Below are 102,908 nucleotides of genomic sequence, written 5' to 3'. Positions count from 1 at the left end.
AAATTAAAAAATTTGGCTATTTTAGCTGGAATTAGTCAAGCGGTTAAAAGAAGGCACTTCGCATAGCCGCAAACGTTGTATGCTATGTTACCACAACAGAACTTAATAGATGAATTGGATAATTAGAAATACTAAAAAAATTAAATTTCATACTAATTTAATTGAAACTTTAAAACCTATTTTGGAGAATATAGAAAACTATAACTGGTTTTTATGTGATTTAGATTTTATGGCGGACAAATCTTTGCCGATAAATTTTGACGAGGATTATTTTAAATTAAACAATGAAGAGTTTCTAAAAATTGTTAATTCTGAAACTCAAATAATTTGGGGTGTAATATCAGCTGTTCCGAAAAATATTGAAATTGAAATTGATGAAAATAACTTGCCATTCGTTGAGGGAAATGAGTTGATATGGAAAAACGATAATTTTCAAGTTAAAAATTCAGAAATAGAAATAATTGCTTTTGATAGTTCATACACAATCGTAAAGTTTAAAAATCATATTTTATCTGAAAAGTTTAAAGCATACTTTGACGACGCAATTGAATTGGAGAAATTCAAATAAACACAGCATACAACAGGCGTTTGGCAAGATTGCGAATTTTGTAGTAAATACACGTTTATTTCTCGCAAGAAATTTTATCTTTAGCAGAAAATGATCAGTTCCGAAGTTCGCAACCTCGCCAAGCGCCGGAACGTTACCGGCAAGCTTAAAAAAACCCGCAGAAACATCATGGAATCTAGAATTATTTATGAATCTGACAAAACATATTTGAATACAATTCAGTGGCAAAAACCTGGAAATAATTCAGAAAGCGAATGGCAATATTTAAATCCAGAAAGTTTAACAGAAAGAGATTCCGAAAGAATCTTTAACATAAGTTTTGGTGGTGAAACTGTTTACATTGTTACTATTAGAAATGAATCTTCAGAAATTAGCAAAGCGAATTTTTTCTCAGAAATTAAAGCTTTGTATGGCAAAATGGAATTTAGAGTGTGGAATAATGAATTTGAAAGCGTTGTGGAATTTAAACTGGAAGTTTACCGAATTGGAAAAGCCAGCCGATAACAGCCGTCTCAAGCCATTGCGAATTCTCTCCTAAATTGACGCTTAAGTTTCGCAAGTTTATTTATCTTAGCCGAAACTAATCGCTTCCGAAGTTCGCAACGGCATGAGGCGGCGGGACGTTATATGCCACTTATCTGCGGCAGAAAAGTTAAATTCGTAGAACACCGCTTCTCCTCTACTTTTCGACTTTAAAACGCAACGGAATAATTTTGAAAAGCAGATACTGAAAAGCAGAAACTTAAAAGCAGAAACTTAAAAGCAGAAACCGAAAAGCAGGAACCGAAAATTTGAAACCGAAACGTGAAAAGTGAAAAATGAAAAATGAATCTTGAAAGCAGAAACCGAAAAGTGGAATCAGAAAAGTGGAATCTGAAAAGTAAAAACATGAAAATTGGTCAAGAAAAAGTTTAAGCGGCATATAACAGCCGTCTCAAGCCATTGCGAATTTTATCCTACAATTGACGCTTTCGTTTCGCAAGTTTATTTATCTTAGCCGAAACTAAACGGTCCCGAAGTTCGCAACAGCGTGAGGCGGCGGGACGTTAGTGGTCAGCAGCAGAAATTACGCAGGTCATATCAATTACACTTCACATTTGTCTTCCGCAAGATGTTTGATATTATTACTGGTTAAAGCTCTTCGAATTAAAAAAATCCATAATTGTTACTAAAAAAATTGAAACAAAACTTCGAAGCAAAACTTGGAAGCAAAACTTGGAAGCAAAACTTTGAAACGTAACTATGAAACGTAATTATGAAACGTAACTTTGAATCAGAACTTGGAATTAAAACTTCGAAGAGAAATTTTAAAGCAGACTTAGGATCAGAACTTGAATACAAACTTCGAAACGAAACTTTGAAGCAAAACTTTGAAGCGAAACTTTAAATCAGAACTAGAAACAGAAACTTGAAAAATAAAATGGTGATGCGGAATTTCTAAAACTGCCGAACCACTAACAGCCGTTTGGCGCCATTGCGGTTTCGGTGATTTTTTGGAAGCTTAAGTCTTAAATTAAAAATTTGTTTATATTTGTGAGAGTTTGGTGCTGAAAATCCGCAACAGCGCCAAGCGGCAAAACGTTAGCAACAATATATGGAAGACGTAGAAAATACAACAGATAGATACAAATTAAGTGAGTTTTATAAAGGAAAAGAATTTGAACCTACATATGTATTTGTCCAACAATTTGACGATAAAAAATTAAATTCAGAAAATATACATATTCATAGTTTATCTTTTTTATACGATACTTTAAAAACAAAAGGAAAATTAGAAATTCAAAAAAAATGGATTGATATTTTTCCTAAACTTGATGAAGTCAAAAGAATAAAAATCACTTTTGGAATTAATCAAGAATTATTTGATGCATTGAGTGAAATTCCAAATTTAGAGGAATTAATAATTGATTCATCAAAAATTACTGATTTGTCCCAATTGACCAAAATTAAAAAATTGAAGAGATTTGAAATCGATAGTTTTACTCAACTTAAAGATATTTCAATTTTAGAAAACATAAAATTACTTCAACTTAGAATTGAAAACTGTTTCAAAATAGAAAACTATGACATAATTGGCAATATAGAAAGTTTAATTGGGCTTGCATTATATGGCTATATTGTTGGACCAAAAAATCTGAAAATTGAAAGCTTGAAAATTTTTAAAAACCTTAAAAAATTAAAACACTTAGATTTGAGTTTTACTTCACTAATCGATAAAAGTTCTTTTAATTATCTTTTAGAAATTGACAACTTGGAAAGATTTGATTATACAGGAAATATAAAGTTTGAGATAGTTGAAAAAATAAAGAAGAATCATCCGAAATTAAAAGCTGGATTTTTTGTTGATTGGGATTATAAAAATAACCAAATATATGAAGGAAAATTTTGGTAAAGATTTATACTGTTGCTAACAGGCGTTTGGCAAGATTGCGAATTTTCTTCTAAATTGGCGCTTTCGCATCGCAAGTTTTTTTATCTTAGCCGAAAATAATTGGTCCCGAAGTTTGCAACGGCATGAGGCGGCGGGACGTTATGCGTGAGTTTTGGAATTTACGCAGACATTAAGAATTAGAAATAAAATTATCTTACCAGCAGAGTTTTTGAAAGCAGAAACTTGAACGCGAAACTTGAAAGCAGAAACTTGAAAGTGAAACTTGAGAGGGAAACTTGAGAGGGAAACTTGAGAGCGAAACCTGAAAGCAGAAACTTGAAAGTGAAACTTGAAAGCGAAACTTGAAAGCGAAACTTGGAAACTGAAATTTGAAAAGCATTAACCGGAAAAAAGATAGAAATAAGTTTTTCCAAAAAAATAAACCCACGCATAACAGCCGTCTCAAGCCATTGCGAATTTTCTACTAAATTGACGCTTATCGTTTCGCAAGTTTATTTATCTTAGCCGAAACTGATCGGGTCCGAAGTTCGCAACGGCATGAGGCGGCGGGACGTTAGTGGCTATATAAACCGAAATCGTTAGAAAATGGGAATATTTAATATTTTTAAAAGTAAAGACAAAATAAAACCTGAAAATTTGGCTAAAGAAAAAGTCAAAATAAATAATTCCATGGTGAATTTTGAATGTTATTATTTATTTGGTTTAACTGATAATCCAAATAGAGAATCTAAAGACACTAAATCATTTACAAATCTTTATGGAAATGTAATTGGAGAAAAAGGCGGAATAATAATTGGTAATTCATTTCACCCATATCAAATTGTTAATCCAAAAGGAACAACGGTTTGGCATGCTAGTTATGTAAAACTATATTTAAACGAAAACAAAGATGAAGTTTTTAATGCAATTATTGATGAAAACGCACAATTTCTAGTTGATTTAGGAACAACTTTTAAAGAAATAAATGTTTGGCCAGACACACGCTTAACATATGAAGAAAACCCAATTTTTAGTAAATACGTGCCATTTATTATTCCTTTTCTAGTTTATAAAAGTGAGGAGCAAACAAAATGGGATTTAGAACTGAATATTGAAATTGCATTAAATGGTCACGCAACGAATTACGTAAACTCGATAAATGAATTAACTAGATTTATTATGCCAGAACCTTCTTTTATAATAGGTTTTGATGAATTTGATGAAGAAAATCCTTCAAAATTAATAGAAAATTTTATTAATTGTAAATCAATGTTTGAATAAAAATACAGCCACTAACAGGCGTTTGGCAAGATTGCGAATTTTGTAGTAAATACACGTTTATTTCTCGCAAGAAATTTTATCTTTGATAGAAAATAATCGGTTCCGAAGTTCGCAACCTCGCCAAGCGCGGGAACGTTGGGCGTCACTTTAACGCAGAAAATGGAAAATCAACAAATTAATATGAAAGAAATAATTGACGGAAAAATAAATGATACTGAATACAATAATTCATCGTGTAAAATTCTGTGGATTTTGAAAGAAGCTAACATTTCAGCAGAAGACAAAGAAAAAGAAATTGATGTCTGTGAGGGTTTTCGAAATGATTGGCATAAAAAAAATGCGTTATCTGTACCTACATTTCGAAAGATGATATATGCAACTTATGGTATTTTAAATCCAACTGTTGAATGGGAAAATATACCTTATGCAAATCAAGAAGCTTATGAAGTAGTTCAGCAAATTGCATATATAAATATAAACAAATTACCAGCTGATTCATCCTCTGATGATTGGAAAATTAAAAAAGCATATAATGTTGGAAAAGATAAACTTCTAAAGCAAATCGAAGATTTAAACCCTAATATAATAATATTTGGGAATACACTTAAATTTTTTGAATTCGAAGATTTGTCAAAAATAGGTTGGGATATTTTAAACACAGAAAAAAAATACGCTGATGATAGTACTTATAATACAGCTTATTATACAATTTCTTCTAATAAATTATGTATTAATGCCTATCACCCATCATATCCTAAAATAGCTGACAAAACATATTGGAACGAAATAAGACAAACTTATATCAATTGGAAATCAAACAAATAACAAATATAAAAAATGAAAATATTAAAAATTACTATTGTTGGTTTGCTAATAACATTATGCTCTTGTTCCAAAATGGACACTAATAGCGGAAGTGGTAAAGTCAAAATATTTAAAGAAATAAATAATTGGATTGTAGACAAGACAACTTCTGAACCTACTTTGGATGAAAAAATTGAATTACAATTGGATTCAATCACTTCCCAAGTTAAAACACAATCATTATATCCAGATGAATTAGAAATGGAGATTATTACAACAACAAACATTGACCTAAATAAAATTGTTGATAAATATGTTACAGGTACTGAAACAGTCAAAAGTAAAAATTCTATAAGTGGATTGGCAATTGAATTCACTCATTTAAATGAAGAAACAAAAGCTAAATTATTAACTAAATTTAAAACAGACAATATTAGTTTTAGAGTGCTTGCATTAAGATTTAAAAATAGAATAACTGATAATCAAATTCAATTTGAATACCTTAATGTATTATTTGATCAAAATGGAGATTATAAACTTCTTGCAGACAGAACTGATCTCAGCGATATTTCATCTAAAGCTGAGCCAATAGCTGCTTTTTATATTGATGAATTTATTAAAACCATTTTAGTAGAAATGAATAGCGAAACTGTTGTTGATGAACCAAAAAAAGACAACAACATCACTTATTTAACCAATGAAGAGTTTGCTAATATTATGCCTTCAGGTAGGAAAGATTTTATGGAGCATAATTTAGAATGGATTGAAAAAACTCACAAAGAAGACACAGAAAAAATTAAAAAAGATGTGGATTTAAGTGCTTCGGATAAAGTAGAATATCTAAAAGAAATTGAAGACGATTATGCTAAAAGAATTGAAGGCGTAAAAAGAGACGGAGAATGTAGATTCAAGTAAAAAATGAAAAAAGCGAACGCCCAACAGCTGTTTTGATATAGTGGGGTTTTAGTGGAATTATCGTCTCGCATATACTTTTCTGCAAAGCAGAAAGTTGAAAGGTTACGAATTCCCCACCATCTCAAAGCAGCGACACGTTAGCCGTCAGTTTGACTGAACGTAATGAAAAACAATATCCATGAAAATACAAAATCTGATATATATTCTAATTCTAACTTTTACAATTAGCTGTTCAAATAATAAAGAAGCAGATATAAATGCATCAGTTGATAGTTTAATTAAAAAATTTCCTCTTTTAAAAAACACAAAAAAAACTTTCGGAAATGATTATAAACTTGTTAAAAGTGTCAAAAATGGAAAGTTTGATTTTGAAATTCAACTTCTTTCTGAACCTGATAGTATTCAAGGAAATCAAAAAATAATTGTTTTTATTAATTCAAAAAAAGAATGTTATTCAATTCCTTTTTTTTCTAATAAGTATAAAGATTATTGGAATTTTCCCTTTGACAAACAAATTCAAGATGTGCCAAAAGTTAATTCTACTTTTACTAAAGAGTTAAATAATGCTCTGAATAAGCTAACTGATAATGGAAATTCAAAAAAAGAAAATATTAACTACGAAATAATTAACGAACTCCTTTCATCCGTTTTGAACTGTAGAAATATAGAAGAGCGAGATAGTTTGCTTGTTTACAAAAGAATAAGTATGAATTTAGACATTCCTGTTGAGAAATCAGATTCAGCTTTTGTTAGACTACGAAAAAATTATGAATTAATGAAAAAGGAATGGCATCCGAAAAAATATCAAAATAATTACAACTGCTATCTCGACGAAAAAAATGCGAGAATCTATCAATTCAAATATGACCAAAACAGAAAGGAAATAAAAATTATAACATATAGACAAGATTATGGTTTTAGATATATGTATTTATAAAAAACCGAACGGCTAACAGGCGTTTGGCAAGATTGCGAATTTTGTGGTGAATTCACGTTTATTTCTCGCAAGAAATTTTATCTTTGATAGAAAATAATCGGTTCCGAAGTTCGCAACCTCGCCAAGCGCCGGAACGTTATATGCCACTTATCTGCGACAGAAAAGATAAATTCGTAGAGAATTGCTTCTACTCTACTTTTCGACTTAAAAACGCAACGGAATAATTTTGAAAAGCAGAAACCGAAAAGTGAAAACCGAAAACCGAAAAGTGAAAACCGAAAAGTGAAAACCGAAAAGTGAAAACTGAAAAGTAGAAACTGAAAAGCAGAAACTGAAAAGTGAAAACCGAAAAGTGGAATCTGAAAAGCAGAAACTGAAAAGCAGAAACTGAAAAGTGAAAACCGAAAAGTGAAAACCGAAAAGTGAAAACCGAAAAGTGGAATCTAAAAAGTGGAATCTAAAAAGTGGAATCTAAAAAGTTGAATCTGAAAATTGATCAAGAAAAAAATTTAAGCAGCATATAACAGCCGTCTCAAGCCATTGCGAATTTTGTGGTAAATTCACGTTTGCGTTTCGCAAGAAATATTATCTTAGTGGAAAATAAACAGTTACGAAGTTCGCAACGGCATGAGGCGGCGGGACGTTGGCGGTAATATTAGCCGAACGGAAACGAGAAAATATAATCTGAAAAAATATGCTTAACGAAATTGAATTTTCTACCGAGTTTGCAAAACGTCTTACTGAAAAAGTTGAAGGCATGAAAATATTTTCTATTAATGGTCTTGAAATCCAAACAGAATTTGAAAACTCAAACGAATACAAACATTTTCTGAATAATTGTTATTCTGAATATTTAAGAGAACCAGAAAATATTGAAGAAGTTTTTGAAAAATATTTAAATTCATCTGATAGTTTATACAAACCATACGGAACGATAAATATATCTGACATTTTACCAGTAATTAAAGATGAACGCTTCATTCAAAGTGTATTAGAAATAAACCCAAATTTTAAAAAAAATCACACCTACCAAAAGTATAATAGTGAACTTTATATTTTCTATGTCGAAGATACAGAAACACACATAAATTATTTAACTCAAGAAGATTTTGAAAAACTAAACATTGAAAAAAGTGAATTCAAAAAAATTGCCATAGAGAATTTGTCAAACTCAATCGAAATTGAAAGACACGGCGAAAATGGTTACTATATGTTATTAGCGGACGGAAATTATGAATCAAGTATGATTTTGCTTGACATTTGGAATGAAGAAAACTTTAAAGTTAAAGGTGAAATTGTAGTAGGAATTCCATCGCGCGATTTGTTAATTATTACAGGTAAAAATGACGCAGAAAATATTAAGAAACTTAAACAGACAATAAGCGAAATAAATGAAAATGGAGATCATTTAGTTTCTGAAAAGTTATTTGAATACAGAAACGGCAAATTTGAATCTATATAAAATACTACCGCCAACACACTTTTGGCGCAATTGCGAATTTTGTGGTAAGTTCACGTTCACGTTTCGCAAGAATTTTTATCTTTAACAGAAAATAATCAGTTCCGAAGTTCGCAACTGACTAGAAGCGGCGGAACGTTATGTCGCATATTAACCGAAAGAAAATAAAACATTGAAAACAAACTACTTATTAAGCGAAAATGATTTCAAAAAGTCAAGTATTGAATTGCTAAAAAAAAGATATATTTGGGGAATAATCTCGTTTTTTATTCTTTCTCTTTTAAGTAGCTATGGATCTGTTTATAAAGACTTTGACTTTGTTCGCTTTTTATTGATTTCTCTATATTATTTCTTCTTCTTTTTAATAGTTTTTTTAATTATTCCTGACTTAATAAAGGAATATAGAATTAAAAAAATCATAAAAAATCAACCAAATATGTTTGAATCTAAATATATTGAAATCAAAGAAAATGGAATTGAACTATCAAATATTGAAAATAGTAAAATAAAACATTATGAATGGAATACTATAAACAAGATAATGGAAACTAGTAATTACAATTTCATAGTTTTTAAAAACAAAACATCAATCATTTTAAAAAAAGAAGATGCTGAAAAAAATAAATTTATTGAAAAAATAAAAACCAAACTTACAAAGAAATACGCTTCATAACAGCCGTTTGACAAGATTGGGGTTTTAGGCTGAATTTAATAATGGTTTTGTATTTGGAAGATCTGGCAAATCCGAATAATGGGCTTAATTTAGTCCCAAACTGCTTGTAGCGCGGGAACGTTATATGCCATATTATGAAAACAGCAGTGAATTTAAAATCTGAGAACCAAAAATGGAAGAATTAATATCGACAATTGACGAAATAGTTAAATTTGGTTTATTTCCCAAACTTCGAGAAGAAAACAAAAATGAATTGCTGGAAAAAATCTTGTCAAAATTTATTCATTTTATTTTGAGTCGAATTATAAATATGATGGAAATGATTATCAAGAATTTGACATTAAAAAATTTCCGAATATTAGACGAAACATAGAAAGCAACTTTGAAAATTTTGGATTTTATAAAATTCTACTTGACTTAAATGATTTTGAAAACAAAACGGAGAATACTATTGGCGATGCAGTTGATGACTTATTTGACATTATAAAAGATTTGTTAGAAGTAAAATGGCGCATTGAAAATAATAGCTTAGCCGATGGACTTTGGTTTTTCAAATTTGTTTTCAGAAGTCATACTCAACAACATATTTTGGATTTGTTAAACTATATTAAACAAAAAGAAGAATAAATACGGCTTATAACAATCATTTAGCAAAACTGTGAATTTTCTAGCAAATACACTTTTACATTTCGCAAGAAATTTATAATGTAACTGAAAATCATCCGTTCCGAAGTTGGCCACTGACGAGAAGGCGTGAAACGTCAGCGGTGCCCTCACTAAAATCATAGAAAAGACAATATGCACAAAGTTTTTGAATATATAATGGAGATTATTGCATGGCTTCAAATTGTTGCTTCACCGCTTTTAATTGGTTTAGGAATCGCTGCATTTATATATTTTCCGAATCCGACAGAAACAAGAATGATTATTGCACTTCTTATCGCTGTATTGGGTTTAGTTACAGGAATAGTTTGGGCAAACAGAATATGGAAATCTAAAGGTACGATGTGGTTTGTTTCTCAAATTAGCGCGACACCAGACTTGGATAATTTATCCAGAAAAGAAACCGAAAAGATTAATGCCAACAAATGACAGCTAGTTTAACAGTTTTGCACATTTGTCTTAATTGAAATATTGGTTTGTTTTTGCAAAATTTGGCAAAGCCCAAAAATAGCGCCAATTCAGAACGAAACTACAAGCAGTATCGCAGTCATATCCATTAGGCGAGCGTACATTGGATAAACCAATAGTAGGCACGAAAATAAAATATAGTTTTTCTAAGTTTTAATTCTTAGATTTAGGTGGTCGTAAAACATTTTTATATGAAACTATTTATTCTAGCCCTTTTCACTTTCTTTAGTTTTAATGTTGTTGCAAAAGATGATATTAAAATAAGTTTTAAAAATGACTATAATGATGTTTATCATCTTTCTCTGATAATATTTACCCCAGATGGTAAAGGTCAAACAAGAGTGAGTAACATTGACCCCAATACTTCAAAAGATTATTATTTTCCAATTGGTACAGAAATTTATGTTGCTGACAATAAGCAGGAGGAATTTGCAATGAAAGGAAATGACATAAGAAAAACAGATGCAAAACCTTATCTAGTAATATCTAAATCTGACAACAATAAAATTATTTTGTTAACTAGTGTAAAATTAAAGTAAATTCACGTTTGTCATAACAATGCCCTGCACATAACAGCGGTTTCGGGCTATTTCTCATTATTGATGAATTAAACTTCTTTCTTCAAGAAAATATTTTATCTTGACCAAGAGAGAGAGTATTTTTCAGGAATTCAAACAGTTGTATAGTATCGGAATGTTAAACACAACATATTATGAAAAACTTTACGCTGACAATACTAATTGTAATGTATTCCAATTTTCTTTTCTCACAATCGAAAGATAAAAAACTAAATCTTACCAAAGATAGTGATACATTATATTGGAATAAATACAAAAATGATCTAATCAAAAAACATAACTTGGAAGATATTACAAATAAAAGTGATGAAATAAATTTTAAATTTTGGAGTTTCGGAAAGTGCATTGAAGTTATTAAAAACGATGCATTATCAATAGGAAATATAACCTACTTTGTAGATGAAGTTGACGATTTTTCAAAAAAACACTTTAAAAAGACGTTCAATCTAACAAATGAAACTGCAAAAGAGATAACTAATCTTATTGAAAAGACCAAAATAAATACAATACCGAGTGACAAATTTATAGAAGGATGGCAACAAGGTTTTGACGGAATAGAGTATATTTTTGAGTACAAAACTAAAACTGAATATTCCTTTAAAAATTATTGGACACCAACCGCACAGGAAAATATAGAAGAGGCGAAAAGAATTCAAAAATTTGTAGATGAACTTTATCAAATATGTGACTCTGAAAATCTATCCAAACAGTTTTCTAACGAAATACCTTTCAGAAGTTATTCATACAATGGAGGCTCAATCGTTGTGAGCAGAATTATGACAAAAGAAGAATATAGGAAGTTTAAAAAAGAAAAACGTAAAAGAAGAAGACAAAATTGATAAAAATAAAATCGCCTTACACCATTTCTTGCTATTGCGAATTTTGTGTTAATTTTACTCTTTATAATAAATTTATAATTCGAAAGAAATATTAAAAAATTTAAATCAATAAATATTTATTAAGACAACTAATTAAAAAACATCTCGAAACGGCAGTTCTAAGAACATAAAATTTTTGAGCTTACTTTCAAGTTTTTTATTACATTTATCTTTGATTATCAGTGATTCAAGTGAAGTTTGTAGATGTCAATGATTCAAACCTAAAAATACAGGATTATAAATACAATATTTAACTTTTAAAAATAAAGTAAGTATGGAAAATAACTCTAGACCAAATAAAGAACTTCGCCGAAAGTGGATGGATTCAATTGGTTTTTATTTAGGATGGTTTGCTATAATTGGGCAGTTCATTTTGATGTTACAAAATAGGCAAACTGCTATCTTGGAGACCATAGTTCGGTTTTTCAGTTTTTTCACAATTCTTACCAATATATTAGTCGCACTCTACTTTACAACAAGACTGCCAATTTTTGAAACAACAGCACTAACAAAATTTTATAAAAAAGGATCATTAACTGCATTAACGGTTTTTATTTTAGTAGTTGGTTTGGTATATCAAATTGTTTTGCGAAGCACATGGCACCCCACGGGTCTTCAAAAAATCATCGATGAACTATTACATTCAGTTATTCCAATTTTTGTTTTAGGCTACTGGTTTTTGTTTGCTAACAATTCCGATATGAAATTTAAAAATTCCAAAATTTGGCTTTGGTTCCCCCTACTCTATTTTGTTTTTGTGGTTGCAAGAGGCCATTTTTCAAAATTTTATCCTTATCCTTTTGTAGATGTCCCGGCGTTGGGTTATTACCAAGTTTTTATCAATTTTCTTATTGTGAGTGCTTTCTTTTTATTTATTTTGGGAACTTTACTTTTGATTGGTAGGTCTATTAAAAAATAGTAATACTTTTAGGTGAGAGAAGCACTTTATTCTATTAATTCATACAAAATGTGAAATTATTGTTTGATTGATTTTTAATATTCATATTATTGGCAAGTAAACCAAAAACCTATTTTTTAATTAAAAAAACTAAAACACCAATTTTATAAATCATTTTCCAAAAAGTGTTTTCGCAGATGTTGATTTAAAAAAAAGGCAAATTTGGTGGAACATACTACTTAATATTATATTTTTTTTTATTTTTAAAACACTGATTTTTATCAAAATAACAATATCTGTATTTTCACAAATTAAATCCTTCTCAAATCATCTAGTTTAATTGTTATGCGAAGTTATTTGCGTAAAATTAATTATTTTTATACCTAAATCTCAACTATAATCCGATAACAGATTCGGGATAGAAACTACCAAAAATGGATAAAAATTGTATAAAGTTAAGCGTTCTACTTCTAGGATTAATGTTTTTTCTAGTGTCATCTTGCAAAGAGCATGATCAAATAAAGGCAACAACTGTAGGTGAGCACGCTAAACTGATAAAAAAAAGAAGTCCTGGCAATGTGCAAACCAGCCTAGAAGATAAAAATGGAATGCTTTGGTTTGGGACTACAAACAATGGATTGTATCGTTATGATGGGACGAAATTTCATCAAATACTAAAAAACAATAAAGACAAAATAAATGCTATTTCCTGTCTATTTGAAGATCAAGATGGAGCAATTTGGATAGGTACCGAAAATGGACTTTTTGTGTACAAAGGAAAATCTTTCCAAAAAATCACGATTCCTCTTCCAGTCAATCAAGCTAAAAACAAGAATAAATATTACGGTAAATCAAAAGCTATCTTTAATATTATTCAAACTAAAGACAGAAAAATTTGGTTTGCTACTATAAATGGAGTTTTTACTTATGATGGAAAATCATTTACTCCTTTTGTGATTAACAAAAATGGAGGAGGTTACCTGAACACGAACAATAATATCGAATACATGTTAGAAGATAAATCCGGAAACATTTGGTTTGGAGGTCGAGGCAATGAAGGCGTATACCGTTATGATGGGAAATCGACCATACACTTAAAATTACAAGAATTGACACTACAATTTGGTACTCGTAAAGTGAATCACAATTGGGCTTGGCCACAATTACAAGATAAAAATAGAGATATTTGGTTCAGTAACTGGGCTGGAGTATATCGATACGACGGAGTAAAATTTACCAGTTTGACCAAGAAAGATGGCTTACCTGGTTACAACGGATTAGTCTCTAAAATTATTGAAGATAAAAATGGGATACTTTGGTTTGGAGGAGATGCTGGACTTTCCCGCTTTGATGGAAAAAAATTTACTAATTACAAAAAGGAATTAGCAAATCCTTGGATTTGGAGTATTTTAGAGGATAAACATGGAGCTCTTTGGGTAGGAACCCGAGACACTGGACTATACCTTTTTGATGGAACTACATTTTTCAATTACACACAAGAACGTAACTAGTTTGCTTTTTTTGAAATCAAAAACGAAAAACCCCAAACCATAACTTCAAAAACAGATTTTTCAAAAGGTATTAAAACTTAAATTTAGAAATCATAAATTTACGATTTTTCTTGTATTTTAATGCTTTCTATTTACATAAATAGCTATATTGCAGCCAGTAATCTCGTCTTATTTAAAGACTTAGATGCAGCAGTTACTTGAATTGTAAAAAATCACAAATACCAATTTACTAATTTATGGCAAAAGCAAACAAAACGACAGAAACAGAAGTCAATGTTACTGATTTTATCAATTTGTATGTTGATGATGACCAAAAAAAAATAGACAGTTTTCAACTAGTCGAACTAATGTCAAAATGGTCAGGAACAAAACCAAAAATGTGGGGGCCAACGATAATTGGCTTTGGCAACTATCATTACACATACGCTAGCGGCCATGAGGGAGAGTCTATGTTAATTGGATTTTCACCAAGAAAAGCAGCCTTTTCTTTATACGTGACTACAGAAACCCATGACAACCAAGAATTGTTAGACCAATTAGGGAAGTTCAAAATGGGTAAAGCTTGCATCTATGTCAAAAAATTAGCTGATATCAACATAGAAATTCTCGAACAAATTTGCTGCACAACAATAGAAAAAATAAAGCAATAACATTAAATCAAATATTTAATAAACAGCAAATAAAAGCTCATGCAGAATTTATTTAAATGCTCATGTGATTCCCAGAAAAATGCAAAAACTATGAAAAAATTTTATCTTTTAGTCCTACTTTTAATTTTTACAATTAATTCACAATCCCAATGTTGGAAATCAATAGCAGCTGGCGGGAATCATACTTTGGCACTAAAAAACGATGGTACCCTCTGGGCATGGGGTCTCAACGAAAGCTATCAATTAGGAGATGGAACAATAATTGCCAAAACTACACCAACACAAATTGGTATAGAGAATAACTGGGCCTACGTTTCAGCCGGATTTTATCAATCTTTTGCTATAAAAACTGATGGTACACTTTGGAGTTGGGGTCCAAATTTTTTGGGGTTAATTGGACAAGGTGAACTCCTGCGCTCAACAACTCCTAAACAAATAGGGACTGATAACAATTGGAAAACTGTTGCAGCTGGCTTACACCATAATTTTGCTATTAAAACAAATGGAACGCTCTGGGCTTGGGGACAAAACGACAACGGCACTCTTGGTGACGGAACATTAACAACACGTCTTTCACCTGTTCAAATAGGAACCGATACTGACTGGCAGCAAGTAAGTCCCGGATCAAATTTTTCTATTGCATTAAAAACTAATGGCTCTTTATGGGGTTGGGGCTCGGAAGAAGATGGTAAATTGGGAAATGATCCGATTTTAAATTACAAAACATTTAAATCACCAATATCTTTAAGTTCAGATACTAACTGGAAATCTGTAGCCACGGGAATAAATCACGCAATTGCTTTAAAAAGAGATGGTAGCATCTGGACTTGGGGAGATAATGTAGCAGGTCAAATTGGAAATGGTTCTCTAACTGATCAACTAAAAATTACACAACTTGGCACCGATACAAATTGGGTCAATATAGCTGCAGGAGCTTACTTTAATCTTGCTAATAAAAGTGATGGTACAGTTTGGGCTTGGGGCAGTAATACATCTGGTCAATTAGCTGATGGTTCTCAAAACATAGCACGTATCCCTATTAAAACAACCATCACAGGTACTATTTTACAAATCGCAGCAGGTGGATACCACGCTTTATACCTCAACGGAAATAATAAAGTATTGTCTTGGGGTTATGCCGAATTTGGTCAATTGGGCAATAGCACAGTACTTTTTGAGCTTGTCACACGTGAAGTTATCTGCAGTACTCTAAGCCTTAATGAATACGCTGATCAACAAGTTATCAAGATTTATCCAAATCCTACCAAAGATTTCTTAGAACTATATTTTTTAGAGAATGATCAAATTGAGAAGATATCCATTTTGGACATTTCAGGAAAGTTGATCCTTGAAAAAAGTTCAAACGTTAAAACAATTGATGTTCAAAAACTTCAAAAAGGTATCTATTTACTACAAGTAAAAACAGCAAAAAAAACAATGACTTATAAATTCGTAAAAGAATAGTAAATCAGACTATTTATCACCAGGTTATTAAGTAGTCATTTAACTTTAAATTAGGCCTATGAAGAGGATCATTATCAGTAATTATAATCCTTTTACGGACAGACTCAAAAATAGTAATTCTGAAAGTAATGACTAATGGTACGATGAATGATAATGAAATTTCTTTGAAACATACATTTTTATCCCATTATCAACCGAAGTTTCTTATAAAATAATATATCTTCGCAAAATCACTAAAGTTCTTAAGTAAACATCATGCTGGGAATTTTGTGTGATAACGATACACAAAATAGTATTAAAAAAAAATTAAAAAAGAACTTTAAAAAAATGAAAAAACAACTCTTAATTCTACTAATCAGCTTTCTAAGTCTTAATTCTTTTGCACAAGTCGTTTTCGAGAAAGGCTATATTATTAACAACAAAGATCAAAAAGTTGAATGTTTGATACTAAATATTGATTGGAAAAACAATCCTACAGAATTTGATTATAAATTAAATGAAAATAGTGAACCTATTAAGGGCACTCTTGGTCAAGTAAAAGAATTTGGGATAGTCAATGCATTTAAATACATCAGAAGAGACGTTAAAATTGATAGATCTGGAACTACTGTCGATAATTTGAGTAATGATAAAGATCCAAAATTTAATGATGAACAACTCTTTTTAAAAGCTTTGGTAGAGGGAAAAGCAAATTTATACGAATATTCAGATCGTAGCATCAAAAGGTATTTTTACAACAAAGGCGACAATACCATCGAGCAACTGGTTTACAAAACATATTTGGTAACAGATAGTGATGTTGCAAAAAACAATAAATTTAGACAGCAATTATGGATGGATTTGCAATGTCAAAACATTACATTGAGCGACGTGGAGAAAGTGGAATATAAAAAGAAAGACTTAATAAAATTTTTCACAAAGTACGCCGAGTGTTTTAATGATGGTGTGGTAAATTTTGCTCCTAAAGAAAAGAAAGACCTTTTCAATCTCACGCTAAGACCTCGAATCAACAATTCGTCATTAACAATTGACAATTCAAGTTCTAAACAACGAAACACTGATTTTGGTAGCAAAACCGGTTTTGGATTTGGACTTGAAGCAGAATACATTTTACCATTTAATAAAAACAAGTGGTCTATTGCCATTGAACCAACTTTTCAAAATTTTAAAGCTCAAAAAACCAGTAATGTTACTGATGTTAGCGGAGGTGTTCAAAACGTAAGTGTTGATTATAGTTCAATTGAAATTCCACTTACGTTCAGACATTATTTCTTTTTAAATAAAAATTCTAAATTGTTCTTAAATGCATCTTACATAATTGATTTATCATCAAAATCTACAGTTGAATTTACCCGCAACGATGGCTCTACGTTTAATACACTTGATCTTAAGTCCAGAAATAATCCCGCATTAGGTTTGGGTTTCAAACAAAATGATAAGTTTAGCGTCGAATTAAGATACCAAACTACAAGAGAGATTTTAGGAAACTATGTCTTCTGGAACTCAAACTATAAAACAGTTTCATTTATTTTTGGATATTCTTTCTTTTAGATCACTTAAACATACTTGACACTAAAATAAGGCATCTGCAAAATAAATTTTCATGAATTTATTTTGCAGATGCTTTTTTTATTACTAGCACTTTACAATCATAGCACAATAGCACCTATTTTACATTGATCACCATAGATTATTGCGATAATTTGCAGACCAAAACATCTTACGCACCTACCATTCAGGAGAATTATACTTTAAATAGCTTACAACTTGTGTTCTTTGAAAAAATACCTATCTTTACATCTAGTTACAAACCTTATAGTTCGCTTCGTGTCGGACTACCTGCACAGCAGTAGCACACCCTTTGCGAATTAAAAGGACGAACAATTGATAAACATTTGGTCACCTTAAATACCACTTAAAAGATGATTAGACTTTACCCTATGGAGGAGTTTCGAGAAATCGAAATAGACTATCCTTTGCGCAAGCGTTACGCCGTATCTAACAGAGGGCGTTTAATGAGTTTCACCGAGTCATTCTCAGATGGACAAATCCTAAATGGAGGCATGTCGAGCGGCTACAACACATTGCGATACAAAACTAATAAGAAAGGCAAAATTGTTGAAAAAGGTATCTTATTATACCGTGTCATTGCTGAACTCTTTATTCCTAAACCCTCGGAAGAACATATCCATGTTATTCATTTAGACTTTTCTCGAGATAACGACCGTGTTAACAATTTGCGATGGGCAACGCCTGAGGAAATGATGGCGCATCGCAACAAAAATCCGAAAGTACAGGGAATCGTTGATAAAGTACGTGAAACAAAACAAAAATCTGATGGAAGAAAGCTTACCATTACACAAGTTATTCGTTTGAAAAAAATATTAAACGATCCAAGTCGTAAAACTAGAGCCAAAATACTTGCCAAACAATTTGGAATTAGCGAAATGCAAGTCAGTCGCATAAAAAGCGGTGAAAATTGGGGACACATCAAAGTATAAAATAAGAACAATTTTACTTGTTTGTTTTTTGAAAAATAAATAAGCGCAAAGTAACGAAGCGTTGTAAAATTTGTACTAAAAACCTCTTTTCACGAAATTAATTTGAAAATCAATATATTAGTTGATTTTGAATAAAAATGACAACTCACCAATAAATTTTACAAATCAGAATTAGTAAATACATCAACACTTTAAACAGGTCGTAAGCCTTCCCATTTTTAAAGAAAGGGAAGGCTTCTGTTTTTTAATTAATGAAAACAAAAGATCAACTTCAATCCTAATCCTGCCTTCGCTGTAAAATCTTAAGTATTAAAAATTAACTTCATTTGTTAAGCAAAAACAATAATTAGTATATTTACCTGTAATTAAACTACTTACACTTTTAAAATATCCTGAATTATGAATTAAAACAAAATTAAGATGAGAAAAATTATTTTTTTAATACTCCTATTTGGTGTATCAAATAAGATCCTAGCACAACCAGATTGGTTCCATATCTACACAGATTCAACCGCGATAGTATTAGACGGAAATTCAATTACTACACAATTCATTAAGGATGTGAAGAAGATTAACCCAAAAATCAATTTTGATGTAAAAGCAGTGTTGAATACAACGCCGTACTTAATATATTATGACGGCTCTGGTCCTGAAAAAACGGCTAATATGCCACTTTGGAGTCAGGTAATCTCACCGATAAAACAATTTTTTTATGAAATGGCAGGTGATGAAGTTCAGGGAAAGCTTGCTTTTGGTTATTTTTTTAATGGCTTTTACCTTCCTCATGAATTAGCGCACGCGTTACAAGATGTAAAAGAAGGAAATCAAAACGGATCCTATAAAAATGAATTGTTTGCAAATACTTTAGCCATTTTATGGTGGAGAAAACAAGGAAGAGAAAAAGAACTAAAACTTTGTTACGAAAGTGCTAAAAAAATGTGGCAAAAGCTGCCTAACCCTATTCCTACTAACTCTACTATTGAAGATTTTTTTAATCAAAATTACGAACAAGCTTCGCAAGATCCTTCGGTGTATGGATACATGCAATTTAAACAATTTATACAGGTGTATGAAGATAAGACCCTTTCTAGTTTTGACGAATTCGTTAGAAATTATTTATCTCAAAAGTAAATTAAAACGTTTATTAACAAATTTAGTAATGTTTTTATTTGTTTGGGTATAAAGCACAAAAAAAGCCTTGAATTTCTTCAAGGCTTTTGCTTTCTGGGTGGAAGACGGGGCTCGAACCCGCGACCCTCGGTACCACAAACCGATGCTCTAACCAACTGAGCTACAACCACCATTTGCTTAGCGGTGGCAAAGATACAACTAAAGTTGAGTTGTGCAAAGGTTTTTTGAAAAAAAATTCAATAAATTTAACGCAAATCCCCTAAACTATTGACAGCCAAATACCTTTCTACTGTAAAACCTTCAGCATATTCTACGCCTGTTAACCTGCCTAAATCTCTGGAGCGGTAACTGAGGCTTTCTAAGAAATTTTTACTTGAAATTGGAGATTCTGGTTCATTTGATTCCGGGTCATAAAATTGTGTTCGGTAAGCTAAAATAGAAGCGATTTTCTTTTCATTAAAACCAGTAATATCAACTACAAAGTCGGGCTCAATATTTTTCCATTGCAAATAATGGTAGACTACTTTAGGTCGCCAAGTCAACTGTTTTTCACCATCGAGCTCTGTTTCTATTTTAATCAAGCCCGACAAAAAGCAAGCATCTGAAACTAATTTGCTCCCTTTTGCATGATCAATATGTCGGTCATCAATTGCATTGCAAAGCACAATTTCTGGCTGGTACTTTCGAATCATTTTAATAATCTCGCGTTGGTGTTTTTCGTCATTTACAAAAAAACCATCGCGCATTTTCAAATTCTCTCTCACGCTCACTCCTAAAATTGTAGCTGCAGCACTTGCTTCTTGATCTCTAGTTTCGGCTGTACCACGCGTGCCTAGTTCGCCACGAGTCAAATCAACAATACCAACCTTTTTACCCAAAGAAATTTCTTTTAATATAGTTCCTGCGCAACCTAATTCCACATCATCAGGGTGTGCTCCAAATGCTAAAATATCTAATTTCATTCTTTTTATTTTTATTTATTACTTCGGTACCAATTGACCTACTTTCATTAACTAAAAACCTTTTTCATAGTCGATGATTTATTGACACTCTCCTCCCATTCTTTCGCAGGAATACTATCTTTAGTGACTCCACAACCCATATACAATTGCACTTTAACATCCGATGTATTTTGTTGAACATCTTGCTGAATATCAATTTGCATGCATCGTAAATTGACAAACAAATCAGAGTCTTTTCTTTCTTCACCAAAAGTAACATTTAACTCTCCCAAAAAACCAGTATAAAATTGTCTATCATAGTTTTCATTCTCTAAAATAAATTGCTTAGCTGCCGTGGTTGGTAAACCACAAACTGCTGGTGTAGGATGCAGCAAATTGACTAAATCTCGAATTTTAGTTGTAGCGCCTAACTGTCCTGAAACAACTGTTTTAATATGCCATATTGCACCTGCTTGAATGCTAAATGGAGGAGTAACATTTAATTTCTCCGTAACAGGTTTCAATTTAGATAGTAAAAAATCGGTCACAAATTGCTGCTCTTCTTGCTCTTTCAATCCCCAATTAACTACCTCAATACTAGTTGCTTTTTGAGTTCCAGCTAATGAAATAGTTTCAAATGTGGTCCCGCGAATTTGCAACAATTGTTCAGGAGTTGCTCCCATCCAAAGTCCTACCTGCGGATGGTAAAAACAATAAACACAAGTAGCAGGATACAAATTAACCAATTTTTCAAAAACTTCAAATAAGTCAAAGTCATTAATAGTAATAGTTTCTACTCGTGATAACACTACCTTCTCTAGCGCACCTTGTTGAATCTTAACAACCGCTTTTTGAACCAAATTTTGAAAAAATTCTTGATCTTGCTTAGACGCGTTTGAAAAATGAGATCCATCAGAAAGTATTGTTTTTGGCACGAATGGTATTGTAAGTACTTCAGCAGCTTCTTCCGGTATCAAATGCTTTTTAGAACCATCAAAAGATGCAAATACAAAACCATTTTCCGTAAAGTCAGCAACTTGATACAAATGATCGTCTTTTTGAAAAAAGCCAATTACCTCATCACTTTGAGGCTTATGATATAAAACAAAAGGTAAATTAGCCTGCCTTTGTTCTAGAGCTCTACGCAGTAGGTTTTCCATTATTTTTCTTCACTTTTTCTTTTCGGGAGAATCATATTTGTAAGCTTACACAAAGAAATTAATTGATCGCGTTCGTCTGTAATTTTTATTTCCCATAAGTGAATACTTCTTCCCTTATGCACACATCTTGCCGTTGCCGTCACCATTCCGTCGCGCTTAGCTTTTAAATGGTTGGCAGCAATTTCAATTCCTCGAACTTCGCTTACTTCTGAGTTAACAAATAGCATCGAGGCTGCACTACCAACACTTTCAGCCAAGGCAACTGACGCACCACCGTGAAGTAATCCCATCGGTTGATGCACATGAGGTGTAACAGGCATGGTGGCAACCAAGAAATCTTCACCAGCATCCGTGTAAACGATGTTAAGTGTTTCCATCAAAGTGTTTTTTGAAACATGATTGCACCAATGCAGTATTTTTTCTTTATCAAAAGTCATTTTAGTATATTTTTTTAAAGTGTAAAATTAACGAAAAGAAGAGAGACAATACGGATATTGTGATTGTAATTCTGATTTCGAAAATAGTTTTTCCTTATTTTTACCAAAAAAAGAAGCCATGCGCCTTAGAGTACTTTTGATTTTCATCGGAATTGTTGCCAGTTTGTCCGCTTGTAGAACTGATTTTGAAACTGTTGCTAGTACTGGCGAACTTGAATTTTCAAGAGATACAGTGTATTTGGACACCGTTTTTTCTAATATTGGATCAAGTACTTACCAATTAAAAGTGTACAACAGAAGTAAAAAAGACATTACGATTCCAATGGTACAATTGGGCAAAGGTTTGAATTCAAAATACCGCATGACTGTTGATGGAATGCAAGGCAACAATGGTAAAATTTTTACAGATGTTACGCTTTTAGCAAAAGACAGTATGTTTATTTTTATCGAAACAACTGCCTCTATTAAAGATGCAAATCCGTCCGATTTTTTATACACCGATTTCATTCAATTTGATAGTGGCGAAAATCTACAAAAAGTAGAACTCGTTACCTTGATTCAAGATGCTGTTTTTTTATATCCACAACGTTTTGCTGATGGTACAACCGAAACATTACCAATTGGTTCAGATAAAATTGAGGGATTTTATCTAGATGAAAACGATCCTATCAATGGTAATGAACTCATTTTTACAAATAAAAAACCTTACGTTATTTATGGTTATGCAGCGGTACCACCCAGTAAAACAGTCCTTTTTCAAGCGGGTAGTCGCGTACATTTTCATGCGAACTCCGGTATAATAGTAGCAAATAAAGCCTCAATTTTGGTTGATGGAAAAACCTCTTTGACACCACAATTAGAGAACGAAGTAATTTTTGAAGGCGATCGATTAGAACCCGAATTTGATAATATTCCTGGGCAATGGGGAACAATCTGGCTTACTGATGGCAGTACAAATAATAGTATTAATCATTTGACTATTAAAAATGCTACAATCGGCTTACTCATTCAAAACAATGATAACACGACCGTTCAACTCAAAAATAGTCAAATTTACAATAATAGTAATTTTGGGATTTTGGCACAAACTGCCAAAATTAATGCCGAAAATCTTGTTGTAAACACAGCAGGAACTGCAAGTGTAGCGTGTACCTACGGAGGAGACTATACCTTTACCCATTGCACGATTAATAATAATTGGAATAGCTCTGAACAATTAGCGTTACTCATAAGTAATAATTTACAAGGAGCCGTGCCAGAAGTTAAAAACCTAACTAAAGCAATTTTCAACAACTGTATCATTTTCGGTCCTTACAACACAGAGATGAGTTTGAACAAGAAAGAAGGTGCCGCATTCGAATACCAATTTAATAGTTGTTTGATAAAGTTTGACATTAACTCTACTCAAGTACAAAATAATCCATTATATCAATTCAATTCTGATCCAACACATTACACATCAATTCTATTAAATAAAGATCCTTTATTTTTTAATGTTGGACAAAACAAGCTAAACATTGATGAAAAATCAGCTGCTTTTGGTAAAGGAAACTCTTTATTTGTGGTGCCTCAGGACATTTTAGGATTTAGCCGTAGTTTGCCACCAGACTTAGGTGCCTATCAAAACAAACCTTTTCCAAAAACGTAAAACCGTAAAAAACTGAAATTTAAAGATTTCATAACGTTTGAAAATCAACGGAAAAAACTATTTTTGTCCACGAAAATTTTCCAAAACAAACAAAAATGAAACAACTTTACAAATTTCTATTTTTATTTATTTGCACTTCAGTTTTAGCACAAGCCCCCGCAGGATACTATTCTACTGCAACGGGAACAGGCTATACTTTAAAAACGCAATTGTACAACATTATTAAAGGACATACAACGCTATCTTACGGGGATTTGTATGTAACCTACGAAACATCTGACGTTGACAACTTTTTTGAAAAAGATGGTTCGGTATTAGACATGTATTCTGAAAATCCAGCCGGAGTCGATCCTTATAATTATGCTATTACAGCAACAAAAAGGTGCGGAAACTACTCTGTTGAAGGAGATTGCTATAACAGAGAACATATTATTCCACAGTCAATTTTTAATGAACAATCTCCAATGGTATCTGATGCTCATTTTATCACTCCAACAGATGGTAAGGTAAACGGAATTCGTTCTAATTTCCCACATGCCAATGTAACAGTTGTTAGTGAAATCACCCGCAACGGAAGTAAGCTTGGAACTGGTTCAATAGCCGGATATACTGGACAAGTTTTTGAACCAATTGATGAATTTAAAGGTGATATTGCAAGGATGTATTTCTATTTTGCAACACGATATGAAAATACAGTTGCAGGCTATAACTACCCTATGTTTAACAATTCTACAGGAAAGGTTTTTACTGATAGCTTTTTAGCACAATTAATTACTTGGCACAACCAAGATCCTGTAAGTGAGAGAGAAATTGCCAGAAACAATGCTATTTATGCAAGACAAAACAATCGCAACCCTTACATTGACAATCCTAGCTATGTTGCTGCCGTTTGGACAACCGAGCCAGCAGATACGCAAGCACCAACAGCTGTAAATAATTTAACCGTAAGTACAACAAGTTCAAATGCAATAACACTAACTTGGACAGCCGCCACAGATAATGTTGCTGTAACCACTTATGATGTTTACATGAATGGTTCATTAAAAACTACGACAAAAGAGCTAACAACTGTTGTAACAGGCTTAGTAGCTTCTACAACATACACTTTTTATATCATTACTCGTGATGATGCAAGAAACTCATCTGTTGCCAGTACAAATGTAGAAGGAACAACAACTGCAGCATCCACAGGCGGAGCTGGTGCAAAAGAACTTTTCTTTTCAGAGTATGTAGAAGGAAGCAGCTTCAATAAAGCTATAGAAATTGCAAATTTCACAGGAGCAGCAATAGACTTAACTGGTTATTCAATCAGAAAACAAACAAATGGTGCCGGACCATGGACTACTGGACTCAACTTAACTGGTACATTAAATACTGGTGCTGTATTTGTATTAGTAGATCCGCAAATGGCAACAACCTGCTATCCAGTCACTAGTGCAAATTTATCATCTGCACAAGAATCGTTTAATGGGGATGATCCAATGGGATTGTTCAAAAATGGGGTATTGATTGATATTATTGGTACTTTTAATGGGGGTACAGCTAAGTTTGGTGAAAATGTTACTTTAAGGAGAAAAGCAAGCATTACTGCTCCAAATACAACTTTTGACAAAACAGCAGAATGGGATTCATTTGCTAGTAACACTTGTGATGGACTTGGAGCACATGCTATTTCAAATCTTTCAAGTCCTGATTTTGAAAAAAACGGCTTTACAATGTATCCAAATCCTTCAAATGGAAATGTGAAAATCAATTTTGAAAACTCAAACGAAAAACATACAGTTCAAGTTTTCTCACTAATCGGACAAAAAGTTTTTGAAAAAGATTTTGATAATACCAACACAGCATCAATTGGTAATTTAAGTAATGGTGTTTATCTAGTAAAAGTATCATCCGAAACAGCTACAGTAACCAAAAAATTGATTGTAAATTAAATTTTACGATGAAAAACGTATCAAGCGGCACAATGTGCCGCTTTTTTTTGCGCTTTACTTTAATGCAAAATAAGATTTGTTTAATTTTTTTAGCTAAATTCTTATTTTATTAAGAAAAAAATTCAATAATCAATGATTAAATTCACATTAACTTAACATTAGGAACTCTTTAAGTTTTAAATTTGCTGCGGATTACAAACATCATTGTAAGTAAAAACGAAAAGCAAATTTTAACAAAAACCACAACAACACTATGAAAAAACTTTACATTGCAGTAATGCTACTTGTAATTTTTGTAAGTCAAGCACAAGCGCCTAGCGGTTATTACAGCACGGCAACGGGTTCCGGCTACACGCTCAAAACACAGCTTTACAACATTATTAAGGGTCATACCGATCAGGGTTACTCTGGATTATGGACAACCTATGCTACATCTGACAGAGATCATCAAAATGAGAATGACAACACGATCTTCGATTTATATTCTGAAAATCAAAACGGAACAGATCCGTACAATTATACGTTAACTACAAATCAATGTGGAACGTATGCTGTAGAAGGTGATTGCTACAATAGAGAGCACGTAATTCCACAATCTACATTTAATTCAGCAGCGCCTATGGTTTCTGATGCACATTTTATTCCTCCAACCGATGGAAAAGTAAATGGCTTACGTTCAAGTTTTCCGCACGGTAACGTTGCAACAGCATCAACAACTACACTTAACGGAAGTAAACTTGGTACAAGTGCTGTATCTGGATATACAGGAACAGTATTTGAACCAGCAGCAGCTTTTAAAGGTGATATAGCTCGCATGTATTTTTATTTTGCTACTCGTTATGAAAACACGGTAGCTGGTTATCCATACGCTATGTTCAACGGAACGAGTAATCAAGTATTTACAACTGCTTTTTTAAACCTGCTTCTTTCTTGGCACGCTAATGATCCGGTGAGCGCCAGAGAAATTGAAAGAAATAATGCAATATATGCACGCCAAGGCAATAGAAATCCGTTTATAGACAATCCGTCTTATGTTAACGCCATATGGGGCGGAACTATTGGCGGTGGTACTACAGATACTACTGCTCCTAGCACGCCTACATCGCTAACTTCGACAGCTAAAACTACAACCTCTGTAACACTTGCGTGGAATGCTTCAACTGATAACGTAGGCGTAACTGGTTATAATGTATATGTTAATGGTGTTTTAAGAACTACAGTAACAACACTAAACATGGTGGTTAGTAGCTTAACAGCAGCTACTAGTTACACTTTTACTGTAAGAGCTAGAGACGCAGTAGGAAACTTATCTGCAACCAGTAATGCTTTGACCGTTGTTACCAGTTCAAATAGTACTTCAACTGAATTAATGTTCTCCGAATACATTGAAGGTACATCAAATAACAAAGCTTTAGAAATTGCAAATAAAACAAGTGCAGCTATTAACCTTTCGGCATATAGCATCAAAAGACAAACTAACGGTGCTGGAGCATGGAGTGCTGGTTTAACTTTATCAGGAACAATTAGTAGCGGTGGAAAATATACTATCGTTAATAGTCTAATGGCTTCTAGTTGTTATCCTACTGGTTCAGCAAACTTGTCTACATCCGCAACCGAAATGACTTTCAACGGAAATGATGCCGTAGGCTTATTTAAAAACGGAGTTCTTATTGATATCATTGGAACTTTTAATGGTGGATCTGCTAATTTTTCAATTGACGAAACCATTCGTAGAAAAGCGACAGTAACGGCACCTTCAACTACTTTCAACAAAGCTACTCAATGGGATGTATTTGCTTTAGACAGTTGCTCAAACCTTGGAAGTCGAACAACCAGTACCAAAAAAACAGCAAATTCAAACATAGCAGAACCACTTGTTATATATCCAAATCCATCGCGCGGAACTTTTTACATTAATAATGCTGAAAAACCTTATAATGTAGAGATTTATTCTATCCTAGGTCAAAAAATATACAGCGCTCAGAACAGAACTCAATCTGAAATTGCAATACCAAATATTTCAAAGGGCACTTACTTGATCAGAATTGAAATCGGAACCGAAAACTTCGCACAAAAAATTGTTATAGATTAGATTAAAAAGCGGCAAAATTGCCGCTTTTTTTATGCAAGTCTTTCATCATTGTTCACTTGATAGTATTGTCTTTTAATCGTAATCTGATTTAATTTTGAATTGCTTTTAAATCAATACAAAGATGGTAAATAGTAAAAAATAAAGATTATTTTTTTCAATTGAAATCAGAAAATTAAATCAATTATTTATTCAAACTAAATGCAATTTGAGCATTCGTGATAATTTAAAAATCATTTGACCTATTGAAGATTTTGTAAATAAGAAAAATAATACTATTTTGCTTCCAAATTGTATTTGTTATCGGAACTTTAATCTTTAATCAAAACATTATGAATTTAACCCTTTCAGAAAGCTCTATTATCTTAATAATTATTGTCATTTTTTTATTGTATCTTGTTTTGACTATTAAGATTTTAAGAAGCTCTGTGAATTTACAAGAAAAAACACTACTGCTTATTTTCCTTTGGTGCGTTCCTATTATTGGACTACTTTCTTTTTTTCTTTTAAAAAAACAAAAAGTAACCAACTGATAATTTTAATAAAATTTGCCCAAAAAGATTAGTACTATTTTAGCTATGACATCACAGAATATTGTTTTATGATTTGAATTAAAATTTACTACTTCAAGTCTTTAATTAGTACTACTTAATTGCAATCGAATTTCAACAAAAAAAGCGGCAAAATTGCCGCTTTTTTTATGCAGGTAATTTAATCTTAATTACCTAAATTTGCATCGCAATACAACAAACTACACAACAATGATTCATTTCTTTGAAAACCAAAGTAAAACCGTTTTTGCAGTACAAACGCAAAACGAAATCTCGGCTCAAGACATTTCAAAACTCAATTGGCTTTTTGCCGATGCACATATCCTAGAAAAATCCGTACTTACGGATTTTTTTGTTGGACCACGTGCCGCTATGGTTACGCCATGGAGTACCAATGCCGTTGAAATTACCCAAAATATGGGAATTACAGGAATTGTTAGAATTGAAGAATTTGAGAAAATAGATTCAGATTTTACTGATTTCGATCCGATGTTACTTCAAAAATATGCTGAATTACATCAAGATATATTTACAGTAAATATTGAACCGGAAGCTATTTTAGAAATTGAAGATATCGATGCCTATAACCAACAAGAGGGTCTAGCTTTAAGTTTAGAAGAAGTAGAATATCTAGATAATTTAGCTACTAAACTAGGAAGAAAACTAACAGATTCTGAAATTTTTGCTTTCTCACAAGCCAATTCAGAACACTGTCGCCATAAAATATTCAATGGAACTTTTGTGGTGGATGGAGAAGAAAAACCAACTTCTTTATTCAAATTAATCAAAAAAACATCTCAAGAAAACCCTAACGATATCGTTTCAGCTTACAAAGATAATGTGGCTTTTGTAAAAGGTCCAAAAGTGACTCAATTCGCACCAAAAAGTGCAGACAAACCTGATTTTTACGAAGAAAAAGAATTTGAATCGGTTCTTTCTTTAAAAGCAGAAACACATAATTTCCCGACAACAGTTGAGCCTTTTAACGGAGCGGCAACAGGTTCTGGAGGAGAAATTCGTGACCGATTGGCTGGTGGACAAGGTTCATTACCATTAGCTGGAACGGCAGTTTATATGACTTCTTATTCGAGATTAACTAACAATCGCAAGCACGAAGAAGCAATGGCAGAACGTCCTTGGTTGTATCAAACACCAATGGATATCCTGATAAAAGCCTCAAATGGAGCATCGGATTTCGGAAATAAATTCGGTCAACCGTTAATTACAGGTTCGGTTTTAACTTTCGAACATGAAGAAAACACTTCGACAGGCTCAGTGCAAGCTCGTAAATTAGGATACGATAAAGTAATCATGCAAGCGGGTGGAATTGGTTACGGAAAATTAGATCAAGCCATAAAAAAGAAACCACAAGAAGGCGATAAAATTGTCATTCTTGGTGGAGAAAATTATAGAATTGGAATGGGTGGCGCTGCGGTTTCCTCAGCAGATACAGGAGCTTTTGGTTCAGGAATTGAATTAAACGCCATTCAACGTTCTAATCCAGAAATGCAAAAACGTGCCGCTAATGCCATTCGTGGTTTGGTAGAAAGCGATCACAATCCGATTGTCTCTATTCATGATCATGGTGCGGGTGGACATTTAAATTGTTTGTCTGAATTAGTAGAAGAAACCGGTGGATTAATCGATTTAGATAAATTACCGGTTGGCGATCCAACACTTTCTGCTAAAGAAATCATCGGAAACGAATCGCAAGAAAGAATGGGCTTAGTCATTGGTGAAAAAGACATTGATATTTTACAAAGAATAGCAGATAGAGAACGTTCACCTATGTATCAAGTAGGTGATGTTACCAACGATCATAGATTTACATTCGAATCGAAAACTACAGGTTTAAAACCTATGGATTACGCTTTGGAAGACTTCTTCGGTAGTTCCCCAAAAACTATCATGACAGACCAAACAATTGCTAGAAATTATAGTAATTCTGAATATAACTCAAACGAAATTCCAACCTATTTAGAACAAGTTTTACAACTTGAAGCTGTGGCTTGTAAAGATTGGTTAACAAATAAAGTTGACCGTTGTGTAGGTGGAAAAGTGGCCAAACAACAATGCACTGGACCTTTACAATTACCTTTAAATAATGTCGGCGTAATGGCTTTAGATTTTAAAGGAAAAGAAGGAATTGCCACTTCAATTGGCCACGCTCCTATTTCATCCTTAATTGATCCGGTTGCTGGAACAAGAAATGCTATTGCAGAATCGCTTTCTAACTTAGTTTGGGCACCATTAAAAGATGGTTTAGATTCAGTTTCATTATCCGCAAACTGGATGTGGGCTTGTAAAAATGAAGGTGAAGATGCGCGTTTATATGAAGCTGTTCAAAGTTGTTCAGATTTCGCTATCGAATTAGGCATCAACATTCCAACTGGAAAAGATTCGCTTTCGATGAAGCAAAAATATCCGAATGATGAGGTAATTGCACCAGGAACAGTGATCATTTCAGCAGCTGGAAATTGTTCCAATATTACAAAAGCTGTAGAACCTGTTTTGAAACGAAATGGTGGAAATATTTACTACTTAAACTTATCGCAAGATTCGTTTAAATTAGGAGGTTCTTCATTCAATCAAACTCAAAATAAAGTGGGTAATGAAACACCAACTATCAAAAATGCTGCCTTCTTTAAAACAGCATTCAATACGTTACAAGATTTAATTAAAGATAGAAAAATCAAAGCCGGACACGATATTGGAAGCGGTGGATTAATCACAACTTTATTAGAAATGTGTTTTGCAGATGTGAATTTAGGTGCGAATTTCGACTTAACTGCTATCAATGAAATCGATTCTACTAAATTACTGTTTTCAGAAAATATTGCGGTTGTTTTCCAAGCTGATGCGGAAGTTGAAGCGATTTTTGAAGCTAACGGAATTGAAATTTTCAATATTGGAACGGTTACGAATGCGGATACCATTTCTATTGTAAATCATGAAGATACATTTGAATTTTCTTCAAAAAAATACAGAGAAATTTGGTTTGAAACATCTTTCTTATTAGATCAGAAACAAACTAAAAATGGTAAATCTTTGGAGCGTTTTGAAAATTTCGCAAATCAACCTTTATCGTTTACTTTTCCATCTCATTTTGATGGAAAATTACCAGTAGTTTCCCATACGAACAGACCAAAAGCAGCAATTATTCGTGAAAAAGGAAGTAATTCAGAGCGTGAAATGGCGAACGCTATGTATTTGGCTGGTTTTGATGTAAAAGACGTTCACATGACCGATTTAATTTCGGGAAGAGAAACGTTAGAAGACATTCAATTTATTGGAGCCGTTGGTGGATTCTCTAATTCAGATGTTTTAGGTTCGGCAAAAGGTTGGGCAGGTGCCTTTTTATACAACGAAAAAGCGAATACTGCTTTGAAAAACTTCTTCAAAAGAGAAGACACACTTTCTGTCGGAATTTGTAATGGTTGTCAGTTAATGATGGAATTAGAATTGATTACTCCGGAACATGAAGTGCATGGAAAAATGAAACATAACGATTCACACAAACATGAAAGCGGATTTACATCTGTAAAAATTCAGAAAAATAATTCGGTTATGCTTTCTAGTTTAGAAGGTGCAACTTTAGGGGTTTGGATTTCACATGGTGAAGGAAAATTCAACTTACCAATGGCGGAAGAAAACTATAGTATTGTAGCTAAATATGGGTACGAAGGTTATCCTGCCAATCCAAATGGATCAGACTACAACACTGCCATGATGTGCGACACAACAGGAAGACATTTAGTAATGATGCCACACATAGAACGTTCTACTTTCCCTTGGAACTGGGCTAATTATCCAGACAGAGATCAAAAAGACGAAGTTTCCCCTTGGTTAGAAGCCTTCGTAAATGCCCGAAAATGGGTAGGAAATAAAAAATAATATTAAAAATCAGCTTTTAAAAAAGCTGATTTTTTTTTTGAAAACAAAAGTCGACATTGTATTTCGGAACAAAATTTATAAACTTAAAAATCTTCAGACCAACTGAACTTTTTGGATACAATATTATCGCGTTCTTTTCTCATATAATTTAAAAATGAAGTGGCAACAGGTGAATGTTTTTTCCCTTTAGGCCAAATTAAACTCCAAGTTGTAGTAACTGGCAGCCCTGCATAAGGTATTATCTGTAGTTCATGGTTCAGCAATTCATTTTTGATACCTATCAATGGCATAATAGAGCAACCTATACCAGCAATAACAGCTTGTTTCACAGCTTCGTTTGAGGTAAGCTCCATTTTTTTGGGAATAAAAATACCGTTACTCTGAATAAATTCCTCCATAACTTGTCGCGTACCAGAACCTTTTTCACGAAAAATAAGAGGCATATCGTTAAATATAGAAGAGGAATCTGCGCCGCGTTTTAATTTTAAATTAGAATTAGCCACCAAATACAATCTATTTTGCATTAAATCTAACTGATCCACATTCAAACCACTTGGCAATACAGAAACTAATGCAAAATCTACCTCATTATTTTCTAAACTACTCAGGACTCTGCTTTTATTTGTAACATCCATTTGCAAATCAATTCCAACATTTTTTTTAACAAAATCAGCTAAAAAATAAGGCATTACATATTTACCAGTTGACACAATAGTTACTTTTAACCTACCACTTAATTGACCCTTATAAGCTCTTGTTTTATAGTTAATAGTCTCGACTTGTTGAATAATCGTTTGAGCAACTTGTGCAATTTCTTGACCAAAATCAGTAACATATAATTTTCTGCCTACAATTTCAGTCAAAGGCACATCAAATTGATCCTGAAAATTTCGGAGCTGAATTGATACCGCCGGTTGTGTTAAATGCAATTCTTCTGCTGCTTTGGTGATACTTTGTGTTTTGACCACTTTTAAAAATATCTGTAATTGATGCAATGTGTAATTCATAAAATATTCTTATGATTATTATTAAAAATATAAATACAAATTAATAAAAAATAATTCTTATTTTTAACAAAGTAATGAATTAAACATTCATATTATTAAAAAAATACAAACAATAATATTGATTTTTATGTAAAATACTACACATATCGGAATTACTACCTTTTTTAAGGTCAAATTAGTGCTCTCTTGCGCATCATTTTCTACTATTTTGAATTAGTAACCAAATTTTAGAACAATACCACCACGGAGGCACTATTACATCGCTTAGTTGAAACCAAATTTGACTAAGCGAAGTAATTCCATTTTTAAAATCATATTTAGCGCACCTCTTCATTCTCAAATTAGATCTTTCAAAAAAAACAATTTGATAAAACTACTCAGTATAACTATACTTTGTTTATGGTTTATTTGGCGGTAAAATCAATATATAATTACATATTTTAAAATTTTATAACTATTTTTATTTTAATTTGCATAAAAATCCAATATCCCAATAATGATAAATATCACACGCCTCTTTGATTTTCCGTATTATCAGCAGGAAAAATACAATTCTATCCCAGATGCCTTAGTAAGCAAGCAAGATGGTACCTGGATTAAAACTTCAACACAAGAATACATTGCCAAAGCAAACGCCATTTCCCGAGGACTTTTGCGTCTTGGGGTACAGAAAAACGATAAAATTGCACTGATTTCATCCAACAATCGCACAGAATGGAATATTATGGATATTGGTGTCCTACAAACAGGAGCGCAAACCGTACCCATTTATCCTACTATTTCTGAGGATGATTACGAGTATATTTTAAACCATTCTGGTGTTATATATTGTTTTGTTTCAGATCTAGAGGTGTTACGAAAAGTAAATTTAATTAAACACAAAGTTCCTTTGTTAAAAGAAGTTTACTCCTTTAATACTATTGAAGGTAGTGCACATTGGACGGCAGTACTTGATTTAGGTTCCGATACTGGTAATCAAAACGAAGTAGAGGAAAGAAAAAACAATGTGACTACCGAGGAATTAGCTACAATAATATATACCTCAGGAACTACAGGAAAACCAAAAGGTGTAATGTTATCGCATCAAAATATTGTTTCAAATGTTTTAGATAGCGCACCTCGTATCCCTTTCGAAGCAGGTAAAAGTAGGGCTTTGAGTTTTTTACCAATCTGTCACATTTTCGAACGAATGATTTTGTATCTCTATCAATATTATGGAGTGTCTATTTATTTTGGAGAATCTATCGAAAAAATTAGTGATAATATTAAAGAGGTACAACCTACTGTAATAACTGCTGTACCTAGATTACTCGAAAAAGTATATGATAAAATTTATGCTAAAGGAACTGAGTTAACTGGAATCAAGAAAAAACTATTTTTCTGGGCTATTGATTTAGGTTTAGAATACCAACCTTACGGTAAAAACGGCATTTGGTACGAATTACAACTTGGAATTGCAAGAAAACTAATTTTCAGTAAATGGAAAGAAGGCCTTGGCGGAAAACTCGATTTGATGGTTTCTGGTAGTGCTGCATTACAACCACGCCTAGCCAGAATATTTGCGGCAGCACAAATTCCTGTTATGGAAGGTTATGGTTTAACCGAAACGTCTCCTGTAATCTCAGTAAACGATATTCGAAACAAAGGTTTTCGTGTAGGTACCGTAGGAAAACCAATTGTGAACCTTTCTGTTAAAATAGCTGAGGATGGTGAAATACTATGTAAAGGTAAAAATGTAATGATGGGCTATTACAAAGACGAAACATTGACCAACGAGGTAATTATTGATGGTTATTTTCATACTGGTGATATAGGTGAATTTGACTCCGATGGGTTTTTAAAAATTACCGATAGAAAAAAAGAAATGTTTAAAACTTCAGGAGGAAAATACATTGCACCACAATCTATCGAAAATACCATGAAGCAATCTCGCTTTATAGAGCAAATTATGGTAATTGGTGATGGCCAAAAAATGCCTGGTGCTTTCATTCAACCAAGTTTTGACTTTTTACGCGAATGGGCAAATATACACAAAATCGATATTGGTAAAACCAACAAAGAGATTAGTACAAATGCACAAGTAATTGAGCGCATTCAAGAAGAAGTAGACTCTTTGAATGAGAAATTTGGAAATTGGGAAAAAATCAAACGCTTTGAATTGACCTCAGATGTGTGGTCTATTGAAGGTGGAGAGCTTACGCCAACTCTAAAATTAAAACGTAAAATTTTGCTACAAAAATATGCTGACTTGTTTGATAAAATTTACAGCTAATTACCAATTAAAGAAAAGAGAAAGATGTATAATTTACAAATGATAAATTGCTTTCCTCAATAAAGTTTAATATCTAATCGAGATATAGTTTCGCACTTAAAAATAAATTAAATCCATGAGCAAGCCGCCTCAGAAAAATCTTTGGCGGCTTACTCTTTTAATTAAAGTATCTGAATTTGATTGTTATTCCGCGCGGCATCTTCACCCCAATTTGCAATAGCGGTAAGTAAAGGAATTAATGTTCTACCAAAATCTGTCAATTCATACTCTACTTTTAGAGGTGGTTTGGCAGTATGAACAGTTCGAATTACTAAACCATCGGCTTCTAATTCCTTTAATTGAAGACTGATTGTTCGCTCCGTAACCATTGAAAGTTCTTTTCGGAGTTCATTATACCTTTTTTTTTCAATTAAGTGAATAAGAATTACAGCCTTCCATTTGCCACCTATATATTTCATTGTCAAGCTTGTGCTACAAGGAAATTCTTTATTATCTATACAATACATCTACTACTATACATTTTATCCGTTATTGCAAAGTTAAACAACTATACCTAATTTTGTAACTATAAAGAATATAGTATAAAATGAAGAAAACCAGTTTAATTCCGTTTCTTGTAGGTGCAATAGCAATATTCACATCCACAACAAATTATGTATACGCACAACAAAAAAAAAATGTTGAAGATCAATTAGAAGTCGTTTTAGAAATGAATATGCGACCAGGTAACGTTGCAGTAAATAATAAAGGCTTGATTTTCTCAACGATTCACCCCTTTGGGAATCACTCAATGCAGTTAATTGTTGTAAAAGATAAAACAACGTATGAAGCATTCCCAAACCAAAGTTGGCAACGCAAAGATGGACAAGCTCCTACTGAAAAAACCTTTGATACACCCTTAGGAATTACAACTGATGTTAATGGCAATATTTGGGTAATTGACATGGGAGTAAATTTTGGTAAAACCAGATTATTTGCTTTTGATCCAGTTACAAAAGAAAACATTTTGACATTTACTTTTCCTACTACAATTGCACCTCCCAATTCATTTGTTCAAGATTTGGTAGTCGATATTAAAAATGGCTTTGTATACCTTGCAGATATTGCAAATCCTGGTTTAATAGTTTTAAACTTAAATACCAAAGAAGCAAAACGTTTGCAACAACATCCCTCTTTTTTAAGTGAGGACGTAAACACCGTCATTGACTCTGAATTCATTTATTTTGGTGGCAAACCATCTCGAGTAGCAGTTGACCCAATTTCAATATCTGAGGATAAAGAAACAATATTTTACGGAGCTATGAATGGAAAAACTTGGTACAGCATTTCTGCTAAAGCAATTAGAGCTAATAAAAGTGACAAAGAAATTTTGGCTACGGTAAAAAAAATAGGCAAAAAACCTATTTCCGATGGAGCAACAACCAGCAGAAATGGCGATCATTATTTTACAAATTTAAACGATAAGGGTATTGATAAATGGAATACTAAAACCAAAAAACTACAAATGTTGATTCGCGACAATAGGTTACTATGGCCAGACAACGTTAGTATCCAAGGACAATATCTTTACATTGCTGTTAATCAATTACACAAAACAGTAGCTTTTACTGGCACAACCGATTTAGGAAAAGCGCCATATTACATATACAAGTTCAAAATAGAATAAGTCAGTTTTAAAAAAAGGACACTAAAATGAATCTTCTTCATTAGTAAAAAAAATAAAACATAATAAAAATGGAATTTACATCTTTAGCAAAAAATAGATATACAACTAAAAAGTATAACGCAGCACAAAAAATATCTGATAGTAAAATAGAACAATTACAAGAAATTCTGCGATTGAGTCCTTCCTCTATCAATAGTCAGCCTTGGAAATTTGTTTTTATATCCAACGAAGAAATCAAAAGTCAACTGGCGAAAGTCTCCTTCTTTAATGAGCAAAAAATTAAAGAGGCAAGTCACTTGATAGTTTTTTGTGCCATCGATACTATTTCAAAATTTGAAAATCAAATCAACACTAACCTTCCAGAAGGAGCAATTGGCTATTACAATCAGTTCATAAAACCATTACCTGAGGACGCTATAAAATCATGGTTTCACAATCAAGTATATCTCTCTCTAGGCTTTTTCTTGAGTGCATGTGCTAGTATGTCTATTGATTCTACGCCCATGGAAGGAATAAATAGTAAGGAATACAACGCTATTTTAAAATTAAAGGACTACTCTGCTGTATTTGCAGTTGCTATAGGACTCAGAGATGAAAATGACTCCAACCAACCAGACCGCAAACCTAAAAGTAGATTAGAAATTGTAGATGTTATCGAGGCTATTTAGTTCGTTCGAAATAAAAAATTCAGCTCAAGTGATATGATACTTTGCAAAAGCTGTTTAATCCAATGAACTAGCAATATAAACCACAAGTAAATCCTTTTCTTGTAAAAGAATTGCTCGCTTACTATGTGCTTGCAAATCGAAACTACTAGTTAATTGTGATGGAAATCAAAAAAAACTTTGACTTAATTTGTGGTAAGTCATCATGAACACTGCTAAAAGGCACTTATGTTTTTTCATAGGTGCTTTTTATTTTTACATTATTTTTAAAAATTTAAACGTCTACTAAGTAATTAATTCCGGCATGAGGGATAGCAGTGATATCCTTTTATATCGTGACTTATTTCAAGTCACGATATAAAAGATAAAACGAATAGCCCGACCCAAAGGGACATGCCCTAAGACGAAAAATAGTTACTTGACTGATTTACAACTACAATTTTGTAAGTGCAAAATTATTTTTGAAAAAAAAATCAAATATATTATGCGTGCATAGTATTATTTTTATTATATTTGAAATCGATATAGTTACACATGAAAGAAAAAACGATAGATTATATTTTACGTGCCACTTGGCAAGCCGTTGCAAGAATGTACAACGAAGAGGCTTCGAAGTACGATGCTAGTATGGCAACAGGTTTTGCTTTGTTGAGTATAGATAAGGAAGGTGGCACACCCTCTACTTCTTTGGGACCAAAAATGGGAATGGAAGCCACTAGCTTAACCAGAACATTAAAATCTATGGAAGAGAAAGGACTAATCATTAGGAAAAAAAATCCAGAGGATGGCCGTGGTGTATTAATTTATTTGACTCCTTTTGGAAAAGAAAAAAGAGATTTATCAAAAAATACTGTTCTGAAATTTAATGAAGCTGTAAAAGCGCATGTTTCAGACGAAAAATTACAGCATTTTATAGAAGTAGCTGAGATTATCAATGAACTGATTGTCGACAAAAATATTTTCACAACAATTGAACATTCAGAAGCTAAGGGTGAATTGGTAAACCAAACACAATCATAAACAACATTAATAGGGTTTGTAGGAAATTCAGAAAAAACTGCAATAGACTACAGCTCAGAAACAAATTAAAATAAGTATGAAACGCACCATTAAAAAAGTTGCAGTAATTGGGTCTGGAATCATGGGTTCTGGAATTGCTTGCCATTTTGCTAACATCGGAGTTGAAGTTTTACTCTTGGATATCGTGCCGAGAGAATTAACGGAGGCCGAAGCAAAAAAAGGCTTGACATTAGAGAGTAAAATTGTTAGAAATCGTTTGGTAAATGATAGTCTAGCCAATTCGTTAAAATCGAAACCATCCCCTATTTACAGTCAAAAATTTGCAAGCCGCATTACAACTGGAAATACGACTGATGACATGGCAAAAATTGCTGGTGTTGATTGGATTATTGAAGTAGTTGTGGAGCGATTGGATGTTAAAAAACTTGTTTTTGAGCAAATTGAAAAATTCAGAAAACCAGGTACATTGGTTACTTCAAACACATCTGGTATTCCGATTCATTTTATGAGTGAAGGTCGTAGTGAAGATTTCCAGAAACATTTTTGTGGAACTCACTTTTTCAACCCTGCGCGTTACTTAAAATTATTCGAAATTATTCCAGGGCCTCACACTTCAACTGAAGTTCTTGACTTCTTAACTATTTATGGAGAGAAATTTTTAGGAAAAACGTCGGTTCTTGCTAAAGATACACCAGCATTTATTGGAAATAGAATTGGTATTTACGGCATCCAAAGTTTATTCCACCTAGTTCAGGAAATGGGATTAACCATTGAAGAAGTTGATAAATTGACTGGACCAGTTATTGGTCGACCAAAATCAGCAACTTTTAGAACTGTTGATGTTGTTGGCTTGGATACTCTGGTACACGTTGCCAACGGTATTTATGAAAACTGCCCAACCGATGAGCAACATGATTTGTTTAAACTGCCGACATTTGTAAGCAAAATGATGGAAAACAAATGGCTAGGTAGTAAAACTGGTCAAGGTTTTTACAAAAAAGAAGGAAAAGAAATCCTTACACTTGATTTAGATACTTTAACCTACAGAGCTGCTAAAAAAGCATCATTTGGAACTTTAGAGTTAACTAAAACTATTGATAAACCAATCAACCGTTTTAAAGTTTTAGTAAAAGGAAAAGACAAAGCTGGGGAATTTTATAGAAAGAGTTTTGCAGGTTTATTTGCTTACGTTTCAAACCGTATTCCTGAAATAGCAGACGAATTGTACAAGATAGACGATGCAATGAAAGCAGGTTTTGGATGGGAAAATGGTCCATTCGAAATTTGGGATGCAATTGGTGTTGCAGATGGAATTGAAATCATGAAAGCGGAAGGTGTAACTCCTGCTGCTTGGGTTGAAGAAATGTTAGCTTCTGGAAGCAACAGTTTTTATACTGTAAAAGAAGGTGCTACTTACTTTTACAACATTCCTACCAAAAATCAGATCAAAGTTCCTGGACAAGATGCATTTATCATTTTGAACAACATTCGCGAAAGCAAAAAAGTTTGGAGCAACAGCGGAGCCATTATTCAAGATTTAGGAGACGGAATTTTAAACCTAGAATTCCAATCAAAAATGAATACTATTGGTGGCGATGTTTTACAAGCTATCAATAAAGGGATTGATTTAGCTGAAAAAGAATATCAAGGTTTGGTTATTGGAAATCAAGCTGCCAATTTCTCAGTTGGAGCAAATATTGGTATGATTTTCATGATGGCTGTAGAGCAAGAGTATGATGAGTTGAATATGGCAATCAAAATGTTCCAAGACACCATGATGCGCGTGCGTTACTCTGGAATTCCAGTTGTAGTTGCTCCTCACGGAATGACGTTTGGTGGTGGTTGCGAAATGAGTTTGCATGCTGACAAAGTTGTTGCTGCGGCAGAGACTTACATGGGACTTGTAGAGTTTGGTGTAGGTGTTATTCCTGGTGGTGGTGGATCAAAAGAATTGACATTACGTGCTGCTGATTTATTTCATAAAAACGACGTGGAGTTGAATGTATTACAAGAGTACTTCTTGACGATTGCTATGGCAAAAGTATCTACTTCTGGTTATGAGGCTTTTGATACAGGATTGTTACAACATGGTAAAGACATCATTGTAGTAAACAAAGATCGTCAGATCGCTGAAGCTAAAAAACACGCATTGTTAATGGCCGAAGCAGGTTACACACAACCTATTCAACGTAAAGACATTAAAGTATTAGGTAAGCAGGCATTAGGAATGTTCTTAGTAGGAACAGATCAGATGCAAGCAGGTAAGTACATCTCTGAACACGATAAAAAAATCGCTAACAAATTAGCTTACGTAATGGCCGGAGGAGATTTATCTGAGCCAACTTTAGTAAGCGAGCAATACTTGTTAGACATTGAGAGAGAAGCCTTTTTATCACTTTGTACAGAGAGAAAAACTTTAGAGCGCATCCAATTTATGCTAACTAAAGGGAAACCGCTACGTAATTAATTTTAACTTAAAAAATTATGACTGATAAATAAAAAATGTAATGCATTGAGAGTTTATCAGTCAAAATTCAAAATAATACTTATGAAAACAGCCTATATCGTAAAAGCATACAGAACTGCAGTTGGTAAAGCACCAAAGGGAGTTTTTAGATTTAAAAGACCTGATGAATTGGCAGCAGAAACCATCGAATTCATGATGAACGAGTTGCCTGATTTTGATAAAACACGCATCGATGACGTAATGGTAGGTAATGCCATGCCGGAAGCTGAACAAGGTTTAAACGTAGCTCGATTAATTTCCTTAATGGGATTAAAAGTAGAGGATGTTCCTGGAGTTACTGTAAATAGATATTGTGCCTCTGGTCTTGAAACAATTGGAATGGCGACTGCTAAAATCCAATCAGGAATGGCACACTGCATTATTGCAGGTGGAGCAGAAAGCATGAGTTTTATTCCAATGGGAGGTTACAAGCCAACTCCTGATTATGCTGTAGCAAAAGCAGGAAACGAAGACTACTACTGGGGAATGGGATTAACTGCCGAAGCTGTAGCACAACAGTTTAAAGTATCTCGTGAAGACCAGGATGAGTTTGCTTACAACTCTCACATGAAAGCATTGCAAGCACAAGCAGACGGAAAATTTGACAAACAAATTGTACCAATTACTGTAGAGCAAACGTATTTAAATGAAAATGGAAAAAAAGAAACCAAATCATACGTTGTAAATAAAGACGAAGGTCCAAGAGCTGGTACATCAAAAGAAGCTTTGGCTGGATTGCGTCCTGTTTTTGAAGCAAATGGTAGTGTTACTGCAGGAAATTCATCACAAATGAGTGATGGAGCTGCTTTTGTTTTGATCATGAGCGAAGAAATGGTGAAAGAATTGAACATTACACCAATTGCACGATTAGTAAATTTTGCATCAGCTGGCGTAGAGCCAAGAATTATGGGTATTGGACCAGTAAAAGCAATTCCAAAAGTTTTAAAACAAGCAGGTTTAACAATTAATGATATTGATTTAATTGAGCTTAATGAAGCTTTTGCATCTCAAGCATTAGCTGTAACTCGTGAACTTGATTTGAACCCAGAAATTATTAACGTGAATGGTGGAGCAATTGCATTAGGTCATCCTCTAGGATGTACAGGTGCTAAACTTTCTGTTCAATTATTTGACGAAATGCAACGCCGCGGTAGCAAATACGGAATTGTTTCTATGTGCGTAGGAACTGGTCAAGGTTCTGCGGGTGTTTTCGAACTTTTGTAAGCTTAGATTTAAAATAAAACATATAAAAAATAAAAAATGGCAGATACAATAGAAAAAGACGTAACCCGTGGTGGTCAGTTTTTAGTAAAAGAAACAAAATGTGAAGATATTTTCACACCAGAAGATTTCACAGAAGAACAATTAATGATGCGCGACTCTGTAAAGGAGTTTGTAGACAAAGAGTTGTGGGCACACAAAGATCGTTTTGAGAAAAAAGATTATGCGTACACACAAGAAACGATGAAAAAAGCTGGGGATTTAGGATTGCTAGGAGTAGCTGTTCCTGAAGCTTACGGCGGATTAGGAATGGGATTCGTATCCACAATGCTTGTATGTGATTATATTTCAGGAGCAACAGGATCTTTCTCAACTGCATTTGGAGCTCATACCGGAATTGGAACTATGCCAATTACACTTTATGGGTCTGAAGAACAAAAGCAAAAGTATGTACCAAAATTAGCTTCTGGCGAATGGTTTGGTGCTTACTGTTTGACAGAACCAGGCGCTGGATCGGATGCCAATTCTGGAAAAACGAAAGCAGTTTTATCTGAAGACGGTACCCACTACTCTATCACTGGTCAAAAAATGTGGATTTCGAATGCAGGTTTCTGTAGCGTTTTTATCGTGTTCGCAAGAATTGGTGATGACAAAAACATTACTGGTTTTATTGTAGAAAACACTCCAGATAACGGAATTTCAATGGGCGAAGAAGAGCATAAATTAGGAATTCGTGCTTCCTCTACTCGTCAAGTATTCTTCAACGAAACAAAAGTTCCTGTAGAGAACATGTTATCTGAAAGAGGTAACGGTTTCAAGATTGCAATGAATGCACTTAACGTAGGTCGTATCAAATTGGCAGCTGCTTGTTTGGATGCTCAACGTAGAGTAATTACTGGAGCAGTTAAATATGCTAATGAAAGAATCCAATTTAACACTGCAATTTCTCAATTTGGTGCAATTCGTGCGAAATTAGCAGATATGGCAACTAGCTGTTATGCTGGAGAAAGCGCATCGTACCGTGCTGCAAAAGATATTGAAGATCGTATCATTGCGCGTGAGGCTGCAGGAGTTTCGCACCAAGAAGCTGAATTAAAAGGTGTTGAAGAATATGCTATCGAATGTTCTATCTTAAAAGTAGCGGTTTCTGAAGATGTTCAAAATTGTTCAGACGAAGGAATTCAAATTTTTGGAGGAATGGGCTTCTCTGAAGATACACCAATGGAAAGCGCTTGGAGAGATGCACGTATTGCACGTATTTACGAAGGAACCAATGAAATCAACAGAATGCTATCAGTAGGAATGTTGATTAAAAAAGCGATGAAAGGACACGTTGATTTATTAGGTCCAGCTACTAAAGTTGGCGAAGAATTAATGGGTATTCCATCTTTTGATACTCCTGATTACTCTGAATTACTTGCTGAAGAAAAAGAGATGATCGTGAAGTTGAAAAAAGCATTCATGATGGTTGCCGGAAGCGCTGTTCAAAAATTTGGAACTGAATTAGATTCGCACCAACAAATCTTGATGTCTGCATCTGATATGTTGATCGAGATTTACATGGCAGAAAGTACTTTGCTTAGAACTGAAAAATTAGCCAAAAAAGAAGGCGAGGACAAAGTAAAAGAGCAAATTGCAATGGCACAATTGTACTTGTACCAAGCAGTAGATATTGTTACTCAAAAAGGAAAAGAAGCGATTATATCTTTTGCTGAAGGCGATGAACAACGCATGATGCTTATGGGATTACGTCGTTTTACAAAATATACCAATATGCCAAACGTAGTGGCATTGAAAGAAACAATTACGGCAAAATTAGTAGCCGAAAACGAATATTGTTTCTAATAAATTTAGTTTTTAGTTTTTTTTTAACCGCCTTGGATCCTCAAAGAACAAGGCGGTTTTTTTATGTCTTAGTTTTTGAATTAAAGCAACTTACATTCTCTTAGGAACTTCCAAAACTTCAACTTTAATGGCAACCGCATAGGCATTAGGAATTATTTTATTCCCATGAGAATTAGCATAAACTTTAGTAAACTCGGCACCGAAATATAAAATGATAGCAGAGTAATATACCCAAACTAAAATAATAACTACCGATCCAGCAGCACCATAAACAGTGGCTACGGTAGAACTGCCCAAATAAAAACCAATCGCAAACTTACCAATCATAAAAAAAAGTGAGGTAAAACTGGAACCTATCAAAGCATCTTTCCAAACAATTTCGCCATCTGGTAACGTTTTAAAAATCACAGCAAATAAAATTGTAGTGGTACAAAAGAGAAGTAAAATATTAAAAATATAAAAAATGTACACCGTTGTATCTGGAAAATAAACCAACAATCTAGCATTTATGATATCCATAACGGTATTTACCATTAAACTTACCATCAATAAAAAACCCACAGAAGCAATCATAGAAAAAGACATGAGCCTGTTTTTCACAAATTTCACAATGCCTTTATTGGGTTTTGCTCTAAGACCCCAAATTGAATTAATGGAACTTTGAATCTCAGCAAAAACCCCAGATGCTCCTACCAAAAGCATTATTCCTCCAAATGTAGCTGCAAATGCATTACTGTCAGATAATTCGATATTTCTAATCGTTTCTTGAATTTGCAAAGCTGCTTGATTACCAACCATACCATTAATCTGTCCAAAAAACCTACCGTTAACAGCCTCTTCACCAAAGAAAAAACTAAAAACTGACAAAATAATAATCAGTAAAGGCGGCAGCGAAAAAATAGTATAATAGGATAAGGAAGCACTTAATTTTATAGCGTTATCAGTATTAAACTCATCAAATGTTTGTACCAGCATGGTCCAGCCATTTTTTGCAATTTCTTTTTTATTCATAGTTTTACTTTTACTCGATAAACCAACAAGATAATTTTAACTCAGGAAGCAAATTTACGAACTAAAACAATTGCTTTTATTTCAGTTTTTTATATAATTACACTTAAAACCATAATTTACAACGCAATATTATAGTAGTTGAATCATAAAAATTTAAGTGATTCTTAACTTGAAATACTATTTAAAGAACTAATTTTAAGGATTAAAATACAACCCTAATTAGTATAAAAAATAAACCGTCATGGAAAACAACAATAGCCGAAGAAGCTTTTTAAAACAAACAGCTCTATTATCTACAGGAACAATTCTAGGATCTAGTTTGTTAAGTCAAACTTTTGCGAATGAAAAAAATGTCATCTTCCCTCAAAATGAAACTGTAATCGATGTTATGGGAGCGTATTCTTTACCAAAACTGGCCTATACCTATGATGCCTTGGAGCCTCATTTTGATAAAGCAACAATGGAAATTCACCATAGCAAGCACCACCAGGCTTATGTAAACAACTTAAATAAAGGGCTAGAGACCATTGATAAAAATTTGATTGGAATGAGTAACTCATTAGAATCTATTTTTGAAAACATCAATAAATTTCCGGAAGGAATACGCAATAACGCAGGTGGCCATTACAATCACTCATTATTTTGGAATTCATTGAGTCCAAAAGGGGGCGGAGTACCTCAAGGTACGCTTGCTACAGCTATAAATTCTAGTTTTGGCTCATTTGAAGAGTTTAAAAAACAATTTACAGATGCAGCAACCAAGCGATTTGGTTCAGGTTGGGCTTGGTTAGTTGTTAAAGATGGTAAACTTGTTATTGGTTCTACAGCCAATCAGGATAATCCTTTGATGCGTTTGAAAGGAAATGGACTGAAAGGGAAACCTGTTTTGGCTCTTGACGTTTGGGAACACGCGTATTACCTAAAAAATCAAAACCGTAGAGCAGATTACATTGCTTCATTTTGGAATTTAGTTAATTGGGAAGAAGCTGAAAAGTTATTCAAATCTTAAATTAGATTTAAAAAGCATTACCATAGCTCCTAGACGATTGTTTAGGAGCTTTTGTGTTATTTGATTTATTTGTCGAAATTATTAAAAAAATACTTGGAACTACATTCCTTTTCAACTAATTGCAATTTGTTTGTTAAACTAAAAAAGTAGGTTCAAAAACTAATCTAAAATAGTATAGCTTTGCAGTCTCAAAATTAAACAATGATTAACCCATCAACATCAGGTTGGATCGATAAATTTTTCTCCGATCAGCATTTTAGCACTGCAATTGTTTCGGTTGATAATGCTAGCTTTTATAAAAAAGTGCGAGCAACTGGATTTATTTACGGCCATATTATTGATTTTGATATTCCAAATCCAATTGAAACCAAAGGTTGGTTTAAAGAGGAAATCTCAAAAGTAGCTTTACTCAATGCGCTATATAGCGTTTTTTGCCTCAGTACAACTGCAATGGATACCAGCATTTTTGCACAACGAGCAGTTGCTTTTTACAACGAAATGAATCCAGAAGGGTTTAGCTTATTAAAAAAAATACTTCCAAAAAACTCTACGTCACTAACTTTAGAAAAAATTATTGACCAACGAGTACAAACCAATGACAGTATTATAAGCAAGAATTTTTCTCACTTGGTTACTAATGCCCTACTTTTTATTGATGTTTTGGCTTTTAGACAATATTTAGTTCATGGTGAAATTCCTGAGAAATACCTAAAAAAAATTGAAGAAACCATTGTAAATTTGGTTACTCTAGCTTTAAAAATAAAATCTACAAAATCACAATATGATGATTTGTTGATCAAATTATTTGAGGCTTCCATCAGATACAGTAAATTTTCGAAAGTAACAGCTCAAAGTATTGATGCATTGCAACTCGAGTACTTTACACACGAGTTGGAAAAAAAATACTTCATTGATTTGGTAGGAATGGCTTTGTGGAGTGATCAAGAAATCGAAAATGACGAAGCCTATTTTTTACATTCCTTAGGTACTACACTTGAGGTGTCAGAAGAATTTGTAGAAGAAAGTGTCAAAAATGCACATGATTTTATTGCACGATACAAAAAAGAAATTCCTTATTTTAAATACTCTAATCCTGTAAAACATTTTTATGATCAAACAACGCAAAGTGTTGTAACACTCATAAGCCGCAATAAGAATAGATTATTAAAAGAATTGCTGCAAAGCAAAGAATTAATGGTGTTATTAGCCCATTCTACACACCGCGATTTAGACGAAAAAGAAAAGAGAAAGGTAAAAAAACAACTATTAGAAATATGTAAAACAATTCCTTCACTGACAATATTTTTGCTTCCTGGCGGTAGTTTGTTGTTGCCTATCTTAGTTAAATTTATACCTAAATTATTGCCTTCGGCGTTTAATGAAAATTTAGATTCTGAGTAAAAAAAACGCTGAAAGTGACTTTTTTTTTTAAAATTTAAGTTGGTACACATCATCTAGATCTTTTTCAGAACTGATGTTTACCTCTAAATCAGTTACAAAACCCGAATTTAAACCATAAACCCAACCATGTAGGGTTAAATCTTGACCATTACTCCATGCTCCTTGAACGATTGATGTTTTGGCTAAATCAAAAACTTGTTCTTTCACGTTCAATTCTACGAAAGTATTAAAACGAGTAGTTTCATCTTCAATGGAGTCTAAATGCGCATGATGTAAACGATACACATCTTTAATATGACGGATCCAGTTGTCAATAATTCCAATAGATTGATTTCCCATTGCAGCTTTTATACCTCCGCAACCATAGTGTCCGCAAACAATAACGTGTTTCACTTTGAGAACATTTACGGCATAATCTAAAACAGACAACATATTCATATCAGAATGAACCACCATATTGGCAATATTTCTGTGTACAAAAACTTCACCGGGTTTTGCACCTACAATTTCGTTTGCAGGAACGCGACTATCAGAGCAGCCTATCCACAACAATTGCGGATTTTGTCCCTTTGCCAAATCTTTAAAAAAATCTTTATCAATGGCCAATTGACTCTCTACCCATACTTTGTTATTTTCAAGTAATTTTTGATAGTATTCGTTCATGATATTTTTTGATCTTCAAAATAAAAAAACCATTAATCTAATTAATTAATGGTTTTTACTATTAAAGTTAAATTATTTAGTTATTGATAAAAGAAGCGTCTTCATAAAAAGTAACTTCACCTGTTTCTAAATTATGCATTGCCCCAACAATACCAATTTCGCCATTTTCAATCATTTGCTTTAAGATTGGGCTACGCTCTATAATGCTGTTTACATTTCTTTTTACATTGATTTGAGATACGTTTTCAACGAAAGTTGCATTTTTTGAACTTCTTTCTGTTATTGTTTCACTTTCTTGATAAACTGATGGTTGAATTTTAGACAATAATTCGGTCAAATTCCCCATTTCTACGTGATCACAAGCTCCTTTTATTGCGCCACATTTGGTATGCCCCAAGACGACAATAAGCTTAGAACCGGCAACTTTACAAGCAAATTCCATACTTCCTAAAATATCAGTATTCACAACATTACCCGCTATTCTAACTGAGAAAACATCGCCTAAACCTTGATCAAAAATTAGCTCGGCCGATGTTCTACTGTCAATACAACTCAAAATGGTTGCAAATGGCCATTGACCGTCAACGGTTGCATTAGCTTGTTCTAACAAATCTCTATGAGCTTTTAAATTACTCATAAATCTTTGATTTCCTTCTTTTAAATAATCTAAAGCTTTTTGTGGCGTCATTTGAGCTTGTGATTCTCTATTATGTGCTTTCATATTGTTTGATTTTCTTAATTATTTTTTTTTGATTCTACAAAAACGTGTTTTTCATCTTCACCACTATTTTCAAGATCATAGGCTTCTTTAAATCCAACTAATTTTACTTTAATATTTTCTTCTTTTGATCTAATTTTCTTGAATTCTTTTATTAAATCTAAAACATCATGCGCTATATAAACCGTATCAGATGCATTGATAACCACTTTTGAATTTGAAGGAATAGATGCAATTGTTTCTTTAATAGCTGCTTTATTCAAAAACGAAACCTCTTGGGCCAAATCAATATGAATAACATCTCCATCTTGGTATTGTTCTTTTCTAAAATTATAAGCGCGTTTCATGTTTCCTTTTAAAACAAAAATAACACTAATTATCATCCCTAAAGCAACTCCTTTTAGCAAATCTGTGAATACTACAGCTCCAAATGTTGCTATAAATGGTATGAATTGATATTTCCCTTTTTCCCAAAAATGCTTCACCGTTGCTGGATTTGCTAGTTTATAACCAACCATTAATAACACGGCTGCCAGTGTTGCCAGGGGAATTTTATTCAATACAGTTGGAATTGCCAAAACACTTACCAGTAATAGACAACCATGAATGATTGTAGACATTTTTGATTTTGCTCCTGCAGTATTATTAGCAGTAGTTCTAACAACTACTGATGTCATTGGCAAACCACCCAAAAGAGCACTTAAAATATTACCAATACCTTGTGCTTTCAACTCCACATTCGTATTGGTATATCGTTTTAAAGCATCCATTCTATCAGAAGCTTCAATACACAATAAAGTTTCAATAGATGCCACAACGGCAATTGTTATAGCAATAATCCAAACTTTAGAATTTGAAATAGCACTAAAATCTGGTGTAACAATAATGTTTTTAAATTCTTCTAACGAGGTTGGAACAGGAAGACTTACCAAATGTTCTTTTAAAATAGCTAAATTACTGCCAGACTGAATAAAAAATTCATTTAATAAAATACTCACTATTACCGCAACTAAAGCTGGCGGAACTAGCTTTATACTTTTTAAAAAGGCAATTTTATTCCAAAGTATCAAAATTGATAATGATATCAAGGCTATAATTATAGAGCCTAACTGAACATGATTTACAACTTGAAATATTTCAGAAAATGAATTTTCGCCATCTAGCTGAAAAAAGGCTTCATCTCCTTCAAAATCTGGATCATATCCAAACGCATGAGGAATTTGTTTGAGAATGATAATCACACCAATACCAGCTAGCATTCCTTCAATAACATTGTTTGGAAAATAATTTGAAATTGTTCCCGCTTTTACAAATCCTAGAATTAACTGAATAATTCCAGCAATTAACACCGCTAGAAGAAAGGAATTAAACGAACCCAAATCAGTAATTGCTGTTAAAACAATTGCTGTTAAACCCGCTGCGGGACCAGAAACGGATACATGAGATTGACTTAAATAGCCAACAACTATCCCACCTATAACTCCTGAAATAATACCCGAAAATAAAGGTGCCCCACTTGCCAAAGCAATACCGAGACACAGTGGCAAAGCCACAAGAAAAACTACTAAACCTGACGAAAAATCAGATTTTAAGTTCGCAAAAAGATTGATTTTTTTGGTCATACCAATAAATTATTTAAACATTAAACTAGTTTTCAAAAAATTTGAAAACGAACAAATATGAATTAAACAAATTCTGGCGGTGGAGAAAATATTTTTTCTAAAACAGTGTCGTGACGAGATAAATTTTCTGAAATAATTTTAGAACTTAATTGAGATTCAGTAACTAAAATAGGATAATCAAAATTCTGCTTCAAATCTACTTTTATTTCCTGAAAATTTTTAATAATTTCTTCTTCAGAAAAACTGTAAAACATATGAATATCAGCATCATTTTCTATCAAACTCACTACAGTTGGCGTTAATAAAAAAGCAATAAAAAAGAAAAGCAAAATAGGAGCTACTGACTTCATGGCGCAAAAATATCTTTTAGTTAAGAAAAATGACACATCATTTTATATTTTTTAACTAAAATACTAAAAATAATTAAGTTTTTAGAAGTTAAAAAACATATAAATTAAATCGATAGTTTTTATCTTTGTATAAAATTTTATTATTCAATGACAATTACGCAATTAAAATACGTTTTGGCTGTAGCCGAATATAAGAATTTCACTCTCGCGGCTGAAAAGTGCTTTGTTACACAACCTACTTTGAGTATGCAAATTCAAAAAATTGAAGAAGAACTCAGTATTCAAATTTTTGATAGAACTAAAAAACCAATTCAGTTAACTGATATTGGTCAAAAAATTGTTAATCAAGCTAAAAATATAGTTGTTGAAGCAGATCGTATTCAAGATATTGTAGAGCAACAAAAAGGATTTATAGGTGGTGAGTTCAGGCTTGGTATAATTCCAACCATCATGCCTACTCTCCTTCCGATGTTTTTAAACAACTTTATCAAAAAGTATCCTAAAGTAAAATTGATCATTGAGGAATTAAACACTTCAGAGATTATTACTAAATTGAATAACGGCCATCTTGACGCTGGAATAGCAGCAACTCCACTTCTTGAAGAAAAAATCAAGGAAATAGTTCTTTATTATGAGCCATTTGTGGCTTACATCCCGGAAAGCCATCATCATTTTCTAAAAAATGAAATTGAAGTAGCTGATTTAAATTTAGATGAAATTTTACTCTTGCAAGACGGACATTGCTTTAGGGATGGCATACTCAACTTATGCAAAACTGGTGACCGCAATGAAATTAGTCATTTTCAAATTGAAAGTGGCAGTTTTGAAACTCTAATAAAGTTAGCTGATGAAGGTTTGGGCACCACGCTACTGCCTTACTTGCACACTTTAGATTTAAAAGAAAAAGACAAATTAAAACTTCGTCATTTTAAAGAACCAAAACCGGCACGCGAGGTAAGTCTTATCTTTCCGAAAAACGAATTAAAAATTCAAATTATAGATGCATTGCGTAGCACGATTGCAGGGGTTATCAAAGGCGCAATTGTATTTCAGAATATAGAAATCATCAGTTCAATGCCAAAAAAATAACATAAAAAAAGTCGGAATTTGATTCCGACTTTTTTTATACTTTAATATTTTTTTGTAATGTTTACGAATTGACCAAAATCAAACATTGTTTTAATTCTGGTTTCTCAACCGTAAAATTCAAAAGCCATTCACGCAATTGTTCCAACTCATAAGGAAGAAGCGTTTTAATTGCTTTTTCTAACTCTTTACAAAATAAGGTGGGATCAAAACTTACTCTTTCCAAAATTGATTTTGTATAATCATACATGATTTTCGACATAGTAAATGAAGATTTAATTGATATTTTGATTGTTTTTTTTGTAAAAATACTACAATTTAATTAGCTGATATTAATTTTAACGTTGTATTAGCTTTTTTAGTATGCTAATTCATTGTAAACAACTGGTACACTAATTACTTTTTAAATGCTCTAAACATTTCTCTTTTGCCAGGTGGCCCTGCTAATTTTTCGACTGTAAAACCAACCTCAATCATACTTCGTTTTACAACTCCACGCGCTGCATAAGTTACTAAGACACCACCTACTCTTAAGGCTTTGTACATTTTTTCAAAAACGGCAGTACTCCACAGTTCCGGTTGAACGCGGTAACCAAAAGCATCAAAATAAATTAAATCATAACAATCTTCATCATCAATATTTTCAAAGAACTGCTCTCTCTTAGTTAAAGTAAAATGACTTGTCAAAACTGTTTTTTCCTCCCAATTACTCTCGTGCATTTTTTGAAAAATCTCTAATTGATCATTGGCGTTTAACTCGGCTACATAATTCATTTGTAAAACTTCTTCAGCAGCAACTGGATAAGCCTCTACGCCAACATAATCTATTATTTGATTTCTTTTTTCAGATTCTAAAACCGTAATAAAAGCATTTAAACCTGTTCCAAAACCAATTTCTAAAAGCGCTACTTTTTGATCAGGAAATAAAGCCAACCCATTTTTAATAAATACATGCTGTGCCTCTTGAATGGCGCCGTGCTTGGAGTGGTAACATTCGTCCCAATCCGTTAAATGAATGGTTGTTGATCCATCAAGTGTTTGAATTATTTCTCTTTTCAATGTTTAAATTTTTTATTGCAGGTTATTTACCTCACTCGAACTTTCAAAATTAGATAAAACTACTTCGAAAGCCTTATTTTTTATTTGATTTTTGTACAAATCTCCAATAAAACAAACAACTTACGGTTGATTTATTACAAAATAAACAAATCTCACCAAAATCGCATAATTAATATTTTATTGATAACAATTTTACTGATTTTTATTTAATTTTGCAAACATTCTATAAAGCCGTATTACCCTAAAATGGAAAGGTAGGAGGTTTACTAAAAAACAAAAACAGTATACAACTATGAGTGCTACTCAAACAACGCAAATTGAAATTATAAAAGCTACGACAACTAAAATTAATGAAGTAGATTTTAACAACCTAAGCTTTGGTTCAGTATTTACGGATCACTTATTTGAATGTGATTTTAAAAACGGTGAATGGCAACAACCCGTTATAAAACCTTATGCACCATTTTTAATAGATCCATCAACTAGAGTGTTTCATTATGGACAAGCTATATTTGAAGGAATGAAAGCCTATAAAAATGAAGCAGACGAAATTTGGCTTTTTAGACCTGATGAAAATTATAATCGATTTAATAAATCAGCGGTACGAATGGCAATGCCTGAAGTACCAGAGGACATTTTCATGAATGGTCTACAACAATTACTGCACCTTGATGAAGCTTGGATAAAAAAAGGCAAAGGAAACGCTATGTATATTAGACCGTTTATGATTGCAAATGGGACTGGTGTTATTGCAAATCCATCAGATGATTATAAATTCATGATCATTTTGTCGCCAGTAACGTCTTATTACGCAGGTGACGTTAAAGTACTTATCGCGGAACACTACAGTCGCGCAGCCAATGGCGGAATTGGAGCGGCAAAAGCGGCTGGAAATTACGGTGCACAATTTTACCCAACAACTCTTGCCAACCAGCAAGGATTCCAACAAGTAATTTGGACCGACGATGCTACACATACAAAGTTAGAAGAAGCTGGAACTATGAACGTGTTTTTCAGAATCAACAATACACTTCTTACAGCTCCTGTCAGCGAGCGTATTTTGGATGGTGTAACTAGAAAAACCTTAATTGAGTTAGCAAAAAGCGAAGGTATTAACGTAGAGGTACGCTCTGTACTAGTTGATGAACTTGTTGCAGCGGCAAAAGACGGAAGCTTACAAGAGATTTTTGGAGCAGGTACAGCAGCGGTTGTGAGCCCTATATCTGGATTTTCTTATAAAGACGAATATTTTGAGTTACCAAAATCTGAAACAACTGTAGCTTCTCAGTTAAAAGAGAAATTAACAAACATTCAAAACAAATTAGAAGAAGATACTTTTGGGTGGACCGTTAAAATTTAATTATACTTCCAAATTAGGACATTAAAAAAAGCGATTTTCTCCGTGAAAATCGCTTTTTTTATAAAACCCATCTAAGATATTCTCTATTTATTACCAAAAATCAATGAAAAATCAGGCTTAAAATAGTTTGGGCCCTTTAAAACTTTACCATCTTCACGATAAATTGGCTGTCCATTTTCATCAAGTTTACTCATGTTACTTCGCTGGATTTCATCAAAAACAGCTTCTATTTTATCCTGTAAACCATGCTCAATAATGGTTCCACATAAAATGTAAAGCATATCACCTAAAGCATCAGCAATCTCAACTAAGTCACCATTTTTTGCCGCCTGAAGATACTCTTCGTTTTCTTCCTTCATAAGCTCAAACCGAAGTTCTTGTTTTTTGTTTGCCAGAACCGCAACAGGCGTATCACTGTAACCAAGTCTATAAGCAGTATGAAATTCTTTTACTGCATCAATTTGTTTTTTCATCCTTAAAATTTGTTAATTGCAAGAGCAAATTAGTAACTATTTCTAAACTATTACCTAAATTTACCAAAAATAAAATTAACTATGTTCAGTAAAGGTCAACTCGTATTTGCGGTCTTATTTTTTATATCATTTATTATTGCAGCGGTCTACTCCTATCGCAAAGACATCAATATTCACAAGCAGTTTTATAAAGGAAACTATAAAATACTCATTGGTTTTCTTGCATTTATTGCCATTTTGTTTATAATTAAAGTATTTTTTAAAAGATAATTAAACATATACAAAAAATGTCTACTATATTGTGGGCATTTTTGTGGAGTATTGCATACTACAGAACGTGCAGTTAAGTATTTTGTTTAAAGAAAACACAAAACATTGACAATAATTGTTTACCAATTCATAAAAATCTCAACCAAAAAGCAATTAAAATATTATTTGAACTTAAGCCAATTAAACCCGTATTACTATGAGAATTTTAAAATACTTGTTTCTTTTATTGCTACTCAGTTTTGTTGCAGCAACAGTTTTTGTAGCTACACAAAAGGGAAATTTTGTTGTCGAAAGAAGTCAGGTAATTCCAACTCCAAGAAATACTGTTTTTAATTATATCAACGATTTAAAAAACTGGGAAGATTTTACCTCTTGGACTATTGATCAACCCGAAACAACATTTTCATACTCACCTACAAGTGCCGGACCTGGTGCGTCGTACAGTTGGAGCAACAGCAGTAAAGCCGGAAGCATACGCAATGTAACTACAAAGGAAAATGATAGTATTGCACAAAAAATGGACTATGATGGTACTGAAACTGATGTAACGATAAAATTTAAAGACACTTTAGGAGGAACTAAAGTTACGTGGAAATCTCAAGGAAAAATGAGCTTCTCGATGAAAATTTATGCCACTTTTAATGGCGGTGCCGAAAAACTGATAGGAAGTTTATACGAAAAAAGCTTGGCAAACTTAAACAAAACCTTGAACTACGAGTTAAAAACGTTTGCCGCAACCTCAAACGGAATAGTGAAAAAAGCAGGAACTTTTTATCTAAAGCATACTATATCTACAAAAACTGCTCAGATTTATAAAAACGCTCGTATCATTATTTACAAACTAAATACGTTTTGTAAGCAAAACAATATTGAATTAAACGGAAAGCCATTTTTAATATTTCATGCCTACGACAGCTCAAGAGATGTGGCAAAAATTTCTTTTTGCGTTCCCATCAAATATCAGATCGCTACAAGCATGGGAAGTGATATTTTAGTTGATAAATTAGAAACTTTTGATGCAGTAAAAACTACTTTACTGGGTGATTATGTACACTTAAATAAGGCTTATTTAAAATCTAAAAATTACATCAACACTAACAAAATCGCTGTAGGAAACCAATTTTTAAAGCTTGAAGTATTGAATAAAAGTCGATTTGAAATTAAAAACCCATCCAAATGGGAAACTGAAATTTACATTCCAATGATGCCTAAAGTTGTTGAAATTCCGACTACCAATCCAATTGAACAGGAAACTTCAGCAACAACAACTCCAAAATCAGTTCAACCAAAAGCTGTAAAAGAACAAGACTTATCTGAATTCTAGATAACTTTTAATTAGGAAGCACTTTAAAATTAAAGAAACCATTTTGCAAGAAGAACAGGAATTTATAAACCAATTGCTTAACCCTAAAACGCAAAATATTGCGTTTCAGCGTCTGCTTTCGGAGTATCAAAGACCTTTATACAATCACATCAGATTGATAGTTTTAAATCATGATGATGCTGATGATGTATTGCAAAATTGTTTCATAAAAATATTTCAGCATCTAAAAAACTTTAAAGGCGAAAGCAAACTTTTTTCATGGATGTATCGTATAGCTACAAACGAGGCATTAACTTTTTTGAAACAAAAGGCAAAAGCAAATCACATAACATCTGAGGCATTACAAAACAAAACTATTGAAAATCTCGAAGCAGATGTTTTTTTTGATGGTAACGAGATGCAATTAAAGCTACAAAAAGCAATCGCGCAGTTGCCCGAAAAACAACAATTAGTTTTTAAAATGAAATATTTTGAAGAACTGAAATACGAAGAAATATCTGAAATACTCGGAACATCGGTTGGAGGTTTAAAAGCTTCCTACCATTTAGCTGTAAAAAAAATAGAGGCTTTTGTGGCCAACAATTAAACCTTTTATAAATTAAACGGTCTAAACTCATTATGAAGACATTTAAACTAGATAACGAACCGAAAATTGATGCTGGATTTAAAGTACCAGATGCTTATTTTGATACTTTTTCAAGTAAATTATTGGCTCAATTACCACCCGAAGAAACTAAAGTAATTTCATTATTCTCAAAAAGAAAAAAAGTTTTAATGATGATTGCAGCAGTTTTAGTGATGGCGTTAATGATTCCTGTTTTTTATACTTCGGATCCAATGGCTGCAAAAATAGATCCTGTTGCTTTAGAAAACTATATTACGTACCAATCTTCTGTAAACCAATATGATTTACTGAATAATTTAGACGCTGAGGATTTAGAAAAAATCAACACATCGATAGTTTTAGAGGACGAAAGTATTGAAGAACACTTTTCTACAAATGCCAATCTAGAAAATTTAATCTTGGAGTAAAGCACACCACCTCCAAATTTGTTACAATTAAAATTAATTACAATGAAATTAAAACAATTATTCCCACTACTCTTTTTAATGATTTCGCTCCAGTTTTACGGGCAAGGCGAAAGCATGAAAGAAAAAAGAGAGCAAATAAAAGCTTTAAAAGTTGCATTTTTTACTACTGAACTTAATTTTTCAAGTAGTGAAGCAGCCCGCTTTTGGCCAGTTTACAATGCTTACGACGATAAACAATTTGAACTAAGACATCAAAAGATGAAAAGTTATGTTCGAAGAATGAATGACGGATCTTTGGATAAAATTACTGAGAAAGAAGCTAACATTTTTTTGGCACAAATTGATGATACAGAAGAAGAACTTTTTTTAGTTCGTAAAAAATTCATGCAAAATGTTCGAACCATTTTACCTGCTATAAAAATTGTAAAATTAAAAAAGGCCGAGGAAGATTTTAACCGAAAGCTATTACAGCAATACCGCAACAACGGATCTCGAAAGTAAAATTTTCATTATTAATTCAAAAAACACACCCTAATTTTAAAACTAGGGTGTGTTTTTTTTTACTGGAACTGAATTCGAATCATTTTTTGTTGACCAGCGGCAATAGCGGTCGTTCTACTTATGAATCGAATAGTATTTAAAGTTGGATCTGAAAAAAGTAATTTCCAACTTTGGCCTGAGTCACTGGAATAATACAAACCAGAAAAACCTACTGAAACCAATTCTTTACCAGCACCTCCCGGCACAAATTGTACACAAGAAGCATAGCCAAACCCTTGATTCTCGGCAACCAAATTCCAAGTTTTCCCTCCGTCTAGTGTTATTGCTTTATTACCAAAATTTTGATTTCTATTTTCATAGTCTCCACCCGAGATAAACCCGATTTTACTGTTGTAAAAATCAGCAGTAAAAATTCCAGTCATAGCACGTCCTTGTACAATTGGTGTTTTGTAAACAGTCCAACTTCGTCCGCGATCACCAGAATAAAACACTCTCGATTGTGTTCCACCTGAAACAATCTAAGTATCATTCCCTTTAACAATTATATTTGTATTGCTTGCAGCAAAAGCTGCCTCGCCTTGTTTGATAGTGGGTAAAACAGAGGCTGGAATTTTAGACCAAGTAGCACCTCCGTCTCTGGTTATAATAATATTTAAACAATCAGCTACAGGATCCCCCATTGCAATACCCTCGTTGGCATCCCAAAAACGCATGCTGTCGAAAAAAACTTTTTCATTACTTTCTTGATAAACTAGTTTAGGTACAAGTGATTTTTTTGGAATTTTATATAAAAATGCAGGATTACCCACATTTACAATAAACACAGACTTTTTATTTTGAGCGATACTTCTAAATTCTAGTGGAGCTTTACCGTTAGCAATTAATTGCTCTTTACGCTCATTTTTATTGAGATCAAATGAGCCAAAACGACCTTTATCTGCAGCGTACCAGACTACATCACCATCAATTTCAATAGCACGAATACTAATTTTATCTTTAAAAAGAGTATCAATTTTTACCGAACTAAAAGTATTTTTCAATACAGTATTTTTACTTATATTACAAGCTAAACAACTTGTCAAAAGCAACAAAATCAATAGTTTATTTATCATCATAGATTTTTATTTTAAGGCTAAAATACAATTTTAAAAGAGAGCAGCAAACCTAATAAAATATATTGGCACAGTAATTGGTTCTTCAAAAAAAGAAAAACCTAAAATGATACAAAATGAAAACGAAAGTACTTTTACTTGCCCTACTGATTCCTGTTTTCAGTATTCAATTGCAAGCGCAAAATCGATCTTCTGTGCAAGCAACAAGTTCGGAAATCAGTGATAATCTAGATCTACGAGCGGTAGCTTCTATTTTTGGAGAAGCGCGCGACTTACAAGATTTTGAACGACGCCTTAACGATCCTGATGCACAAATTTCAAATCTTGACTTGAACGATGACCAAGAAGTTGATTACCTGCGCGTAATCGAAACTGTAGAAAACAGAACACATCTTATTATTGTACAAGCAGTTTTAGATCGCGATGTATACCAAGACGTTGCCACAATTGATGTTGAAAAAGATCAATACAATAAGGTACATGTACAAGTGGTTGGAGATACTTATTTGTATGGAGCCAATTACATTTATGAGCCGGTATATTACAGTACACCCGTTTTATATGCCTCTTTTTGGAGACCATCTTATAGACCTTACTGTTCAACTTGGAACTGGGGTTATTACCCAAGTTACTACAGAGCATGGAATCCATTTCCAGTTTTTAGATATAGAAATAACATCAATATCAGCTTAAATTTCAACAATAACTACAACTATGTCAATTATAGACGCAGCAACCAAGCAATAGTTTTATATAATTCGAGACGATCTAATGGTTATGAAAGACAACACCCACATTATTCTTTTTCGCACCGAAACGCAACGGTTACCAACCGCTATGAATTAGATAGACAAAGGTCTTCACGAGGTAATGTATCCTATGCAAACCGACGAACAAGTACAGAGAATCGATACAATACGAATGCAAGTCGCAACACACAAGGAATAGACCGAATTGCTACACCTAGAGGATCTTCAAACGATAGGTCAACAGCAAATGGCTCGTACTCTAATCGATCAAACAGAACTACAGATGAGGTTGGTCGTACCTCAAGAGTTGATGTACCAAATAGAGGTACCCGAAACTCCTACGAAACAAGGAACATGACAAGTAATCGTAGTTTCCCATCGAGAGGACAAGAAAATGGAAGTTCATCAGTTGATAGCCGCGCAGGCATCCCTAGATCAGGAAGAATCGAAAATCGCAGTTCCAGTCCTAATCGCGATGAACGTAATTCAATAGGAGAAAGAGGTCAAAATAGAACATTTTCACAAAACAGAGTAGAAAACAGTTCTTCTAGCAGAAGCACAAATGCAACTCCTGCACCGCGCGAAAATGGCAGAGCTAACGTACCGCAACGAACAGAAAACCAAAGAAGTAATTCAGGGAGAGGCGAGAACAGAAGATCTTAGTAAAACTACCAAATTGTTAAAAACACGGCCTTCCAGCCGTGTTTTTTTTCTTAAAGAGTTCTTAATTTATTTAAAAAGTGTAAATTTGAGCACTTTTATAAATATTTTTCATGAGCACTTCACACAAAGACCTCCATAGTAAATGGACATTAGGTGGATTATTAATTTCATTAGGAATCATTTACGGAGATATTGGCACATCCCCTTTGTATGTAATGAAAGCCATATTAGGCACACATCTCATCAACGCAGATATTGTTTTAGGAGGTATCTCTTGCGTATTTTGGACGTTAACTTTACAAACTACGATCAAATATGTAATTATCACTTTAAGTGCAGACAATCATGGAGAAGGCGGAATATTTGCTCTTTATGCTTTGGTCAAAAAAACTAAAATCAAATGGTTAATTGTTCCCGCAATTATCGGAGGTAGCGCCTTACTCGCTGACGGAATCATTACACCACCAATCTCGGTGTCTTCAGCAGTTGAAGGAATCAGAACGTATTATCCGGAAATAAACACGATTCCAATCGTGATCAGTATTTTGTTTGTACTATTTGCAATTCAGCAATTCGGAACAAAACTTGTTGGGAAGTTTTTTGCACCAATGATGTTCGTATGGTTTGCAATGCTTGCTACCTTAGGAGTATCTCAAATAATGCTAAACACTAGTGTTTTAAACGCAATAAACCCATACTATGCTTACCATTTACTGAGCATTCATCCTGAAGGATTTTTTGTTCTTGGATTCGTATTTTTATGTACAACTGGTGCCGAAGCATTATATTCTGATATGGGACATTGTGGACGAAAAAACATCCGTATCAGTTGGATTTTCGTAAAAATTGCTTTAGTCCTAAACTATTTCGGACAAGGAGCATATCTAATGCAACATGAAGGTGCAACTCTTCAAAGTATTGGTGGAAAAAATGGAAATCCGTTTTACCTCATTATGCCAGATTGGTTTCAACCCATAGGAATTGTAGTAGCTACACTTGCTGCTGTAATTGCATCTCAAGCATTAATAAGTGGCTCATTTACATTGATAAATGAAGCTATGAGGCTAAATTTCTGGCCTAAAGTAAAAATCAAATATCCAACAGAATTAAAAGGACAATTATATATACCATCGATTAATTGGTTGCTATTTATTGGTTGCGTTGGCATCGTTTTGCATTTTGAAGAATCTAGCAACATGGAACATGCCTATGGTTTGGCAATTATTTTGTGTATGATCATGACTACAATTTTGCTAAATTATTACTTGATAATGAAACGTGTGCCCTTGTACTTTATCGTACCGCTAATTACTGTTTACTTGATGATTGAATTTAGTTTCTTAGCAGCAAACATCACAAAATTTGCCGAAGGTGGTTACGTAACATTATTCATTGCAATTGCACTCATTTCTGTAATGACTATTTGGTATGTGGCTAAAAAAATCAATAAGAGCTACACAAAAATCGTTAAGATTGAAGATTACAAAAAAGTACTTGTTGAGCTAAGCGCTGACCTTTCTATTCCAAAATACGCTACCCATTTGGTTTATATGACTAACGCCGGAAGAGTTGATGAAATTGAAGAAAAAGTAATGTACTCTATCTTACAAAAAAGACCTAAGAGAGCCGATATCTATTGGTTTGTTCATGTGAACATTTTAACGGAACCTTACAAAACAGAATATAAAGTTACCGAAATTGTAAAAGATGATTTGTACCGCGTCGACTTTAATTTAGGTTTTAGAGAACCTACGAAAATTAATTTGATGTTTAGAGAAGTGATTCGCGACATGGTTAAAAAAGGTGAAGTAGATATTACAAGTCGTTATGAATCATTGAATAAAAACAACATTATAGGGGATTTCAAATTTGTATTATCTGAAAAATTCCTGTCTAATGACAGCGATTTAAGATGGCACGAAAAAATAGTAATGAACTCTTACTTCTTTATAAAAAAACTTAGTCTATCAGAAGAAAGAGCCTTTGGATTAGATAGTAGTTCTGTTAAAATAGAAAAATTTCCAATGGTGTTACATGCACCTGAAAACATAGGATTAACGCGAGTGAAATAATTTTTTCTCACTTATCTATTAAAAAACATTGTATTTATACGGTGTTTTTTTTTGGATAAAAATTAAAATACAATAATCGGTATTTAAAAACAATACATTAAAGTCAATAAATAGTACCTTTGCACCTCAATTATTTAAAATGAGATTACACAGAAATTTAGTTTACACTACAATAGACGCCTTAAATGCTATTTTTAACGAAGGCGAATATGCTGATAAAGTAGTAGCCCGATCCCTTAAAAAAGACAAAAGATGGGGCAGTTCAGACAGAAAGTTTGTCGCCGAAACAATATACGAAATCGTTCGTTGGAAACGATTATACTCTGAAATCGCAGAGGTTAAAGAGCCTTTTGACAGAGACAACTTATGGAGAATGTTCTCTGTATGGGCAGTTTTAAGAGGTTATCCTATTCCTGATTGGCGTCAATTAGAAGGAACACCAGAAAGAAAAATTAAAGGTCGTTTTGATGAATTATCAAAAGTTCGTGCAATTAAAGAATCTATTCCAGATTGGATGGACGAATTGGGCGTAAAAGAACTTGGTGAAAAAGTTTGGGCTACTGAAATTGCAGCACAAAACCAACCTGCTCGTGTTATTTTACGTGTAAACACACTAAAAACTACTCGTGAAGCATTACGTGCTATTTTGATGGACTTGAACATTGAAACTGAAACCTTAAAGGCACAACCTGATGCTTTAGTTTTAAAAGAGAGAGCAAATGTGTTTTTAACAGATGCTTTCAAGCAAGGTTTATTTGAGGTTCAAGATGCCAATTCGCAACTTGTTGCCGCCTTTTTAGATGTGAAGCCAGGAATGCGTGTTGTTGATACTTGTGCTGGTGCCGGCGGAAAAACATTACACATTGCCTCCTTGATGGAAAACAAAGGGCAATTAATTGCAATGGACTTGTACGAAAGTAAATTAAAGCAATTGAAAATTAGAGCGAAAAGAGACGGAGCGTTCAATATTGAATACCGCATTATCGATTCGACAAAAGTGATTAAAAAACTTCACGAGAGAGCAGATCGCGTATTAATTGATGCACCTTGCAGTGGTTTAGGCGTTTTAAAAAGAAACCCGGATGCAAAATGGAAACTTAAACCCGAATTTATTGATAACATTCGCAAAGTACAATCGGAAGTTTTGGAAAGCTATTCAAAAATTGTAAAACCAGGTGGGAAACTTGTTTATGCCACTTGCTCTATATTACCATCAGAAAATCAAGAGCAAGTAAAACGTTTTTTAACTACCGAAATTGGAAAGCAATTTACCTTTGTAAAAGAACATAAAATTTTAGCTTCTGATTCAGGATTTGACGGATTCTACATGGCATTGATGGAGAGAAAAGCGTAATTAATTTTTATTCAATATAAAAAAAGCTCCGATTAAAATCGGAGCTTTTTTATTGCTGTAAACTGAACTTGAAAAAATATTTTATTTTTTTTAAGCTTCTAATACTTCTTCTACCTCTCCATCAGCTTCCCATTTACCTACCACAGAAGTTGCAAGTGCATTCCCTAAAACATTAGTAGCACTTCGAAACATATCACAAAAATGGTCAATTGGCAAAATCAAAGCTATTCCTTCAATTGGAATATCAAACATACCGCAAGTTGCAGCTACCACAACCAAACTAGCTCTTGGAACTCCTGCAATACCTTTACTGGTAAGCATTAGCACTAACAACATGGTCATTTGTGTACCTAAATCTAAATCTATTCCGTAGGCTTGCGCAATAAAAATACTTGCAAAAGTCATATACATCATACTTCCATCAAGGTTGAATGAGTAGCCTAATGGCAACATAAATGATACAATTCTATCCTTAACCCCAAAACGTTCTAATTCTTCAGTCAATTTAGGAAAAACAGCTTCGCTACTTGTTGTACCAAAAGCGATAATTAAAGGGCTCACAATTCGTTTAAGCAAAACGGACATTCTGCTTTTTAGAAAGATAAAACCAACAGCAATTAAAACAACCCATAAAGAAGAAATTCCGACAAGAAACGATCCAAAAAACTTAAAATAAGTAATTGCTAATTCCTGAAAATCACGTACTGCAAACACACCTGCGATAGCACCAAATACACCAATTGGAGCAAATTTCATCACATAATTAACCATTTTTAAAACTATGTGCGAGGTTTTATCAAGCGCGTTAATTACTGGCTTTACGTAATCACCCAGAGAAGCTGCAGCTAAACCAAAAAAAATAGAAAAGATTACAATTTGTAAAATCTCATTGGTTGCCATTGCTTCGAAAATACTTTTAGGAACAATATGCTCAATAAAATTTTCAAATGAAATGTTTTGTGTTTTTGCTGTAACCTCTGCAACAGAGCCTAATTCAACATTTGATAAATTTAAACCAACACCAGGCTCAAGAATGTTTACAAAAAACATTCCTAGCAATAAAGATATGAATGAGGCCGTAAAAAACCATCCCATAGCTTTACCACCAATGCGACCAACCGCTTTGATATCGCCTAATTTAGCAATTCCAACAACTAGCGTTGTGAAAACTAATGGCGAGATAATCATTTGCACCAAGCGAATAAAAACAGTAGCTAAAATTTTAATTTTTGTACTAAAAGCTTGAGCAGATTCTGCATCAATATTATTATGAATAACAATTCCTAAAATGGCTCCAAGTATCATGGCTACCAAAATTTGTCCTGTTAATCCTGAAAAAAAAGATGCTTTTTTTGTGGTTGTATTATCCATTAAAAAGTTTTAAAATTTATAAAAATAACAATGTTTTAAGCTCGACTATTTAAATATTAATAAATGTAACAATGCTTAAATTAACTGTAAAAATAGGTTTAATATATTTTATTTATCAAATAAAAATCAGCAATAACTATTGCCGCCATTGCTTCAACAATTGGAACTGCACGAGGTACCACACAAGGGTCATGACGACCTTTACCGGTCATCTCTGTGATTTCTCCTTTGTTATCTAAAGATTCTTGTTTTTGCATGATCGTTGCTACAGGTTTGAAAGCTACATTGAAGTAAATATCCATTCCGTTACTAATCCCGCCTTGAATTCCTCCTGAACGATTGGTTTTGGTAGTACCATCAGCGTGATACAAGTCGTTGTGCTCACTGCCTTTCATTTTAGCACCTTCAAAACCACTCCCATATTCAAAACCTTTTACGGCATTGATTGATAACATTGCTTTACCTAATTCAGCATGTAGTTTATCAAAAACTGGCTCTCCTAAACCTACTGGAACGTTTTTAACAACACAAGTTACTACACCTCCTACAGTATCACCTTGCTTGCGTATGTCTTTTATGTAAGCTTCCATATCGGCAGCAGTCGCAGCATCTGGACAGCGAACTGGATTATTTTCAATCGAATTAAAATCTAATTCTTGATATGGAATATCTAAAGTTATTGGTCCAACTGCAGAAACATAAGCGTGGATTTTAATTTCGGGAAGCATTTGTTTTGCAATAGCTCCTGCAACTACTCTACTAGCCGTTTCACGAGCTGAACTTCTGCCGCCACCGCGATAATCACGAAAACCATATTTTTGATCATAAACATAATCCGCATGACTCGGGCGGTAATTATCCTTTATATGTGAATAATCATCTGATTTTTGATTGGTATTGGGAATAATAAAACCAATTGGCGTACCTGTAGTTTTACCTTCAAAAAGACCAGATAAAAACTGTACATCATCTGGTTCTTTTCGCTGAGTGACAATTGCTGATTGTCCTGGTTTTCTGCGCGCCATTTCAGCTTGAATTGCTTCAAGATCAATGGTGATTCCTGGGGGGCATCCATCGATAATACCTCCTAACGCTTCACCATGAGATTCTCCAAAAGTTGTTAATTTAAATAAGGTTCCGTAGCTATTCCCTGCCATTGTAGTTAGTTTTTAACAAAAGTACCATTTTACTTTAAAGTTCAAAAGTTTAGTGTTTAAAGTTTTAGACCAAAGAGGACATTTATTGTTGTAAAAATTAATGAAAAGGGACTTTACAAAATCAAAAAGAGTAATAAGAAGTCCCGAATTCTATTACAACCTGTATCCTACAAAAACTGAAAATTAATAAAAAATAGTTGTAAAGTGAAGATTTGAGATTTTAAAACGACTACATTAGATTATATAAGAAATATCAAAAATGATATAAAGCATCCGCCAACTTATGATCTATCTTTGTAAAAACAAAAAAGAAACAATTTATGAAAAAGATTATTTTATCAGCGATTATGCTAATGGGGTTAGCATTTACTGCTCAAGCACAAGACATATCTAAAAATGCTTTAGGTCTACGTTTGGGTGATAATGATGGTTTTGGTGGAGAAATCTCATACCAAAGAGGCTTAGGAGACAATAATAGATTAGAATTAGATTTGGGGTTTAGAAACAATGATAATTTTGATGCTTTTAAAGTTGCTGGACTTTACCAATGGGTATGGAATATTGACGGTGGATTCAATTGGTACGCTGGTGTTGGTGGTGGACTTGGATCTTGGAGTAACAACAGAATTGATGATAGCGGTACTTTCTTATTTGCAGCAGGTGACTTAGGAATTGAGTACAATTTTGAAGAAGCTCCAATTCAATTAGCACTTGACATCCGTCCAGAATTATATTTTAACTCTGATGGATATAGAACGGATAATTTTGGTCCTGATTTAGCTTTGAGCATTCGCTACAGATTTTAATCAATAATTGACAAAAAAAAAGGCCATTCTCACTTTAGAATGGCCTTTTTGTTATTTAAAAAGAATTGGTTTTTTTGAATTAATTTTCAAAACACAAAACGGATTTGAAATTGATTGTATCACCATACTTCCTGGTTCTGGAGCTTGCTCTTTTACAGTTACAATAATATTTGTATCTGTTTCAACCACGTTTTCAACTCCAATAGAATAACCACCACTAGATTTTTCACCAAGGTTTAAAATTACAAAATTTGCACGTTGTACATCAGCAGCAGTAACTTTGTTTTTTAACAGCTCATCGTTTTGTAACATCGTAATTTCATTGGGAGCAGTTAAAATTTCAAAAAAACGAATGGCAGCACCACCGTTACTTTGTTGAGTTAAAACTTCGTAAAGCGAATTAGAACTTTGATTTTTTGTATTTGTAGTACCACAAGAAAAAAGAACTACTGCGATAAATGAGCCTACTAATCTTTTCATGAATCTTGGTTTTGTATTACTTGTATTTTTGAATGGCTTTTTCGTAAAGCGCTTCGTACAAAGGTAAAATATTCTTAATATCAAACTGCTGTGCCACTTGAAATGCATTGGCCTTAAAACTTGCCAAAGTAGCATCATCTTTAAGAATTTTCAAGGCATTTTGAGCCATTTCTTCAGTATTTCCAACATCACTTAAGAATCCAGAAATACCCTCAAAATTCACTTCTGGTAATCCTCCCGAGTTACTTGAAATCACAGGCACACTGCAGGCCATTGCCTCAAGTGCAGCTAAACCAAAACTTTCGGTTTGCGAAGGCAACAAAAACAAATCAGTAAAACACAAAATTTTATCAATTTCATTACTGTTTCCAAAAAAGATTACTTTATCCATTATACCTAATTCTTGGCACAATTGCTCGGCTTTTTCTTTTTCAGGTCCATCACCTACCATCATCAATTTGGCAGGAATTTCTTTTTGAATATTATAAAAAACCTGAACTACATCAGGAATTCGTTTTACTTTTCTAAAATTACTAATGTGTGTTATGATGCGTTCATTTGGATTTGCCATTACTGAACGTTGGCAAGGCAAACCTCCTTCTTTAACTGTTTTTTCAAGCTCAATAAAGTTCGGGATAACTTCAATCTCATTTTTTATATTAAAAAGTTTCAAAGTATCCTCTTTTAAACTTTGAGAAACAGAAGTAACCACATCTGATTTATTGATGCTAAAAGTAACAGCTGGCTTGTAAAAAGGGTGATTTCCTACCAAAGTAATATCGGTACCGTGCAAAGTGGTAACCATAGGAATATTAATCCCTTCATCTTTTAACATTTGCTTGGCCATGTATCCTGCGTAGGCATGCGGAATGGCATAATGTACATGCAATAATTCTATGTTGTACAATTTTACCATATCTACCAATTTGCTCGAAAGCGCTAATTCATAAGGTTGGTAATGAAACAAAGGATATTCAGGAACATTTACTTCGTGGTAATGCACATTTGGACTTAAAAGAGCCAATCGAACCGGTTGCCTATATGTAATAAAATGAATTTCATGGCCACGACGTGCCAATTCTAAACCAAGCTCTGTTGCGACAACACCGCTACCTCCAAAAGTAGGATAACAAACAATTGCAATTTTCATGTATGTAATTTAATGCTACGAATGTACTAAAATTTGAAATGGAAAGCTTAATTTAAAGTACTAAATAGCTCTTAAAAAAAGGAAAAATTACAATTTGATAACTTAAAAAACTAGCCAGTTATAGTTCAAAAAATGGAATAATCAAAAATAAAAAAAACAGCAACTTCTATTTTATATAATAGAACGCTGCTGCATATAGCTTCTAATTTAATTTTGTTAAAATCAAATTGAGATTAAAAATTGTTGTAATAATTAAAGTTAAAAGAAACGACTGTGCCAGCTATCGGCAGCAGCTACCTCCCAAGATTCATTGAATTCTTGTACGTTATTAACCAAATTATTAAACACAATAGTATTCTCGGTAACGGCTTTATCTTTAACCATTTTTTTAAAATCAAGCAATGGTTTGTGAGCAATGTGCTCGCCAAGTTTAAAAGTTACGTTCATTTTGTCTAACAAATCAACCGAATATTTTTTTTCAAGACTTTGAATGAATTCAACTGAGGCGTCTATAGAACAGCCTGTAGCCATTTGAACGTCTTGATTTACTGCAAGAATGATAAATCTATTATACTTTAGTTGGTACGATGCTTCAAGACTTGTACCATGTGCAGCCCATTCATTTAAGAAAGATTGAACTGCGGTTTCAATTTCAGCAAATTCCGCGTCTGAAAACTTTCTATTAGATTGGTAAATCCAAATGCGAGATTCTTCAGTTAAATTTTCAAAAGGAACGTACATAGTTATTGTTTTATGATAGATACAGAATGATTTACTGTTTTTCTATATTGTTTATAATTTTAAAATAGCGAAATTCATTTGTTTTCACATCTAAAAGTTCTACTTCGCTGTAACCGATTTTTAATTCATATTACAGATCTTGAGCATTAGCAATAAGCTCCGCAATATCCATGACTTTTACCTCACCTTCTTTTTCTTTATTCTTAATTCCGTCAGTCATCATCGTGTTACAAAACGGACAACCTGCAGCAATAATTTCTGGTTGTGTCTCAAGTGCATCTTCAGTACGCTCGATATTTACCTCTTTATTTCCGTTTTCGGCATCTTTGAACATTTGCGCTCCACCTGCACCACAACACAATCCGTTTGCTTTGGAGCGTTTCATTTCGACCAACGCAGCATCCAATTTAGAAATTAACTCTCTTGGTGCTTCGTACACATTATTGGCACGACCTAAATAACAAGGATCATGAAAAGTAATACGTTTTCCTTTAAATTGACCACCTTCAATAGTCAACCTTCCATCGTCAAGCAATGATTTTAAAAATTCAGTATGATGAATTACTTCATATTGACCACCTAATTCAGGATACTCATTTTTAAGGGTATTGAAACAATGCGGGCAAGCTGTTACAATTTTTTTTGCTTCATAGGCATTTAAAACCTCGATGTTCATCATGGCTTGCATTTGAAACAAAAACTCATTACCGGCTCTTTTTGCTGGATCGCCAGTACAACTTTCTTCCGTACCAAGCACCGCAAATTCCACTTTAGCACGGTTTAAAATACGTACAAAAGCTTTAGTTATTTTTTTAGCTCTATCATCAAAACTTCCTGCACAACCTACCCAAAACAAAACCTCTGGTTGTTTTCCTTGGGCCAACATTTCGGCCATTGTAGGCACTATTAAATTTTCTGACATACTCTATATATTGATAGGGTTATAGTATAATTTGAACTCAATTCATTTTTGCTTTCGCCAAAAAAACTACTCGTTTTTCCAGTTCAAACGGTCTTGTTGATTGTACTGCCATGGCGCACCATTGTTTTCAATGTTAGTCATCATAGCGTTTAGAGGCATTGGTGCAGCACTTTGTTCCATAACCAAGTAACGACGCATATCTAAAATAATAGATAAAGGACTTATGTTTACTGGACATTCTTCGACACACGCATTACATGAAGTACATGCCCACAATTCCTCAGGGGTGATGTAATCGTTTAATAATGTTTTGTTATCTGGAATAAAAATACCTTTGTTTGCATCAATATTACGACCTACTTCTTCTAGTCTATCTCTGGTAGCCATCATAATTTTACGTGGAGACAATTTCTTTCCAGTAATATTCGCAGGGCACGATGATGTGCAACGTCCACATTCAGTACAGGTGTAGGCATTTAAAAGTTGCACCCAATTCAAATCTTGAACATCACTAGCTCCAAATTTACTCGGAACCGCATTCTCATCAACTGGTGCTGCTGCAAAAGGATCAGCATTTGGATCCATCATTAACTTCACCTCTTTAGTCACCGAAGCTAAGTTATCAAACTCGCCTTGCGGATTCAAATTAGCAAAATAGGTATTAGGAAACGCTAGCAAAATGTGTAAATGCTTAGAGTAATACAAGTAGTTCATAAAAATCAAAATACCCACAATGTGCAACCACCAGAATAATTCCGAAAGTAACATCACTAACTCATTAGAAACACCATCAAATAGTGGCGCAATAAACTGACTTATTGGGAATGAACCTGCTTGGATAAAATGAGAGTAGCCACCCGGTACATTTTGTAAATGTAAATCGGTTGCATTCATTAGCAAAAATAATGTCATCAATACCACCTCAAAATACAAGATGTAATTAGCATCGTTTTTTGGCCAACCTTTAAGATCGCTGCTAACAAAACGTTTCAACTTAATCACGTTTCTTCTTGTCCAAAATGCAAAAACTGCAAAAAGCACCAAACCTGCTAAAATTTCAAAAGATGCTATTAAAACATCATAAGTAACTCCAATAAACGCAAATACTCTGTGCGTTCCAAAAAGTCCGTCGATAATAATTTCGAGTAACTCAATATTGATAATTACAAAACCTACATAAACAATGATATGCAAGATTCCTGCAATAGGACGCTTTACCATTTTTGATTGCCCAAGAGCAATCATGGCCATATTAGTCCATCTTGCTTTTGGATTGTCGATACGATCGACGTTTGTACCCAGATTGATGTTTCTCCTTAATTTTTTTACGTTATTAAAAAAATAACCAAAACCAACTGCCAATAAAACGGCAAATAAAATGTTGTCTAGATAACTCATATTATTTATTTATTTTGTCTTGAGGGATAGAATCATTTTGCGGACCTGTATAAGGCTTGTTTTTTTTACCAAACAAAGAAATATTTACATATCGTGTAGGATACAAGCGTACGTCTTGTAGCAACAACTCTAATTCTTTTGTAGATGCTTTAATGTTATTGTAAAAAGCTTCGTCTTGCAACAATTTGCCCATAGAGCCTTTACCTTCTTCAAGCTTTTTCATGATACCATCAACACGACCCAAAGTAGCATTTAAATTTTTAACCGATTTACCTAAATCAGCTTTTACCAAGGAATCCGAAATTTTAGAGAAATTACTAGAAATTTTACCAAAGTTTGATACCACACCGTTTAACTGTGATTTATTGGTGTTTAGCAACTCATTCACACTAACAGAAAGCTTGTGAAACTCCGCTACGGTTTGACTCATTTCCGATAGGGTTAGCTTTAAATCTTGCTGTCCTTTTTGATCCAAAACGTTGTTAAGACCCGAAATAAGCTTATCACTACTGCCAAGCAATTTTTCTAATTTTTCTTGTAAAGGAGCTAATTGATCGCCTACTTTGTCTGCTAGTCCCATTTTAGTAGTTGCTAACAATCGTTGTCCGTCTTCGGCTAACGTCTTGTCATTAAAATTAGGTACAATTGCAATTTGTTTTCCACCAATAAAACCCGGCTCATAAATCATGGCAGCACTTGATTTCGAAATAGGAAAATCTGTTTGTAATTGCAATTCTACCAGCAAAGCGCCTGTATTTTCATCAATTGCTATTTCATTAACCTTTCCAATTACCAACCCGTTAAGTGTCACAGGAGCAGATTTTGCTAAACCTTCAACACTTTTATATTCAACATAAAAGGTTTTATAGTTACCAAAAAGGTCTTTGCCCTTTAAAAAACTATATCCCCAAATAAACAATAATATCGATGCAATTACGAGAACTGCTGCTTTTATTTCTCTAGTTATTTTCAAAATTTCTGTATTTTGTACAAATTTAATATAAAAAAATCGACTTGTAATAATTATTTCAATGCTTCTTTAAGACTAATCGTTTGTCCGTTTTTCACTGCAATTATGTATGCCGACGTGTAACCTTTATCTTGTACGACCTTTAAGTTTTGCTTAGCAATTTCGTAACTTGTTGTATTACCGTATCTGTAATTAAACAATTTACCACTAGTTGCTAATACAGATACGTCTTTTAAGCCTTTAAAGTTTGATGGAACTAATTTTAATTCTCTGGTTCCAGCAGCAAATTGCACTAAAAACGAAACTTTATCATTTTCACTTGTGCTTTTACTAGAGCTTGTTCCTTTACCATTGCTTTCATTTTTCGTAACTTCTTTATCAGCGTTTTTGCTATCATCATTTGTTACAGACGTAATTCTATCGTCAAAATATTCTCTTTTGTAATCCACAATAGCAGTTGCAATTGCTTCAGCCATTTGGCTTTGACCCGCATCTGAATTCAGATACAAACCCTCGCTTTTATTACTCAAAAAACCCAACTCAATTAAAACACTTGGCATAAATACCGCATCTAAAACCCATAGAGGAGTTTGCTTAATACCTCTTGACTTTCGATTTAATTGCTTCACAAAATTATTCTGTATTTTTGATGCCAATGCAATACTTCTGTTCATATAATCTTCTTGAAGCATTTGCAAACCTACCATTCCTAGCGGATTTTTTGGATCAAAACCTTTATAGGCACTCTTATAATCTTTTTCGAGTAATATTACCGAATTCTCTTGTTTAGCAATTTCTAAATTTCCTTTACTTCTAGATAGTCCCATCACGAAAGTTTCTGTCCCGTATGGCTCAGGATTAGTTACAGAATTGCAATGCACGGAAACAAACAAATTGGCACGAAGGGAATTGGCTTTGCGAGGACGATCTTTAAGAGGAATAAAAACATCACTTTCTCTAGTGTAGACAATTTGAATGTCTTTGTGTTTTTTTAAAAATTGCTCCAATTTTAAGGAAGTTTTGAGCGCGATTTCTTTCTCTACAAAACCGTGGTAAGAGTTCCCAGGGTCTTTTCCACCGTGGCCGGCATCTAAAATTATGACGAACTTATTTTTTGATTGGGCCAGAATCGGCACAGTAACAATGAGAGCTAAAAGAACTAAAAAGATACGACAAGGGTGTAATGTAATTTTCAAAATAAGGGTGGGAATAGAAATTGTGTTGCAATATTATTGAATTGCTTCTTGAATGTTTATCTTTTTTCCTTGTTTAAATGCAATTAAAAAAGAAGAATTATAGCCTTTCTCTTTGGCTTGCTTCAAGTCTTTTTTTGCAGCCTCAAAGTTATTTGCATTACCATATAAGTATTTGTACACTCGATCCTCGTATAATACGGATACATCAGACAATCCATTGAAGTTTTGTGCCAACAAGTCAATTTTTTTGGAGCTTGCAATCAGTTGTACTTTAAAAACTACGCCTGGATTGGTAGTTGTCACTGCTAAAGCTGGTGTAACAACTGGCGCAACGACTTTGGGAACAACAACCGCTGCAGCAACAGGAGCCACAGTTTGCAATGCAGATGCGGCATCGTTGTTAACCGGAGTCCCTGATTGCATTTCATTTTTACTATTTTCAATCATTTTTTCAGAAGGAGTCTCAGCAGGTGCTTCAACTTCGCCCTCTCCAAAATACTCTTTCTTATAACTTACAATAGCGCCAGCAATTGCTTTTGCAATTTCATCTTGACCTTCTTCAGAGTTTAGTCGATTACCTTCAACAGTATTTGATATGAATCCCATTTCAATAAGGACTCTTGGCATGTATGCTTTGTGCAAAACCATGAACGGAGCTTGCTTTACTCCCTCTCCACGAATTTTTTTTCCTAAATCACCAAAAGCTTCTTCGACTTTACTGGCCAATGCAATACTATTTTCTAAATATTCTTCTTGCATTAAGGTCATACCAATCATCGTTTCTGGAGAATTTGGATCAAAACCTTCGTATTTTTCTTTGTAATCTTTCTCTAAAGTTACTACCGAGTTTTCCTTCTTTGCAGCATCTAAATTGGAAGCTACTTTACTCAAACCCATTACATAAGTTTCAGTACCATCAGCAACAGTGTTTCTATTTGCGTTACAATGAATAGATACAAAAATATGAGCATTAACGCGATTGGCAATATTTGCTCTTTCAATCAAATCAATAAAAACATCTGTCTTACGAGTATAATTGACCTGCATTTGTGGCGTAGCTTCTAGAATTTTACCAACCTTGAGAACCACTGCTAAGGCTATATTTTTTTCAATTCGACCTTCGTAAACAGCACCAAAATCATGTGCTCCATGTCCCGCATCAAGCGTGACTTTAAAAGCATTAGTTTGACCATATCCTACCACGGAAAATAAGGCAAGACATATTGGTAAAAAGAATTTGATTTTACTAGAAATGTGCATAAAGCTATTCGTTAATTTTATTAAAAGACTACAGTTATAAAATTATTTAATTGACTATTTTTGACAAAAAATAATATGTAAGTTTGACGTGTCAAAAAACAGGCCATAATTTTACAAAAATAGCATTTATACCGTTGCATACAAACTTATTTAATATCGTTTTATTATCATTATTCCTTTCTCTGGGTTCTGGTAAATTATATTCGCAAGATATCGTCAAAAAGAAAGCCGCTATACAAGCTCCTACTAAAAAAAGTACTGCAACTAATCCTTCTGTACCCGTTATTACTCCAAAACCAGTGGTCGTAGTAGCTACCGACAGTATAAAAAAAGATAGTTTAAAACCTAAGAAAGCTTTTTTAGATGGAAAAGTACGCTATAAAGCGGAGCACTACGTTAAAATAGATCAAAAGAAAAAACAAATCACTTTATACGATCAAGCCGAATTGTATTATGAAGACGTTGAACTAAAGTCGGGAAAAATTATCATGGACTACGAAAAAAACGAAGTCTATGCCGGTAGATTAAAAGATTCGACGGGAGCTTACACGCAATATCCGAATTTTAAACAAGGTGCCAATGTCGTGGAACCCGACTCGATTCGATTCAATTTTAAAACAAAAAAAGCATTGATTTGGAATTCAAGATCAGATCAAGGAGAGTTTAAAATTAAGGCTGCCGTAACCAAAAAAGAAAATGATTCAGTATACTTTTTAAAAGGAGCACGTTTTACTACATCAAAAGATGTTGATAATCCTGAATATTACTTTCAAACCAATAAAGTAAAATTTATTCCTGGCAAAAAAGTAGTCACAGGCTTAACAAATATGGTTATTGCCAATGTACCCACTCCTATTGCATTGCCATTCGCTTTTTTTCCGATGAGTAAAGAAAACAGCGTTTCGGGTTTGATTTTACCAAGCTATAACGACTCTAATACGAGAGGATTCTCATTACAAAACTTAGGCTATTATTTTGCCTTGAGCGATAATTACGATTTGACCGTTCTGGGTGATTATTACACGAATGGTAGTTACGGTATGCGTTTCGAATCGGCTTACGCAAAAAGATACAGCTACAGAGGAAACATCAATGTTCGTTTTGAAAACCTAATCACCAGCGAAAGAGGTTATCCTGATTATTCAAAACAGAACATCTATAACATTCAGTGGTCACACGCTAAAGACAGTAAAGCTAATCCAAATTCTACCTTTTCAGCATCTGTAAACTTAGGAAGTAGTCGCTATTTTCAACAATCTATTAATCAAGTAAATATTGGTTCTAACTTAAATAATACCTTAAGTTCTTCGGTATCTTACTCAAAAACATTCAATACGGTTCCGCAATTGCGCATGTCATTAACAGCTACGCATTCGCAAAACACACAAACGCAAGAGATCAACATGACGCTGCCTACTTTGCAAGTGAGTGTTGATCGTATTTACCCTTTTTCAAGTAAAGATGGACCTCGTAAGGGATTTATTAAAAACATAAATTTACAATACAACTTAAACGGTCGTAATAGTATTGTGACTAACGACTCGCTATTCTTTAAGCCGCAAATGTTCCGCGATGCCAGAGTTGGTTTTCAACACAGTATTCCGTTAAGCACCAACTTTAAATTGTTCAAATATTTTAGTGCTACTAGCTCCATAAATTATGAAGAAATTTGGACTACTAAAACAATTGAAAGAAGTTTTGATGTTGACCAAAGTCAAGTAGTTGACAAAACGGTTAACGAATTCGATGCATTTAGAACATATAATTTTTCAACTAGCATTGGTACTACAATTTACGGGACTTTTAATTTTGGAGAAAATAAAAAAATTAAATCGATACGTCACGTCATGCGTCCTTCTGTATCATACGGGTATACTCCAAGCTTTGAAAAATACTACGACACTTATGCTACCGATGCATCAGGAACAATGCGCCAGCAATACACTCGTTTTGAAAACGGTCTTTACGGAGCTCCTGGACTGAATAATGCAAACACACTTGGATTTGATTTGAGCAATACATTTGAGGCTAAAGTAACTGATAAAGACAGCACCAAGGTAGAACCTAAAAAAATCATGTTATTGAATAATTTAAACCTTTCAACATCATATAATTTAGATGCTGATGGAGTGACCTCACTTGCCTTTGCTCCTATTCGTGTAAGTGGCGGAACGAATTTATTTGACAACAAGATGAACGTCAATTTTGGAGCTACACTCGATCCATACGCAATTGATAATTCTGGAAACAGAATTAATGTCTTTAACATTAACAATGGCGGTAGTTTGTTTAGAATGACCAGCTCAAATATGACCATTAATTATTCTTTATCAAGCCAAGGAAAAGATAAGAAGAAGAAAGACAAGAATTCATTAAGTCAACGAAATGGTGGTCGAGAAGATGACTTGTTTGGTACCAATACGGACTTGGGAGACAGCCGAAAAAGTCAATTTGATGATGAAGAAGAAGACGAAGGCGAAGACAAAATTGCAGAGTTTTTTAATGCAAAGTTACCTTGGGATATGACTTTTGCTTACTCCCTTACTTACGGAAATAACAATCGAGAAAATCAAATTATTGGCAATTCCATTATGATTTCTGCTAATGCAGATTTGACCCCAAAATGGAAAGCAGGAATATCAACAGGATACGATTTTGTTCAAAAAGGTGTCACATTTACACAACTTCGTTTTGAAAGAGATTTGCTAAGTTGGAGAATGGATTTTAATTGGTCTCCGTTTGGAGAAAATGCCAACTGGGGATTTTTTATTGGTATTAAATCAGGAATCCTTAGTGATATTAAATGGGATAAAAGAAGTGTAATAAATCGTTAAGAACTCTTCTTTTAAATTTCTTAACTTTAATTCTATATTCAAAAACAAAACTATTTTTATGAAAAAAGTAATATTTACAACTGCTGCACCGGCTCCTATAGGACCATATAGTCAAGCTGTATTATCTGGAAACACCTTATATACATCAGGACAAATTGCATTACACCCTGAAACTGGCGAATTAGTAACTGCTAACATTCAAGAAGAAGCAGAGCAAGTAATGCAAAATATGAAAGCAGTTTTAGCTGCTGCAGGAATGACTTTTGATCACGTGGTCAAATCAACCATCTTCATTATGGATATGAATGATTTTGGAGCAATCAATAGCGTTTATGGCGCTTACTTTAACGAAGAAACCGCTCCAGCTAGAGAAACTGTGCAAGTGGCTTGCTTACCAAAAAATGTGAATGTTGAAATTTCGATGATTGCTGTTTTGTAAAACACTAGCGATGCTAAAATAAAAAAACACTATTTTCTCAAATGAGAAAATAGTGTTTTTTTATGCGAATTATTTTGAAAGGGCCTATTTGTTCAGGTTATGATAAGCAATCAAACCATCGATAGGTCTGCGCAATACGTTCCCTAATTGTAATTCGTATTTATCAAAAGTTTCTTGTAATTCCTCTTTTAAGTAAAAAGCAATTGATCCAACAAAATGAACTGGAACTTCTTTGTGGTTCTCGTATTGCTTGATGTAGTTCTTTACAAAAGATTTCATTCCTTTAAAAATGATTTTTCTACAAAACTCAGAATCTTTATGTTGAATTAAAAATTTAGCAAAAGTTGCTAAATAAGCATTAGGATTAGGCTCTTTGTACAATTTGCTTTTAATTGCATCTGGGTCTAAATCGTATTCTTTCTCGAACGCCTCAGCCAATTCTTTTGGCATTTTGTTGAAATAATACTTTCTGATCAATTCTTTCCCAAATACGTTTCCGCTGCAATCATCCATAGCAATGTAGCCTAATGATTGTACTTTTTGGAACAACTCTTTGCCATCAAAATAACTACAATTAGATCCTGTTCCCAAAATAGAAACTATAGCTTTTTCGCCAACAGGAGTTGTAGCGTATACAGCAGCATAGGTATCCTCACGAACATCTATAATAGCGTTAACAAAATACTTTTGAAAAACCTGCGAAAGCGTCACTTTCATTTTTTCGGTTCCACATCCGGCACCGTAAAAAAACAAATGTGTTGCATTTTTCTTATTGTGTAAAATATCAAAACGGTCATTTAACCGCTCAATAATTTCATCTTCCTCCAGAACTTCTGGATTTAGACCTAGTGTTTGGGTAGTAAATAATATTTTACCATTATCATCAATCGCAATCCAATCGGCTTTTGTAGAACCACTATCAACTATTAATCTCATTTTCTATTGGTTTATTTTGGTTTGGCCACACTTTGATCAATTAAAACATTAAGGTTAAAATCCGCAAAGCGTTAAAAATAAAATCCCGCTATACATGTACATAACGGGATTTGTAAATATATAAATTATTATTTTAAACCAGCAATGTGTACTGATAAATCAATCAATTTACTTGAATAACCGTACTCATTATCATACCAAGAAACTAGTTTGAAGAAAGTAGAATTCAATCCGATACCAGCAGTAGCATCAATGATAGAAGTTCTTTTGTCAGAAATAAAATCTTGAGATACAACAGCGTCTTCCGTATATCCTAAAATGCCTTTCATAGTGGTTTCAGAAGCATTTTTCAATACTGCCATAATCTCTTCGTATGAAGTTTCTTTAGCTACTTTTACGGTTAAGTCTACAGTTGAAACGTCAGCTGTCGGTACACGAAACGCCATACCAGTTAATTTTCCGTTCAGTTCAGGAATAACTTTCCCTACTGCTTTTGCAGCTCCCGTTGAAGAAGGAATAATATTGATTGATGCAGCACGTCCGCCTCTCCAGTCTTTTCTTGAAGGTCCATCAGCAGTCATTTGAGTTGATGTTGTAGCGTGTACTGTAGTCATTAAAGCTTCAACAATTCCGAAGTTATCATGAATTACTTTAGCCAAAGGAGCCAAACAGTTCGTTGTACATGATGCGTTTGACACGATTAAATCAGTTGCTTTTGCAGATTCGTGGTTAACACCCATTACAAACATTGGAGCATCAGCTGATGGCGCAGAAATAATTACTTTTTTAGCTCCACCTTTAATGTGCTCATTTGCAGTTTCGATAGTTGTAAAAATACCCGTACATTCTGCAACTACATCTACATCTACTTCATTCCATTTCAAATCTGCAGGATTTCTTTCGGCAGTAATACGAATATTTCTTCCGTTTACAAATAATTTTCCTTCTTTAACCTCTACATCACCATCAAAACGACCGTGAACAGAATCATATTTTAATAAGTAAGCTAAGTGATCTACATCTAACAAGTCATTGATTGCAACAACTTCTACATTGTCTCTATTGAAAGATTCTCTGAAAACAATTCTTCCAATTCTTCCAAATCCGTTTATTCCTAATTTTACTTTTGACATTTTACTTTAATTTTTGTTTATTTTACTTCGCTCTTCCTAAAGTCTAATTTCCTCACAATAAACTTTAATTATTTATGTAGACATAATGTCTGATACTCTCAATAATTCACGATCAATCATCGTTTTCCCTTTAATAGCTTGCTCTAGTGGTGTAAGTGCTACTTGATCGTTTTGCAATCCTACCATGTAATTTGATTTACCATCTATCAAGGATTCTACTGCTTTTACACCCAATCGGCTTGCAAGCACACGGTCAAAACAAGATGGTGAACCACCACGCTGCATGTGGCCTAGTACTGAAACACGCACATCATATTCTGGTAAATTGGCCTCAACATAATCTTTCAATTCAAATACGTTTTTACCAATTTTATCGCCCTCTGCAATAACCACAATACTTGATGATTTTCCTGATGCTTTACTTTTTTGCAAAGATTCTAGTAAACGATCTAGACCTAAATCTTCCTCTGGAATTAAAATTTCTTCTGCTCCTGCGCCAATACCTGCGTTTAATGCAATATGACCGGCATCGCGTCCCATTACTTCTACAAAGAATAATCTGTTATGAGAACTGGCTGTATCTCTAATTTTATCAATTACATCAACAACAGTATTTAGAGCCGTATCGTACCCTAAAGTATGACTTGTTCCAAAAATATCATTATCTATAGTTCCTGGAATCCCCATTACTGGAAAATTAAATTCAGAATTAAAAAGTAATCCTCCTGTAAAAGTTCCGTCTCCACCAATAACTACTAGAGCATCAATTCCTGCTTTAGTTAAATTTTCGTGGGCTTTTTTTCTGCCTTCTGGAGTTTTAAATTCTAGTGAACGGGCTGATTTTAATATGGTACCGCCTTTGTTCACAATATTATTTACACTTCGAGGTCCCATTTCTTTGAAGTCGCCTTCAATCATTCCTTGATAACCTCTATAAATTCCTATACATTCTATATTGTGATATGCGCACGTTCGTACAACTGATCGAATCGCAGCATTCATTCCAGGGGAATCACCTCCGGAGGTTAAAACCCCAACTTTTTTTATTGTTTTTGGCATTATTTAAGTATTAAAGTGTAAAACTAGCAAACATTAACCACTTATGAGACAGTGTTTTTATTTAATTGAGAACGAAATAGAAATTCAAACGTTTTCGTTGATAAGTTTTTTGTTTCGTGAATAAAGTTGCATTTTATTTAACAAAACTCAAAAAAGCATACATTTAATTTAACAATTAGCAACTTGCTCCTTTTTTTAAGTAATCAAGACCGTGTTTGAAAAAGTGATTTTGTACTACTTTCTGTAAAATTTAAAAGGAAAGAGAAAGTAGTAAATTGAGATTCATTGATTTGTTAAAAACCTCATTTTTGAAATAAATAGCGACTAATATTCCTCTGGAAGTGTGCTTTCTTGATTTTTCTTAACAGGAATTGAAGGCTTTTGTGGATTAGAAGACTTTTTATTTTTACCGCTGTTGAAATTTATGTACTCTGGTGAAAGGTTAGAATCTTGATCTTCAGCTGCAGGCACAGTGTAGCGTTCGATTTTTAAATTTTTGAATATCTTATTAGCAAACTCTTTAAAGGTATCAAAATCAACTTCGTATGAAACCCCTAATCCTTGAGTATAGCCAATACCTTGACCAACATAATTAATGTCATTTTCCTTATTGAACAAGCGCAAATTCAAAGTTCCATCATCATTTACACGATATAAAACTTCGACATCACCTACGATTGCTGATTCATTAATTCCGCCAAACGGTACTCCCAATTTACCATTAATAGTTACTCGTTCATTAATTTTAGATGAAATTGTAGCTACAAATCGGCCATCGGTTTCTTTACCAATTCGTCTGTCAGCGCCAATAAAATTAAGCCCTACTTTAAATTTCTCATCATCAGAGCGAATAATACCACCCAAAATACTCGATGCCGTTTCGAATAAACTTCCTGAAAAGTCAGATTGACTAACACCCTCAGGACTTAAAAATCCCCCTGATGACAATAAGTACAAAGCTTGTGTTTGTCTCACATCCTTGTCATTCAACTTGTATTGAATCTCTGATTTTAGAACATTACTCACCGTTGGAAATTCGATATTAAAATCAGGCTCCGGACTAGTTAAATCACCGCGAACACCAATTACTACCTCTACTGGAACCTTTGAGTTGAATGAAGCGTTATCTAACAAAACTGCAGGATTAGCAATAGTTTTATATACAGCCTCAAGATTCAATTGCGCACGCATTGGGTTACCTTCCCACGAGATCGATCCTCCTTTTCGAACTTGAAATTTTTTATCAATTAAACCACCATATTTAAAATTGTAGGTCCCTTCATAAGCCTGAAAATCACCCCACATATTGAATTTTCCTAAAGTATTGATTTTAAATAACAACGATCCAAATCCTTTTCCTTTCATTCCATGACCTGTATTTCGGTCTAGGATAACCTCTACTTCGGCATCTGGTGTGATATCAAAATCAAATTCTAATTCTAATCCGTTATAATTTCTGAGATTCTCTACAATTCCGTTTTTTAGGTTGTATTTTTCTCTTTCGGTTACAAAGTGCATAAACACATTATCACTTACACTCTCAGCATTATTTATCGGAATTTTAATGGCAGTGCCTTTTTCTGATTTAGCATCTACTTTTATAAAAAGGGCGTTTGTAGGTCCTTTTATAGTAGCCATTCCGTCAATAAAAGCGGTTCCGTAATAGGCCGCATCCTCGGTATCTTTGGTATCTAGCGCCACCAATCGATTAGAACTTATAGCTAGATCAAGATTCCAATCGCCAAAATTATTGTGCTCGATACTCCCGCTTAAATTACCGTTGGTATCGTATTTTGTGTCGGTAAGACTGTTATTTCTAAACAAAAACTTTTCATCCGTTAAATCAATAATAGAATTATCCTCAAGCGCATAATCCACATTCAAATACGGAACCGTAACTCCTGCTCCATCTAGAAAAAGTCGACCATTAATTGCTGGTTTTTTTAAATTACCTTCGATTGTAGCATTTCCTCCAACGGAACCACGAATGTTAGAAAGTACATCACCACCTAATGCATTAAGTGTTGCTAATTTGAATTTATCGAATTTTAAATTTAAATCAAGAATAGTCTCTTTGTTGACAATCTCGAAACTTCCATCAGCAACAAACGAGTCAATATTTTCATTTTCTAAATTAGAGTCAATTGTAAATTTGCGCAAACTTTGATCGCCTTCAATATCAAAATTTAGTGTTCCAAGTGGCGTTTTATTCATAACCAAATTATCGATTACAATCGATGCTGTTGGTTGAAAAACATTTTTATCTTGCTTAAAGTCGACCTCACCATTAATATTTCCGAAAAAAGCAAACTTATTACTAGCAGGCGTAATTTGATTCAAATCGACATCTTTAAAACTGAGATTAAGATCTTTAAAATCAGTATTATTAAACGCCCCATCTAAGGTAATCGATTGATTTTCATGAGACATTATTAAATTATCCAACTTGAAATTATTGAACGACTTGTCAAAAACAATTTGATTATCAGCACCTTCTTGCTCATTCAAAAACCAGAGATAATCTTTAAATTTCACCTCCGATTTGCTAATTCCTACCACATTGTTATTGTCCTTATTTATGGTATGGTACAAGTTAAGGTTATAATAATCCTCAGCTTTATTACCACCCTTAAATTCAGACCTAAAAAACAAAGTATCCTTCATGGTAACGTTAATCAAACTAAAATCTCGAATTTTATAGTATTTAGTTTTGATACTATCCAATTCAATAAAAGCATTGTACAACGGATTTTTGTTATCGATTGCTACATTAATATTGTCAAAAACAATATTGGATGCTTTTATTTGAGGCGAATTAAAATTTAATTTAAAATCTTGATTATCTGATGAAATTGCACCTTTAACAATAGTATTAGCACCAATAGTTACATCGGGATAAAAAATCTCGATAATCTTGTTGTAAATAGAGAAATTGAATTTTAAAAACTGTCCTTTGTTAACTTTGATAGGTTTAAAATTGGTATACAAACTACCCAACGAGTTTTTAATCAAACTTTGCACTTGATTAAAAGCATAGCGACCTACTATTTCACCTTGAACAATATCTGGCGAATTTACAGTAATGGTGCGCACTTTGTCTCGATCAAAAACAGAGTTGATAGTAAAATCATCAAAATTATAGGTGTCTTTTGTGTTTTGATAGGAAGTTTTGTTGATGTAAATATTTCCTTGAAAGTTTTCAATTGAATTTCCCGAAGCTTTAACAACCACATCACCTTTAAAAATAGAAGTGGCATCTTTCATGAAATTCAAAGTATTCAAATTGGCATAAACCACATTCACATGAAAATCATATTGACTGTCTTTTTTACTTAAATCAAGTAAGCCTTCAAAATTAAGTTTAACATTGGGATCATTAATTGCCAGTTGTCCCTCGTAAATTGGGCTTTTCAAAACACCATTTACGTCAATGTTAGTGTATTTGTAATTTTTAAAAACCAATTCACTCACTACACCTTGTAGCGCCGTGTTTAGGTATTTTTGATTAAAACCCTTACCGTCAACATCCATATTCATGCTCACAAAACCAAAATCTTTTTGATTAAATAAGGTCCCAACATCAAAACGATCTAAAATAACGTTGCCTTTGTAAGCCGCTTTATCAATCACATCAATATTTTGTAATGCTAAAGCTGCCGTTACTTTACCCAAAGCAGTAGTCATCGAAAAATCAGCTGAAACGGCAGTCGTTGATACAGTTGAAGTCCCAATAGCCGAAAATCTTCCTAATTTTTGAAGGGAAGTTGGCAATTTGTTCCCTAAAATATTGGGTAAAATAACCACCAAATCATCGTAGCTTGAACTCAATTTGTCAAACTTGGCAAACATGGAAAATTTTTGACCTTTTTTTGCAAATAGATTTTTAAAATTTATGAAACCTATAAGAGTAGTTTTTCGTCCGTCAATTAAATTTAATCGACTAAATTCAAGATCATTTAAGGTTCCTTTAATTTTTGATTTAATATAAAACTGCTGGTTTTTACCTAGTTCATCGTAATAGTAACGAATATCATTCGAAGCAATTTTGGCTTTATCTAGTTGAATATCAAATAAAACTTTGTCATTAAAATTGACAAAATCTTCTCTTTTGTATTTTAAGATAACCGTACCTGCAAAAGCGGATTCCTTGGTAAGAATGTTTAATTTTTCGAGTTTGATACTTTTTTTAGAATATGAAAAATTGGATTGCAAATTCCTTACGTACAAGCCTCTAAAATCTAAAAAAGACATTTTATTAATCGACGCAGATACATCAGGACCAAAAATCAAAAAATTGGTTACCGACGCATTTAATTTTGTGAAATCAAGATTTTTTACAATTTCGCGGTTCTCATCTATCAAAACAAACCTACTGTTGTATAATTTTAACTTGTTTGCTTTTAGTAAAAATTTACGCTTAGCTTTTTTTCCAGTATCAAAAGCTTTTACAAAAATGTCTAAGTTGGTCTCCTTATCATTTTTATACGTTTTCAGGTTAAAAAAGAATCCATTGATATCGAGATTATCAAACAAAAGATCGCCATTCAATAGCTTTTTGCCATCAAGAACTGTAGTAGAAATTCGTTCTGCGGCCAACAAAGTATCTTTTCGATGGTCTCTTATCACCACATTTTTGAACTTCACCCCTCCAAAAACAGAAACGGCTACACCTTCAATAGCGATATTGGTTCCAAAATCTTCATTGATACTTTTCGTAAAATATTGTGCAATTTTAGTTTGAACAAAAGGCATCGTCAGCGCAATTCCTGTCACTAATAAAAGCAAGACAAGACCAATGAGCACACGTAAAATTATTTTTAATACTTTTTTGATACCTATTTACTATTTAATGTTCTAAAATTTGTTTTTGCCTTGGCAAACACACGCACCTTAACTAAAAATTCTCTAATTTTGGCTTTTACAAATTGATTTTTCAAAGTTGTTAGGTCAAATATAAATCAAAATTAATGCCTTTTTATGCAAAATCCCGAGGTTTTTATTCTTGCGATCGAAAGTTCTTGCGATGATACCGCAGCAGCTGTTTTACACAACGATAAAGTACTAGCCAATGTTGTAGCCAATCAACTTATTCACAATCAATACGGAGGCGTGGTACCTGAACTTGCTTCAAGAGCGCACCAGCAAAACATTGTTCCTGTGGTTGATGCCGCCTTACGTAAGGCAAATATACAAAAAGAACAACTCTCTGCAATTGCCTTTACACAAGGCCCCGGATTGATGGGTTCGTTATTAGTAGGTGGTTCATTTTCAAAATCCATGTCGGCTGCACTTGAAATACCTCTTATAGCTGTCAATCACATGCATGCACACGTTTTGGCCCACTTTATAGACGAGGATGGTTTTGACAAACCTTCTTTCCCTTTTTTAGCCTTAACCATCAGTGGCGGACATACCCAAATTATACGAGTAGATTCATTTTTTGACATGACTATTATTGGTGAAACTACTGATGATGCCGTTGGGGAAGCTTTTGACAAAAGTGCTAAAATACTGAGACTTCCTTATCCTGGAGGGCCGTTAATTGATAAATATGCTCAACTAGGAAACCCAAAAGCATTTGCCTTTACCAAACCGAAAGTTGCTGGATTAGACTTTAGTTTTTCTGGATTAAAAACAGCGATACTATATTTTATTCAGAAACAAAAGCTACAAAATCCCGATTTTATAACTGAAAACTTAAATGATATTTGCGCTTCAATTCAACATACTATCATCGAGATTTTAATGGATAAAATCAAACTTGCTGTTAAAGAAACGGGTATTAAACAAGTAGCAATTGGAGGCGGCGTATCAGCTAACTCCGGAATTCGTGCTGCATTAAAAGCAACTGAAGCTCGATATGGCTGGAAAACTTTTATACCTAAATTTGAATACACCACTGATAATGCTGCCATGATTGGCATTGTAGGCTATCAAAAATTTTTAAATCAACATTTTGAAACTGCATCAGTGGTTTCAAAAGCAAGAATACAATTCTAAACTATGCAATTATTTTATAATCCAACAATAAACGAATCAACTGAAGTTTTTTCTTTTGACAAAGAAGAAAGCAAACATATTATTAAAGTTTTACGAAAAAAAGATACTGATATCTTACACGTAACTAACGGTTTAGGATTATTGTTTATCACCGAAATTACTTTGGCTTCAGATAGCAAATGTGCGGTTAAAGTTAATAGTATAACGAAAGCAGAACAATCCAATTACAACTTGCACTTAGCGGTAGCACCAACCAAAATGAATGATCGTTTTGAATGGTTTCTCGAAAAAGCAACCGAAATAGGAATTCATGAAATCACACCAATAATTTGTGACCACTCCGAAAGAAAAACAGTAAATACAGAGCGATTTGAAAAAATTATTCTCACCGCTATGAAGCAATCTAATTCGCTTTTTTTACCAAAATTAAATCCAGCAGTTTCCTTTAAAGATTTTATAAAGCAGGACCAATATGGCACAAAGCTCATAGCACATTGCGAAGAAACAGACAAAAAATCACTTAAATCAGTACTGCAGAAAGACACCAATTACACTATTCTCATAGGCCCTGAAGGTGATTTTTCAACCAAAGAAATACAATTGGCATTAGAAAACACTTTTATTCCTGTAACACTTGGTAATACTCGATTGCGTACTGAAACTGCTGCAGTAGTAGCCTGCCATAGCATTGCATTTACTAACGAAGATTAAAATATAAACCGTCACGATGAAAAAAATTACTTACCTACTACTCCTTTTAACGAGTCCGTTGTGGGCTCAAGAAATTGCACTGGTAAAATATAGTGGCGGTGGTGATTGGTACGCAAACCCAACATCTTTACCTAATTTAATACAATTTTGCAACGCTTCGATTCAAACAAGAATAAAAAATAAACCAGCAACAGTAGAAACAGCTAGTCCTGATTTACACTCTTATCCTTATGTTCACCTTACAGGTCATGGCAATGTAGTTTTTAATGATGCTGAAGTCAATAATTTACGAGACTACCTCATGGCCGGCGGTTTTTTACATATTGATGATAATTATGGTTTGGACCAATATATCCGTAAAGAAATAAAAAAGATATTCCCTAATAATGAATTAATTGAACTTCCTGCCACACACGCAATCTTTCAAAAACCATATTCATTCCCGAATGGTTTGCCTAAAATTCATGAGCATGATGGTAAGCGACCACAAGCTTTTGGGATTTTTATTGCTAATAAACTCGTTTTACTTTACACTTACGAGTGTGATTTAGGAGATGGTTGGGAAGATGCGGAGGTAAACAATGACCCTAAAGATGTACGCGACAAAGCCCTTAAAATGGGTGCAAACATCATCCACTATGTTTTTAACAACTAGTTTCGATTGTTTACAGGTAAACCTACTTTTCTTCAACTTTTAAAAGGTGAATTTTTCTGTGCATCATCTAATATGTAATCACGTTTAAATGTTCAAAACTAATCTGCAAACAATTCTTTTTTAACAGAGTGCTTTTTAGTTTCGTTTATTAACACTTTTTAACAATTAAATAACTTCGATTTCTTGAAGTATGCATACTAAAAACCTAGATAATTCGTTTGTGAATAGTGCATATTCAAGTCCGAAAAAAGTAAACCATTACTAAAACGATAAACTAATATATTATCTATTTAATAAAATATTTTACTTTTTATCACCAATAGCACAATAATTCTACCAATTACTAGATAGTATTATCAATTTACGACACAAAAGATTGCTAGAGAGATTCTTAAAGACATAAGAAAAAACTTAATCTATGAAAATTTTTATTTTACGGAAACCCGTAAAATCAAAGAGTTAAAAAAAAATTAAAAAAAATAATTTGAGAAATTTTTTTTTATCAAATATATGTTATAGAATTGCTAAACAATTAACCAAACTATTGATTATATAACAAATTTATTATGAAAAAAATTCTTTTATCAGCAGCAGCCCTCTTGATGCTATTTTCTTGTCAAAATGACACAACTGAAATGTCAACTCCTGAGGCTAGTGCATCTTTAAGAAGAGGATGTGCTTCAGAAGAAGTACTAGCGCGTCAATTAAAAGCTGACCCGACTTTGGCCTTAAGAATGAATAAAATTGAAGAGATAACTAACAGAGCAATTACGACTGGACGTTTAGTAAACGGAAAAATTGAAATCCCAGTTGTTGTAAATGTATTATACAGAACTGCTGCAGAAAACATCTCATTAGCTCAAATTCAATCTCAAATTGATGTATTAAACAACGATTTTAACGCTTTAAATTCAGACTTCAATTCTGTTCCAGCTGAATTTTCAGGAGTTAAAGCGAACGTAGGTATAACTTTTGTACTTCAAAATGTAGTAAGAAAATCAACTAAAACAACTTCTTTTTCTACAAATGATGCAATGAAAAAAGCATCAACAGGAATTGCCCCAACTACTCCTTCAACTGTTTTAAATATGTGGTCTTGTAACTTAGGTGGTGGAATATTGGGTTATGCTCAATTTCCAGGAGGATCATCTGCTACCGATGGAGTTGTTATGGATAATAATGCATTTGGAACAACAGGTACAGTTACAGCTCCTTTTAATCTTGGAAGAACAGCTACTCACGAAGTAGGACACTGGATGAACTTACGTCACATTTGGGGTGATGCAAACTGTGGATCTGATTTAGTTTCTGATACACCAACACACGATTCTGCTAACTATGGTGTTCCAGCAGCAGGTCACAGAAGTACATGTACTGGTACTCCATTAGAAATGTTTATGAACTATATGGATTATACTGACGATAGAGGAATGTTTATGTTCTCTAACGGTCAAAAAGCTAGAATGTCAGCCCTTTTCGTTTCTGGAGGAGCAAGAGCTAGTTTCGGTATCTAATTTTAATCACACATACTATAAAAGTGGTGATTAACTAAATCACCACTTTTTTAATGACTTTGCGTCAAGGAAATAATTTATTTCAGATTTCTTTTTTACCGTGTTAAATACCACTTTCGAGGAAAATAATAATTTTTCCAAAAAACCAAACAGGTAAAAAATTAAACCAAAAACAAAAAACATTTTTTACAAAACAAAAAAAATTCAAAAAAAATGAAAAAATATCTTTTATCAGCGGCAGTAATTGCAATGCTATTTTCTTGTCAAAATGACATAACAGAAACTACTTCTGCGGAAGCTTCAGTTGTTGCTCGTCGTGGTTGTGCTTCAGATGAAGTACTTAAAAAACAACTTGCTGCCGATCCGACACTTGCATTACGAATGAACAAAATTGAGCAAATAACAAATGATGCCATTGCATCAGGACGTTTGGTTAATGGCAAGGTAGTTATTCCTGTAGTAGTAAATGTTTTATACAGAACGACTGCTGAAAACATTTCTTTAGCACAAATACAATCACAAATTGATATTTTAAATAGAGATTTCAATGCTACAAATTCCGATTTCAATCAAGTGCCAACAGCTTTTTCATCTGTAAAAGCCAACATTGGAATCTCCTTTGAACTAAATGCTGTTTACAGAAAAGCTACAACCAAGTCTTCTTGGGGTACAAACGATGCGATGAAACTTGCATCACAAGGCGGAATTGCAGCTACTACTCCAACTACAACAATGAACCTTTGGGTTTGCACAATTGGTGGTGGAACATTAGGGTACGCGCAATTTCCTGGTGGAGCTTCATCAACTGATGGTGTAGTTATCGACTCTAAATACGTTGGAAATACTGGATCAGCAACTGCTCCATTTAACTTAGGTAGAACAGCTACTCATGAAGTAGGTCACTGGTTGAACTTGCGTCACATTTGGGGTGATGCTACATGTGGATCTGACTTAGTTTCTGATACACCAACACATGATTCTCCGAACTATGGTGTTCCAGCAGCTGGACACAGAAGTACTTGTTCAGGAACACCACTAGAAATGTATATGAACTATATGGATTATACTGATGATAGAGGAATGTTCATGTTCTCTAACGGACAGAAATCTAGAATAAACGCATTATTCGTTTCAGGTGGTGCTAGAAGAAGCTTCGCTCTATAATCGAACTTACCAATTTCAACTTAAAAACTCGCTACTTAATAGCGAGTTTTTTTTATCTTTACCCTAAAAAGATAGCCTATGCTAACCTCTAAAATTATTGCCAACGGTATCGTGAGAGCCACATTAATCCTTTGCGGAATATCACTTGCCGCATACCTCATATATCAAATCCAGTCGGTGATTATCTATTTGTTAATTTCGTTGATACTAACACTAATTGGCAATCCTATTTTAGATTTCTTAAAAAAAAGACTCAAATTCAATCACCTTTTTGCGACCATAACTACAGTTCTTTTCTTCGTGCTTTTAATTGTTGGTTTTATTATGCTTTTTGTGCCATTAATTGTCTCTCAAGGTCAAAATCTATCCTTACTCAATACCGCCGCTATTGAAAAAGATGTATTGCGACTAGTAGACCAAGTAACTTTGTTTTTAGAAGGACATGGAATGAATGCTGAGCAATTGCTAAAAGAATCTAAAATCACCTCGAAACTCAATTTTAATTTTATACCCAATTTTATAAATGGAATTTTAAACACATTGAGCAGCGTAGGTGTAGCCTTGGGTTCTATTTTGTTTATCACCTTTTTCTTTTTAAAAGACCGTGTACAATTTATTGTTGGTACGAAAAAAATTCTTCCAAGTAGTCATGAAGAGCAAATTTTAAACTCGCTAGAAAAAATCAACCAATTGTTATCCCGTTACTTTATTGGTTTACTCCTTCAATTATTTATTGTTTTTGTTTTATACACTATTGTACTGTTGGTTTTTGGCGTTCCAAATGCTATCGTAATAGCCTTTTTATGTGCTGTTTTAAATATAATTCCATACGTAGGACCATTAATCGCCTCTGTTTTGGCAGCACTTCTATGCATGCTAAGCCACTTGGGAAGTGACTTTCAAACTATAATTTTACCAACAACAACTTATGTTTTAATTGGATTTTGGATTGTACAATTAATTGATAATAATGTATCGCAACCAATTATATTTTCAAAAAGTGTTAGCTCACATCCTTTAGAAATTTTTCTTGTAATTTTAGCTGCTGGATTTCTATTCGGTATTTTAGGAATGGTAATAGCCGTGCCTTTGTACACCATTCTAAAAGTGATTGGTAAAGAATTTTTTCCAGAAAACAAGATTATAAAAATACTTACCAAAGACATTTAACGTGAAGACAGCTTTATTGAATCCTGAGATTCAAGACTACATCAATACCAATATTGGACAAAATATCTCCACATTGGCATTACAAAAAAATCCATTTCCAGATGTGAATTGGATGGATATTTTGAACCAAATTGAAGCTAAAACCAAGGCAAAAGAAAAACTTCCTTCTTGGTTTGCGCAAAAAAACATTATTTATCCGAGTAAAATTTCAGTAGAACAAACATCGTCAGAGAAAACCGCTCATTACAAAGCATCACTAATTAAAGGTGAATCATTAATTGATTTAACAGGAGGTTTTGGTGTAGACGATTTTTATTTTTCGAAAACTATCAATCAAATCGCACATTGCGAAATGAATGCCGATTTATCAACAATTGTGCAGCATAATTACACCCAACTCAATGTATCAAACATTAAAACTTATGTTGGCGATAGCATACTAACCTTACAGCAACTCAATCAAAAATGGGATTGGATATACATAGATCCTTCTCGCAGAAGCGATGTCAAAGGAAAAGTCTTTCTGTTGAAAGACTGCTTACCCAACGTACCCGAAAATTTAAACAATTATTTCAGTTACTCTAAAAACATTCTCATTAAAACAGCTCCTTTACTTGATTTAACTGCAGGACTGGCAGAGCTGAACTTTGTAAAAACCATTCATATTATCGCTGTCGAAAACGAGGTGAAAGAGTTGCTTTGGGAAATTGAGCAAAATTACATAAAGGAGCCGCGTATTAAAACTGTGAATTTGAGACAAAATCAAATTGACACTTTTGAATACGCTTGGAATCAGGAAACAAGCTCCCTAAGCCTTTCTGAGCCTTTACGGTACATATACGAGCCCAATAGCGCCATTATGAAATCAGGAGGATTTGATGCTTTAGCACAGCAATACCAGTTACAAAAATTACACAAACATTCGCACCTTTATACCTCAAACGAATTACTAAACTTTCCAGGGCGGGTTTTTGAAATTCAAAATAATTTTGAATACTCTAAACCAAACATGAAAAAATATCTTGAGAACCAAAAGATTAACATTACAACGCGTAACTTTCCTGAAACCGTGGCCAATATTCGTAAAAAATGGAAAATAAAAGAAGGAGGATTGGGTTATTGTTTTTTCTCAACCGACTTAAATAACCGCAAAATTGTATTAATTTGCACAAAAATCGAACACTCATGAAATTTCTTTTTACGCTTGCTTTTGTACTTTTTACAATTCCTTTCTTTGCACAAAAAAATTGTGAATACAGCGCTAATGTTACTGATTCTATTGGTACTTATAAATCTACCAAAGAGTATATGATTGCCGAAAAAAACTTTGGCGGTACCTCTGATTATTTTTTCTTTTCCTTGGCCTTAACTGATGATATCCCGACTTTAACATTACAGCAAATTCAAAAAAGTAAAGATTTTTTGAAAGTGAGTTGTTTTGATAAAACTTCAAAATTGTATTTACAATTAGCCAATGGTAAAATTGTAACCTTACACCACATTAATCAAGAAAATTGTGGCACACTACTTCGCGATGACAAAGGATTTGATAACCGTGTCAATTCGGGAACATTTTTTATCATTAAAGATAATTTCGAAGATTTAAAAGAGTCGCCTGTAACGATGATTCGCATTAAATACGCAACCAATACCGAAGATTACGTACTTAAAAAAGAATTTACCTCCGAACTTACCTCGCAAGTTTACTATCCAGAAAGTTATTTTATCAACTACATCAAGTGTATTGAGTAAACTAGTTGCAATCCCATTTTGTGTTAGAAACGGGTTCGTTCAAACCTGATTTTAAATTATAATGCCACCATTCTGATTCAAATGCATTGAATCCGTTGCGGATCATAATTGATTTGAGCAAGTATCTATTTTTTCTAACTTGTTTTGAAACGCCTTCATAATTGTGCGATGCTTCTTTACCAAAATGGTCAAAACCGGTTCCCATATCTAATTCATCTCCATTGGCACTGACCAATGTAATATCAACGGCACCTCCACGATTATGGATTGAACCTTTTGCAGGGTTGGCTACATATTTGGGATTAGAAACCATAGCCCACATTTTTTTTTGAATATCTAATGGTCGGTAGCAATCGTATAATTTTATTTTATACCCCTTTTTAATAAACTGCTCATTAGCTTTTATAAGTGCTTTTACAGTTTTTAGTCGCAAAAAGCAGGAGGCACAATCATAAACTTTTTGTTTTAAGAAATTATCTTCGGTGGCATACTTCATATCGTAAACAAAATCAACACTGTATGCTTTCAAATCAACGAAAGTAGAATCAGGAATAACTATTGGTCTTTGATCTTTATTCTGCCCTAAACTAAACTGAAAAAAAAACGCGAATAAGAAAATGACCCAAAACTTAGAAGTAAACGACGCCATATAATTGTTTTAAAATATTTATTTTTATTGAAGCAAGTTACAAAACAAAAGCAACCAAAAAAAAACACTTTAAGCCTCAGTTTGCCCAAAGTGTTTATGAATTTCAATTTATTCTAAGTAAAGCCAGAACGCTACTCTTAAACCTTATTCTGCGTTTATAAAATTCAACAATTTATTGAAAATCGTTTAAAAATTAGCTTCGAGATTTGGTGTTTCTGTCGTGGCGGTTATTTTAAGAAGTTGTCGCTCTAAAATTGAATAATCCTTAATTACCTTAATAGCAAAAATTGCAAGTGGAATACCTAAAACATGACCCATCATACTTATAATTGTAGCATTTGACAATTCATCAAGTGATACCGCATCATTAGAATAACGAAATACAAATTGTCCAAATATACTATTTACAATCCAAAGTCCCCACCACCAACCGATGTGATTAACTGAGAAATTTACCGGAATATTCAGACCATTTTTCTCAATCAACACATGAGTTTCATTATACAGTTCTTTCATGATCTGATAAGGTCTTGATAAGTTAATAATAGGAACAAACCAGGAACCTGCGGCCCACCCCTCTGTAAATGAAAGCTCTTCTGCTCTCAAATGTAAATTATAATAAGCTCTCCTAAACCATTGAATAAAAGTAACTGCAGAGGTAAGCAAGACAATCAAATTCACAACCGCAATTACTTGCTCTCTTAAATCATTGGCATTAGCTGCTTCTGGAGAAATTCCTCCACCATTTATTGCAATAGCGATTAACTCAAATTGAACATAGCCAGAAATTAAAGAAATCACCTCTACTGCTAATGCAATCCATATTAAAGTAATCGCGTTTTTTGCTCTCTGTTTGTTTGGTCTTAAGATTTCCATTGCTTATTTGTAAAGAAGTACAACTGTGTAACCTTCAATTATTTTTTTTTGCTTTTTTTAAAGTTTAGAAAGTAACTCTCTCTGGTGGTAAATGTAGGAAAATATAAAATAAAAAAAAATGCAAAAAACACATTATCCAAAGTAGGTTTTGTTGTAAAAGCAGTGAATTCGAAATTTAGAAAGTCCCATTTGGAAAATGGGAATCCTTTATTTATCGAACAAATTTATTTTGGAAGAAAGTGCTTTTTTCTTTTAACGCCTTGAAAATACTTTGGCTTAAATATATTAAAAACAAAAAACCCACCAAATTGGTGGGTTTTGAAGTGAAGGCAGAAGGATTCGAACCTTCGACCGCCTGCTTAGAAGGCAGGTGCTCTATCCAGCTGAGCTATGCCTCCATTTTAAAAATCTAAGTCGACTTTTAAAAGTCGGGGTGGCAGGATTCGAACCTGCGGCCTCCTGCTCCCAAAGCAGGCGCGATAACCGAGCTACGCTACACCCCGAAAAACAAAATTAAAAAGCGGAGGGACAGGGACTCGAACCCTGGCACCGATCACTCGATGACAGTTTAGCAAACTGCTCCATTACCACTCTGGCACCCCTCCAAGCTCAAGAAAACGTGTTCTGTTTTGCGGTTGCAAATTTAAGACATCTTCAGACTTCTCACAACTATTTTGCGACTTTTTTTTATATTTTTTTTATTAAAAGTCAAAAAAGCTTCACAATCAAAGATATAGAATAAAAAATATTTTTAAACTGATAAAGCATTTTCCAAAATATGAAATTACTTAAAAAAGAGTAAATTTGCTTCATAAACTAACATTATGAAAGTCATGAACAAAAGAGTTGTTATCGTTTCTGCCGTTAGAACACCTATCGGAAGTTTTATGGGGGGATTATCTACTGTCACAGCACCACAATTAGGTGCAGCTGCCATCAAAGGCGCTTTAGACAAAATACAATTAAACCCTAATTTAATTGATGAAGTATACATGGGCCAAGTCGTACAGGCTGGAGCAGGACAAGCACCTGCAAGACAAGCCGCACTTTTTGCTGGATTGCCTCACCACGTAGCTTGTACCACTGTAAATAAAGTATGCGCCTCTGGTATGAAAGCTGTAATGCTTGGCGCGCAAGCTATTCAATGTGGCGATGCCGAAATTGTGGTAGCTGGTGGAATGGAAAATATGAGTTTAATTCCGCATTACATGAACCTACGTACAGGAACTAAATTTGGCCCTACGACTATGGTTGATGGTATGCAAAAAGACGGATTACAGGATGCTTACGATAACAGTGCGATGGGAGTTTGCGCTGATTTGTGTGCTACTGAATACGGATTTTCACGCGAGGACCAAGACGCATTTGCAATTCAATCTTACGAGCGTAGTGCTGCTGCATGGAACGCAGGTAAATTTGATAATGAAGTAGTTCCTGTTGCTGTCCCTCAGCGCAAAGGCGACCCAATCATGGTTACTAAAGACGAAGAGTACAGCAATGTAAAACTAGATAAAATTCCAACTTTAAGTGCTGTTTTCACAAAAGGAGGAACAGTTACTGCCGCTAACGCATCGACAATTAATGACGGAGCTGCAGCAGTAATCTTAATGAGCGAAGAAAAAGCAATCGAATTAGGATTGAAACCATTAGCGTTCATTAAAGGATATGCTGATGCGGAGCAAGAGCCAAAATGGTTCACCACAACGCCTGCAAAAGCAGTTCCAAAAGCGTTAGCAAAAGCAGGAATTACATTAGACGATGTTGACTTTTTCGAGTTTAACGAAGCGTTTTCTGTGGTAGGTTTGGCTAATTCTAAAATTCTTGGATTAGACGGATCTAAAGTGAACGTAAATGGTGGTGCAGTATCATTAGGTCACCCTCTAGGATGTTCTGGTGTTCGTATTATTGTTACTTTGCTAAATGTATTGGAGCAAAACGATGCCAAAATTGGTACTGCTGCAATTTGTAATGGTGGCGGTGGCGCATCTGCAATTGTTGTAGAAAGAATATAATTTTTTTATCAGTTATGAGTTGTATCAGTTGGTACAGCTCATAACTTTTTTAACAATAAATCAAAACCTTCATGTTCGGAATTTGTAATTTAGCCATGATCCCGCTTCGTGCAGAAGCCAGCGACCGCAGTGAAATTGTATCGCAAGTATTATTTGGAGAGCATTTTGCTGTAATAGAACAATCCAAACAATGGTACAAAATTAAATTACAATACGACAATTACGAAGGATGGATTGATAGCAAGCAATGCCAACTGATATCCTCCGAAAATTACAAGCAACTGAGTAATGAGGCAATCGTTCTCAATGCAGACTTAATTGACTACATTACAGCGCCGTCTAATTTTATGTTGCCTATTCCACTGGGAGCATCGCTTTCCTTTTTGCACCATCCTGAAATTAACATTACGCAATTTGAGTTCGAAGGCACTAAAACTAGTGGTAAAAAAGAAAAATTCAACCTTATCAACACGGCATTACTTTATTTGAATGCTCCTTATTTATGGGGTGGAAAAACACCTTTTGGTATTGATTGTTCTGGTTTTACACAAATGGTGTATAAATTAAACGGTCATTCGCTTTTACGAGACGCATCGCAACAAGCAACTCAGGGTGAAGCGCTAAGTTTTATTGAAGAAAGTGAGCCAGGAGATTTGGCATTTTTTGACAATGAAGAAGGTAGTATTATTCATGTCGGTATTATCATGGCTGATAACTACATCATTCACGCTAGCGGTAGAGTGCGTATTGACAGACTCGATCATTTGGGTATTTTTAATGCCGAAACTAACAAACACACTCATAAGCTGCGCGTAATAAAAAAAATAATCTAAGGATTTATTGCGTTACAATTCCGTTTTGGTCAACTAAATACAATAGCGAAGCCATCGCGGCAGCTCCTAATTCAAGCTCTCTTTTATTGACAGCATCAAACGTATCATTGGATGCGTGATGATGGTCAAAATAACGTTGCGAATCAGGTTGTAGACCTACTTTTACAATTTTCTTGGATTGCAACGGTCCAATATCAACTCCAGAGCTTCCTTTTACAAATTTGTGAATCAAATACGGTTCAAATAATGAATTCCAATTTTTGATCTGGTTAAAATTAGCCTCATCTCCATCAATAGAAAAACCTCTTGGCGAAAATCCTCCTGCATCACTCTCTAGTGCAAAAATATGATTCTCCCCTTTTTTAGCCGACTGATTTTCATACTCTTTACCACCACGAACACCATTTTCCTCGTTCATAAACAATACCACTCGCAAAGTGTTTTTTGGCTTGTAACCAATATTCTTGAAGATATTTAAAACTTCCATACTTTGTACACAACCAGCTCCATCATCATGTGAACCATCGCCTAAGTCCCAAGAATCAAGGTGACCTCCTACTACCATAATTCTCTCTGGATGCTCAGTACCTGTCATTTCCGCCACCACATTATACGACAGTACATCATCAAAAGTTTGACACGATTGCTTTAGATAAAAAGTCGCATTGGGATTCGATTGTAAACTTTTGCTCAATAATTCAGCACCATTGGTACTTATTGCAGCTGCAGGAATGCGTTGGTCTTTACTAATATCGCCATAATTAGTAGCACCCGTATGAGGCAAATCATCCATGCGCAAATTCATTGAACGCACAATTACTGCCAAAGCACCTAATTTTCCAGCCTCTCTAGCTCCAGATGATCTTTGATCTACACAACCGCTGTAGGCTTTAAAAGTCTCTACAAATTCAGGATTCATAGGTCGGTTAAAAAACACGATTTTTCCTTTTACTTTTGCTTCGCCCAAAGCAGTTAATTCTTCAAGGCTCTTAACTTCAATCACACTAGCATTTAAACCAGATTTGGGAGTCGCCACCGATCCACCCAATGCGCAAATTGGAAAAGTAATTTTTTGTTTCCCTAGTTGTAAATAGCCTACTTCTTTTTCACCTCTCACCCATTTTGGCACCATTACTTCTTGAAGGTACACTTTGTCTACACCTAAAGTTTCTAATTGTGCTTTGGTGTATAAAACCGCTTTTTCGGCACCTGGAGAGGCTGATAATCGAGAACCAATATTGTTAGATAAATGATCTAGCCAAGGGTAACATTTGGCCTTGGTTAATGACGATTTGTAAATTTCTTTTAAGGTTTGCTCTGCAGTGCTTTGTGCAAGGAGTGGTAATGTGCCGCAGAAAAGTGCAGCCAAAACAATTGATTTTTTCATAGTTTAAAAAAGTTATTGCAAGTGATTTTTGTGTTTTTTATAATAATCCAGCAATTTCGGCATTCTGTTTGGAATTTTTGCTTTCGCCAAAAAAAAACCTGCAAAAATGTACTCTTGCAGGTTTCAAAATTATGGAATTGGTTCAAAACTAACCGCTGTACCGCCACCTGCGGCCAAGATTAATTTTAGTTTTGATTTACTAGTGACCGTCATTGTTTTTATTTGATATGCAATTGGATTGCTTTTCCAGTGAGCGTTGGCTGCATCGGAATATACAGTTGCTTTATACTTTTTACCTGGAGTAAGAAAATCTAATTTCGCCTCTGATGTTCTTGCGTTTTCATCCGTGATGGCTCCTAAAAACCATGTTTCTTTTCCTTTTGTTTTTCGGGCAACTGTTACGTAATCTCCAGGTTCAGCTTCCAAATATTTACTTTCGTCCCAATCTGTTTCAACATCTTTGATAAACTGAAAAGCATCCGGATATTTCTCGTAATTCTCAATTAAGTCAGCTGCCATTTGCAAAGGCGAATACATTGTTACATACAAAGCCAATTGTTTAGCGAGAGTAGTATGCACCTGTTCTGTTTTGTTTTTGTCGTAATAGCTCATTTTTACTTCAAAAATTCCCGGCGTATAATCCATCGGACCACCCAATTGTCTGGTAAACGGCAAAATGGTTTCGTGTGCAGGCGGGTTTCCTACGCTCCAAGCATTGAATTCATTTCCACGAGCCGCTTCGGCTGCGATATAGTTAGGATACGTTCTACCCACACCTGTTGGTCGGGAGGATTCGTGAGAGTTGATCATAATTTTATAATCAGCAGCGCGTTTTACCACAAAATTAAAATGATTCACCATCGATTGTCCGTCATGAAACTCACCACGCGGAATAATTTTACCCACATAACCCGATTTTACGGCTGGATACTCGTATTTTTTCATCAAATCAAAAGCGCGATCTAAATGTCTTTCGTAATTACTGACAGAGCCAGATGTTTCATGATGCATGATCATTTTGACATTTTTTTCTTTGGCGTAAGCCGAAAGCGCTGCAATATCAAAATCTGGATAAGGCGTTGTAAAGTCAAAAACTTCCTCTTTCCAGTTGCCATTCCAATCTTCCCAACCTACATTCCAACCTTCAACTAAAACGCCATCAAAACCATTTTTAGCGGCAAAATCAATGTATCGTTTGGTGTTTTCGGTAGTAGCACCGTGTTTTCCTGATGCTTTTGGAGCATCGGCAAAATTTGTGGCATTTTGAGAACCTGCATAATCCCAAGTTGATTTCCCTACATGCATTTCCCACCAAATACCCACGTATTTCATCGGTTTTATCCAAGAAGTATCCTCAATTTTTGAAGGTTCATTGAGGTTCAAAATCATTTTAGAAGCCACGATATCTCTTGCATCATCACTAATCATGATGGTTCTCCAAGGCGAAACACAAGGCGTTTGTAAATAGGCTTTGTCACCAATAGCATTTGGAACTAATTCGGCTTTTAATTTATAATTGGTCACATCGGCATTCAAATGCATTACGGGATAATTAACTACCGCCGCTTCAAAAATATTGAGATACAAACCAGATGGTGCTTTCATCATCAATGGCGTTTGAAGGGTATATTTTCCAGGAATCGATTTTACACCAATCCCGTTGTTCATATTGATTTTAGAATTATCAATCTCTGAAAACCTCGTTTCGTTGTACTCGTATTCATTACTATCAAAATCACCCGGAAGCCAAAATACTTTATTATTTTCAGTAAGATTAAATTGAGTAAGCTCATCCGAAATGACGAAATAATTCAGCTCTGCTTGTTTCGGAAAATCATATCTAAAAGCGACACCTTCATCAAAAACTCGGAAAATGATATTCATTTTCACCTTCGTTT

General features: G+C 33.7%; 88 protein-coding genes and 4 tRNA genes (1 of these 92 running past the window's edge). 55 read left to right on the top strand and 37 right to left on the bottom strand.

Translation table 11 applies throughout. From position 1 onward, the window contains the following. Window positions 1-109: 109 nt before the first annotated feature. From G9Q29_RS08255 to G9Q29_RS08160, 20 genes are all read left to right on the top strand, one after another. A complete protein-coding gene (locus G9Q29_RS08255) occupies window positions 110-568 on the top strand; it encodes a hypothetical protein (RefSeq protein ID WP_166135529.1) in 459 nt (152 codons plus the stop codon). Window positions 569-736: 168 nt separating this feature from the next. Beyond that, window positions 737-1,072 (top strand): hypothetical protein, encoded by a 336-nt coding sequence (locus G9Q29_RS08250; RefSeq protein WP_166135526.1) that lies wholly within the window; start codon window positions 737-739, stop codon window positions 1,070-1,072. 1,090 nt (window positions 1,073-2,162) lie between these two features. Then, window positions 2,163-2,960, top strand: a complete 798-nt coding sequence (locus G9Q29_RS08245; protein WP_166135523.1) for a leucine-rich repeat domain-containing protein — start codon at window positions 2,163-2,165, stop codon at window positions 2,958-2,960. Between the two features lie 585 nt (window positions 2,961-3,545). After that, window positions 3,546-4,220 (top strand): hypothetical protein, encoded by a 675-nt coding sequence (locus G9Q29_RS08240; RefSeq protein WP_166135520.1) that lies wholly within the window; start codon window positions 3,546-3,548, stop codon window positions 4,218-4,220. A 159-nt stretch (window positions 4,221-4,379) separates the two neighbouring features. Continuing rightward, entirely contained in the window at window positions 4,380-5,045 is a 666-nt protein-coding gene (locus tag G9Q29_RS08235; RefSeq protein WP_166135517.1) for a hypothetical protein, read from the top strand. A 12-nt stretch (window positions 5,046-5,057) separates the two neighbouring features. Continuing rightward, on the top strand, window positions 5,058-5,939 hold the full coding sequence (locus G9Q29_RS08230) for a hypothetical protein (RefSeq protein WP_166135515.1): 882 nt from the start codon (window positions 5,058-5,060) through the stop codon (window positions 5,937-5,939). A 178-nt stretch (window positions 5,940-6,117) separates the two neighbouring features. After that, window positions 6,118-6,876 (top strand): hypothetical protein, encoded by a 759-nt coding sequence (locus tag G9Q29_RS08225; protein WP_166135512.1) that lies wholly within the window; start codon window positions 6,118-6,120, stop codon window positions 6,874-6,876. Between the two features lie 694 nt (window positions 6,877-7,570). After that, a complete protein-coding gene (locus G9Q29_RS08220; RefSeq protein ID WP_166135509.1) occupies window positions 7,571-8,338 on the top strand; it encodes a DUF1444 family protein in 768 nt (255 codons plus the stop codon). Between the two features lie 169 nt (window positions 8,339-8,507). Further along, window positions 8,508-9,008: a hypothetical protein gene (locus G9Q29_RS08215; protein WP_166135506.1), complete on the top strand. Its 501-nt coding sequence runs from the start codon at window positions 8,508-8,510 to the stop codon at window positions 9,006-9,008. A gap of 172 nt (window positions 9,009-9,180) precedes the next feature. Beyond that, window positions 9,181-9,381, top strand: a complete 201-nt coding sequence (locus G9Q29_RS08210; protein WP_166135504.1) for a hypothetical protein — start codon at window positions 9,181-9,183, stop codon at window positions 9,379-9,381. A gap of 425 nt (window positions 9,382-9,806) precedes the next feature. After that, on the top strand, window positions 9,807-10,100 hold the full coding sequence (locus G9Q29_RS08205; protein ID WP_166135501.1) for a hypothetical protein: 294 nt from the start codon (window positions 9,807-9,809) through the stop codon (window positions 10,098-10,100). A gap of 230 nt (window positions 10,101-10,330) precedes the next feature. Further along, window positions 10,331-10,678: a hypothetical protein gene (locus tag G9Q29_RS08200; RefSeq protein ID WP_166135499.1), complete on the top strand. Its 348-nt coding sequence runs from the start codon at window positions 10,331-10,333 to the stop codon at window positions 10,676-10,678. Between the two features lie 173 nt (window positions 10,679-10,851). Then, the gene (locus G9Q29_RS08195; protein ID WP_166135494.1) at window positions 10,852-11,556 is read left to right on the top strand and encodes a hypothetical protein; all 705 of its coding nucleotides are present in this window, start codon (window positions 10,852-10,854) and stop codon (window positions 11,554-11,556) included. Between the two features lie 313 nt (window positions 11,557-11,869). Then, window positions 11,870-12,514, top strand: a complete 645-nt coding sequence (locus G9Q29_RS08190; RefSeq protein WP_225872912.1) for a Pr6Pr family membrane protein — start codon at window positions 11,870-11,872, stop codon at window positions 12,512-12,514. Between the two features lie 413 nt (window positions 12,515-12,927). Then, entirely contained in the window at window positions 12,928-14,004 is a 1,077-nt protein-coding gene (locus tag G9Q29_RS08185; RefSeq protein WP_166135491.1) for a ligand-binding sensor domain-containing protein, read from the top strand. A gap of 236 nt (window positions 14,005-14,240) precedes the next feature. Further along, entirely contained in the window at window positions 14,241-14,654 is a 414-nt protein-coding gene (locus tag G9Q29_RS08180) for a DUF1801 domain-containing protein (protein ID WP_166135488.1), read from the top strand. A 90-nt stretch (window positions 14,655-14,744) separates the two neighbouring features. Beyond that, entirely contained in the window at window positions 14,745-16,118 is a 1,374-nt protein-coding gene (locus tag G9Q29_RS08175; RefSeq protein ID WP_166135485.1) for an RCC1 domain-containing protein, read from the top strand. A 327-nt stretch (window positions 16,119-16,445) separates the two neighbouring features. Further along, window positions 16,446-17,669, top strand: coding sequence for an autotransporter outer membrane beta-barrel domain-containing protein (locus G9Q29_RS08170; protein ID WP_166135482.1), 1,224 nt, complete (start codon window positions 16,446-16,448; stop codon window positions 17,667-17,669). Window positions 17,670-18,040: 371 nt separating this feature from the next. Continuing rightward, a complete protein-coding gene (locus tag G9Q29_RS08165) occupies window positions 18,041-18,619 on the top strand; it encodes an HNH endonuclease (protein ID WP_166135479.1) in 579 nt (192 codons plus the stop codon). 420 nt (window positions 18,620-19,039) lie between these two features. Beyond that, window positions 19,040-19,750, top strand: coding sequence for a hypothetical protein (locus G9Q29_RS08160; RefSeq protein WP_166135476.1), 711 nt, complete (start codon window positions 19,040-19,042; stop codon window positions 19,748-19,750). 95 nt (window positions 19,751-19,845) lie between these two features. Here G9Q29_RS08160 and G9Q29_RS08155 read toward each other — a convergent pair. The 4 genes from G9Q29_RS08155 to G9Q29_RS08140 all read right to left on the bottom strand — a co-directional run bounded on the left by G9Q29_RS08155 (window position 19,846) and on the right by G9Q29_RS08140 (window position 22,288). Beyond that, a tRNA-His gene (locus G9Q29_RS08155) sits at window positions 19,846-19,921 on the bottom strand. A gap of 74 nt (window positions 19,922-19,995) precedes the next feature. Beyond that, window positions 19,996-20,712, bottom strand: coding sequence for a bacillithiol biosynthesis deacetylase BshB1 (gene bshB1 / locus G9Q29_RS08150; RefSeq protein ID WP_166135473.1), 717 nt, complete (start codon window positions 20,710-20,712; stop codon window positions 19,996-19,998). Window positions 20,713-20,759: 47 nt separating this feature from the next. Then, window positions 20,760-21,851 (bottom strand): chorismate-binding protein, encoded by a 1,092-nt coding sequence (locus G9Q29_RS08145; RefSeq protein WP_166135470.1) that lies wholly within the window; start codon window positions 21,849-21,851, stop codon window positions 20,760-20,762. Further along, on the bottom strand, window positions 21,851-22,288 hold the full coding sequence (locus tag G9Q29_RS08140; RefSeq protein ID WP_166135467.1) for a PaaI family thioesterase: 438 nt from the start codon (window positions 22,286-22,288) through the stop codon (window positions 21,851-21,853). Before G9Q29_RS08140 ends, G9Q29_RS08145 begins: the two co-directional genes overlap by 1 nt. 118 nt (window positions 22,289-22,406) lie before the next feature. Between G9Q29_RS08140 and G9Q29_RS08135 the strand changes: the two genes are divergently transcribed. The 4 genes from G9Q29_RS08135 to purL all read left to right on the top strand — a co-directional run bounded on the left by G9Q29_RS08135 (window position 22,407) and on the right by purL (window position 32,404). Then, window positions 22,407-23,936: a right-handed parallel beta-helix repeat-containing protein gene (locus G9Q29_RS08135; protein ID WP_166135464.1), complete on the top strand. Its 1,530-nt coding sequence runs from the start codon at window positions 22,407-22,409 to the stop codon at window positions 23,934-23,936. 95 nt (window positions 23,937-24,031) lie between these two features. Continuing rightward, complete coding sequence (locus G9Q29_RS08130) at window positions 24,032-25,870, top strand: endonuclease (protein ID WP_166135461.1); 1,839 nt, start codon at window positions 24,032-24,034, stop codon at window positions 25,868-25,870. A 253-nt stretch (window positions 25,871-26,123) separates the two neighbouring features. Further along, a complete protein-coding gene (locus G9Q29_RS08125; protein ID WP_166135458.1) occupies window positions 26,124-27,962 on the top strand; it encodes an endonuclease in 1,839 nt (612 codons plus the stop codon). 758 nt (window positions 27,963-28,720) lie between these two features. Beyond that, complete coding sequence (gene purL, locus G9Q29_RS08120; protein WP_166135455.1) at window positions 28,721-32,404, top strand: phosphoribosylformylglycinamidine synthase; 3,684 nt, start codon at window positions 28,721-28,723, stop codon at window positions 32,402-32,404. A gap of 83 nt (window positions 32,405-32,487) precedes the next feature. Here the strand turns inward: purL and G9Q29_RS08115 are convergent, their stop codons facing one another. Then, on the bottom strand, window positions 32,488-33,411 hold the full coding sequence (locus G9Q29_RS08115) for a LysR family transcriptional regulator (protein WP_166135452.1): 924 nt from the start codon (window positions 33,409-33,411) through the stop codon (window positions 32,488-32,490). Window positions 33,412-33,907: 496 nt separating this feature from the next. Between G9Q29_RS08115 and G9Q29_RS08110 the strand changes: the two genes are divergently transcribed. After that, window positions 33,908-35,683: an AMP-dependent synthetase/ligase gene (locus G9Q29_RS08110; protein WP_166135449.1), complete on the top strand. Its 1,776-nt coding sequence runs from the start codon at window positions 33,908-33,910 to the stop codon at window positions 35,681-35,683. A gap of 161 nt (window positions 35,684-35,844) precedes the next feature. Here G9Q29_RS08110 and G9Q29_RS08105 read toward each other — a convergent pair whose 3' ends face one another. Continuing rightward, the gene (locus tag G9Q29_RS08105; protein WP_166135446.1) at window positions 35,845-36,189 is read right to left on the bottom strand and encodes a winged helix-turn-helix transcriptional regulator; all 345 of its coding nucleotides are present in this window, start codon (window positions 36,187-36,189) and stop codon (window positions 35,845-35,847) included. An 80-nt stretch (window positions 36,190-36,269) separates the two neighbouring features. Here G9Q29_RS08105 and G9Q29_RS08100 point away from each other — a divergent pair, with 80 nt between their 5' ends. The 6 genes from G9Q29_RS08100 to G9Q29_RS08075 all read left to right on the top strand — a co-directional run bounded on the left by G9Q29_RS08100 (window position 36,270) and on the right by G9Q29_RS08075 (window position 44,606). Continuing rightward, window positions 36,270-37,349 carry an L-dopachrome tautomerase-related protein gene (locus G9Q29_RS08100; protein WP_166135443.1) on the top strand — a complete coding sequence of 360 codons (1,080 nt, stop codon included), beginning with the start codon at window positions 36,270-36,272 and terminating at the stop codon, window positions 37,347-37,349. A gap of 68 nt (window positions 37,350-37,417) precedes the next feature. Then, window positions 37,418-38,017: a nitroreductase family protein gene (locus G9Q29_RS08095; protein WP_166135440.1), complete on the top strand. Its 600-nt coding sequence runs from the start codon at window positions 37,418-37,420 to the stop codon at window positions 38,015-38,017. Window positions 38,018-38,548: 531 nt separating this feature from the next. After that, window positions 38,549-39,034 carry a MarR family winged helix-turn-helix transcriptional regulator gene (locus tag G9Q29_RS08090; RefSeq protein WP_166135437.1) on the top strand — a complete coding sequence of 162 codons (486 nt, stop codon included), beginning with the start codon at window positions 38,549-38,551 and terminating at the stop codon, window positions 39,032-39,034. A gap of 76 nt (window positions 39,035-39,110) precedes the next feature. Further along, window positions 39,111-41,501 carry a 3-hydroxyacyl-CoA dehydrogenase/enoyl-CoA hydratase family protein gene (locus G9Q29_RS08085; RefSeq protein WP_166135435.1) on the top strand — a complete coding sequence of 797 codons (2,391 nt, stop codon included), beginning with the start codon at window positions 39,111-39,113 and terminating at the stop codon, window positions 41,499-41,501. Window positions 41,502-41,582: 81 nt separating this feature from the next. Next, the gene (locus G9Q29_RS08080; RefSeq protein ID WP_166135432.1) at window positions 41,583-42,764 is read left to right on the top strand and encodes an acetyl-CoA C-acyltransferase; all 1,182 of its coding nucleotides are present in this window, start codon (window positions 41,583-41,585) and stop codon (window positions 42,762-42,764) included. Between the two features lie 36 nt (window positions 42,765-42,800). Continuing rightward, on the top strand, window positions 42,801-44,606 hold the full coding sequence (locus G9Q29_RS08075; protein ID WP_166135429.1) for an acyl-CoA dehydrogenase family protein: 1,806 nt from the start codon (window positions 42,801-42,803) through the stop codon (window positions 44,604-44,606). A gap of 90 nt (window positions 44,607-44,696) precedes the next feature. Here the strand turns inward: G9Q29_RS08075 and G9Q29_RS08070 are convergent, their stop codons facing one another. Then, entirely contained in the window at window positions 44,697-45,617 is a 921-nt protein-coding gene (locus G9Q29_RS08070; RefSeq protein ID WP_166135426.1) for a YihY/virulence factor BrkB family protein, read from the bottom strand. 388 nt (window positions 45,618-46,005) lie between these two features. On the opposite strand from G9Q29_RS08070, the gene G9Q29_RS08065 reads away from it, so the two are divergent. Next, on the top strand, window positions 46,006-46,626 hold the full coding sequence (locus G9Q29_RS08065; protein WP_166135547.1) for a superoxide dismutase: 621 nt from the start codon (window positions 46,006-46,008) through the stop codon (window positions 46,624-46,626). A 201-nt stretch (window positions 46,627-46,827) separates the two neighbouring features. After that, window positions 46,828-48,027, top strand: coding sequence for an LETM1-related biofilm-associated protein (locus G9Q29_RS08060; RefSeq protein WP_166135423.1), 1,200 nt, complete (start codon window positions 46,828-46,830; stop codon window positions 48,025-48,027). A gap of 27 nt (window positions 48,028-48,054) precedes the next feature. Here G9Q29_RS08060 and can read toward each other — a convergent pair whose 3' ends face one another. From can to G9Q29_RS08040, 4 genes are all read right to left on the bottom strand, one after another. Further along, window positions 48,055-48,690, bottom strand: coding sequence for a carbonate dehydratase (gene can / locus G9Q29_RS08055; protein WP_166135420.1), 636 nt, complete (start codon window positions 48,688-48,690; stop codon window positions 48,055-48,057). 76 nt (window positions 48,691-48,766) lie between these two features. Then, complete coding sequence (locus G9Q29_RS08050) at window positions 48,767-49,411, bottom strand: carbonic anhydrase family protein (RefSeq protein WP_166135417.1); 645 nt, start codon at window positions 49,409-49,411, stop codon at window positions 48,767-48,769. Window positions 49,412-49,425: 14 nt separating this feature from the next. Then, window positions 49,426-51,030 carry a SulP family inorganic anion transporter gene (locus G9Q29_RS08045; protein WP_166135414.1) on the bottom strand — a complete coding sequence of 535 codons (1,605 nt, stop codon included), beginning with the start codon at window positions 51,028-51,030 and terminating at the stop codon, window positions 49,426-49,428. A 62-nt stretch (window positions 51,031-51,092) separates the two neighbouring features. Then, entirely contained in the window at window positions 51,093-51,380 is a 288-nt protein-coding gene (locus tag G9Q29_RS08040) for a hypothetical protein (RefSeq protein WP_166135411.1), read from the bottom strand. A 147-nt stretch (window positions 51,381-51,527) separates the two neighbouring features. Between G9Q29_RS08040 and G9Q29_RS08035 the strand changes: the two genes are divergently transcribed. Then, window positions 51,528-52,469, top strand: coding sequence for a LysR substrate-binding domain-containing protein (locus tag G9Q29_RS08035; RefSeq protein ID WP_166135408.1), 942 nt, complete (start codon window positions 51,528-51,530; stop codon window positions 52,467-52,469). A 61-nt stretch (window positions 52,470-52,530) separates the two neighbouring features. Here the strand turns inward: G9Q29_RS08035 and G9Q29_RS08030 are convergent, their stop codons facing one another. Then, on the bottom strand, window positions 52,531-52,728 hold the full coding sequence (locus G9Q29_RS08030) for a hypothetical protein (RefSeq protein ID WP_166135405.1): 198 nt from the start codon (window positions 52,726-52,728) through the stop codon (window positions 52,531-52,533). A gap of 134 nt (window positions 52,729-52,862) precedes the next feature. Next, window positions 52,863-53,525 (bottom strand): tRNA (5-methylaminomethyl-2-thiouridine)(34)-methyltransferase MnmD, encoded by a 663-nt coding sequence (mnmD, locus tag G9Q29_RS08025; RefSeq protein WP_166135402.1) that lies wholly within the window; start codon window positions 53,523-53,525, stop codon window positions 52,863-52,865. A gap of 292 nt (window positions 53,526-53,817) precedes the next feature. On the opposite strand from mnmD, the gene G9Q29_RS08020 reads away from it, so the two are divergent. Next, window positions 53,818-54,885 (top strand): branched-chain amino acid aminotransferase, encoded by a 1,068-nt coding sequence (locus G9Q29_RS08020; protein ID WP_166135399.1) that lies wholly within the window; start codon window positions 53,818-53,820, stop codon window positions 54,883-54,885. A gap of 83 nt (window positions 54,886-54,968) precedes the next feature. Here the strand turns inward: G9Q29_RS08020 and G9Q29_RS08015 are convergent, their stop codons facing one another. Next, on the bottom strand, window positions 54,969-55,358 hold the full coding sequence (locus tag G9Q29_RS08015; protein ID WP_166135395.1) for a pyrophosphohydrolase domain-containing protein: 390 nt from the start codon (window positions 55,356-55,358) through the stop codon (window positions 54,969-54,971). A 466-nt stretch (window positions 55,359-55,824) separates the two neighbouring features. On the opposite strand from G9Q29_RS08015, the gene G9Q29_RS08010 reads away from it, so the two are divergent. The 4 genes from G9Q29_RS08010 to G9Q29_RS07995 are packed head-to-tail and all read left to right on the top strand — an operon-like array spanning window position 55,825 to window position 58,485. Beyond that, window positions 55,825-56,952 (top strand): SRPBCC family protein, encoded by a 1,128-nt coding sequence (locus tag G9Q29_RS08010; RefSeq protein ID WP_166135392.1) that lies wholly within the window; start codon window positions 55,825-55,827, stop codon window positions 56,950-56,952. 43 nt (window positions 56,953-56,995) lie between these two features. Continuing rightward, the gene (locus G9Q29_RS08005) at window positions 56,996-57,538 is read left to right on the top strand and encodes an RNA polymerase sigma factor (RefSeq protein WP_166135389.1); all 543 of its coding nucleotides are present in this window, start codon (window positions 56,996-56,998) and stop codon (window positions 57,536-57,538) included. Window positions 57,539-57,570: 32 nt separating this feature from the next. Next, window positions 57,571-57,984, top strand: a complete 414-nt coding sequence (locus G9Q29_RS08000; protein ID WP_166135386.1) for a hypothetical protein — start codon at window positions 57,571-57,573, stop codon at window positions 57,982-57,984. A gap of 42 nt (window positions 57,985-58,026) precedes the next feature. Beyond that, complete coding sequence (locus G9Q29_RS07995; protein WP_166135383.1) at window positions 58,027-58,485, top strand: sensor of ECF-type sigma factor; 459 nt, start codon at window positions 58,027-58,029, stop codon at window positions 58,483-58,485. A gap of 59 nt (window positions 58,486-58,544) precedes the next feature. Here the strand turns inward: G9Q29_RS07995 and G9Q29_RS14870 are convergent, their stop codons facing one another. Continuing rightward, entirely contained in the window at window positions 58,545-58,976 is a 432-nt protein-coding gene (locus G9Q29_RS14870) for a WD40/YVTN/BNR-like repeat-containing protein (RefSeq protein WP_225872910.1), read from the bottom strand. A 27-nt stretch (window positions 58,977-59,003) separates the two neighbouring features. Continuing rightward, entirely contained in the window at window positions 59,004-59,600 is a 597-nt protein-coding gene (locus tag G9Q29_RS14865) for a beta propeller repeat protein (protein WP_225872909.1), read from the bottom strand. A 113-nt stretch (window positions 59,601-59,713) separates the two neighbouring features. Between G9Q29_RS14865 and G9Q29_RS07985 the strand changes: the two genes are divergently transcribed. The 3 genes from G9Q29_RS07985 (at window position 59,714) to G9Q29_RS07975 (ending at window position 64,435) form a co-directional block, all read left to right on the top strand. After that, window positions 59,714-61,009, top strand: coding sequence for a hypothetical protein (locus tag G9Q29_RS07985; RefSeq protein WP_166135380.1), 1,296 nt, complete (start codon window positions 59,714-59,716; stop codon window positions 61,007-61,009). A 110-nt stretch (window positions 61,010-61,119) separates the two neighbouring features. Then, a complete protein-coding gene (locus G9Q29_RS07980; protein WP_166135377.1) occupies window positions 61,120-63,081 on the top strand; it encodes a KUP/HAK/KT family potassium transporter in 1,962 nt (653 codons plus the stop codon). Between the two features lie 139 nt (window positions 63,082-63,220). Next, window positions 63,221-64,435 (top strand): RsmB/NOP family class I SAM-dependent RNA methyltransferase, encoded by a 1,215-nt coding sequence (locus tag G9Q29_RS07975; protein WP_166135374.1) that lies wholly within the window; start codon window positions 63,221-63,223, stop codon window positions 64,433-64,435. A 90-nt stretch (window positions 64,436-64,525) separates the two neighbouring features. Here G9Q29_RS07975 and G9Q29_RS07970 read toward each other — a convergent pair whose 3' ends face one another. Both G9Q29_RS07970 and aroC read right to left on the bottom strand, forming a co-directional pair. Further along, window positions 64,526-65,806, bottom strand: a complete 1,281-nt coding sequence (locus tag G9Q29_RS07970; protein WP_166135371.1) for a dicarboxylate/amino acid:cation symporter — start codon at window positions 65,804-65,806, stop codon at window positions 64,526-64,528. Window positions 65,807-65,904: 98 nt separating this feature from the next. Beyond that, window positions 65,905-66,963: a chorismate synthase gene (gene aroC / locus G9Q29_RS07965; RefSeq protein WP_166135368.1), complete on the bottom strand. Its 1,059-nt coding sequence runs from the start codon at window positions 66,961-66,963 to the stop codon at window positions 65,905-65,907. 320 nt (window positions 66,964-67,283) lie between these two features. Here aroC and G9Q29_RS07960 point away from each other — a divergent pair, with 320 nt between their 5' ends. Then, a complete protein-coding gene (locus G9Q29_RS07960) occupies window positions 67,284-67,769 on the top strand; it encodes a hypothetical protein (RefSeq protein WP_166135365.1) in 486 nt (161 codons plus the stop codon). A gap of 51 nt (window positions 67,770-67,820) precedes the next feature. On the opposite strand, the gene G9Q29_RS07955 is transcribed toward G9Q29_RS07960, so the two are convergent. The 8 genes from G9Q29_RS07955 to G9Q29_RS07920 form a co-directional block, all read right to left on the bottom strand. Next, window positions 67,821-68,249, bottom strand: coding sequence for a protease complex subunit PrcB family protein (locus G9Q29_RS07955; protein WP_166135362.1), 429 nt, complete (start codon window positions 68,247-68,249; stop codon window positions 67,821-67,823). A gap of 16 nt (window positions 68,250-68,265) precedes the next feature. After that, window positions 68,266-69,399, bottom strand: a complete 1,134-nt coding sequence (bshA, locus tag G9Q29_RS07950; protein ID WP_166135359.1) for an N-acetyl-alpha-D-glucosaminyl L-malate synthase BshA — start codon at window positions 69,397-69,399, stop codon at window positions 68,266-68,268. 258 nt (window positions 69,400-69,657) lie between these two features. After that, window positions 69,658-70,140 (bottom strand): ABC transporter ATPase, encoded by a 483-nt coding sequence (locus tag G9Q29_RS07945; RefSeq protein WP_166135356.1) that lies wholly within the window; start codon window positions 70,138-70,140, stop codon window positions 69,658-69,660. Window positions 70,141-70,270: 130 nt separating this feature from the next. Next, complete coding sequence (locus G9Q29_RS07940; RefSeq protein WP_166135353.1) at window positions 70,271-71,062, bottom strand: (Fe-S)-binding protein; 792 nt, start codon at window positions 71,060-71,062, stop codon at window positions 70,271-70,273. Window positions 71,063-71,128: 66 nt separating this feature from the next. Beyond that, a complete protein-coding gene (locus G9Q29_RS07935; protein WP_166135351.1) occupies window positions 71,129-72,460 on the bottom strand; it encodes a (Fe-S)-binding protein in 1,332 nt (443 codons plus the stop codon). A gap of 1 nt (window position 72,461) precedes the next feature. Then, window positions 72,462-73,433, bottom strand: a complete 972-nt coding sequence (locus G9Q29_RS07930; protein ID WP_166135348.1) for an MlaD family protein — start codon at window positions 73,431-73,433, stop codon at window positions 72,462-72,464. A gap of 50 nt (window positions 73,434-73,483) precedes the next feature. Next, complete coding sequence (locus G9Q29_RS07925; RefSeq protein ID WP_166135345.1) at window positions 73,484-74,626, bottom strand: N-acetylmuramoyl-L-alanine amidase family protein; 1,143 nt, start codon at window positions 74,624-74,626, stop codon at window positions 73,484-73,486. Window positions 74,627-74,659: 33 nt separating this feature from the next. Then, on the bottom strand, window positions 74,660-75,886 hold the full coding sequence (locus tag G9Q29_RS07920) for an N-acetylmuramoyl-L-alanine amidase family protein (protein WP_166135342.1): 1,227 nt from the start codon (window positions 75,884-75,886) through the stop codon (window positions 74,660-74,662). Window positions 75,887-76,020: 134 nt separating this feature from the next. Here G9Q29_RS07920 and G9Q29_RS07915 point away from each other — a divergent pair, with 134 nt between their 5' ends. After that, window positions 76,021-78,720 carry a putative LPS assembly protein LptD gene (locus G9Q29_RS07915; protein ID WP_166135339.1) on the top strand — a complete coding sequence of 900 codons (2,700 nt, stop codon included), beginning with the start codon at window positions 76,021-76,023 and terminating at the stop codon, window positions 78,718-78,720. Window positions 78,721-78,778: 58 nt separating this feature from the next. Beyond that, a complete protein-coding gene (locus G9Q29_RS07910; protein ID WP_166135336.1) occupies window positions 78,779-79,159 on the top strand; it encodes a RidA family protein in 381 nt (126 codons plus the stop codon). Window positions 79,160-79,243: 84 nt separating this feature from the next. On the opposite strand, the gene G9Q29_RS07905 is transcribed toward G9Q29_RS07910, so the two are convergent. The 4 genes from G9Q29_RS07905 to G9Q29_RS07890 form a co-directional block, all read right to left on the bottom strand. Next, complete coding sequence (locus tag G9Q29_RS07905) at window positions 79,244-80,095, bottom strand: N-acetylglucosamine kinase (RefSeq protein WP_166135333.1); 852 nt, start codon at window positions 80,093-80,095, stop codon at window positions 79,244-79,246. A gap of 128 nt (window positions 80,096-80,223) precedes the next feature. After that, on the bottom strand, window positions 80,224-81,228 hold the full coding sequence (gap, locus tag G9Q29_RS07900) for a type I glyceraldehyde-3-phosphate dehydrogenase (protein WP_166135330.1): 1,005 nt from the start codon (window positions 81,226-81,228) through the stop codon (window positions 80,224-80,226). A 72-nt stretch (window positions 81,229-81,300) separates the two neighbouring features. Then, window positions 81,301-82,287 (bottom strand): 6-phosphofructokinase, encoded by a 987-nt coding sequence (gene pfkA / locus G9Q29_RS07895; RefSeq protein WP_166135327.1) that lies wholly within the window; start codon window positions 82,285-82,287, stop codon window positions 81,301-81,303. Window positions 82,288-82,611: 324 nt separating this feature from the next. Beyond that, the gene (locus G9Q29_RS07890; RefSeq protein ID WP_317164733.1) at window positions 82,612-87,090 is read right to left on the bottom strand and encodes a translocation/assembly module TamB domain-containing protein; all 4,479 of its coding nucleotides are present in this window, start codon (window positions 87,088-87,090) and stop codon (window positions 82,612-82,614) included. Window positions 87,091-87,264: 174 nt separating this feature from the next. Here G9Q29_RS07890 and tsaD point away from each other — a divergent pair, with 174 nt between their 5' ends. The 8 genes from tsaD to G9Q29_RS07850 all read left to right on the top strand — a co-directional run bounded on the left by tsaD (window position 87,265) and on the right by G9Q29_RS07850 (window position 95,253). After that, the gene (tsaD, locus tag G9Q29_RS07885) at window positions 87,265-88,287 is read left to right on the top strand and encodes a tRNA (adenosine(37)-N6)-threonylcarbamoyltransferase complex transferase subunit TsaD (protein ID WP_166135324.1); all 1,023 of its coding nucleotides are present in this window, start codon (window positions 87,265-87,267) and stop codon (window positions 88,285-88,287) included. A gap of 3 nt (window positions 88,288-88,290) precedes the next feature. After that, the gene (locus tag G9Q29_RS07880) at window positions 88,291-88,998 is read left to right on the top strand and encodes a 16S rRNA (uracil(1498)-N(3))-methyltransferase (protein WP_166135321.1); all 708 of its coding nucleotides are present in this window, start codon (window positions 88,291-88,293) and stop codon (window positions 88,996-88,998) included. Between the two features lie 16 nt (window positions 88,999-89,014). After that, a complete protein-coding gene (locus tag G9Q29_RS07875) occupies window positions 89,015-89,653 on the top strand; it encodes a DUF4159 domain-containing protein (protein WP_166135318.1) in 639 nt (212 codons plus the stop codon). A 566-nt stretch (window positions 89,654-90,219) separates the two neighbouring features. Further along, the gene (locus G9Q29_RS07870) at window positions 90,220-91,167 is read left to right on the top strand and encodes a zinc metalloprotease (RefSeq protein ID WP_166135315.1); all 948 of its coding nucleotides are present in this window, start codon (window positions 90,220-90,222) and stop codon (window positions 91,165-91,167) included. 213 nt (window positions 91,168-91,380) lie between these two features. Then, window positions 91,381-92,331: a zinc metalloprotease gene (locus tag G9Q29_RS07865; RefSeq protein ID WP_166135312.1), complete on the top strand. Its 951-nt coding sequence runs from the start codon at window positions 91,381-91,383 to the stop codon at window positions 92,329-92,331. Window positions 92,332-92,409: 78 nt separating this feature from the next. Continuing rightward, window positions 92,410-93,501: an AI-2E family transporter gene (locus tag G9Q29_RS07860; protein ID WP_166135309.1), complete on the top strand. Its 1,092-nt coding sequence runs from the start codon at window positions 92,410-92,412 to the stop codon at window positions 93,499-93,501. Between the two features lies 1 nt (window position 93,502). Next, window positions 93,503-94,690: a THUMP-like domain-containing protein gene (locus tag G9Q29_RS07855; protein WP_166135306.1), complete on the top strand. Its 1,188-nt coding sequence runs from the start codon at window positions 93,503-93,505 to the stop codon at window positions 94,688-94,690. Beyond that, window positions 94,687-95,253 (top strand): hypothetical protein, encoded by a 567-nt coding sequence (locus G9Q29_RS07850; protein ID WP_166135303.1) that lies wholly within the window; start codon window positions 94,687-94,689, stop codon window positions 95,251-95,253. The genes G9Q29_RS07855 and G9Q29_RS07850 overlap by 4 nt, the downstream gene beginning before the upstream one ends. Before the next feature lies 1 nt (window position 95,254). Here the strand turns inward: G9Q29_RS07850 and ddpX are convergent, their stop codons facing one another. The 5 genes from ddpX to G9Q29_RS07825 all read right to left on the bottom strand — a co-directional run bounded on the left by ddpX (window position 95,255) and on the right by G9Q29_RS07825 (window position 97,383). Then, window positions 95,255-95,902: a D-alanyl-D-alanine dipeptidase gene (gene ddpX / locus G9Q29_RS07845; RefSeq protein WP_166135300.1), complete on the bottom strand. Its 648-nt coding sequence runs from the start codon at window positions 95,900-95,902 to the stop codon at window positions 95,255-95,257. 186 nt (window positions 95,903-96,088) lie between these two features. Continuing rightward, window positions 96,089-96,778 carry a DUF4328 domain-containing protein gene (locus G9Q29_RS07840; RefSeq protein WP_166135297.1) on the bottom strand — a complete coding sequence of 230 codons (690 nt, stop codon included), beginning with the start codon at window positions 96,776-96,778 and terminating at the stop codon, window positions 96,089-96,091. A gap of 324 nt (window positions 96,779-97,102) precedes the next feature. Continuing rightward, window positions 97,103-97,176, bottom strand: a tRNA-Arg gene (locus tag G9Q29_RS07835). Window positions 97,177-97,206: 30 nt separating this feature from the next. Beyond that, window positions 97,207-97,281, bottom strand: a tRNA-Pro gene (locus G9Q29_RS07830). Window positions 97,282-97,299: 18 nt separating this feature from the next. Beyond that, window positions 97,300-97,383: transfer RNA gene (locus G9Q29_RS07825), tRNA-Ser, on the bottom strand. A 228-nt stretch (window positions 97,384-97,611) separates the two neighbouring features. Between G9Q29_RS07825 and G9Q29_RS07820 the strand changes: the two genes are divergently transcribed. Both G9Q29_RS07820 and G9Q29_RS07815 read left to right on the top strand, forming a co-directional pair. After that, window positions 97,612-98,790, top strand: a complete 1,179-nt coding sequence (locus G9Q29_RS07820) for an acetyl-CoA C-acyltransferase (protein ID WP_166135294.1) — start codon at window positions 97,612-97,614, stop codon at window positions 98,788-98,790. A 71-nt stretch (window positions 98,791-98,861) separates the two neighbouring features. Continuing rightward, window positions 98,862-99,623 (top strand): C40 family peptidase, encoded by a 762-nt coding sequence (locus G9Q29_RS07815; protein ID WP_166135292.1) that lies wholly within the window; start codon window positions 98,862-98,864, stop codon window positions 99,621-99,623. Between the two features lie 4 nt (window positions 99,624-99,627). Here the strand turns inward: G9Q29_RS07815 and G9Q29_RS07810 are convergent, their stop codons facing one another. Together G9Q29_RS07810 and G9Q29_RS07805 are read right to left on the bottom strand one after the other, a co-directional pair. Then, a complete protein-coding gene (locus G9Q29_RS07810; protein WP_166135289.1) occupies window positions 99,628-101,010 on the bottom strand; it encodes a M28 family peptidase in 1,383 nt (460 codons plus the stop codon). A gap of 129 nt (window positions 101,011-101,139) precedes the next feature. Then, window positions 101,140-102,908 carry the 3' portion of a glycoside hydrolase family 97 protein gene (locus G9Q29_RS07805; RefSeq protein WP_166135286.1) on the bottom strand. Its footprint extends 328 nt past the window's final position, so only the last 1,769 of its 2,097 coding nucleotides appear in the window; its start codon lies off the right edge, out of view; it ends in the stop codon at window positions 101,140-101,142.

It is taken from the genome of Flavobacterium turcicum, from assembly GCF_011365745.1.
GTDB lineage: Bacteria > Bacteroidota > Bacteroidia > Flavobacteriales > Flavobacteriaceae > Flavobacterium > Flavobacterium turcicum.
Note: the sequence above shows the minus strand (reverse complement) of the source record. Positions and strands in the feature narration are given on the sequence as shown.

What these genes read in the sequence shown, in the direction of transcription:
- G9Q29_RS08255 (WP_166135529.1), top strand. Translation starts at nt 110, where the DNA reads ATGAATTGGATAATTAGAAATACTAAAAAAATTAAATTTCATACTAAT.
- G9Q29_RS08250 (WP_166135526.1), top strand. Translation starts at nt 737, where the DNA reads ATGGAATCTAGAATTATTTATGAATCTGACAAAACATATTTGAATACA.
- G9Q29_RS08245 (WP_166135523.1), top strand. Translation starts at nt 2,163, where the DNA reads ATGGAAGACGTAGAAAATACAACAGATAGATACAAATTAAGTGAGTTT.
- G9Q29_RS08240 (WP_166135520.1), top strand. Translation starts at nt 3,546, where the DNA reads ATGGGAATATTTAATATTTTTAAAAGTAAAGACAAAATAAAACCTGAA.
- G9Q29_RS08235 (WP_166135517.1), top strand. Translation starts at nt 4,380, where the DNA reads ATGGAAAATCAACAAATTAATATGAAAGAAATAATTGACGGAAAAATA.
- G9Q29_RS08230 (WP_166135515.1), top strand. Translation starts at nt 5,058, where the DNA reads ATGAAAATATTAAAAATTACTATTGTTGGTTTGCTAATAACATTATGC.
- G9Q29_RS08225 (WP_166135512.1), top strand. Translation starts at nt 6,118, where the DNA reads ATGAAAATACAAAATCTGATATATATTCTAATTCTAACTTTTACAATT.
- G9Q29_RS08220 (WP_166135509.1), top strand. Translation starts at nt 7,571, where the DNA reads ATGCTTAACGAAATTGAATTTTCTACCGAGTTTGCAAAACGTCTTACT.
- G9Q29_RS08210 (WP_166135504.1), top strand. Translation starts at nt 9,181, where the DNA reads ATGGAAGAATTAATATCGACAATTGACGAAATAGTTAAATTTGGTTTA.
- G9Q29_RS08205 (WP_166135501.1), top strand. Translation starts at nt 9,807, where the DNA reads ATGCACAAAGTTTTTGAATATATAATGGAGATTATTGCATGGCTTCAA.
- G9Q29_RS08200 (WP_166135499.1), top strand. Translation starts at nt 10,331, where the DNA reads ATGAAACTATTTATTCTAGCCCTTTTCACTTTCTTTAGTTTTAATGTT.
- G9Q29_RS08195 (WP_166135494.1), top strand. Translation starts at nt 10,852, where the DNA reads ATGAAAAACTTTACGCTGACAATACTAATTGTAATGTATTCCAATTTT.
- G9Q29_RS08190 (WP_225872912.1), top strand. Translation starts at nt 11,870, where the DNA reads ATGGAAAATAACTCTAGACCAAATAAAGAACTTCGCCGAAAGTGGATG.
- G9Q29_RS08185 (WP_166135491.1), top strand. Translation starts at nt 12,928, where the DNA reads ATGGATAAAAATTGTATAAAGTTAAGCGTTCTACTTCTAGGATTAATG.
- G9Q29_RS08180 (WP_166135488.1), top strand. Translation starts at nt 14,241, where the DNA reads ATGGCAAAAGCAAACAAAACGACAGAAACAGAAGTCAATGTTACTGAT.
- G9Q29_RS08175 (WP_166135485.1), top strand. Translation starts at nt 14,745, where the DNA reads ATGAAAAAATTTTATCTTTTAGTCCTACTTTTAATTTTTACAATTAAT.
- G9Q29_RS08170 (WP_166135482.1), top strand. Translation starts at nt 16,446, where the DNA reads ATGAAAAAACAACTCTTAATTCTACTAATCAGCTTTCTAAGTCTTAAT.
- G9Q29_RS08165 (WP_166135479.1), top strand. Translation starts at nt 18,041, where the DNA reads ATGATTAGACTTTACCCTATGGAGGAGTTTCGAGAAATCGAAATAGAC.
- G9Q29_RS08160 (WP_166135476.1), top strand. Translation starts at nt 19,040, where the DNA reads ATGAGAAAAATTATTTTTTTAATACTCCTATTTGGTGTATCAAATAAG.
- bshB1 (WP_166135473.1), bottom strand. Translation starts at nt 20,712, where the DNA reads ATGAAATTAGATATTTTAGCATTTGGAGCACACCCTGATGATGTGGAA.
- G9Q29_RS08145 (WP_166135470.1), bottom strand. Translation starts at nt 21,851, where the DNA reads ATGGAAAACCTACTGCGTAGAGCTCTAGAACAAAGGCAGGCTAATTTA.
- G9Q29_RS08140 (WP_166135467.1), bottom strand. Translation starts at nt 22,288, where the DNA reads ATGACTTTTGATAAAGAAAAAATACTGCATTGGTGCAATCATGTTTCA.
- G9Q29_RS08135 (WP_166135464.1), top strand. Translation starts at nt 22,407, where the DNA reads ATGCGCCTTAGAGTACTTTTGATTTTCATCGGAATTGTTGCCAGTTTG.
- G9Q29_RS08130 (WP_166135461.1), top strand. Translation starts at nt 24,032, where the DNA reads ATGAAACAACTTTACAAATTTCTATTTTTATTTATTTGCACTTCAGTT.
- G9Q29_RS08125 (WP_166135458.1), top strand. Translation starts at nt 26,124, where the DNA reads ATGAAAAAACTTTACATTGCAGTAATGCTACTTGTAATTTTTGTAAGT.
- purL (WP_166135455.1), top strand. Translation starts at nt 28,721, where the DNA reads ATGATTCATTTCTTTGAAAACCAAAGTAAAACCGTTTTTGCAGTACAA.
- G9Q29_RS08115 (WP_166135452.1), bottom strand. Translation starts at nt 33,411, where the DNA reads ATGAATTACACATTGCATCAATTACAGATATTTTTAAAAGTGGTCAAA.
- G9Q29_RS08110 (WP_166135449.1), top strand. Translation starts at nt 33,908, where the DNA reads ATGATAAATATCACACGCCTCTTTGATTTTCCGTATTATCAGCAGGAA.
- G9Q29_RS08105 (WP_166135446.1), bottom strand. Translation starts at nt 36,189, where the DNA reads ATGTATTGTATAGATAATAAAGAATTTCCTTGTAGCACAAGCTTGACA.
- G9Q29_RS08100 (WP_166135443.1), top strand. Translation starts at nt 36,270, where the DNA reads ATGAAGAAAACCAGTTTAATTCCGTTTCTTGTAGGTGCAATAGCAATA.
- G9Q29_RS08095 (WP_166135440.1), top strand. Translation starts at nt 37,418, where the DNA reads ATGGAATTTACATCTTTAGCAAAAAATAGATATACAACTAAAAAGTAT.
- G9Q29_RS08090 (WP_166135437.1), top strand. Translation starts at nt 38,549, where the DNA reads ATGAAAGAAAAAACGATAGATTATATTTTACGTGCCACTTGGCAAGCC.
- G9Q29_RS08085 (WP_166135435.1), top strand. Translation starts at nt 39,111, where the DNA reads ATGAAACGCACCATTAAAAAAGTTGCAGTAATTGGGTCTGGAATCATG.
- G9Q29_RS08080 (WP_166135432.1), top strand. Translation starts at nt 41,583, where the DNA reads ATGAAAACAGCCTATATCGTAAAAGCATACAGAACTGCAGTTGGTAAA.
- G9Q29_RS08075 (WP_166135429.1), top strand. Translation starts at nt 42,801, where the DNA reads ATGGCAGATACAATAGAAAAAGACGTAACCCGTGGTGGTCAGTTTTTA.
- G9Q29_RS08070 (WP_166135426.1), bottom strand. Translation starts at nt 45,617, where the DNA reads ATGAATAAAAAAGAAATTGCAAAAAATGGCTGGACCATGCTGGTACAA.
- G9Q29_RS08065 (WP_166135547.1), top strand. Translation starts at nt 46,006, where the DNA reads ATGGGAGCGTATTCTTTACCAAAACTGGCCTATACCTATGATGCCTTG.
- G9Q29_RS08060 (WP_166135423.1), top strand. Translation starts at nt 46,828, where the DNA reads ATGATTAACCCATCAACATCAGGTTGGATCGATAAATTTTTCTCCGAT.
- can (WP_166135420.1), bottom strand. Translation starts at nt 48,690, where the DNA reads ATGAACGAATACTATCAAAAATTACTTGAAAATAACAAAGTATGGGTA.
- G9Q29_RS08050 (WP_166135417.1), bottom strand. Translation starts at nt 49,411, where the DNA reads ATGAAAGCACATAATAGAGAATCACAAGCTCAAATGACGCCACAAAAA.
- G9Q29_RS08045 (WP_166135414.1), bottom strand. Translation starts at nt 51,030, where the DNA reads ATGACCAAAAAAATCAATCTTTTTGCGAACTTAAAATCTGATTTTTCG.
- G9Q29_RS08040 (WP_166135411.1), bottom strand. Translation starts at nt 51,380, where the DNA reads ATGAAGTCAGTAGCTCCTATTTTGCTTTTCTTTTTTATTGCTTTTTTA.
- G9Q29_RS08035 (WP_166135408.1), top strand. Translation starts at nt 51,528, where the DNA reads ATGACAATTACGCAATTAAAATACGTTTTGGCTGTAGCCGAATATAAG.
- G9Q29_RS08030 (WP_166135405.1), bottom strand. Translation starts at nt 52,728, where the DNA reads ATGTCGAAAATCATGTATGATTATACAAAATCAATTTTGGAAAGAGTA.
- G9Q29_RS08020 (WP_166135399.1), top strand. Translation starts at nt 53,818, where the DNA reads ATGAGTGCTACTCAAACAACGCAAATTGAAATTATAAAAGCTACGACA.
- G9Q29_RS08015 (WP_166135395.1), bottom strand. Translation starts at nt 55,358, where the DNA reads ATGAAAAAACAAATTGATGCAGTAAAAGAATTTCATACTGCTTATAGA.
- G9Q29_RS08010 (WP_166135392.1), top strand. Translation starts at nt 55,825, where the DNA reads ATGAGAATTTTAAAATACTTGTTTCTTTTATTGCTACTCAGTTTTGTT.
- G9Q29_RS08000 (WP_166135386.1), top strand. Translation starts at nt 57,571, where the DNA reads ATGAAGACATTTAAACTAGATAACGAACCGAAAATTGATGCTGGATTT.
- G9Q29_RS07995 (WP_166135383.1), top strand. Translation starts at nt 58,027, where the DNA reads ATGAAATTAAAACAATTATTCCCACTACTCTTTTTAATGATTTCGCTC.
- G9Q29_RS14865 (WP_225872909.1), bottom strand. Translation starts at nt 59,600, where the DNA reads ATGATGATAAATAAACTATTGATTTTGTTGCTTTTGACAAGTTGTTTA.
- G9Q29_RS07985 (WP_166135380.1), top strand. Translation starts at nt 59,714, where the DNA reads ATGAAAACGAAAGTACTTTTACTTGCCCTACTGATTCCTGTTTTCAGT.
- G9Q29_RS07980 (WP_166135377.1), top strand. Translation starts at nt 61,120, where the DNA reads ATGAGCACTTCACACAAAGACCTCCATAGTAAATGGACATTAGGTGGA.
- G9Q29_RS07975 (WP_166135374.1), top strand. Translation starts at nt 63,221, where the DNA reads ATGAGATTACACAGAAATTTAGTTTACACTACAATAGACGCCTTAAAT.
- G9Q29_RS07970 (WP_166135371.1), bottom strand. Translation starts at nt 65,806, where the DNA reads ATGGATAATACAACCACAAAAAAAGCATCTTTTTTTTCAGGATTAACA.
- aroC (WP_166135368.1), bottom strand. Translation starts at nt 66,963, where the DNA reads ATGGCAGGGAATAGCTACGGAACCTTATTTAAATTAACAACTTTTGGA.
- G9Q29_RS07960 (WP_166135365.1), top strand. Translation starts at nt 67,284, where the DNA reads ATGAAAAAGATTATTTTATCAGCGATTATGCTAATGGGGTTAGCATTT.
- G9Q29_RS07955 (WP_166135362.1), bottom strand. Translation starts at nt 68,249, where the DNA reads ATGAAAAGATTAGTAGGCTCATTTATCGCAGTAGTTCTTTTTTCTTGT.
- bshA (WP_166135359.1), bottom strand. Translation starts at nt 69,399, where the DNA reads ATGAAAATTGCAATTGTTTGTTATCCTACTTTTGGAGGTAGCGGTGTT.
- G9Q29_RS07945 (WP_166135356.1), bottom strand. Translation starts at nt 70,140, where the DNA reads ATGTACGTTCCTTTTGAAAATTTAACTGAAGAATCTCGCATTTGGATT.
- G9Q29_RS07940 (WP_166135353.1), bottom strand. Translation starts at nt 71,062, where the DNA reads ATGTCAGAAAATTTAATAGTGCCTACAATGGCCGAAATGTTGGCCCAA.
- G9Q29_RS07935 (WP_166135351.1), bottom strand. Translation starts at nt 72,460, where the DNA reads ATGAGTTATCTAGACAACATTTTATTTGCCGTTTTATTGGCAGTTGGT.
- G9Q29_RS07920 (WP_166135342.1), bottom strand. Translation starts at nt 75,886, where the DNA reads ATGCACATTTCTAGTAAAATCAAATTCTTTTTACCAATATGTCTTGCC.
- G9Q29_RS07910 (WP_166135336.1), top strand. Translation starts at nt 78,779, where the DNA reads ATGAAAAAAGTAATATTTACAACTGCTGCACCGGCTCCTATAGGACCA.
- G9Q29_RS07905 (WP_166135333.1), bottom strand. Translation starts at nt 80,095, where the DNA reads ATGAGATTAATAGTTGATAGTGGTTCTACAAAAGCCGATTGGATTGCG.
- gap (WP_166135330.1), bottom strand. Translation starts at nt 81,228, where the DNA reads ATGTCAAAAGTAAAATTAGGAATAAACGGATTTGGAAGAATTGGAAGA.
- pfkA (WP_166135327.1), bottom strand. Translation starts at nt 82,287, where the DNA reads ATGCCAAAAACAATAAAAAAAGTTGGGGTTTTAACCTCCGGAGGTGAT.
- tsaD (WP_166135324.1), top strand. Translation starts at nt 87,265, where the DNA reads ATGCAAAATCCCGAGGTTTTTATTCTTGCGATCGAAAGTTCTTGCGAT.
- G9Q29_RS07880 (WP_166135321.1), top strand. Translation starts at nt 88,291, where the DNA reads ATGCAATTATTTTATAATCCAACAATAAACGAATCAACTGAAGTTTTT.
- G9Q29_RS07875 (WP_166135318.1), top strand. Translation starts at nt 89,015, where the DNA reads ATGAAAAAAATTACTTACCTACTACTCCTTTTAACGAGTCCGTTGTGG.
- G9Q29_RS07870 (WP_166135315.1), top strand. Translation starts at nt 90,220, where the DNA reads ATGAAAAAAATTCTTTTATCAGCAGCAGCCCTCTTGATGCTATTTTCT.
- G9Q29_RS07865 (WP_166135312.1), top strand. Translation starts at nt 91,381, where the DNA reads ATGAAAAAATATCTTTTATCAGCGGCAGTAATTGCAATGCTATTTTCT.
- G9Q29_RS07860 (WP_166135309.1), top strand. Translation starts at nt 92,410, where the DNA reads ATGCTAACCTCTAAAATTATTGCCAACGGTATCGTGAGAGCCACATTA.
- G9Q29_RS07850 (WP_166135303.1), top strand. Translation starts at nt 94,687, where the DNA reads ATGAAATTTCTTTTTACGCTTGCTTTTGTACTTTTTACAATTCCTTTC.
- ddpX (WP_166135300.1), bottom strand. Translation starts at nt 95,902, where the DNA reads ATGGCGTCGTTTACTTCTAAGTTTTGGGTCATTTTCTTATTCGCGTTT.
- G9Q29_RS07840 (WP_166135297.1), bottom strand. Translation starts at nt 96,778, where the DNA reads ATGGAAATCTTAAGACCAAACAAACAGAGAGCAAAAAACGCGATTACT.
- G9Q29_RS07820 (WP_166135294.1), top strand. Translation starts at nt 97,612, where the DNA reads ATGAACAAAAGAGTTGTTATCGTTTCTGCCGTTAGAACACCTATCGGA.
- G9Q29_RS07815 (WP_166135292.1), top strand. Translation starts at nt 98,862, where the DNA reads ATGTTCGGAATTTGTAATTTAGCCATGATCCCGCTTCGTGCAGAAGCC.
- G9Q29_RS07810 (WP_166135289.1), bottom strand. Translation starts at nt 101,010, where the DNA reads ATGAAAAAATCAATTGTTTTGGCTGCACTTTTCTGCGGCACATTACCA.